This window comes from Mycobacterium sp. DL592 (assembly GCF_011694515.1).
GTDB lineage: Bacteria > Actinomycetota > Actinomycetes > Mycobacteriales > Mycobacteriaceae > Mycobacterium.
This window is the reverse complement of the sequence record NZ_CP050192.1, coordinates 4,941,717-5,057,059: the sequence shown is the minus strand read 5'-3', so window position 1 is coordinate 5,057,059 and position 115,343 is coordinate 4,941,717. Positions and strand designations below refer to the sequence as shown.

Sequence of the window (115,343 nt, the reverse complement as noted above, 5' to 3'; positions counted from 1 at the left end):
CACCCTGGTCGGCGCCCAGCCGCAGCTGGCGGCCGATCCCACCCAGATCGGCGCCGACCTGATCGCCGACGAACGCGCACTGCGCGACCCGTCGACCCCCGAGGACGCGCTGGCCGCCGCGGCGCACCGCGAGCAGGTGGCCTACCGCGCCATCGGGCGGCATCCGGAATGGGACGCGATCATCCGGCCGCAGGTTCCGCCGGAGCTGCTCGAGTTCTACGACCACAACATCGAGGCCCGCCGCCAGCTCGCGGCCATGGCCGAGCCCAAGCCGACCCTTCCGGCCTGGCGCATCCAGGCGCCGCCACCGCCGGAGGAACTCATGGGCTACTACCGGGACGCCGAGGCCGCAACCGGTGTCAGTTGGAATGTGCTGGCGGCCATCAACTTCGTCGAAACCCGATTCGGCAGCATCGACGGTGTCAGCACCGCAGGCGCGCAGGGCCCGATGCAGTTCCTGCCGTCGACGTTCGCCGGTTATGCCGAAGGCGGTGACATCCATTCACCCCGCGACAGCATCATGGCCGCCGGGCGCTATCTGGCCGCCAACGGCTTCGCCAGCGACCCGAACCACGCGATCTTCCGCTACAACCATGCTGACCAGTACGTGGCCGCGGTCAATCAGTACGCCGCGGCGATGGCCGCCGATCCGGCGGCACTCGGCATCTACCACCGCTGGAACGTCTACTACGTCTCCACAGCAGGAGATGTGTTGCTGCCCATCGGGTTTGACGAATCCGAACGGATTCCGGTCCAGGACTACCTGGCGAGTCACCCGCAGTAGCCGGTCAGCCCCGGCGGCCGCGGACGCGCCACACCACCCGGTAGGAGCCCGCCACCGGCACCCACCCGAATTGCCGCGAGTCGACGACGCCGGGCGCGTGCGGATTGTCCGAGCGCGCCTCGAATGTCGGCCCGCGCACGGCCCCGACACGTTTGACCAGCCAACGGGTCGGCTTGGTCGGGTCGGGGAACACCCGGACCTGGCCCACCCGCGGCCTGCCGCCGCGCAGCGCCAGCAGCCCATCACCGGGGTTGAGCGTCGGTCGCATCGAGTCCTCGACTACGACAAACCGGCGCATAAGCCAGCCTGGAAGTTCCAGCCCCGGCCCATGGTTGTCGCGCACCCTCAAAGGGTAAGTTAGGCACATGCTGCAACGACTTTTCGCCAACGCCACCGAAGCCCATGCCCACTGCGATCTGTACTGCGGCGTCTATGACCCCGCCCAGGCCAAGATCGAGGCGCTCTCCTGCCTGAAGACGCTCCAGAAGTACCACGACTCCGACGACGACCACTTCAAGACCCGCGCGATCATCATCAAGGAGCAGCGGGCCGAAGAGGTCAAGCATCACCTGACGGTGCTGTGGGCCGACTTCTTCACCAAGGAGCATTTCGAGCAGTTCCCCAACCTGCACCAGCTGTTCTGGGACGGCGTGCACGGTGCCGGTGACGTCAAGAAGTCGCTGGACGTCGCCGTGGCCGAGAAGCTGCTCGAGACGATCGACAAGATCTCCGACATCTTCTGGCAGACCGAGAAGGCCAAGGGCATGGGCGTCTACCCGCCCGCCAAGTAACGGCACCCTTTCGTCAACCGAGGCCAGGCCCCCAATCTTGTGGGGCCTGGCCTCAGTCATGTCACCCACTCCCACCCGTCCCCGGGCGTACAGTCCCGTCGGGGGTGCGGACGGGATGGGGACGACGTGACGTCTGACAGGTGCGCGGGGCGCCGGTATTGGGTGCAGGCCGGTGTGGTCGCGGCGGGACTCGGTGCGGCGATGCTCGGCGGGGCGGCGGTGGCGAGCGCGGCGCCCGGCGATGACGCCGGCAACGCCGCGTCGGTCAGCTCGGCCCACAGCGCGCGGACGGCCGCCAGGCCAAGCCATGCCGGGCCGACGCCCACCGCGTCGCGCCGCGCGGCTGCGGCTGCCGCGGTATCCGGCGCACCGGCCCAGAACGCGACGCGCACGCCACCCAGTACCGGTTCCTCGGCCAGGGTCACGCTGAGCATCCCGGATCAGGCGGCTCAGCAGCAGGCCTCGTCCACCGCCGGCTTCATCGGCCCGGTGCGCGCCGCAATCACCGCCGCGCAGGCCTACATCTACGGCTATCCCCTCATGGAGTACGAGCGGGTCCGCCAGACGGTGACCGCACTCAACACCATCTACTCGCTGACCAGTTTCGCCAACCCCGACGTCAACCCGATCTGGAAGGCGATCGGCGGCGGGAAGCGACCCAATACCGACACCTTCTATTCGCTGGCCGAGCTGGATCTGTCCGCCGGCCCGGTGGTGCTGTCGATTCCCGACATGGGCAACCGGTACTTCAGTTTTCAGCTGACCGACCCGTACACCAACGTTGTGAACTACATCGGTTCGCGGACCACCGGCGCCGGCCCGGGTACCTACGCCATCGTCTGGTCAGACGGCCCGCAGGGCACCATACCGGTGGGCGCGCAGGTCGTCGAGGTGCCCTACAGCAGCATCCTGATGCTCGGTCGCACGCTGGCCGGTGACGCCGCCGATCAGCAGAAGGCGATCGAGCTCATCGGGCAGTACTCGCTGACCCCGACCGGCGGCACCCCGCCGGCGGGCCCGCAGCCCAAACCCGGCTTGGACTATCTGGATGCCATCAGCGCCGCGATGGCGGCCAATCCGCCGCCGGCACGTGACGCCGGCGAGCTGGCCACCCTGGCGCGGATCGGGGTGGGTCCCGGCCTGACCGTGGCCGGCGCCGGGCTCGGACCGCTGGCTCGGCTGGCCGCCGACCTGGCGGTAAAGGCAACGGCGGCATTGCTTCCCGCGCTGGCCAACCTGACCCAGCTGGTGTCGGCCGTCCAGCACCACGGCTGGGCCATACCGGATTCCGCGATCGGCAACTTCGGCACCGACTATGTGCTGCGCGCCGGTGTCGCCCAGGTCGGGCTGATCGCCAACACCCCCGACGAAGCGATGTACTCCTCAGCCCTGCTGGACTCGAGGCTGCTGCCGCTCAACGGATGTAGCTCCTACACACTGCATTTCGCGCCCGGGCAGGCACCCCCGTCGGATGCGTTCTGGTCGGTGACGGTCTACGACGGCGACGGCAATCTGGTGCCGAACTCCGAGAACCGCTACAGCGTCAGCAGCAGCAGGCCCGACGAGCTCGTCACCCGTCCCGACGGCTCGATCGACATCATCTTCTCCAGGACCGATCCGGGTGACCCGACGGCCAATTGGCTGCCGATCCCGGCCGGGTCGTTCGGGGTGTATCTGCGCAACTATGTTCCGCAGCAGGCCGCCCTCGACGGAAGCTGGACGCCGCCGGGAATCCAACGGCGCTGAGCGGCAACTACTTCCAGGCGAACAGCGGTTGTTCGAGCTCGTCGACGGGGTCGTGGCGGCCTTCCAGGCACAGCCACCGAAGCTGTAGCAGCACTGCGCCGGTCGGGGCGTGAATGAGGTCGTTGCCCAACGGGATCTGCACCACCGGGCGGGGACTCTCCTCGATGCTGATGAACCGCGGTGAGTCCTCGCGCTGCAACTGGTGCAGGCCGACGCGGTAGACGGCGACGACCTCGTCGGGTGCCGGGCGCGGATCGAGCCGCCCGCCGCCCCAGATGACCACCGGCGTGATGACGTACCCCGACCGGGTCGGGTAGTCGTCGAGCAGACCCAGCACCGAGGACTCCGGTAGCTGCACACCGACTTCTTCGTCGAGTTCGCGCAGCGCGGCCTCGATGACGGTTTCACCGGCGTCAAGCCGCCCGCCGGGCAGTGCCCACTGTGCGGCGTGCGCGCGGAGCCGGGAAGCCCTGCGGCACAGGAAGAAGGCCGCACCACCGGAAACGTCGACCATCCGGCCGTCGAGCCCGGCTTCCATCGGCCGCCCGTCGATCCAGTCGTCGACGTCGGCCGGGTCCACCCGGTCCTCGCCGAATTCGGAATCCACCAGCACCACGGCGACCGCGGCGTTCCGCTTGGCCGGATCGGTCACGGTGCGCCGCCGATGGCCACTCAGATGACGCTGGATCTGCTCACGCAGCGTCTCGTCGTAAGTGATCGCCACGCTACGACGATAGGCGGGGCCGTCCCGAGGGGTCGACCCCGCCCATGCCGACTGCTGAATCAGAAGGTGGGAACGAACACTCCGTTGATCCACACACCCCAGTGGTTCCAGCCTGCGTCCCACACCTGCTTGTTGCCGGCCGCCCAGGCCGGCGGAACCGGCTGCGGGGGTGCCCAGGCCGGCGGGGTGCCGACGTCAGGACCTGCCGGCGGTGCGGGCGGAGGCGGCGCCATGTCGGCGTGTGCCGAGGCAAGACCGGCTCCCATAGCTGCTGCGGTGAGTGCGCCGGCGACTGCCGCACCGGCCAAGATTTCCTTCAACCTCATGGGTACGAAACTCCAATCTGGGTGTTCGGACGTGGGTCGGAACAAGTAATAACCAGATCTGCGATCGGTAAACCGCCGGTGGCGGCGGTAACGCTCTTGCCCCGGACGACGTGGTATCACTTTGATACCATCGGCGGTATGGCTATGACCTTGCGTTTGACCGACGAGCAGGACCGGGCTCTCACCCTGCTGGCAGAGGCGGACGGGGTCAGTAAACAGGAGGCCGCCTGCCGGGCGATCGTTGACGCTGCCGCCCGTCGCACTCACGATGCACAGGTGCGAGAGCTCTCGGCCCGGGGCCGCACACGGTACGCCGACCTGCTCGACCGTCTGTCGCGGTGAGCATTGTCTACCTGTCGCTGGAGGATCTGCTCGCCCTCGCCGAGGATCTCGGTTGTTTGAACGTCCGGGACATTGGGCTGCTCGATTCGGCTGCTCATCGACCTGCCTCGTCGGCATTCGGTACTGACGCATACGCAGGAGTTCACGAGAAGGCGGCCGTCCTGTTGGAGTCCATCGTCCGGAACCATCCGCTGGTCGACGGCAACAAGCGCCTCGGCTGGCTCGCGACCTACGTGTTCTATGGGATGAACGGATACGAGCTCGAGGCGCCCGATGACGACGCCTACGACTTGATCATCGAACTGGCTTCTGGCGCAGCCGACTATCACCGGGCCGCAGCGGTGTTGGAGCTCTGGAGCACCGCGAATTAGTCTGCGCCCATGGCGGATTCGATGGCTTGGGCCATCAGGCCGACCGCGTCGTTGCGGTCCATCGCCGCCAGCAACTGGCCGACGCCGCGCAACTGCTCACTGGCGAGCACCGTCGGCCCGTTGGTGAGGTTGTCGAACGCGGCCGCAATCACATCCTCGACCCGGTCGGTGTCCGGCGGCGGCTCATCCAGTGAGGCCAGCCTGCCGCGCTCGTGTTCGAGCTTGCGCAGCGCGGGGGTGTCGGTCTTGCCCAGGATCAGGCCGATCACGTCGACCCCCTTGGGGTGCAGCTCGCTCCACAGCGCTTCGGCGAACACCATGTCGAAGGCCTTCGTCGCGCCGTAGGCCACCATGTTGGGTCCGCCGAGGAACCCGGCCCCCGATCCCAGGATGACGATCCCGCCGCTGCCCCGCTCCACCATCGCCGGGGCGAAGTGGTGGCACAGCTGCATCGGCACCACGCAGTTGCGCTGAACCATGGCCTCGGCGGCGGCCAGCGAGTTCGACAGGAACGGACTGAAAGCCGGGTCGGCGCCCGCGCAGTACACCAGAAAGCCGACCGCCAGATACGTGGTGGCGGCTGCGACCGCGGCGGCGGCCCCCGGTTCGGCGAGATCAATTGCCAGCGTTCGTGTTTCGACGCCGTGCCTCTCCCGGATTCCGGCGGCGACGTCGTCTAGCACCGCCTGGCGCCGGGCCAGTAACACCACGTTGACACCTCGGGCTGCCAGCTCGTCGGCGAACGCGGCGCCCACCCCGTCGGAGGCGCCGGCCACCAGCGCCCACGGCCCGTACTGTTCAGCGAAGTCCATTGCTACCCCTTGTCCCGGAACGCGATACGCACCGAGGTGAAGACGCGCCGGGCGATGCGCCAGCCGTCGTCGGTGCGCACGATCTCGTCGTCGTAGAAGCCGGATGCGTTGACGCCGGATGCGTTGTCGGCGGCCATCACCCACACGTCGACGTAACAGCGTGCGGTGGCTCGGTCACCATCGATGTCGATGACCTGGTTGGTGATGCGGTGCAACAGGTGCCCGGCCCCGGCGTGCGCGACGTCCATGAACTCGGTGACGGCGTCGACGCCGTCCCAGACCCCGATCTCGCCGTAGTCGCAGTGGCAGTCCGGGGTGAACACCGTGCGGAACAGTGGCCAGTCCCGGCGGTCGATTCCGGTGGCGTAGCGGATCAGCAGGTCTGAAATATCCTGCCGGTCTTGCTGTTCGGTTGTCACGGGTCTCACCGTACTCGGCGCCGCCGCCGGCGGAGCCGGATCAGCCGGTAGTCAGCGCGACAGTCGAAGCCGACGGGGCGCCGGCATTCATCACGAGGCTGTACAGCGGCCCGCCCCAGGCGTGGGTGCCGGTCGCGGCGGGTGCATACGCGGTGTGGATCGCGATCGCGGTATCGGACACCGCGTTGGTGTCGGCGTCGTAGTCGCACACCGGGTCGCCGACGTCGCAGACGCTGACCGTGCGCGCGCCGATGGCCGGCGGCAGCGGCGCGGTGTTGGCCGAGGCGAGTAGCGAGTGCTCCTGGGCGACTCCCTTGCCGCGGCTCGGGGCCAGTGCCGTCGAACCAAGGTTGACGGTGGTGTCGACGGGCAGCCGGTCGCCGTCGGCGATCAGCAGGGCGGCGGCCACCCGCGGGTCGTCGGCGAGTTTGTAGAGGTTACGGTGTACGACCATCGCGCCTTGGGAGTACCCGGCCAGCACGACCTTGGTGTCGGGGCAGCGTTGCGTAAAGTCGGCGAACTGCTTGGCGACGGCGTCGGTTCCGTCACCCACGCTGCCCAGGAAGTCCAGCCAGCCGCCCAGGCCGCCCTTGAGCGGGACGGCTGCGGCGGGGTACTGCACGGCTTCGGCGTCGATGGTGCGCCCACTGGCGAGCAGTTCGCCGCGCAACTGCTGATAGGACTGGTAGACCACGTCGCCCATGCCGCCGTTGGCGGCGGCTGCGGCTCCGTCGCGCTGCCCCGATCCGGCGGCCCCGATCCAGTGATAGTCGGCGCACGACGACGCGGCGGTGGCGGTACCGGTGGTCAGCCCGGCCACCCCGATCGCGGCCACCAGCACTGCCTGGGCCAAACGGCTCAACACGACGAAATCCCTCCACTCCGGTCAGGAGGTTTTTCGCCCCGAAGGCGCCGGGCGTTACCTCCCGGTGCCGTGCACCTCGGTCAGCCGCATGTACCGGAACACGGCCTCGGCACGGTTCGAGGCCTTCAGCTTGCGCAAGATGTGCTTGACGTGACTCTTGACGGTGCCCTCGGCGATCACCAGGTGGGTGGCGATCGCACCGTTGCTCTTGCCTTCGGCCATCAGCGACACCACTTCGATCTCGCGGCGCGACAGCAGCGACTCGATGGGGGAATCCGCGGCCAGCGAGGCGGCCACCGACGGTGCAGTATTTCCCCCGCCCAACGGCGACAGTGACCGGCCTAGTGTCGTGCGGGCCGTACACAGGTCGTCGGCGGCGCTGGCCACATTGCGCGCCATGCGCTGAATCTCGTTGCGCGCGCGACGAAGTCGCTCGCTGAGCACAGTGCGCTGGTAGGCGTAGCCGAATCCCTCGGCGAACATCCACAGGATGGCCAGGTCGTCGTCGTCGACGTGGCGTCGGCTGCTGTAGCAGTCGGCGTGCAGCAACCCGATAACCCGGCCCTCCGGCATGATCGGTGCCGCCACGTAGGACCGTGACAGCGAGGCCGCACCGATGGCGGCGTTGATCCTGGGATCGTGCTCGGCATCGCGGACCAGCACCGGTGCGCGGCGGCGCATCACCTCGCTTTCGACGACCATGTGGTCGATGTAGAGCGGGTGGGCTTGGCCGACCCTGGCGATCTCGCTGGCCCATTCGGGGTCGGACTTGACGTGCACGCCTTCCACCCACCATGTCGAGTCCTCGACCCGGGAGATGATGGCGCGGTCGAACCCGCACCGGCACAGTTCCGCGAGCGCCCGCTCGAGCATCTGCGGGGTGGAATCGATGCCGTGCAGCCGCGACAGCGCGTTGCGCACCGCGGCGTAGCGTTCGTCCTTCTGCGCCGCCCGCGCCTCGGTCAGCTCGGTGCGCAGCCCGGTGACCTCGGCCAGCGTCGCGGCAAGTTTCGCGGTCGCGGTTCGCCTGACCAGATCACCTCCGCTCCAGAGGCACCGGGTGAGCTGCTCGCCGGCCGCGTCGAGGGCGGCTGCGAGGCTGGTGAAGTCGCGGTCGTCGACGACGGGAACGGCGCCGCACCCCGGCACCATGGAGACCGCCTCGAGCACCGCTACCACTCGTTCGCGCAGCGCGCGGTCCCGCACCGGCTCCCCGACCACGGACCATTCATCGCGGTCCCGAACCCGGATCGACCGGACCGGCGGGAGCTCGTGGACCTCTGGGGTTTCAAGAGTGGTGACAGTCACACTCAAGACGGTAGGGAGACTGTCGTCACTGCGACATGGAAGCGGCTTCCAAACTTGGCGGGCAACACTGGAACGTGCTCACATCCGCTACCTGACGGCAGGCGGGTCGGGCTGGCCCGCGCTGGCCAGTCCCCCCGGGCTGAGGTTCGCGCTGGCGTCGGCGAGGCGCAATGCCACTTCCAGTTCCAGCCGCCGCTCCGTCAGCGACCGTCCGAGCAGGTCTTTTGCCTGCTGGACGCGGTACATCACGGTGTTCTGGTGCACACCCAGCCGCTCTGCGGCCCGGCCCCAGCTCATGTTCTCCTCGAAGAACGTGATCAGGGTGGTGCGCAGCCGTCGGTTGCGTTCGGTGTCGGCGCTGAGCTCACCGAGCTCGTCTTTGACGAATCGGCCTGCGGCCGAGAGGTCTTGGGTCAGCAGGGCGTCCAGGGCCACATCGCGGTGGTAGATGACCGTGCCCGCAGGGTGGCCCAGGACGCCGCTCATCCGACGAGCGTCACGCGCCTGGTGGTGAGACGCGACGAAGCCGTCGAGGCCGCGGGCCAGGCCGCCGACCGACGCGAGCAGCGGCGCATCGACGCACACGGTCTCCTGGGGTTGGTCGGTCACGGCGGGTCCGCTGATCCAGGCCCAAACCATCCCGGCACCGGCGGGCACAACCAGTAACTCGATCCCCTTGAGCTGGTGTGCGATTGCCGCGGCGGCGCGCTTGAGCGCCTGCAGCGGCGGTCTGTCCTGGCTGCGCGGATCAATCCAGACCATCATCGCGACGTGCGACCGGTCGAGGTTGTAGCCCAGCGCCGCGCTCGTCGCCCGCAGATCCATCGGGCGACCCGAGACCAGACCGAGGACCAGTTCGGCCCGCACGGAGTCGGCGCCTCGCACCCACAGTTCACGCTCCCGTTGATAGTGGTCGACGAGATCTCCGGAGACCTTCTCGCAGTAGCCGAACAGGTATTGGGAGGCGGCCCCGGCCAGCTGCCATTTGACGTCGTCGGTTGTGTGGAGCTCACTGATCGCGGTCCGCAGCGCCGCGTCGCACAAGCCCAGCCCGATCACGTAGCAGCGTGGGATCACCGCAACTGTGATTCCGCGCTGGGCCAGCGTGGCCGCCCAGTTCAGGCTGACGTCGCTCGGCTGCGCCGCGGTGGGCGACTCCCCCGCGGTGAGCGCCCGTAAGACAGCGTGCACGTTGCTCAAGGCTGCTTCGACGGTCAGCTGCTCGACGTCTTTGTCCTTGGTGTCGTGTAGCTCGGCGATCACCTCCATGGCGCGCAATCCGACGCGCTCACCCAAACCGGTGGCGTCCATCGCGCCCGCGAGCGCCGCGAACTCCTGCGCCGCTGTCCGTGTGAGGTCTGCAGCCACCTACGCTCCCCAAATGCGCGCCCCGACGGGGCTGACGCTAGCACCCGCGGACCGCGGTCCTGGCGCGATCAGCCACGCCCTGATCAATCGAAGACGACGACCGGTTTGATCACGTCACCGCGGATCGACGCTTCGATGGCCTCGTTGATGGCGGTGAGCGGGAAGGTCTCGATGAGGCGGTCGAAGGGGAACTTGCCGTCCCGGTAGAGCCGGATCAGTGCGGGCACGAACGACTGCGGGTCGGCATCGCCCTCGATCACTCCGGACAGCCGCCGGCCGAGGAGCAGGTGGCCCTGGTCGATGGTGATGTCGTGCTGCAGACCCTGGAATCCGACCGTCACGCAATGCCCCGGCGAGCGGAGGATTTCCAGCGCCTGCCGGATCACCTGATTGGACCCGACCGCGTCGAGAGAATGGTCGACTCCGGTGGGCACCGTGCTCATCACGTCCCAGACGAGATCGCGGCTTGTCGACGGATTGAACGTGTGGGTGGCACCCAACTCGCGGGCGACCTCGAGGCGGGATTCGTTGAGGTCGACGGCGATCACCGGGTCGCAGCCCAGGGCTTTGGCCGCCATCACCGCGGCCAGGCCGACTGCGCCGAGGCCGAATACGGCCAGGCTCTCGCCTGGGGCGGGGCGCAGCACGTTCATCACCGCACCGGCGCCGGTCTGCAGTCCGCAGCCCAGCGGCCCCAACAGCTGCAGTGGCAGGTCCTCGGGAACCTTGACCGCGTTGTGGGCGCTGGCCACGGCCAGGCTGGCGAACGAGGACTGCCCGAACCAGTTGCCGTGGATGTCTTCGGCGCCGGCGTGCATCGTCACCGTGCCGTCGAGCCGCTCACCGAAGTAGTTCAGCGGAGCGAACAGATCGCAGTAGGCCGGGGTTTTCTTGCGGCAGGTGTCGCATTCGTCGCAGTAGGCGAAGCTCAGCACCACGTGGTCGCCGGGGACCAGCGTCCGCACCCCCGCGCCCACGGCCACCACGACACCCGCTCCTTCGTGACCGAGGACGGCGGGCAGCGGCAGGGGCACCAGGCCCTGGGCCGCGGAGATGTCGGTGTGGCAGACCCCGACGCCCGCGATGCGGACCAGGATCTCGCCGTCGCACAGGTCGGCGATCTCGACGTCCTCCAGCGACAGCGGCTGGCCCTCCTCGCGCAGGATCGCCGCGCGGGCGATAGCCGGCCGCGACGCGGTGTCGGTGTGGATGTGAGATGCGGTGTCAGTCAACGTTTTTCTCCGGGCCAGGCCGCCTTAGACGGCGGCGTCCTTCTCGGCGACGAGCTCCCGGTAGACCGGGAACAGCGGCTTGGTCAGCGGCACCAGCTTGAGGATTTTGTTCACCGGGCCCTTGGCCTTGACCTGACCCTTGGCCAGGCCGACCCCCAGGTTGTACTCGCCGCGCCAGAACTTGTCGCCGATATCGGCGGTCATGTAGAGCTTGACGTCGGCGTCGGCGTTGTCGCCGCCGTCGGCCACCTCGATGCTGGGCTCGCGCAACCGGACGGTCATGCAGGCGTCCGGATCGGAGTAGTAGACCTGCAGATCGAGGTCGGCCGCCATGAGCTTGGGCCCGACGTCGGTGCCGTTGGCGGCGCGGAAGACGCCCCCGAGGTACTTGTAGATCTCGTCTGCGTTGGCGTAGTACGGCATGTTCTCTCTCTCCTATAAAAGTGGCAGGTCAGTGTGTGGCGGGTCAGCGTGTGGTGGGTGGTGTCCAGCGCACCGGCAGCGAGTGCACGCCGTGGATGAAGTTGTTCACCTGGAAGTCGGGTTCACCGGTCAGGGTGATATCCGGTATGCGCGTGTAGATTTCGGTGATCGCCGATCGCAGCATCCGCCGGCCCAACGCGCTGCCGAGGCAGAAGTGTGGACCGCCTGCGCCGAAGCCGGCATGGTCGTTGGGGCTGCGAAGGATGTTGAACGTGCCCGGATCCTCGAACACGTCGGGATCGCGGTTGGCCGAGCAGTACCACATGACGACGTGCTCGCCTGCCTTGATCTCGGTGTCGCCGATGACCACGTCCTCGGTGGCGGTACGGCGGAAATGCATGACCGGGCTGGCGAATCGGATCACTTCCTCGGCCGCGGAGCCGACCCGGCCCTCGAGGTCCTCGAGGAGCAGGGCCTTCTGGTCAGGATTCTGGGACAGCAACCGGATGGCGTGGGCGATGGAATGCCGGGTGGTGTCGTTGGCGGCCGAACCCAAAAGTGAGAAGAACGAACCGATTTCCCACTCGTCGAGCTTCTGGCCTTCGAACTCGGCGTTGATCACCCAGGTGATCAGGTCGTCCTTCGGCTCCTTACGCCGGCGCTCGGCCATCATCAAGGCGATGTCCTGGATGCGCTCGGCCTCCTCGGCGTGAGTGGTGAGCGCGTCACGTCCCAACGCCATGCGCGGGTCGTCCCAGGCGAGCATCCGCTCGGCGGCTTCCATGACGATGTGCTGTTCTTCGCTGTCGCGTTCGAGACCGAAGAAGTGCGCGAAGATCCGGCCCGGCACGTATTTCGCGTAGTCCTCGGAGAAGTCGCCCTCACCGCGATCGATGATCTCGTCGAGGCGGTCACGGGCATGCTGGGCAACCCATTCGGAGATCTTGCGGACGTTGCGCGGCGAGAAGGCCTGCTCCATCACGCCGCGCATCTTGCGGTGCTGCTCGCCGTCCATCACCAGGAAGGAGGCGGTGGCGGTGATGACGACCTCGGGCATGTCCTCCATCAGGACGCCCTTGCCCGAGCAGAACAGCTTCGGGTTGCGGGAGACGAACCGGCAGTCCTGGTGCTTGGTCACCGACCAGAACCCGGGAGTGTCCTCCTCCGGCGGAAGCAACGTCGACTCGTAGGGCCGGTGATAGGAGACGCGGTGCTCGTCGCGGAGCCGGGCGAAGGCCTTCTCCCGCGTCTCGAAATCCTGAGCCCAGAATGATCTGGCCGACAGGTCCAGATCGGGATCGGTGATCATCGGTCGGTGATCGGCAATGCTGGTCATGACAACGAGGCTGCCATCGGGTCAGGCCGCTGACGATCCGGCACATGAGGCATGCTCATCTCTCGTTGGGGGTGGCGGGCCGGCGGCAGGGCAGCGGTGCGAGCGCTCATACGTCGAGGACCAGCCGCGCTGACAGCGACCGCGAAACGCACACCATCATGGCGTCGTTGGCGGCTTTCTCGTCGTCGGCGAGCACCGAGTCGCGGTGGTCGGGCCGACCCTCGAGTACCGGTGTCTCACACGTACCGCAGATGCCCTCCCCGCAGGACGACAGCATGTTGACCCCGTGGGCCCGCAGTGCGTCCAGAATCGATTCGCCCGGCCCGATGTCGATCGTCAGATTCGATCTCTGGCACACCACCTCGAAGCGCTCGAGGGCATCGGGTGAGGCCGCGGAATCCACGGCGCTCGGGGCGAATCGTTCCACCCGCAGCGCGCCGGCGGGCCAGGGCGCACACGCCTGTTCCACCGCGGTCAGCAGGCCCTCCGGCCCGCAGCAGTACACCAGGGTGTCCTCACGCACGGGCTGCAGTACAGCGTCCAGATCGAGCAGTCCGTCCTCATCCTGAGGGCAGATCGTCACGCGCTCAGCATATTTCGCAAGCTCTTCGGCGAACGCCATCGACGAGCGCCGCCGACCGCCGAAGAGCAGGTGCCAGTCTGCGCCACCGGCCTCGGCCGCTTCGATCATCGCGATGATCGGGGTGATGCCGATGCCGCCGGCGATGAACTGGTAGCGCTGCGCCGGCGCCAACGCGAAGTGATTACGCGGGCCGCGGGCCGTAACCCTGGTGCCCTCCCGCAGTTCCTCATGTACGTAGGCGGACCCGCCGCGGCCGGCGGGTTCTCGAAGCACGCCGATCAGCCACCGGTGCCGGTCGGCCGGGCTCGAACACAGCGAGTACTGCCGGACCAGCGACTCGGTCAGCACAAGGTCGATGTGGGCTCCGGGCGACCATTGCGGAAGTTCCTGTCCACCAGGATGTTCCAGGACGAGACCGACGACATCGTCGGCGATCTGTTCGCGCCGGGTGACGACCAGCTCGAGCTGTTCCTCAGCGTCCGGGCGCACTAACGCCTCGGCTCGGACAACAGGGCATCGAAGATGTGCCGGTCGACCTTCTGCGTCAGATCGATATGCACATGCTTGGTCTCGGTGTACTCGTCGAGGGCGTGCTCGCCGAGCTCGCGGCCCAGACCGCTTTGCTTGTAGCCGCCGAACGGCAGCGCGGGATCGATCTGATGCCAGTTGTTGATCCACACGGTGCCCGCCCGCAGCCGGGCAGCGACATCGGCGGCGCGTTCGTAGTCCATGCTCCACACCCCGGCGCTCAGCCCGTACTGGGAGTCGTTGGCCTGGCGTACGGCGTCGCACTCGTCGGTGTAGCGCAGGACGCACAGCACCGGTCCGAAGATCTCCTCGCGGGCGATCTCCATGTCATTGGTGACCTCGGTGACGATCGTCGGCTCGATCCAGTACCCCTTGGTGAAGCGATCCCCGGGCGGGACGCCACCACCGAGCACGATCTTGGCACCGTCTCGCCGGGCGCCCTCGAGGAAGCTCAGCACCCGGTCGCGTTGGCGGACCGAGATCACCGGGCCCACATCGGTGTCGAAGTCGTTGGTATCGCCCAGTTTCAGCGCGGATGCGCGGTCGACGAGTCGGTCGACAACCAGGTCGTACATCTCGGCGGGCACCAGCAGTCGCGTGCCGGACTCACAGATCTGCCCGGAGTACAGCATGCAGCCGAACAGCGCCCCGTCGATCGCCACGTCGAGGTCGGCGTCGTCGAGCAGGATCTGGGCGCCCTTGCCGCCGAGTTCCAGGGACACCTGCTTCACCGTTGTTGCCGCCAGCCGCATGATCTCGCGGCCGACCGCGGTGGAACCGGTGAAGGCCACCTTGTCGACGTCGGGGTGTTCGGCCAGCCGGGCGCCGACGGTGGGGCCGGGACCGGTGACGAGGTTGAGGACGCCATCCGGCACGCCGCATTCCTGGGCGATCTCGCAGAGCCGCAGCAGGGTCAGCGGTGTCTTCTCGTCGGGTTTGACGACCACCGAGTTGCCGGCCGCCAGGGCGGGGCCGATCTTCCAGATGCCCAGCAGCAGAGGGAAATTCCACGGCACGATCGCGGCGCACACCCCCAGCGGCTCGCGGTGTATCACGTTGGTCGACATCGTCGGGTACGCCTGGGTGGGCACCTGCCGTGTCCACTGGTAGGTGGCGGCCAGTTCGGCGAAGTGCAGGAAGTGCGCCGATGCGTAGCCGATGTGGAATCCGGTCGCCTGCCGCACGGTGGCACCGTTGGCCTGGATCTCGAGGTCGACGAGCTCGTCGAGTTCCTGCCCGAGCCGGTCGGCGATCCTGGTCATGACGGCCGAACGCTCGGCGGGTTCCATCCGCGACCAGACACCGGATTCGAAGGCGGTTTTGGCTGCTGCGACGGCCGCATCGGTGTGCTCGGCGCCGCCGCGCGCCACCGTGGCCACCACGTCCCCGGTCGCCGGATCGCAGATCTCGTCGACGTCGGCGGAATCGACGTGCGCTCCGTTGATGAACATCCGGTAATGGGTGATGTCTGCTGCCATCTCGACTCCTTCGGCCTTCGCCGAGAAGTCAACCGTGCCCGCTGCGCCCAGCACCATCACTCGATCGGAGGTTTCGCGTAGTCCTGTTGGGTCCCGCACCAGGTGGCAGGGCTTGTGTCACCTGCGCGGCGCGTGTGCCTCGTCGAGCAGCGTCCGCGCCACCCACTCGACGTGAGCCAGTGAGTCCTCCAACGTCAGCCGGCCGGCGAGCAACCCGCCCAGCGCACCGCTGAGCGCGGTGTTCAGCCCGAAGCTGACATTCGAAATCGCTTCCGGGGCAAGCCCTTCCAACAACCTGTTGAACAGTTCAACGTTGTTGCGTTCGATCTGGTCGATGATCGGCTTCACCTCCGGGTCGGTGGAGGTCACCATCTGCAGCATCAACGCCGTCATCTGCGGGCTGCGGGCGAACGCCCGCTGGGCGCGGCGCAGGTAGTCCAGCACCCCGGGCAGCGGGTCCTTGCCCGCCGATCCGCCGGAGAGGACGCGGCGGGTCAACCGCTTCTGCCAGTCCTCGAGCGCAGCGGCCAGCAGGTTCTCTTTGGAGCTGAAGTACCGGTAGACCGTCGCCAGTGCCACCCCGGAGCGCTGGGCGACGTCACGCATCTGAACCGCGTCCGCGCCGACCTCGCCGATGAGCCCGATCACCTCTTCGATGACCCTGGCCCGGCGCACCAACTGGTCGCTGGTCATGTCCGTCGGCGCGACGACGTCGGTGTGGGGCCGGCTCACGCGGGGGCGTCCGCGGGGTGCTTCCCCGGCGGGCGTGACAGCGGGCACGGGCGTGTTGACGGTGCCACCTCCTCAAGAACGACCTTCTTGCTGGTGCAGGCAAGCTTACGACAATCCGTCGCCGTGGCGGAGTTGTCCCAGCTGAGAGTCTTGCAATCCGGCGCCTGTGGTAGAACGATGTTTCAGTAGACCACCCCTGATCGGAGCGCGCATGGCCGGACCTGTCGGTCTCCCGGTAATCGACACGATGATCGGATTCCCCCACGAGGGCTTCGATCAGTACGACTTCATCCGCAAGCAGACCAAGGACCGCGAGTCCAAGGAGAACTTCGAGTTCCCGGTCGAGTACATGTTCAAAGACGTGCCCAAGGACCTGCCCACCGACGACCCGGTGTCGCTGTTGCTGCAGCAGATGGATCGCTTCGGTATCGAGAAGGCCGTCATCGGGGTGAGCGACGAATCCGCGGACAAGGCGCTCAAACTGTTTCCCGACCGGTTCGTGCCCTCCGGTGCGGTCTCGGATCCCAACGACGTGATGGGCTCGGTGGCCGCGATCAAGCGCGAGTACGAGCAGTACGGCATCCGGGCGACGTCGGTGTTCCCGTCCGGCACCTTCCCGCAGGTGCCCATTGACGACCCGAAGATGTACCCGATCTATGCCACCTGTGTGGAGCTCGGCATCCCGATCTTCGTGTGCGCCGGAGTGCCCGGCCCGCGGATCCCGTTCAAACCGCAGGAAGTCTCGCGCATCGACATCGTGATGTTCGACTTCCCCGATCTGGTGTTCGTGACCCGGCACGGCTGCGAGCCATGGGAGGACCTCGCGGTCAAGCTGATGCTGAAGTGGCCCAACCTGTACTACTCCACCTCCGCGTTCGCCCCGAAGTACTACCCGAAGGCGATCATCGACTACGCCAACTCCCGCGGTGCCGACAAAGTCCTCTACGCCGGGTACTTCCCCATGGGCCTGTCTCTGGAGCGGATTTTCCGGGACCTGCCAGGAGTCCCGTTCAAGGACGAGGTGTGGCCGAAGTTCCTCTACGGCAACGCAGCTCGCATCCTCGGTTTGGAGAGCTGACCCGAATGGCCCTGGCAATCACCACCGAACAGGAACAGCTGGCCGACGCAGTCACCCAGTTCGCCGCCCGGCACGCGCCCGTCGACAAGACCCGCGCGGCATTCGATTCCCTCGCGGCCGGCGAGCTGCCGCCGTGGTGGGAGGAGTTCACCGCCCACGGATTCCATGCCGTGCACCTGCCCGAGGACACCGGCGGCCAGGGCGGGACGCTGGCCGACATGGCGTGCGTCATCGAGGCTGCCGCGGCAGCCCTGCTGCCGGGACCGCTGCTGAGCACCGCCACCGCCAGTGCGGTCGCGACACTGGCCGGGCCCGCGGCCGCTCCCCTGCTGACCGAGCTAGCTGCCGGGGCGACCGCCACCGTCATCCTGCCCGAGCACTCGTCGGTGCACGCCGTGCGCGACGGCGACAGCTGGCGGCTCAACGGCTCCACCGGATCCACGCTGGGAATCTGTGCGGCACAACGAATTCTGGTCGCCGCGCACGCCGGCGAGGGCGCCGACCTGTGGTTCGTCCTGGACGCGGGCGCGCCCGGTATCGGGCTCAGCGTCGAACAGCAACACGGTACCGACATGACCACCGATGTCGGCGTACTGCATCTGGCCGACCATCGGGTCACCAATGCCGCGGTGCTGTCGCAGATTCCGACCGACCGGGCGCGTTGCGTCGTGGTGGCTCTGGCCGCCAGCGCGGCGGCCGGCACGGTACGCCGCAGCGTCGAGATGGCCGTCGACTTCATCCGCACCCGCGAACAGTTCGGCAAACCTGTGGGATCCTTCCAGGCGTTGCAGCACAAGGCCGCAGTTCTGCTGGTGAACTCCGAAATGGCCTCGGCCGCAGCCTGGGATGCCGTGCGCGCCGTCGACGAGTCCCTCGAGCAGCACCGGCTGGCCGCGGCGTCGGCCGCGGTCATGACGGTGGCCACCGGTCCCGATCTCACCCTGGACGCGCTGTTGATGTTCGGGGCGATCGGATACACCTGGGAACACGACGTTCACCTGTACTGGCGACGGGCCGTGACCCTGGCGGCCTCGCTGGGGCCCGCGACGCAGTGGGAACGTGACGCCGGCGAGCTCGCCCGAACGGTGAAGCGCTCCACCGCAATCCATCTCGGCGACGTGGAGTCGGACTTCAGGGCCCGTATCGCCGCGGTCATCGACCAGGCGGCCGCGCTGCACAACGAGACACCGACCGACGATCGCCGCGCGCCGGGGCTGGCCTTCGGCTCGCAGCGAGACATGCTGGCCCAAGCCGGCCTGGTGGCTCCGCACCTGCCCCCGCCGTGGGGCCTGGCGGCCTCTCCGGTGCAGCAGGTCATCATCACCGAAGAGTTCGACAAACGGCCTGAGGTGACCCGCCCGTCGCTGAACATCGCCGAGTGGATCCTGCCCACCATCCTCGACCGGGGCACCGAGGCACAGCGGGAGCGGTTCGCCTGGCCGATGCTGCGCGGCACGCAGCGCTGGTGCCAGCTGTTCAGCGAGCCGGGCGCCGGTTCCGACCTCGCCTCGCTGAGCACCCGCGCCCAGAAGGTCGACGGCGGCTGGGTGATCAACGGGCACAAGATCTGGACCTCGTCAGCGCACGTCGCCCAGTACGGCGCGATGCTGGCGCGCACCGACCCGGATGCCCCCAAGCACCAGGGCATCAGCTACTTCCTTATCGACATGTCCGCACCGGGACTGGTGATCTCGCCGATCAAGCAGTCCAGCGGGCACGCGGACTTCAACGAGTGCTTCTTCACCGATGTGTTCGTTCCCGACGACATGCTGGTCGGGGAACCGGGTGAGGGCTGGGATCTGGCGATGTCGACGGTGGCAGTCGAGCGCACGGCGATCGGCAACTACGTCAACATCGACCGCTCGGCAGCACTGCGGCACATGGCAGCCACCGCCGGAGCCGACCACGACGCCACGGTGCGGGCACTCGGCCAGATCGAGGCGCACACCACCGCGATCAAGGCGATGGTGCTGCGCGAGACGCTGCGCCTGGTCGAGGGCCAGAATGCCGGGCCGGCGTCGAGCATCGCGAAGTATGCGATGGTGCTGCTGCTGCGCCGGGCCGCCACGGCCACCCTCGGCCTGACCGGGCGGCTGGCGATGCTCGAGAAGTCCGATCCGCCGGTGGTGGAGCCGTACTTCGACATGCCCTCGGAGTTGATCGGCGGCGGCACCCCGGAGATCCAGCTGACGATCATCGCCTCGATGATTCTCGGGCTCCCCCGGAAATAGACCGTCAGAGAAAGGAATCCCAGCGATGACGACTCAGCTCGACTTCACCTTCTTCGACTGTGACAACCACTATTACGAGGCCGAGGACGCGTTCACCCGCTACATCGAGCCGAAGTTCGCCAAGCGGGCCATCCAGTGGGCGCAGCTGGACGGCAGGCAGCGGCTCCTGGTCGGGGGCCGGGTCAACCGGTTCATCCCGAACCCGACGTTCGACCCGGTCGGCAAACCCGGAGCGCTCGACGAATACTTCCGGGGCCGCAATCCGCATGGGTCAGACCTGAATTCGCTGTTCGGCGAGCTGGAGCCGATCCGGGCGGAGTACCGCGACCGGGATGCCCGCCTGGCGGCGATGGACGCCCAGGGTATGCAGGGCTGCATCATGCTGCCCACTCTCGGCGTCGGGATGGAACAGGCGCTGCTGCCGGACCTGGATGCCACGGTCGCCACCTTCAAGGCATTCAACCGCTGGCTCGACGACGACTGGGGATTCGCCTATCAGGAGCGCATCTTCACCGCCCCCTACATCACGATGTGCAGGCCCGACAACGCGGTTCGCGAGCTGGAATGGGCTTTGGAACGCGACGCCCGCTTCATCGTGATGATCCCCGGACCGATCACCACCGAGGTTGGGATGCGACCGCCCGGCGACCCGCTGTTCGACGAATTCTGGCAGCTGGCCAACGATTCGGGCATCACGGTGTGCTACCACTCCGGTGAGACCTACTACTCGAAGTTCATGCCGGCCTGGGGCGAGGCGGACTACATGATGTCGTTCCAGGCGCTGCTCGGCTTCCGCAGCCTGTTCTCCGGCGACGCGATACAGGACACCTTCGCCAACCACCTGCACAACGGTCTGTTCCTACGGTTCCCGAACCTTCGGATGGCCTGCATCGAGAGCGGTTCGACGTGGGTGTTCCACCTCTTCGAGAAGCTGACCAAGTCCTACGGCCAGATCCCGTTCATCTACAAGGAGGATCCACGTGAGACCTTCAAGCGCCACGTGTGGGTCTCGCCGTTCTACGAGGACGAGCTGGCCAGCCTGCTCAAGCTGGTCGGCGTAGAGCACATTCTCATGGGATCGGACTACCCTCACGTCGAAGGCCTGGCCGAGCCCGCGTCCTACATCAAGGATCTGCAGAACTTCGACTACACCCCGGAGGAATGCCGGAAGGTGATGCGCGACAACGGACTCGAGTTGTCCGTGCGCCGCCCGGTGTGAAGATCGCCAAGGCCGGCCTGGTCGCCATGCTGCTGGAGGCCGGCGAGGAGAACGCCGCGGTCCTGCTGGCCCGGTCGACGCTGCCCGACGAGCTCGACACCGCCGATGACCTCGACGCGCTGCTCACCTTCGGGCTGGAACGTGAGCAGCTCGAGGCGGTGGCGCAGTTGGCAATCGGTGCCATCGAGCCCCACGACGTCAACACCCGGGCGCGCCGCGACGAGTTGCACAAGACGATCTCGCGGCGGTGGGCCGAACTGGTCGAGCGCTGGCAGACCTAACGGCCTCACGCCTCGATCGCACCGGCATCGCGCCGCGGGACGATCTCGATACTGCCGGCAGTGAGCTGCTGGCTGCACTGGTCACACACCAGGATCGGCAGAAACGAGGCGCCGCAGGCGGTATGCACCTGCAGCAGCGCCGGCCCCTCCGGCGAGGAGTAGCTCGACTCGGCCCAGTCGATCGCGGTGGCGACCACCGGGTAGAACGCCAGACCCTTGGGGGTGAGGTGGTACTCGGACCAGTCCGACCGGTTCGGGTGCGCGGCGGCCTGCAGAACGCCGATGCCGCAGAAGACTTTGAGCCGGTCGGCGATCACCGCCGCGGGGGCGTCGAGGCGGGTCTGGAAGTCACCGAACCGGCGGGTGCCCAATAGTGCGGCCCCGATAATGGCTGCGGCGTAGCGGTTTCCGAAGATGGCCATGGTCTGCGGGAAGAAGCCCGCCTGGCCGGCGGCGCTCGAGCGAAGCCGCCTGCGGGTGGCCGCTCGCGGCACTGACCGCTGCCAGCCGCCGCTGGGACCCCAGGTGGCGGTGATGGAGCTGACGTCGGCGGGGGTGTCGCAGTCCGCGCAGTGCAGCACGGGGGCGAAGTCGTGGCCGCAGCGCCGGTGATGCATCGTGGGCAGGGTGTGAGTCTGATCGTCGACCCAGGTGCGTTCCCAGTGCCAGATCGACACCAGCACCGGCCACAGCCGCCGGCACGCAGGCGTGGCGACATAGCCGGCCCGCAGCGGCTGCTGCTGGTAGATCTGGCGCTCCAGCAGCCCGTCGGCGACCAGCGCCTGCAGGCGTGCGGTGAGCACCGCGCTGGAGATCGGCAGCCTGGCGAAGTCACTGAATCGCGTTGCCCCCAGCAGTGATTCGCGGACGATCAGCAGGGTCCACTCGTCGCCGAGCAGGGCCAGCATCCGTCCGATCGCGTTGGTGTCGTCGGGTTCGAGCTGGAAGGGCGAGCCGACACTCACCGGAGTTCGGAGCCGGGAACCCAGGTGGAGTGGGTGCCGCTGCAGATCCGTTCCGGCAGCCGCAGCTTGCAGACCGGCCCGTCGGTGATGCGTGCCGCGTCGAACACCAGGCAGTAGGAGGCGTCCTCGTTCATGTCGACGGTGAACGTCACCAGATATCCGTCGTCTTCAGCGGTCGATCCGATCCGTGGGGCCATGGGTGTCTCACTGCCGAAGACGCCGGGGCCGAACGTGATTCGTTCTTCCGAACCGGTCTTCAGGTCGTGTTTGACCAGGCCGTCGAACAGGAACCAGCCGGGCTCCCCGGTGGCGGCGTAGATGTAGCGGTAGTCGCGGGTCGCGACGTCGCCGTTGATCATGCCGAACTCGGTGAAGCGGTCGCTGAGCTGTTCCTCGGAGGCCTTGCCGGTGGTCAGGTTGAACCGCCACCGGTGCAGCCGCGACTCGAACCCGTCGAGGGAAAGGTATCGGAATGCCGCGTCCTCCAACGATTTCGCACCCTTGGTCGAGGGCGAGGGGTTGTGCTGGAAGAAGCCGTCGAGCACGATCTCGTCGCCGTCCTCGAAGGCGTTGGTGAAGTGCAGGACATACGTCGGATCGGTCTCGAACCACATGACTTTCGAGAGGTCTCCGCGGCGGGGAACCACCGCGAACCGGGACGGTATGTCGCGGTGGAAGCGCGGCAGATGCATGCCGTGCTTGAGCAGCTCCGGATCCCAGAACAACGGGAAGTCGTTGAGGATCACATAGTTCTCGGTGTACGCCATGTCATGCGGCATCCGCGGGCCGGGCAGTTCCACATCCGTGAGGTGCATGAGGTTGCCGTCTTTGTCCACCGCGCCATAACGCAGGTAGGGCTCCTCCTTGCTGTAGCTGAAGAACAGCAGCTCCCCGGTGACCGGGTCGGCCTTCGGGTGCGCGGAGACTCCCCAGTCCGGGATCTGCCCGTTCCAGGTCTCCTTGCCCAGCGTCTCGGCCGTGCGGGGATCCACCCGGTACAGGTCGCCGCACATGAAGAAGCTCGTCAGCGCCTCGCCGCGGTGGACCACGACGTCGGTGCTCGACGCGTCCTTCATCCGGGTGCGCGCTCCCCAGCCGGTGGTGGCCAGCGCGTCGGCCGGGGACTCGATGAAGCCCGCCCACAGCGACTTGCCTGCCTCGTTGTCGGCGAGGAAGCCGTCGGTTCGGACGAACCTGTTGTGGTAGCTGGCTTTTCCGTTGGAGAACTCGATGCTGTGGATCATGCCGTCACCGTCGAACGGGTGATAGTTGTTGATCGGCGGATGCAGCGGGTTCTCGGTGTTGCGCAGATAGACGCCGTCGAGGTCGTCGGGCACCGCGCCCTCCACCACCTCGACGTCGTCGACGCGCCACTCGTTGCGTTGTGGCCGCCACGGCCCTGTGCGGTACGGGTGGTCGTCGTCGGCCGGCAGGGTCGTGGGGAAGGTGGTGAGCAGCTCAGCACGCATACCGGCCACGCTACGTTTAGCAGAGTTACTCTGTCAATTGAATCTTACTTACCTTAGGCGCGGGAGGTGGCGCGCGCGTCAGGGTCAGGCCGCTTCACTCCAGCAATTGCGGCCCCTCACTCAGTGCGACTGCGCTCCTGCCAGGGGTGGACACCGAGCACAAAGAAGAAGCCCTCTGCAGCCGACGTCAGTGCACCGCGCGCCGAGACGCGCCAGTGACGACGCAATCGCTATCACTTACCGCATGAAAGCTGAATTCCGATGTGTTTAAGTGGGAGAGCGGCCATCCGACGTGCAACCGAAGCAGCGTCGAGCTGCCCGCCACGGACGGCCGCCACGCTGAAGTGGTTGGCACGTAAGGGGTTCTGACATGAGTTCCATGACGGCATTGCGCGCACACCACCGCGGCGGACCCGAAGTCCTGGTTGCTGAGCGGGCACCAATTCCGGAGGCCGGCTCCGGCGAAGTCCTGGTCGAAGTCCACGCCGCGGCGATCACCTTTGACGAACTGACATGGGAGGAAACCTGGCAGCATGCCGGGGTTGACCGTACGCCGACGATTCCCTCACACGAGGTATCCGGCGTGATCGCCCGGGTCGGACCAGACGTTGTCGACCTTGCTGTCGGTGATGAGGTCTACGGGTTGATTCCATTCGATCGCGACGGAGCCGCGGCTGAGTACGTCGCGGTTCCGGCCGGGTGCCTGGGATTGCGGCCGACGACGGTCGACCACATCATGTCAGCTGCACTTCCGCTGGCCGGTCTAACCGCGTGGCAAGCTCTGGTTGACCATGCCACAGTTCAACCCGGTGAGCGCGTGCTGGTCCACGGCGGCACGGGCGGGGTCGGGGCATTGACGATTCAGCTGGCCGCACTCCTTGGGGCCGATGTCACCACAACCGTGCGCAGCGACTGCCACGACCTCATGGGTGCGTTGGGCGCCAGTCGCGTGATCGACACCAGATCCGAACGCTTCGATGACCCCGATGTGCCTTACGACGTCGTGATTGACACTGTGGGCGGGGAGACGCTGGCCCGTTCCTTCGAAGTCTTGCGTCCCGGTGGGCGACTGGTCACCCTCTCAGCACCACCGCCGCCCGGGAGGGCCGAGGCCTTCGAGGTCACTGCCGTCTTCTTCGTCGTGGTTCCAAACCGCGCAGAGCTCGCCCACCTGGCGGAGTTGGTCGATACGTCGAAGCTTCACGTCGCCGTCGCCGCGACCTACCCGCTACGCGACGGGCGGGCCGCGTTCCTGAGCGGGCGCCAGCCGCACCGCCGCCCAGGCAAGACCGTCCTCGCTGTCCGGGACTGACGAAAGGCACCCACGATGCACGACCTGGAGAAAGCGATCCTCGACCGCCACTCCACCCGGCTGTTCCTGCGCGACAAGCCGGTGCCCCGGCAGTTGGTGATCGAATCGCTGGAACTGGCGATCCGGGCGCCCTCGAACTCCAACATCCAACCCTGGCACGTGGTGTTCGCCTCGGGGCCGCCCCGCGACCGGCTCGCCGAAGCGCTCCTCGAACAGGCCGACATCGCGGCGCCGAATGTTCCGGCACTTCCGGAATCATTCGCGCACCTGCGCAGCGAACTGGGCGCCCTCGTCTACGGCGCGATGGGCATCTCTCGTCACGACTCCGAGGCACGGCGTATCGCGGTTCTGCGTAACTGGGAGTTCTTCCGCGCGCCCCTGGCAGGTGTGGTGTGCATGCATTCCGAACTCGACTATGTCGACGCCCTCGGCGTCGGGATGTTCCTGCAGACGTTCCTGCTGGCGCTCACCGCGCGCGGACTGGGCAGCTGCGTGCAGGTGTCGGTGGCCGGCTACCCGGATATCCTGCGCGACAACCTCGGCATCGGAGACGACATGCGGATCCTCTGCGGAATCGCGATCGGCTATCCCGACCCGGATTTCGCCGCCAATTCCCTTGCCGTGCCGCGAAACCCCCTGAGTCGAAACTGTGTGTTCGTCGACAACTGACCGTCACTCACGCCGAAAGCCGTAACCCGGGCTCCCCGCCGCAATACGCTGCCGGGAGCGAAAGGGGTGTGCCATGGTACTCAAGGTCGAGGTGTCGCCGGACACGATGGGCGGCGACGTCGACGAGGGCTTCGGCAAGGTCGCCGACGCATTCCGCGCCAACCTCGCCTCCGGGCGGGAAGTCGGCGCGGCCGTCGCGGTATGTCACGGCGGCAAGAAGGTCGTCGACCTGTGGGGCGGTTACCGCAACGGGCTGACCAGGCAGCCGTGGCAGGCCGACACGATGGTCAACATGTTCTCCACGACGAAAGGCATTTCGGCGCTCACCATTGCCGTCGCGGCGTCGCGGGGTCTGCTGTCGTTCGACGCGAAGGTATCGGAGTACTGGCCGGAATTCGCTCAGGCCGGCAAGGGTACCGTGACCGTGCGCCAGCTGCTGGCCCACCAGGCCGGCCTGTGCGCCCTAGACCCCGCACCGACCCTGCGCGATGTGTCCGACCCGGCGCGGCTGTCGGCGATGCTGGCAGCGCAGCCACCGGCGTGGCCGCCGGGCACCCGCCACGGCTATCACGCCATCACCCTCGGCTGGTACCAATCCGAACTCATCCGCCGAACCGACCCCGCCGGGCGGACCCTGGGCCAGTTCCTGGCCCAGGAGATCGCCGAGCCGGGCGGCCTCGATCTGCACATCGGCGTTCCCGGCGACATCGACCGCGCCCGCATCGCGCACCTGCACAACTGGAAACGACCCGAAACGCTGCGCCACCTGCACGAGATGCCACCCGGGTTCGTCGCGGTGGCGCTCAACCCGTTCGGGCTGAGCGCGCGCGCCACCTCGCTGCCCAGTGACGTCAACCCGTGGAGCGGCGACTACAACCGTGACGAGGTGCGCGCCGTCGAGATGCCGTCGAGCAACGGACATGGCACCGCACGCGCGGTCGCCCAGCTCTACGGCGGGGCGGCCACCGGCGCCGAACAGCCCGGGCTGCGCTCCGACGTGCTCGATGCCCTCGCCGCGCCGCCTGTCATACCGACCCGCAGTTCCCGCGACAAGGTGCTCAACGTGCAGACCGCGTTCTCGCTGGGCTTCAGCAAGCCCAAGGCGCCGTTCGTATTCGGCTCGTCCGACAAGGCCTTCGGCACAGCGGGTTTCGGCGGTTCATTCGGATTCGCCGACCCGGACACGGGTACCGGGTTCGCCTACGTGATGAACCGCTTGGGTTTTCACCTCTTCAGCGACCCGCGGGAACTGGCTCTGCGCAGGGCAGTGTTCGAGGATGCGCTGGGGGCACGTCGGCAGACGTAGTTCCTAGCGGGCCAGGTCCCATTGGCCGAAGTCGGGTGCCAGCACCTCATCGACGTCGACGTGGACGCCGTCGATCACGGCGCCGGGATCCGACGCGGTGACGACTTCGGATTGGAACAGCACCGCCGCCGGTTCACGCTCGCCCGCCGACCAGGCCTTGGTCTGCCACGCCCAGCGATAGCCGGGGCTGCTCGACTGGCCCACCACGCCGTCGGCGATGGCCCAGCCGCACTGGCCGCGGCCACCGTAGATGCCGGTGCGCTGCACTCCGAGCACGGAGTTGATGCCCTGAAACCACTTGATGCCCAGACTTTTCCACGTCGCGGCATCGATGGGCTCGTCCACGCTGAAGAAGATCGGCGCCGTGTCCGGCCCGCCGGCCGCGCCGTGCAGTGTGAGTGCGGTCTGCGCGTCGGCCACACCACCGTCATAGCCACGGGTGAAGTCCGACGGCGAGTTCACCCAGCCAGGCTTGCCGTACTGGTAGCAGCTGACCACGTGCAGACCCTGTGCGCGCAGCCCGTCGGCATACTCGCGGGTGACAGGCTTGAAATCGAAGGTGGCGCCGGGCCGTAGCTGCGAGACGTACACCAGGGCACCGTCGAACCCGGCCGCCTTGATCTGCGCCGGGGACACCAGGACCTCGGCGAAGTCGATCAGGCGCAGACCCCCGGCGCGGGCCTGCGGCATCGCGAGGCCGGCGGCCAGGGTGCCGGCCCCGGCGAGGGCAAGTTTGAGGGCCGCACGCCGCGCGAGCGGGGGTACCACGGCTAGGAACCGGTGGAGATCAGCGATGGGTCCCCAACACCAATAGTGATGCGCGGGTCGGCGGCAGGGTCGAGCCAGGTCAGAATCGAGCGCATCTCCTCGCGTCCGATCGCGACACATCCCCAGGTGGGGTTGCCGTCGGTGACGTGCAGGAAGATCCCGGCCACTTTGCCCGGGATGCGTTGCGGATTGGATGTGATGTTGACGGCGTAGTCGTAGACCGGTCCGGAGTCGTAGAGGTTCTCAGCGATGCCCGACGGCTTGCCCGCACCACGCACATGGGTGTTGTAGGTCGGCGACTTGGCGTCCTCGTCCCACCAATCCTGGTCAGTGGCTTGGAAATACGGCATCTTGGTGCCGGGATCCGGTTGGCGCCCGAACGCCTGGTCGAAGCCGAACGTTCCCTCCGGCGTGCGATAAACGCCGTCGGCCGGTGCACCGACGCCGAGTTCGCCCACCTTGGCCGGAGTCGGCCCGAGCACCACTTTCCATTCCTGGCCCACCCGTTGGTAGGCGGTCAGGGTCCCGGTTGTGGCGCTGGCCTTCGGCACGCCGACCACGATCCACTGGCTCGGCTGGCCGGCCGCGGGCTCGGCTGCCGCGGGAGCGGCGATCGACAGGCACAGTGTCAACAGCCCGACGAGCGTCGCGAGTCTTCTGGACATTCTCACAGTGCGCTCATGGTAGCCCGGGGACACCGCGGTTCCCGGCGACCGACGGCCGTCGTTACCGGAGGTTTATTCGATCCGGACAGGGCCGACATCTTCACCGATCGTAGGCGTTCACCAGCGGTGCGTTGTAGTCTCTGCCTCTGCGGGGTCACGAGAGAGCGGGGGCGCAGTGGATCCACTCCTGTTTTCGGTCCTGATTTTCGTCGGCATTGCTCTCGCCGCTGCGTTGGGTTTTCGGCTGCACACTCTTGCGTTGTTCAAGACTCAGGACGACGAGACGCGGTCGTCGATGCGGGTGGCTCTCGGGCTCACATCGACATTGACCGCGGTGGTACTCGGCTTGGTCGCCGCGGCGGCGATGAACGACTACGAGCGCTCCAACGCGATGGTCGCCGGCCTGGCGATCGACTCCCTGACCCTGGACAACATCCTCGAAAGCTATGGTCCCCAAACTGACCCGATCAGGGAGCAGGTGAAAGCCGGACTGCAGCGCCGAATCGACACGATCGGCTCCCCTGACGAGTATGCGGCATGGGACGCTCAGTCGACCTCGGGTGCGAGCGCCGGGGGCGGGGCCGAGGCGCTCTACGCCGCCATCGCGGCCCTCAAACCCACCACCGAACTGCAGGAGCGCCTGCAGGTCCGTGCACTCGACATGCTTGGCGGCGACCTGTCCTTCGGTGACGGCAATATCGCTCAGAAGCGGTGGCTGTTTTCGGTGCACCCGGCGACACTACCGGCGATCTTCTACGTCGTCGTCATTCTCTGGATGCTACTGGAGTTCTTCACCTTTGGGTTGTTGTCGCCGCGGTCGCCAGCCGTCTACCTGTCGATTACGGCCGCCGCACTCGTCGTCACGAGCGCGATGTTTCTGATCATGGAACTCGACGACGCGCTCGGCGGACACGTCCGGGTTTCCGTCGAGCCGCTCAAACGGGCGATGGCGCTGATCGGCTGAACCGCAGCACTACCCGGCAGACGACGCGAACGCGCCGACCGGCGTGGTCAAAGGCAGCTCCAGCGACGACACCAGGCCCGACGGGGCGGCAACCACATACGGGACTGCATTCAGGCACCGCATCGCCGTGGCGACCATGCCTTCGTCACCGGCGGTGCCGGATTCACCGATTGTCAACTCGCACATCACATTCGGCGATCCCTCGATGGTGACGCGGTAGGTCCCGTCGCGCAGCGCAGTCGGCCAGTCGGGTGCCAGGTCGGGCGCCATCCGGTTGACGTGCTCGATGACGATAGCGTCGCGGCCATCGACCACGCCGATCGACTCCATGCGCACCGCGCCACAGGTTCCCGCTTCGATCACTCCGCACGCCACGGTGAGATCACGCGGGGTGGGCTGGCGTTCATAAGTTTCCCGGATCTCGTCGAGGGTGACGCCCAATGCCGCAGCGACGTAGTGCACCGGTGGTCCCCAGGCGTGCCGCTGCACCCCGGGAAACTGCATCATCGGCGAGAAGTCGAGTGGTTTACCGAAGCCGAAGACGTCGCGCATCATGAATTCGTCGGGATAGGTGTCGTAGCAGAAGATTTCCTGCGTGCGGACCGAGGTGATGGTTCTTGACATCGTGGTCAGCAGTGCGGCCAGCTGGTCGCCGGCGAACCCCGGTTCGACACCCGACGCGTACAGCGAGGCACCGCCTTCGGCGGCCGCGTCGTCGAGTTGGGCGGCCAGCCCCGGGTTGAACGAGCGCGGGTAGACCAGGCCGGGCGTACTGACGGTCACCACGTTGATCCCGGCGCGCAGCAGCCGGCAGTACATCGGGACGTTGACGGCATCGAGTTCGGGGCCCGACGCGGTATACACCGCGCAGTCGGGTTTCTGGGCGATCACGTCGTCGAGGTTGCGCGTCGTGCGCACTCCCGTCGGGGATCCAGCCAGCAACTCACCGACGTCGCGGTCGGCCTTGCTTTCGCTGTGCACCCAGACCGCAACCAGATCCAGCCCGTCGCGCTCGAGCACTGTCGCGGCGACGAGCGCGCCGACGGTACCGGTGGCGATGACGGCGATCCGCAGTGCTGGGCTCATGCGGGCCATGCTCGTCGGCGCGCGACCACGACAACAGCCCACTCCCGCTGAGCGAGAGCGTCACCCGTGGTCTGCCAGACTCGAGGGATGCAGCTGGTCGACATCGACGACATCCGTGCGGCCGCAGACCGAATCCGCGCGTCGGTGGTGCGCACCCCACTGGTTCCCGCACTGTGGGGCGATCCCGACCGGCCGTTGTGGATCAAACCCGAGAACCTGCAGGCGATCGGGGCGTTCAAGGTGCGCGGCGCGTTCAACGCGATCGGCCGTCTCGACGACGCGGCCAGGGCCCGCGGTGTGGTGACGTACTCCAGCGGCAACCATGCCCAGGCGGTGGCGTACGCGTCGGCGCTGTCGGGGATCACCGCGCACATCGTGATGCCCGAGGAGACACCCGCCATCAAGGTCGAGGCAACCCGCCGGCTGGGCGCCGAGATCGTATTGTGTGCCGCGGGCCGGCGCGAGGCGGTGGCCGAGGAACTCGTCGCGAGCACCGGCGGCGTCTTGATTCCGCCGTTCGACCATCCCGACGTGATCGCCGGCCAGGGTACCGCCGGACTCGAGATCATCGAGGACCTTCCCGACGTGGTCAACGTCCTGGTGCCGGTCAGCGGCGGCGGCCTGGCATCCGGTATCGGGACCGCGGTCAAGGCAATCTCCCCCGCTACCAACGTTTTCGGGGTCGAGCCTGAGCTGGCGGCCGACGCGGCTGAAGGCTTACGTCTGGGTCACCGGGTCGACTGGTCGATCGAGCAGCGCAACCGGACCGTCGCCGACGGACTGCGCTCGCAGCCCTCGGAGTTGACCTTCGCGCATCTGCAACGGGTCCTCGATGGGATGTTCACCGTGTCGGAGGACCAGATCCTCGACGCCGTGGTCGAACTCGCGCAGCGCGCGCATCTGGTGGCCGAGCCCAGCGGGGCGGTGACACTGGCCGCCTATCGGCACGCCGCGCTTCCGCCGGGGCGCACGGTCGTCGTGCTGTCCGGCGGCAACATCGCGCCGGAGCTGCTCGCGACCGTGCTGGGCCGGCGTCCCTAGACGCCTGCGTTGCGGGCGAGGCTGATGGCGTAGGAGTCGATGAAGCGCCCGGCGCCCGGCTCACCGCGGCCGCACGATCCATCGGACTCCCCGGGCCGCTTGACCCACAGGAATGCGTCGATGTGTCCGTTGCCGGTATCCGTCGTGGGCCGTACCCCCAACGCCCGGCCAGTCGGATTGCACCAGTACATCGGGTCGCCCTCCACCGGGCCCGCGCCATTGCGGGAGGTGTCGATGACGTAGTGGGCGCCGTTGGTCTGGCCCGAGATCGCCTCGCCGTAGCCGATCTCCTCACCGGTGGTGAAGAAGTTGGCAGTGTTGAGGCTGAAGCCGCGGGTCTTGCCCACCCCGACCTGGTTTAGCCGGGCGGCCATCTCATCGGCGCCGACCCAGCGCGAGTGCCCGGCGTCGACGTACACGGCGGTGGCGGGGTTGGCGGTCAGGGTGTCGACGGCGTAGCGGATCAGGTCGAAGCGTTCCTGGCGCGCGCTGCCGGAAAGGCAGTCAGCCATGGCCAGTGCGTCGGGTTCGAGGATGACCGCCGCCGGCCCCCCGCCGATGGCGGCGGCGACGCTGTTGATCCAGCCCCGGTAGGCGTCGCCCGAGCCGAACCCGCCGGCGGCGAAGTTGCCGCAGTCGCGGTGCGGGATGGCGTACAGCGCGAGCAGCGGAATCGTCCCGGCGGCCTGGGCAGCACTGATGTATTTGGCGTCGACGGACGGGGTGGACAGCTGGTCCATCCAGTACGCCTGCGGTGTGTTGGCGATGTAGGCCAGCTCCGGGTTCGACGGGTCAGCCTTGGCGGCCCGCATCGCGGCCGAATTGGGATTCACATAGAGCGGCAGCCCGGCCAGCGGGTTGCCCTCGTCGGCCAGCAGGACAAACCGGTTCTCGCCGGCCCGCGTCGGCCCGGCCACTGCGGCGGTGAGCACCACTGCCACGACCGTGAAGAAGGGGACGATCCATCGCGCGACTGCACCGGCAGCTGAGGACACCACGTCAAGGAAAGTAGTGCGGAGTGTCAATATGTGCCAATCCGCGTCCGCCGGACAGGGCTGCCGCTGAACAACATTGGACACAGTGGCCACATTGTTCACAGCGGCGCGGATGCCTACTGGTCGTCGCCGGCGGGTTCGTCCGGGGTGTGTTCGATCGCGGCGGCCAGAATCCCGGCGATCTCGGCCTCGACCGCGGCCTCGATGGAGAACGCCAACGAGGCGTTCACTGCCGCGACCGCCTGGGTGCGGAATCGCACCAGCATCGTGATCAACTCGGCCATCTCGGGGTCGGGCGGCAACGGGGCGCCGGGGGCCAACCGGTCGGCGAGATGGTCGACGCCCGCGCGGACCAGCTTCGCACTGATCTGGTCGATCAATGGATTGATCTGCTCGTGGAGGTCGATGAGCGTGTCCATGGCGACGCCGTACTGACGCATCTCGTTGAACGCCTCGATCAGCTTGGGCCGGACGACGGTCGCGTCGCCGGCATCGGCGTCGAGGCGGATCAGGCCATGGGCGACCATCCGCACGAAGCCGGCGTCGTCATCGACCAGGCGGCGCGCCTGCGCCACCGTCATCCGTTCGGGCTTCTCGGCCGCCCAACTTCCGGCGATCGCCGACTCCACCCCGAGCACGTCACCGAGATTCTTGCCCTCCTGCCAGGCCGAGAGCATCTCGTGGACATGCGCGATCGTGTACCCGCGGTTGAGCAGCGAGGTGATCAGACGCAGCCGGGTCAGGTGGGTGTCGTTGAACAGCGCGATGCGCCCGACCCGAAGCGGCGGGTGCAGCAGACCGCGGTCCCGGTACACCCTGATGTTGCGGGTCGTGGTTCCGGCCAGCCGCGCCAACTCGTCGATCCGGTACTTGCCGGATGCGACCTCGCCGTGTGGCTGCACCGCGGCGTCGAACAGCTGGGACACCGCGGTTTCGATGACCTCGCGGGAGCCCCGCCGGATCTGCCGCGGCGCGCGGCGCACCCCGGCCAGGATGGCCGAGATCGCACCCGCCTGGGGTCGGGGCTGCCTGGCCGTCATCTCAGGCCGAGGACGACACGGCTGCGGCGTGCGTCCGCGCCGGCGCGACGGCGAGGTAGTCGGACTGCTGGAAATCCCGCATCTGTCGAAGATACTGGGTGGCCGAGCCGGGATACATGGTGGCGTTGAATCCGTCGGGAGTCAGGTACCAGCTGGTGCAACCGCTCATCCAAGTGGTCTTGCGCAGCCGGCGCTGGAGCCGTTGGTTGTGGCGCCGCTGCGCGTCGGCGTGAACGTCGAGGTAGCGCAGATCCTCACGCAGGATGCGGTTCACCGCCTTGACCACGTAGTCCAGTTGGCCCTCCACGTAGACCAGCAACGAGTTGTGTCCCGGACCGGAATTGGGTCCGGTCATGAAGAACAGGTTCGGGTACCCGCTCGCCTGGATGCTCTTGTAGGCCTGCGCCCGGCCGCGCCACTCGTCGGCCAGCAGTCGGCCGCCGATGCCGGTCACCGGAAACGGTGGGCCGTTGAGATGCACGTCGTACCCGGTGGCGAAGACGATGGTGTCGAGATGGTGTTCGATGCCGTCGCAGGTTCGGATACCCACCGGGCTGATGGTCGCGATCGGCCAGTCGATCAGCTTGCAGTTGTCCTGCTGCAGGGCCGGGTAGTAGTCGCTGGAGACCAGCAGCCGCTTACAGCCGGGGGTGAAGTCGGGCGTGAGCTGGCGGCGTAGCCACGGATCCTTGACCTGCCTGCGCAGATGGGCCTTGCCCAGTCGGGCCACCAAACCGGTCAGAGGGGTGTCCCACACCATCGCGGTGGCGCTGGCCTCGTGCCCCCAGAACAGCACGTCGCGGGCAAGCTGTTGGCTGGCAGGCACTTTCGCGAACACCGCCTGCGCAGCAGTCGGGATGGGGACGTCCAGCCGCGGGATCACCCATCCCGGCGTGCGTTGGAACACCTTGACGAACCCGGCCTGCTTGACCAGCTCGGGCACGATCTGCACGGCACTGGCCCCTGTTCCGATGACGGCGACCCGCTTACCGGTGAAGTCGTAGTCGTGATCCCAGGCGGCGCTGTGGATCTTGTGGCCTTGATAGGTGTCCAGACCACGGATGTCAGGCCAGGTGTGATCAGACAACGGACCCGATGCCAGCACGACGGTGCGGGCTTCAAAGCTGTTGTCGCCATTCGTCTTCACCGTCCACGTGCCCGAATGCTCGTCGAACTCCAGTCCGCTGACCTCGACGCCGAACCGGATCTTGTCGCGCAGGCCGAAGGAGTCGACCATGTCCTCGATGTGGCGGCAGATCTCGTCGGCCGGTGAGTAGGCCCGTGACCAGTCCGGGTTCTTGACGAACGAGAACGAGTACAGCAGCGACGGGATGTCGCACGCCGCACCTGGATAGGTGTTGTCGCGCCAGGTGCCGCCGACTCGGTCTGCGCGCTCGAGAATGACGATGCCGTCGACACCGGCCCGGGTCAGCTTGATCGCAGCGCCGAGTCCGCTGAATCCGGCTCCGACGATGAGGGTGTCGTAGACCCTGTGGCCAGTCGTGGTGGGCGCCATGTCAGGCCGCCGGCTCGTAAGTGAGTTCCTTGAACCACGACGGGATCACCGGCAGCAAGGCCGAGGGAAGACGGTCGGAGGCCCACACCATCGGGTTGGCCACCCAGTGGTAGGGATTGTTGGGTTTGACGACCATCCGAGAGTGCAGTTTGAGGATCTGGTAGGTCGGTACCCGCCAGGTGTTCTCGCTCCGCTCGCCGAGCGTCTTGAAGCGTCTCATCGCGGTATACAACTTCTCGGGTTCCAGCCCCATGCCCACGATGTTGTTGCGAATCCGGTTGAGCAGGGGCACGTACATGATCGCGCCGATGATCAGACTCGGCGAGGCGACATTGCCGACGAACTCGATCGCCAGCTTGCGCGCCGGGGCGTGCCCGATCATGTCGAGCACCTCGAAATCGACGGCGATGTGCCGGGATTCGTCGTTGTTGATCTTCTCGAAGACCTGGTGGCACACCGGATCGTGGACTTCTTCGAGGAGGAACTTCAGCAGCGCCCCGTCGAGTGCCACCTCGAGCATCGGGATGACCGTTCCCAGGATCGACAGGGACATGTCATCGGCGTAGCGGTCGAGCCACTCGATCGACAGGCGGATGTTGACGTTGGGCTCTGGCATCTCGCCGTCATCGAGCATGCCCCACCGCTTCATCAGTGCCAGTTCGGCGTTGGCGTGCCGCTGTTCCTCGGCGTGGAAGTACCGGTAGATCTCGGCGATCGTCGGAGTCGGCGCCTTCTTGGCCAGCGCGGCGAACCCGCGCGCTCCGATGTTCTCGATCCAGCACAGATCGGCCATGAACGCCTTGAGCTTGGGGCGCTGTTCGTCGGTGATCCGGTCGGCTCCCGGTGCATCCCAGTCGATGTCGGCCAATGCCCACTGGCGGTCCTTGATCTTGTCCAGCATCGCGTCCATGTCGATGGCCATGTGATCCTCCTAGTTGGTGACACGACTGGTCAACCCGACGGCGCGGGTGTACGCCGTGGGTGTGAAGCGTTTGATGCCCCAGCCGATGCGGGCATCCGGTTGGGGCATGCAGTACAGGCCACCACGATCGTTGGTATCCAGGCACATTCGCGCCACCCGCTGCGGCGAGAACCCTGTCCATCGCATCAACCGTTCGGCCAGGTGCCCGGATTGTGCTGTGATACGGCCGGATTCGATGATGTTGGTCTTGACGAACGTCGGGCACAGAGCCGTCACGGCGATGGCCGTGCCGGACATTTCGGCGGCAAGCGTTTCCGACAGTGAGAGGACCCCGGCCTTGCTGACGTTGTAGGCGGCCATCCCGGGGGCGGCGCCGAAGGCTGCCGCCGACGCGACGTTGATGATCCCGCCGTACCCGGCTTCCCGCAGCACAGGCGTGAAGACATGGCACCCGTGGATCGGACCCCACAAGTTAACGTCGAGTACCCAGTGCCAATCCTCCAGTGGGACTTCGCCGATCGCCTGACCGCCAGCACCGACACCAGCGTTGTTGATGATCAGGCTGGGCGGGCCGCCGAACCAGGTCTGGGCCGTCTCGGCGAGCCGTTCCACCTCGCTGATGTCGGAGACGTCGCACCGCACGGCAGTGGCGCGCCCGCCCGCGGAGTTGATGGCTTCGGCAGTGGTGTGGGCGGCGCCCTCGTCGATGTCGCTGCAGAGGACGTGTCCGCCACGGCGGTGCAGTTCGGCGGCGAAAGCCGCGCCGATGCCGCTGCCCGCTCCCGTGACGACGGCGTTGGCGCCGCGGCTGCGCCGTGGCCCGAAGATTCCCATCACCGCGAGCACCTCCCAGGCCTGTCGTTGTCGCCCTGTCGACGCAACCACCAATGGTGACATTTGTCAATGTCCACATTGGCGATTGGTGATGATTAGAGCAGTCAGCGCTGACCGTGATCGGTAACCTGCGGGTATGACCGAACCCGCTGCTGAGCGTCGAACCCACGACAGCCGCCGCGCGGACAGCCGGGCGCTGATCCTGCAGGCCGCGGTCCAGACGCTGGTGGACCACGGCTACAGCGGCGCCACCACGGTGACGGTGCAAGAGCTCGCCGGCATATCCCGGGGACGGCTGTTGCACTACTTCCCGTCGCGCGACGCGCTGCTGGTGGCCGCGGCCCAGCATCTGGCCAGTGTGCGCATCGAAGAGATGGAGCGCTGCTTCGACACCGGGCCGGCCGGCGCCGCGAGCGGGACGCAGCGACTGGACTACGCAGTGGAATTGTTGTGGACCACGTTCCGCCAGCCGTACTTCTGGGCGGCGATGGAGCTGTGGGTGGCAGCCCGCACCAATGCCGAGCTACGAACCGAACTGGTCGACGGCGAACGCCGGCTGCGACGCGCCATCGAGCACGTCATCGCCACCATGTTCGGACCGGTCCACAGCAGTCACCCGGCGTTCGACGACGTTCGCGAGCTGCTGTTCACCAGCATGCGGGGTGTCGCGCTGACCTATGCGCTCGATAGCCGCGACCCCGAAGTGGATCCACACCTGGCGCTGTGGAAGCGGCTGGCCCGGGCGGCATTGATGCCCGAGAGCGCAGATTGACGGTCAGCACTGACTGTTATTGTGTGTACCCATGACGGCGACTTCCGCGGTGACGGTGCCGCGCACCCAGGACCACATGACCCACGACGTCTGGCTGCCCGACGAGATCGTCGCCCTGCGCGCCGAAGCCCGCGCTGCGGTGGAGAAGGTGGTCGTCCCGCATGCCCGTGAGATAGGCCGGCGCCCCGAGTCCGTCGACAGTTTCCCGTGGGCGGCGTTTCGCGGCTTGGCCGACGAGGGCATGTTCGGGGTGCCGTTCGGCCCGGACTACGGCCGGGGCCTCGAGCACCCCCTGCTCGGTACGTGCACGGTGGCCGAGGAGATCGCCTACCACTCCTCGTCGCTGGCCGGTGTCTACGACGGCCAGTGCCTGCTGGTCCCGCAGACCCTGCAGTTCGCCACCGACGAGCTGCGCGCACGGCTGATCCCGGAACTGGTCAGCGGACGGGTGGCCTTTTCGTTTGCGACCACCGAACCCGAGACCAGTTCGGATCTGACCGCCGATCGACTCCAGACGGTGGCCGAGGAGACCACCGACGGGTTCATCCTCAACGGACGCAAGCGGTGGATCACCAATAGCATTGTGGCCGGCTGGGTTTCGGTTCTGGTGCGGGCGGGGGCCGACGGCGACCGCGCGTCCATGCTGCTGGTCGACCTGTCGTCGCCCGGAGTGCGCATCGGCACCCCGGACCTCAAAATGGGCCACCGCGGCCAGATCACCGCCGACATCGTGTTCGCCGACGTCCACGTGCCGCGTGCCAACCTGCTGGGAACCGTCGGGGGCGGAATGGCGGTGGCCTTGTCAGCACTGGTGCGTGGCCGCATCGGCATCGGAGCCGCCGGTGTCGGGGTCGCCCAGGCGGCACTCGATCTGGCGGTCCACCGGCTGCGGACCCGGCAGGTGTTCGGCGCTCCGCTCGGGGCGATGCAGCACTGGCAGTTCGTGATGGCCCAGCGCGCCACCGAGATCGAGTGCGCGCGAACCCTGTACCAGAAGGCGGCGACCCTGATCGACCGTGGTGACCGCGGCGCCGAACCCGAGGCCGCGATGGCCAAGGCCTACAGCACCCGCTTGGCCAACGACCTTGTTCGCGAGGCCATCCAGATCCACGGCGCGCTCGGCTTCGCCGAGCAGGTCGGCGAGACAGGTGAGTCGGTACGACTCGAGGAGATGTACCGGGACGCGAAGATCCTGGAGATCTTCGAGGGTGCCAACGAAGTGCAGCAATGGATCATCGCGCGCCAGCTCATCGGTCGGGACGTGACGGGCTGATTCGCGTCCGGCGATCATCGCCCTTACTGTCGCTGCGGTCAGGTGGGTTTGGCCGTAAGGGGTAGGTGATGATCGTCGATCTGTCGCACACGATCCGTGCGGGGATGGTGACCTACCCGGGACTGCCGGCTCCGTCGATCACCCCGTATCTGACCCGGCACGACTCGCGCCAGGTCTACGCACCCGGTACGGAGTTCGCGATGGACGTCATCACGATGATCGGCAACACGGGAACGTATCTGGATTCGCCGCTTCACCGCTACAGCGACGGCGACGATCTGGCCACCCTCAACCTGGCGACCCTCGTCGATCTCCCGGCCGTCGTCGTCAGTCGGCGTGATATCACCACGCGCGCAGTGGATGTCGATGACCTGCCACGCGAGATCGAGCCCGGTTCGGCAGTGCTGATCAGCACCGGCTGGGACTGCCACTTCGGCACCGAGGCGTATGGCATCGACGCCCCATTCCTCACCGAGGCCGCAGCGAGGCGTCTCGTCGACGCCCGCGTGGCTCTGGTCGGAATCGACTCGGTGAACATCGACGACATCAGTCCGTCGGCGGCCGGCCGCCGGCCCGTACACACGGTTCTGCTGGCGCACGGTATCCACGTCGTCGAGCATCTGACCAACCTTGGGGCGCTTCCCACCCGTGGCGCCCGCTTCTCGGCCGCACCACCGCGGATCGAGGGCTTTGGGACCTTCCCCGTCCGCGCCTACGCGATCGTCCCCGAATGACGCTGACATCAGCGTTGGTTGCACTACCTGCATTTGTTGCCCTGTCCGGGCGTTAGGGTTCTCTGATCGGCTTCCGCGAACAGGCCGATGGAAGAGTTGAGACATCCATGACCGAAGCACCAGCAGCGTCGGCGCTCGAATCCCGGGTCGGCCATTACTACCAGATGGACGGCACCTATCTGGTCGGCCGCGAGAAGCTGCGCGAATACGCCCGCGCCGTGCAGGACTACAACCCCGCGCACTGGGATGTCGCGGCCGCCGCGCAACTGGGCTATTCCGACGTCATCGCACCGCTGACGTTCACCTCGGCACCGGGCATGCAATGCAATCGGCGCATGTTCGAAGAGATCGTCGTCGGCTACGACACCTACCTGCAGACCGAAGAGGTCTTCGAGCAGCACCGCCCGATCGTCGCTGGCGACGAGCTGCACATCGACGTCGAACTGACCGAGGTGCGCCGGACTGCGGGGCGGGATTTCATCACCGTCACCAACACCTTCACCGACGTCGCCGGCGAGCGGGTGCACACCCTGCACACCACCGTCGTCGGAGTCACCGGCGAGGACATTGACGCCGGCGTCAAGGCGGCCGTGCAGAAGGCCATGATGCACGACATGAACATCCTCGACATTCCGGGATCGGACGGCGCGTACGAGAAAGAGGTGCGGCCCGCAGGAGAGATCCGGATCTCTGACGGCGGCCTGACCCGCACACCCGGAACGCCGTCCTTCGATTCGCTGAAGGTAGGCGACGAGATTCCGGTGCACCACACTCGGCTGTCCCGTGGGGATCTGGTGAATTACGCCGGCGTCGCCGGTGACGCCAACCCGATCCACTGGGACGAGGACATCGCCAAGCTTGCCGGACTGCCCGACGTGATCGCCCACGGCATGCTCACCATGGGGCTGGGCGCCGGTTTCGCCTCCGCCTGGACCGGCGACCCCGGCGCGGTGACCCGCTACTCGGTGCGGCTGTCCCAACCCGCGATCGTCTCGGCCAAAGAGGGTGCCGACATCGAATTCAGCGGCAAGGTCAAGTCACTGGATCCAGAGACCCGCAGCGGCGTCATCCTTGTCGCGGCAAAGTCGGACGGCCGCAAGATCTTCGGCCTGGCGACACAGCACGTCCGCTTCAGCTGATCGGGTCCGCGCCGCGCGGACGCTAACTAATTGGTGACGGGCGCGTTAATTTCCCGCAGGTTCACATCCCGGTGCGGTCTACTTACTCCTATGCGCTTCGTGGGGGCCGACGAACTCCCCTCCGAAGCCGCGCTCGAAATTCCCGTCGAGCTGGTTCGCATCTTGCTCGGCCTCTTACGACGCCGGCTGGGCCTGGACACTGTCTGGCTGTCTTCCCTGCGTGACGAGAGGCTGGAGTTCGAACTGCTCGACGGTGACGCCAACGCGATCGGCCTTGCCTCCGGCGACCGATCCCGGCTGTCGGGTTCCCGCTATGAGCACGTCATCGACGGGACCCTGCCCACGTTCGTCCCGGACACGACAGCCAACCCAGAGGCCGCCCCTGCGCTGGCCCGCGAACTCGGTCTCGGCGCCTACGCCGTCGCGCCGGTGCTCAACCGCGACGGTGCGACAATCGCGATGGTCTGTGCGGCCAGCCGGGACGCCAAGCCGCATCGGGGCGATGTCGACCTGCGCATTCTCGGGCAGGTCGCCGGCCTGATAGGAACGCTGATCGAATTCCCCGAGAACACTGCGGATACCACCGCGACCCAACGGGCCGTGGTTCGAAATGTGGTGGCCCAGCGGGACTTCGAAGTCGTATTCCAGGCGATTCACGACGTGACGTCCGGCGCGGTGGTGGGCGTGGAGGCGCTCGCGCGTTTTCCGCACCCACCGTTTCGGCCGGACGCGTTCATTGCGCAGGCGGCGCAGGTGGGCTTGGGGGTCGAGTTGGAGACGGCGATCCTGGCGCGCGTCCTCGCCATGCTGCCGCAGCTGCCGGAAGACGTGTTCGTGGCGGTGAACATCTCGCCGGGAGCGGCGCTGGTTGCGCCGTGGACGGAGTTGCTCGCCGACGTGGACGCATCACGAATCGTGCTGGAACTGACCGAGCACGACGCCGTCCTGGACTACGGCGCTCTCGACGATGCCCTGGCGAAGTGCCGGGCGCGGGGCATCCGGCTAGCGGTCGACGATGTCGGGGCCGGTTTCTCCTCGTTCTCCCACGTACTCGAACTCAGCCCCGAATTCGTCAAGATCGACCAGTCGATCACCCGCCAGATCGATATCGACGATGCCCGGCGACGACTGGCGTATGCCATCGCTGAGCTCGCCGCGCAGATCGGCGCGACGGTGATCGCCGAAGGCGTCGAGAACCAGGGCGAACTCGATGGCGTCGGCACGGTGGGAATCGGCGCTGCCCAAGGCTATTTCCTCAGCCGCCCAAGGCCTTTGGCTCATGGCTTTCCGGCGGCTGATGTCACCGCAGCACCGACTGATCGCCTTCCCGCGACCGTCGACACGTTGCGAGACAGGCGTTTCGAGCTGGCCCTTGCGCATTCGCCGATCGGCATGGCAGTCGTCGGGTTGGACGGGACATTCCTGCGCACCAACCGGGCGTTGCGTTCGATGCTCGGATACAGCAAGCGTGAACTCGCCGAGCTGACCTTCCAGGAGATCACCCATCCCGACGACCTGGAAGCTGACGTGGCACTGCTCACCGATTGTCTGGAGGGACGGCGACGGTCCTACCGGATCGACAAGCGCTACATCGCCGCTGACGGACGCATCGTGTGGGGAGCGCTGACTGTCGTCAGTGTGACCGCACCGCGCGACGGCCCCCGCTATTTCGTCTCGCAGATCGTCGATGTAACCGCCGACCGCGTCCGTGAGGCCGATCTGGCCCGGCAGGCTGCCACCGACCCGCTCACCGCGATCGCCAACCGGTCTGCCGGCTGGAGTCGCCTGGAACAGCTCGAATCCAGTGGCGCCGGTTACGGTGTCCTGTTCTGTGACATCGAGCGGTTCAAAGCCGTCAATGATCAGCGCGGCCACCGCGCCGGCGATCAGCTGCTCGTCGAGGTCGCCAACCGTCTGGTCGCCGCCGCCGGAGACGAAGGCCTCATCGCCCGCTGGGGTGGCGACGAATTCCTCGTGATCACCGATGCGGTCGAGGACTCGGAGTTGGCGTGCCTGGCTGCTCGGATCACCGATCAGTTCGACGGCAAACCGGTCACCCTCGGTGACGGTGCGCAGGTCTCAGTCGGCCTGACGATCGGGTTCGCCGCCCACCGGTCGGGCGATGGACTTTCCATCGACACCGTGCTCGACCACGCCGACCAGGCCATGTACGGGCAGCGGCGCGGCCGATCCCGCTCCAGGAGCTGATCTCTCGAGGCCGGCCGCTGGTGAGGACGGCGTCAGCCGCGTGGCCATACGATCATCGGCACCGGCAGCGCGCGCATGATCTTGCTCGCCGAATGACCGAGGAAGAGACGCTTAGGCTGGGCCAACCGACTGGAGCCGATGAGGACGACCTCGCTGTCCTCGAAGTCCAGTCCCAGTACTGCGTCTTCAAGCGAATGTCCATGGCCGACAACGCTTGTCACCGACGTTCCGGCTGGAAGCGCGGCGATGGCCTTGTCCACTAAACCCGATGCGTGTTGCTCGGCGAGCTGGGTCCACTCCTGGCGGCGTTCCTCGCTGCCTCCCTCACCGACGGCCACCAGTGACATCAGCCGCAGCGGAACCTGCCATTCGGCGGCAAGCCGGACGGCACTGTCGAACAGATTCTCGTTGCCCGGCCGCATACCGATGGCACAGGTGATCCGCGTAATCCGATGCGGGGGATCATATTCCGCCGGAGCCAAGGCCACCGGCACCTCTGAGGCGTGCAGCAGGGCGTCGGCCAGGCTGCCGAGTCCGAAGCGCCCGCTACGCACCCGATGGTAGGTGCCGACGACGATCAATCCGGCCTGACCTTGATCCGGGTCGGTGGCCGCGTCGAGCAGGCCCTCGGTGATCGAGTCGGCTCGCCGTAGATGACCCTCGGCCTGCACATCGGCAGGCACGTGGGCCAGCCCGTCCTCGAGCCATTCCCGGCCCTGCTCTTCGACTTCGGCGTTGTACGCCTGATCGGGTGAGTACCGGTGGAAGGTCGGGGCATCACTGGGCAGCACCGAGACCAGATCCAGCGTCGCCCCTGAGGATCGCGCCAGGGTTGCCGCGAGATTGACCCCGTCAAGGCCGCGTTGGCGGGGGCCATAACCGACGACGTACCGCATGCTTCGTGACGCTAACACGCGTCATCGACCGTGGTGGGCGAGTATATAAACGTTCCTGCTCTGTGACGGCTGGCTGCCAAAGACCACCGGATGAGCGGCCGTTGTGATAGGCCACAAAGGACGGATTCCGACGAGACGATGGTGGGGCGAAGATGAGTCAGGTTGCCTCTAGCGCGAAGGGCACCACCCAGTTGGCCCGCACGCTCGGGCTGTGGGCGATCGTCGGACTCGGCCTGGGCTACATGACGCCGACGGTCGTATTCGACACCTTCGGCATCGTCTCGACCGAAACCGGCAACGTCGTGCCGACCGCCTACCTACTGGCGTTGGTGGTCATGATGTTCACCGCGATCAGCTACGGCCGGATGACCCAGATCTTTCCGTCGGCCGGGTCGGCCTACACCTACACCTCGGAAACCATCGGGCACAACGTCGGCTTCCTGATCGGTTGGGCTGCGCTGCTGGACTATCTGCTGCTGCCGTTGGTCAACGCGCTGATCATACGCAGCTACCTCTTCTCGTTCTTCCCGGGCGCGCCGGCCTGGATCTGGGTCGTCGTCTACGTCGCGGTCATCACCGGAATGTGCTTGTTCAGCATGACCAACACATCACGGGTGAACATGGTGCTGGTCGTCTTCGAAGTCGTCCTCATCGGAGTGTTCCTCGTGCTGGCCGCCAAGTCGCTGATCGACGGAATGGGCAACGGAACCGTGTTCTCGACTCAGCCACTGTGGCACGAGGGGGTCCACCTCAATTTGGTGATCACCGGCGCCACAATTGTCGCCTTCTCGTTCATCGGATTCGACGCGATCACGATGTACACCGAAGAGGCAAAAGACGCATCACTGGTGCCGAAGGCGATCCTGCTGGCATTGCTGATCGGAGGCGCCATCTTCTTCGTGTCGGCGTTCTTCACCCAATCACTTTTCCCCGATGTGTCCAATTTCAGCGAAGAATCGCTGCAGAACAGTGCACTGCCTGAGATTGCGTTCAATGTCGGTGGGCATCTGTTCAAGATCTTGCTCACATCGGCGGCGTTCGCAGCTACCGTCGCATCGAGCCTGGCTTCCCACGCGTCAGTCTCGCGACTGCTCTACGTCATGGGCCGCAACGGCCGCGGACCCGTCGGACGCTTCTTTGGCTACCTTCACCCGAGCTTCCAAACGCCCGCGTACGCAATCATCTTCGTGGGTCTGGTCTCGCTGCTGGCGATCTCGTTCAACCTCGACTTCGTCGCTTCGCTGATCAACTTCGGTGCGTTGATCGCCTTCACCTTCGTCAACCTGACGGTGATCGTCTACTTCGCCTACCGGCGTCGTGAAGTCCACGGCGGACGTGAAATCTTCAAGAACATCATCCTGCCGTCAATCGGCGTGCTGCTCACCATCGTTCTGTGGCTGTATCTTTCGGCCGAGTCCACCCGCTACGGGATCATCTGGTTCGGCATCGGGATCGTCGTACTGGTTTGGCTGACACGCTTTTTCCGCCGCCCGTTGAACGTCAATATGGGTGACCCGGAAGGCTGACCCTTAACGCTTCTTTGGCCAAACCTGGCCGAAACCATTGCGCCGAATCTTCCCGAGCGTTAATTTATCCGCGGTGTTCGGATTTTGCCTTCTGAATGCTCGAGCGTTTGGGGTGGCGACCGGTACACGGCGCCCTAACAATGGGGGGAATTGTCTTGGCTACCAGCACTTCACCGTCTCGTCACTCTGCACTGGGCCACAGTCGGCGTCGCACTCTGCCGGTAGTGCGTTGGCTTCAGGTCGGCACGGCGGCAGCCGGTATGGGGATCGCGTTGGCAGCTGCCCCCACCGCACTCGCGGACGACGGAGCGGGCTCATCGGCGTCGTCGGCCAGAGATGCGCACACCACGACGTCATCGCAGGCGGCGGCCCATCACCCCTCGGCCGCGGGCCGCACTGGTAGGTCGGACTCGACCGGCGTGGGAGTCTCTCCAGCTGCGGCGAGTACCAGCTCGCGTCTCGCAACACTGCTGGCAGACAGTGGAAGTGCAGCCACCACGCCGTCTGCGGTAACCACAGCCACCTCTCACGGGCGCACGGCCCGTGTCGACTCATCCGCGGCTGTCCAGGCGACCGGTACACCGGATTCTGCGGTGGCAACGGCCAGCGTCACCACCACCACAGCAGCCCTGCAGGCGAACCCGCTGGGACAGTTGTCGGCCTTCCTCGGTCTGCCAGGCGCGCCGGCCACCTCCGCGCCCAGCCTCGGAGCATTCCCGATCCTGCTCAACCTCACGTTGGAGGACCTGTTCAGCGGGACCGGACCTGCCGCGGTGACGAACCCGACCGCAGTGGTGACCGGACTGTTCAACCAGGTGCTGCGCACGAACCCGACCGCCACCGAGCTGCAGAACTACCTCGACGTGTTCAACCTGACCGGTGTCAACGGAGTGGTTGCCGGGCTGTACAGCTCCACCGCATTCCGCCAGACCGAGGTGAACAATTTCTACCTCGAACTGCTCGGGCGCCCCGCCACCCAGCAGGAACTCGCCTGGGACACAACGCGGTTGATGTGGGGGATGTCCGAGTCGGTGTTCGCTGCGACGATCGCCGGCAGCAAGGCGTTCTACGAGGCCAGCGCCAGCAACGGCGGACCGCTGGGACCCGTGCCGACGGCCACGAGCTACGTGAACCTGCTCTACCGCACGCTTCTCGGCCAAGCTGCCGACCCGACAGCGCTCTCGGCGTACGTGCAGGAGCTTCAGGCCGGATTGCCTACCGGCTTGGCCGCGCTGCAGTTCGTGACCTCCGACGCCTACCGCCAGGTCAAGGTCCAGGAGATCTACTCGGTCCTCGGGCAAACCGCCACCCAGCAGGAAATCACCAAGTACGTCCAAAACTGGTTCTGGAACGGCGGATTGGCGGGAATCGCGACCAGCCTGCTTGCGACGTCGGGCAACATCGGGAACATCGAGGGCGGCAAGGTGGTACTGCCGGACATGGCGGCCGCCGCACAGTTGCAGCAGCTTCTGCTGGCCGCCTACACCGAAACCCCCGGAGGCTTCGTCAAGCTCTACGGCACCCTGGTGGGCGACTGCAGCGACACCTCGAGCGCCAATTGCAAGAACCCGGCGCTCTACTCCCTGCTGACCACGGGCGGGGCCGATCGGGGCCTGCCCAACAGCAGCCTGAGCCTCAAGTCGATCACAGTGCAGGTCGCCGACTTGATCCCCACTCAGAACGAGATCGACCTGAAGAAGTCGCTGAAATTTCCGCTTCAGGACCCGGCTTCACTGACCACGTATTTCACCGGCGGTGTCATCCAGCCATTCGGCAATCCGATCGTGACCGCCGACAACGGCGCCTACATCATCGACGGGCATCACCGGTGGTCGGCCATCGTGCTGATCAATCCCTACACCCAGGTGACCGCACTCGATCTCGGCTACGTACCCACCCCGCAGGACGGCCTCAAGGAGGCGCAGATCGGCGTCGCGGCCACCAAGGGCTTCCTCGCCGTGTCCCCTGGCGGAGGTATCAACCTCTACACCACCGATGAGCAGACGTTCGACACTGCGGTCCGCGGCTACATCGAGACCGCGGCCGGCGCGCATCCGGACGACCCGAACCCCACGGTGCCTTGGACGGATCAGGTTCTCGACGTCTTCACCACATACTTGGGGCTTGACGGTCAGACCACCGACCAGAAGTACACCAGCATCCAAAACTACCTGTGGGGCAACGTTCTTCGGATGCGCAATCTCAACCCGTACATCCCTGGCGCGACCAGCCGCGAGGTCATGCCGCAGACCGATCCCCTGCCGGTGACGCAGGGATACCTGGCCAGCGGTGCCCTGAGCTACTCGTTCCCGACCATCTCCTACCTCGGCTGAGATTCGGATCAGGAAGCAAAGGGCCGCAAGGGTCTTCGCCGACGGCCCCTCAGCGAACCGTGACGTGAACGTGGTTGAAGTGGTTGGCCACTCGCCACATCGTGTAGGACACCCCGAAGCGTTCGGCCTGACTTTGCACGTCGGCGTTGATGGCATCGCCGAGTGCCATGTCCGAGCCAATCATGATGTCGATGGCGTGGCCGCTCGGGTGATCCGGCAGCGGATCCGCACGCACACCGCCGATGGACTGCACACCCGGGAACGTGGAGATGATGTACGCCGCCAGAGTGCGGGCGTTGGGAACCAGGCCGTTCATCCCGACGGTCGGAATCGCGCCGCCGGGACCCAGCAAGGCCTGCTGCGCCTCGGGCAGCGCGTAGTAGGTCGCCCGGACCAACCTCAACTGGGTGTCCAGCTCTGACTGCTTGTTCTCCAGCTCGGTCCGCAGGGCGGCGGCGGCAGCAGCAGCCGCCTTAGCCTGAGCCGCGGATTCAGCCGAAGCCGCGGTGATCGTCTCAGCCTGGCGGTTGGCCTCCCGGAAGCCGCGCAGCTGTCCGGACATCTCGTCGGTCATCGCCTTCTGGAAGGCGAGCTGGTCGATCAGTGTCTGGGGCGAGGCTGCGGCGAAGAAAGCGCTCACACTGTCGGTGCGCCCGCCCACGTAGATCGCGGCCGCGGCCTTGTCGACGTACCCCTGGTAGCTGGCGACCTGCGCTTTGGTGGCGTCGAGCGCAGCCAGATCCTCGGCGTGCCGCCTCTCGGCCTCGGTTTGCAGTTGCAGTTTGCGGTCCAGGTCCTGCTGGGCGGACTGGACGTTCTCGATCAGCTGCTGGGCCTGTTTGGTCAGCTCGTTGAGCTTGGCCAGTTCATCAGCCGCCGGTTCGGCGTACGCCGATCCTGCCGACACCACGCTGAGCGCCGCAAGAATCGCGATCGCGGCTGAACGCGGGTGAAACTCCACGACTGTGCATCCTCTGACTGCCGTCGACGTTGTCTACGTCGAACTGCCGGCTCATGTGGCTTAGGTCTCGGAAAGGTTACGAAACCCTATGGACGTTGTCCAACCGCGGGCGATCACCGGACCACGAGTACCGGGCACTCGGCGTGATGGATCAGGTTCTGGCTAACCGAGCCGAGGATCGAGTCAGCGAGCCGACCGCGGCCATGGCTGCCGACGACCACCAGCTGCGCCTCGCGCGAGAGATCGGTCAGGCCTTTCGCCGGACCGATATCCTGAAAAACCTTGGTGACGTGGGCATTCGGATACTTCCGCGCGAACGGTTCGACCAACTCGTCCATCCGCTGGCGCTGTTGCGTCTGCAACAGGTCGAGCAATTGCCAGTCCATGTTGCCCTGGCCGCCGAGGTCACCCATTCCGACTGCTGCGTCGATCTCCCACATGTGCACGACCGTCAGCTGAGCATGCAAGGCGCGTGCGACGTCGAAGGCTTCCGCGAGTGCGCGACTGGACGCCTCGGATTCGTCGACGCCGACGACGACGGGCAGCGGCTTGCCGGTCCGCTTGGCCACCGGCGCTCGCCACACCACGACGGGACACTGCGCCCGGTGGGTCACCCGGACCACATGCCCGCCCAGCACCCGATGCTCGGCAGCACCGGTGCCCACCACCAGCAGCCGCGCCGACGCCGACGCCTCCGCCAACGTCGTCGCCACCGCGCCCTTGACCTTCGCGGTGTGAATCGGCAGGTCCGGGTGCGTCGCGCGTACGGCACTCTGCGCCGCGGCCAGCACCCGGTCCGCGTACGCGCCGCCCGCATCGTCGGTAGACGCGTCCTGGGTTGCGAAGTGAAAGTCCAGCCGCGGAATCGCATGCAGCAGCGTCAAAGGGAGCGCATGGTCAGCGGCGTACTGCGCAACCCACCGGGCCGCGCCCAGGGCGCTGTCCGATCCGTCGATACCCACGACAACGGACTGAGTGCTGGCTGCGGCGGTCATCCATGGAGCCTATGGGGGTCCCCCACCGCCCTTACAGTGTGGCGGTGACTACTTCAGGTTTCGCGGTGCCCACCGACAGCGTGCTGATCGGCGACGGCGGCCTGGCGACCGAACTAGAAGCTCGCGGCAATGACCTGTCCGACGACCTGTGGTCGGCGCGTCTGCTCGCCGAAGCACCCGACGAGATCATCGCGGTTCACGAGGCGTTCTTCAGTGCCGGGGCGCAATTCGCGACCACCGCCAGCTACCAGGCTTCGTTCGAAGGCTTCGCCCGCCGGGGCATCGACCGGGCCGACGCCGAGCGGCTGATGCGCCGCAGTATCGAGCTGGCCCAGTCCGCCCGGGACTCGGCGGTCAAGCCCGCCTGGGTGGCGGCCTCCGTCGGGCCCTACGGGGCGATGCTCGCCAACGGCGAGGAGTACATCGGCCGCTACGGCCTCAGCGTTGCGGAGTTGGCGGCCTGGCACCTGCCGCGGCTGGAAGTGCTGGCCAGCGCCGATCCTGACGTCCTAGCGCTCGAGACGATCCCGGACAGCGACGAGGCCGAGGCCCTCGTCGGGCTGGTCGGTGAGTTCGGGATTCCGGCCTGGCTGAGTTACACCATCGCCGGCGACCGGACCCGGGCCGGGCAACCTCTGGAAGAGGCGTTCGCCGTCGCTGCCGACGCGCCGGAGATCGTCGCCGTCGGCGTCAACTGCTGCGCGCCCGGCGACGTTCTGGGCGCCGTCGCCACCGCACGCCGGGTCACCGGGAAGCCGGTGATCGTCTACCCCAACAGCGGGGAAGTGTGGGACGGCCCGAACCGCGTGTGGGTCGGAACCCCGGGGATGGACACCGACCTAGCTACCGATTGGGTCGACGCCGGAGCCCGGATCGTCGGCGGCTGCTGCCGGGTGCGGCCGGACGCCATCGCCGCGATGGCGGCGATTACCTGCTATGGGGCGTAGCAGGGCTCCGCGCCAGGGGTGTAATACGGCAGGCCAGTCGGCGAGATACAGGGCGCCTCACCGGGGAACGCCGGAACCAGCGAGTACGCGTAGGTCTCCGGGAAGCCGTAGCGGACCCAGTCGCCGGCGACTGCATCAGCCACTCCGACACCCACCGCCGCGTCGACGGCGTCACCGGCGATACCCGGGGTGCAACCACCCACGGCCACGTGCCGACCACTGACCCCGCCGCATACGTCGGCCTGGGCAATGGGGGCGATCGCTGCGGGGACTGCCGACAGGGCAGCCACGCTCAACAGGATCGCTGCTGTTTTCTTGGACATGCCACGATTATCGCTTGCTTATTGACGCGCGTTACAAACGATGGGTCGATGACTTCGCCGTGGGTATGAGGTCTATCTGTCAACACCGACCATCGACCAGCAGGAGGGCTGCCTGATGCGTCCGCTCCGATATTCCATCAACATCACCCTGGACGGGTGCTGTGACCATCGTGCGGGGATGCCGGACGAGGAGTTGCATCATCGCGCGATCGAGAACCTGCAGTGGGCCGACGCCCTGCTGTTCGGCCGGGTGACCTACGACATGATGGAGACCGCGTGGCGGCTACCGGCGTCTGCCCAGTCGATGCCCGCCTGGACGCAGCCGTTCGCCCGGACGATCCACGCGGCGAAGAAGTACGTCGTGTCGTCGACGCTCGATCGGGTGGATTGGAACGCCGAACTGGTGCGCGGCGACCTGGGTGAGGCCGTCCGGCGACTCAAGCAGGAGCCGGGTAACGGACTGCTGACCGGCGGCGTGCAGCTTCCGCAAGCACTGGTCGAGTTGGGGCTGATCGACCAATACGAGTTCGTAGTGCATCCGCGGCTGGCCGGTCACGGCCCGACGCTGTTCGCGGGTTTGTCGAAGTACGTCGACTTAGAGCTCGTCGACCGGCTGGAGTACGCGTCAGGCGCAGTGGCGCTGCGGTACGTGCCGCGGCGGTAGCTACCGTCGAATGATGGCGTCAGGCTCGCGGGTCGCTCGCCGCGTCGCGGTGGGACTGGTGGTGCTGGCCGTCGCCGCCATCCCGTCGTGTGGAGGACACTCGGCGCCCACCACGACTGCCACCGAGACGACGAGGTCCGCGCCGGCCACCACCCCCGCGCCGCCCTTGCCCGTCGTGCCCGCGGGTGATTTCACCGCCGTCGCCCGCCTGGTCACCGATGCGATTGCCGCGCCCCGCATGCCCGGCGCTGTCGTCCAGGTCGGGCACGGCGGCAATGTGGTGTTCCGCCAGGCGTTCGGCGTGCGCAAGCTGCCCGGCGAGCCGGGGCTGGACGGGACGCCGGCACCGGCTGAGCCGATGACCGAGGACACCGTCTTCGACCTCGCGTCCATAACGAAGAGCCTCGCCACCGCGACAGCGGTCCTTCAGCTCTACGAACGGGGCGCCGTTCGCATCGATGAAGCGGTGCAGACCTACCTACCCGAGTTCAACCCGGCCAATGACCCCCGCCGGGCTCGGGTGACGCTACGGATGTTGCTCACCCACACCTCCGGTCTGGCGGGCGATCTGAGCATGGGAGGTCCGTGGGGACTGGACCCCGCCGACAAGCAGGAAGGCATCCGCCGTGCGCTCGCCACGCCACTGGCCTTCCAGCCCGGCGCGCTGTTCCACTACTCCGACATCGGTTTCATCATCCTGGGCGCACTTGTCGAGAAGGTCACCGGCGAACCTGAAGACGTCTACGTCGCGCGCAATGTGTTCGAGCCGCTCGACATGCGCGACACCCGGTATCTTCCAGCGGACAAAGCTTGCGGTCAGCACCGGATCGTCGGTACGGCAATCGCTTTCGATCCGACCGCACCTCGTGTCGCGGACTGTCCTGAAGGTAGCTGGAACACAGATCTCCTGAGCCGCATCGCACCGACTGCCCACGACGAGGACACCCCGGGCATCAACCCCGACTTCGACCGGCTGCTCCGCGGCACCGTGCACGACCCGACCGCGCGCCGCATGGGTGGGGTGGCCGGTAGCGCCGGTGTGTTCTCGACGGTCCGGGATCTCGGCCTCTATGCCCAGGCCCTGCTCGATCGTCTCGCCGGCCGGCCGAGCAGGTTTCCGCTGACACAGCAGACTGCGGAGTTGATGACGACGCCGCAGCAGCCCGGCCACACCGACGGCCAGCTCGACGCGGCCAACGCAGCGGCCCGGCAGGACCTCGCGAACACCCGATCCAATCCCCTTCTCGCCGAACACTATCCGGCTATCGCAGGGCAGAACCTGCGCGGCCTCGGCTGGGATATCGACACCGCGCTGTCCAGGCCGCGCGGGATGATCTTTCCCATCGGCAGCTTCGGCCAGGGCGGGTTCACCGGAACCACACTGTGGATCGACCCGGGCTCGGATACCTACGTGATCGTCCTGGCGAACGTCATCCACCAGCGCGGCGGTCCACCGGTGGTGACGCTGAGCGGCGAGATCGCCACCGACACGGCTCGGGCGCTGGGCTTGTACGGCAGTTAGCCCGGGGTCGCGCACATTCGCCGGTGGGGGTGTGAACCTTTCGCTAGGCTCGCTCGTGGTGTATTCGACGGCCCTGTTCATTCGGGGGTCGTCACACCCGGGGTGTTCGAAGGAGCGGTCGATGGAAACACGGCAATGGGATAAGTCCGACGAGGCCAAGAGCGGCTACGTCAAGGATCTGTTCTCGGCTCTGGCGAAACGCTACGACCTGATGACCGACTTCTGGACGTTCGGGCTGCACCGACTGTGGAAGCGGCGGACCATGGACCTGTGCGCGCTGCGCCCGGGCGAACGGGTGCTCGACGTTGCAACCGGGACCGGTGACCTGGCGTTCCTGGAAGCGGCGGTGGTCGGGCCGACGGGTGAGGTCATCGGCGTCGACTCGTGCACTCCGATGTTGGACGTGGCCCGGAAGCGGACGCCCGCGGTCATCGACTTCCAAGAGGGCGACGCCATGGACCTGAAATTCCCGGATACGTCGTTCGACATCGTCACGATCGGGTTCGGGCTGCGCAACGTCGCCGACCGCGGCCAGGCGCTGCGCGAGTTCCACCGCGTCCTGCGGCCCGGTGGGCGGTTGGTGGTACTCGACTTCAGCACGCCGACCTCGAAGGTGCTCAAAAGCATCCACGACTTCTTCTACTTCACCCTGATGCCGCGGGTGGGCTGGGCCGTGGCGTGGCATCGCGACGCCCACCACTACACCGCCGACTCGATCCGCACCTGGCTCTCCCGTGACGGATTGCGCGACCTGATGCAGGAATCGGGCTTCGTCAATGCCCGGTATGTGTCGCTGAGCACCGGGTTCGCCACCGTGCATCTGGGCGTGCGGCCGGGCGAGTAGGGGCCTGCGCGAGGCTGGCGACGCTGTTGGGGTGCTGCACACGTCTAATCCCCATCGAGATCGAAGATTCGGGGCACTCGCGCTGAGACGAGAAACGAGACGGCCCTAGGGCACACGGCCTGGGGCGACGGCCCGCGAGTCGGGCGACGGGTTTTCGATTTCGGATGATTTGGCGTCAAGGACTTCCCGGAGGATGTTGCGGAGGGCTGCGGTCCCTGGGTCGTTGTCAACCCGCTCGTGCCAGAACAGTTGGACGTCGTAGGTCGGTAGCGCAAGTGGTAGCTCGAAGAGGGTGATTGCTGACATGCGTGCGTGGTATTGGGCTAGGCGGCGGGGGGCAATCGCGATGCAGTGACCGTTTTCGACGACGGGGAATAGCGAGCTGTAGTGCGACACGGTGAGATAGATGCGTCGCGTATAACCGAGACGAGCCAGAGCGTCGTCGACTTCGCGCCCTCGGCCCGGGCTGATCCGGACGTGGGCGTGGGGTAGCTCGACGAAGCGGTCGAGTGTCATGCCACTGTTGGCGTCGGGATGGTGGGCGGCGATGACACCGACAAGGTCGTCGGTGAAAACAGGTTCTGAGTGCCACGCTGACGGGACGGTTGTGGGTATCCCTAGATACAAATCAATCTCGCCGGTCGCTAGGGCATCGACAACGCTGATGCGATCCAACGCCGCAACGCGAATCCGGGACCGGGGTGCGTCCCGCTGCAGCCGGCGGTCAAGCCCAGGCAGGACGAGTGGCCCGTACAGATCGGCGAAGGCTACAACCCACTCTCGGGTTGTCGTCGCCATATCGAAGTCGTCAAGATCGCGCACTATGCCTTCGACGAGGCGCAGTGCGGCATCGAGTCGAGGTTGGATTGCCAGCGCGGCAGGAGTCGGACTAAGGCCTCGACCGCCGCGCACCACTAACGGATCACCCAACAGCACACGCAGACGCGCCAGCGCATTCGAGACCGCCGGCTGAGTCAGGTGCAACCGTGCTGCGGCCCTGGTGGCGCTGCGTTCCTCTAGAACCGCGTGGAGCACGACAAGGAGGTTGAGATCAACGCCCGAAAGATTCATATCGCGAATATTATCTATGGGTATTCATGATTGGTGCTTATACAGCATGTCTCTTAGGGTCGAGTCTGACCCTGAAGGAAAGGACATGACGAAATGCCGGTACTGATAACCGGGGCCGCCGGGGGCGTGGGATCCAGCATCATCAATCAGCTGCGCGACACCGGTGTTGAGGTCCGCGCGACATGTCGCCGACCCGATCCGCAACGGTGGCCATGGCTGCAAACGTTCTCAAGCGATCTCAGTCAGCCCCACACGATGCGGCGCGCCCTTGACGGTGTCGAAACCGTCTTCCTTTACAGCTTCGCGCAGCCAGACGCTTTGCCGGGACTGGCCGAAGAGTTCAAAGCCGCCGGCGTTAACAAGGTGGTCGTGCTGTCCACGATCGACACCACTCGCCACGAACCGTTCGTCGAATACAACAAGCAGCGTCACCTCGCCGTCGAAAACGCGTTCGCCGACGGCGGCTTCGCCACTGTATGCTTGCGGCCCGGCGCGTTCGCTCGCAACGCAATTCGCTTTTGGGCCAAACAAATTCGCGAACACCGCGATGTTGGCCTTCCCTTCCCGGAATCCCAGCAGGCCCCGATAGCCGATGAAGATATCGCCGCTGTAGCCGTACGTGCCATCACCACTGCACAACTCGACGGAGAGAAGATCGTCCTCAGCGGGCCGGACTCCTTGACCATGCGAGACCAAGTTGGCCTCATCAGCCAAGCCATCACTGATCCCATCGAAATCACCGTGCTCTCAGAGTCAGAAGCGCGCACACTCTACGGCCAGGTACTGCCACCCGAGTACCTCGACCTCCTCATGAGCCAATGGGCCTTCGAAACAACCGAGCAGGCCATCGTCACCCCGGCGGTTCACGAAATCACCAGCCGCGAGCCCACCAGCTACCTCGACTGGGCAATCAACCACCGCGACGCGTTCCTATAACCCGCCCATGATCATCATCGAAGACCTGACACCGCCAGGCTGGCACCAGCGAGACAGGAACCGAGCCGTCTCCATTCCCTAGACCTCCGATGTGATTAAGAGTCAAGTGTTTTCTGTGCGGTGGCAGCGTGAGCAGGTTCGCGTCTGACCGTGGCCTGGCAATGTCAGAGGGCTCCGGCGTAGACCTTCAAGGCGCGGGTATCAGCCACTCGCGTCCGGTCGTTACCCATCTCGGCGAGGACCCGGACGCGGGTCGAGTCGGCAAGACCTGGGAATCTGGTGATCACCGCACGGTCGGATATGTCTGAAACAGTTCGGCGGTCGTCTGGCTGAGCTGCTCGACATCGGAGCAGGCGATATCGAGAGCTGCGAGCAGCGCCAGCGCGTGTCTACCCATCGACGGTCCGACGCGAAGCGGTTGGTGCAGTGGCGGTTTGCGTGACCCGGCTTTCGGCGGCAGCCCGCTCGATTCCGCGGTTAGGGCGGGTCGCCAGGTAGATCGTCGCGGCCGACTGACCTCGGGTAATGGGGTTGTCGAACCAGACGGTCGCGGCCTCGACGTCGTCGAAGACGGCGGCCAGGTCTGCGCTGAACTCCTCGTCGGGGGGATCGTCGGACCACATCGCGAACACTCCACCGGGGGCGAGCTTGGTGGACACGGCCTCCAGACCGTCGCGGGTGTAGAAGTCGGCGTGCGGGTCGTGGAGCAGATGTCGCGGCGAGTGGTCGATGTCGAGCAGGATCGCGTCATAGGTGCGGCCGGGGGTGTGCGGGTCGAATCCGACCGCACCGGTGGCAGCCCCGAAGAAGTCCGCGCAGACGAGCGTGACCCGATCGTCGGCGGCCAGGCCGACGGTATCGGGGAGCAGATCGCGCTGGTGCCAGTCGATGACGGCATCGGAGTACTCGACGACGGTGACGGTTCGAATTCGATTGCAGTGCAATGCTTCCTGGGCGGTGTAGCCGAGGCCGAGGCCACCGACGACCACGTCGAGCGCGGTCCCCGGGGTTCGCGCCAGGCCGAGCCGTGCCAGCTCCTTTTCGGCGACGGTGAACAGGCTCGACATCAGATGCTCGTCGCCGAGTTTGACCTCGAACACGTCGGCGCGCACGGTGGGGTCGAATCGCCGGCGCAGGCTGATGACGCCCTTCGGGGTCTGCTGCCAGCCCAGCTCTTCAAAACGCGCGCTCACCGATTGACAGTAGACGGCGTTTCGATTGCGCGTCACCTCGATCGCGAACCGGACACGGCCGGCCTGTCGCTACCCGGATTGCAGCCGGCGCGTTGTTAGGGTCGCGCGGTGTCGGACTCGCCTCGAACCACCGATCTGCGGTCGTCACGCCCGATTTCGCGGCGTGACGCGCTGCGCTACGCCGCCGCGGGGTCGGCGTTGGCGGCCGGGCTGGGTGCCGCGGCCGGTGCCGGCACACCTGTGGCGTCGGCGGCCGCTCCCACGCTGATCGACTTCGCCATGCGTCAGATCCCGGCGCAGGACATCCGGGCGGCAGGCCACGCCGGGGTCATCAATTACGTCTCGACGTCGCGGCCCGGCTCGACCTTCGGCGCCAAGCCCATCACCCTGCCGTATGCGCAGTCGCTGACCGCCGCGGGACTGGTCATCGTCAGCAATTACCAGTACGGCAAGCCCGGCGGGACCGCACCGTCGGACTTCACCCGCGGATATGCCGGCGGCGTCGCCGACGCGCGTACCGCCTGGCAGCTACACACCGCCGCCGGCGGCGGTCAGGGCGCGCCGATCTTCTTCAGCGTCGACGACGACATCAACCGGGACACCTGGAACAACGTTGCGCTGCAATGGTTTCGCGGAATCAATTCGGTGATCGGCGTCCAGCGCACCGGCATCTACGGCGGTATCAACCCGTGCCAGTGGGCAGCCGCCGACGGGGTGATCGGCCGTTCCCAGTCGCCCGGTCACGTCTGGGCGTGGCAGACGCGGTCGTGGTCAGGCGGCCAGGTCTACCCCGCTGCCGTCCTGTATCAGCGCATCGTGAGCACCGCGTCGAATCCCGGTCCGGTCGTCGGCGGGCTCGAGGTCGACGTCAGCGACGTGCTGGCCTCAGATTGCGGACAGTGGAACCTGCATCCGTGACTACGTCTGTACCGGGACACCGGCCTGGTCGTTAGTGGGCAGCGGGCGCATGAGTGCCGGCAGGACGAGGTGGCGGCGCATGCGCCAGTCCGACTCGCGGAACAGTGATGCCATCGCCGCGATGGTGCCTGCCACGTCATCGCGGCCGGTCAGGTAGGCCCACCGGTGGGCCTCGGGCAACGCGAAGAACTGCTCGAAGAAGGCGGCCACCTCATCACCCGGCATCCGCAGCAGCGCTTCCAGGCCGATCTGGCGAACGCGGTGGATCACTTTCGCCGACGGTGACCAGACGGTGGCGTGGGCTGCGGCGAGCGCACCGTCGGGGTCGCCCGGCAGGTGCGCGGCGATCGCAGCCGCAACCCTGGGGGCGAGGTGTAGCGATGCGGCCACACTGAATCCGGTTGCCGGATGGATCAGCGGAGCGGCCGCACCGAAGCCGAGGACGGTGGATCCGGAGTGCCGCGGATGGTCGACGCGAAACGAAACCTTTTCCGAGCGTGCATCATTGGGTACCGCGATGCCGTGGTGTGCCAGCCGAGCGTGGAGCCGGCGACGCAGGGTCGACAACGGCAGCCCGGGCCGGCGCGCGAGTGAGGTCTCTTCCACGAGTATCTGGCCTTGGCCCAGGGGGACGACGTAGAGGAACGTCGGCCAACCGGGCTCACCGTGGTCAGCGCGCCAGTCCATGAACAGTGCCTCGTCGGCGGCGACGAGCGCGGTGACCGATTCCTCGGGCAGGATCAGCCCGTACGCCGTCTGTTCGGCGGGCACTCGGCGCGACGGGGTGGGATCCAGCGGGCGCCATCGTCCGGCGGCGTCCACGACGACCGCGGCCCGCAGCGTCGATCCGTCGGCCAGGGCGACCACGCCGCGCTCCGGTGATCCGACCGCACGCCCGGCGTGCACCGTCACCCCCATGAACTGGTCGGCCAGGTGCGCCCGAAGCGCGTCGATGTCGAGGACGGCGTACTCCCAGCCCAGCCGGTGTTCGGTGATGGCGATCGCCCGGCCGGCGGCCCGCGCTGCCACGACGGAAGCGGGCAGGTCAGCCGGGAGCTCCGGGACCCACATCCCGTAGGTGGCGACCCAGGGCCGGTCCGGATTCGGGTCGAGCAATCCGACATCCAGTCCGAGCTTTCCGCACGCTGCGGCCAACGCCATACCGGCGGGTCCGGCCCCGACCACTAAGACGTCCATGCGTTCCATCGTGCCCTGTGAAGGGGCGACAGCCGATGACTTATCTGGGACATGGGTGCGGCGCAACAGAGCAGCCCGCCATTGCGGGCATGCCGATCTGATTCGTGAACGTATCGACGCGGCGGCCGGCGTCTGAGCGGTAGCCGTCGGGTTCTGCCTCAGCGGTTCGCCGCGTGAAAGACCAAAGCCTGCAATCACAACCGCCACGCGTGACCTGCGGATACACAAGAAAGTCGGACCTGGCGTCTACCATTCCACCGGCGCCCCAACCGGTGGAGAGGACGAGTTGTGAGTTACACCGCTGCTGACATCACCGAGCTCGATGATGTCCAGCACACCCGCCTGCGGCCGGCGGTGAACCTGGGTCTGGACGTCCTGAATACCGCATTGCGCGAGTTGATCGACAACGCCGTGGAAGAGGTGGCCGACCCCAGTCACGGCGGCTCGTGCGTCACGATCACCCTGCACGGCGACGGCTCGGTCAGCGTCGCTGACGACGGGCGGGGTCTGCCGGTCGACACCGATCCGACGACCGGGAAGAACGGCATCGTCAAGACGCTGGGCACCGCCCGGGCCGGTGGGAAGTTCTCCGCACACGCCGACGCCACCAGCACCGGGGCAGGGCTGAACGGAATCGGCGCCGCGGCAGCGGTCTTCATCTCCGCCCGCACCGACGTCACGGTCCGCCGGGCCGGAAAGACCTACCTGCAGAGCTTCGGCCGCGGCTACCCCGGCGTGTTCGAGGGCTCCGGGGGCCGGGACTTCGATCCGGACGCGCCGTTCACCCGCGCCGACACCCAGAAGCTGCGCGGCATCAGCAACCGAAAGCCCGACGCGCAGGGCACCGAAGTGCGCATCCTGTTCGACACCGCGGTCGTACCGGACTCCAGCATCGACATCGCCGAAGTGCTGCTGCGCGCCCACGCCGCGGCGCGGATGTCTCCTGGCGTGCACCTGATCGTCGTCGACGAAGGCTGGCCGGGCGACGAGGTCCCGCCGGCCTTGCTCGAGGCGTTCAACGGCCCCTGGGGTACCGACACGCTGCTCGACCTCATGTGCACCGCGGCCGGCAACCCCGCACCGACGGTGCGGGCTGTCGTCGAGGGCCGTGGCGAGTACACCACCGGGCGCGGACCGACACCGTTTCGGTGGTCACTGACGGCAGGTCCCGCCGAGCCGGCGACGGTGGCCGCGTTCTGCAACACGGTGCGCACCCCCGGCGGCGGCTCGCACCTGACCGCGGCCATGAAAGGGCTATCCGAGGCCCTGTCCGACCGGGCATCGCGCATCCGCGACCTCGGCCTGGCCAAAGGCGAAGAAGGCCCGGAGCCACAGGATTTCGCGGCCGTGACCGCCCTGGCCGTCGACACCCGCGCACCCGACGTGTCGTGGGACTCCCAGGCCAAGACAGCGGTGTCGTCGCGGTCACTAAACCTGGCGATGGCACCGGATGTGGCGCGCAGCGTCACCGTGTGGGCCGCGAATCCGGCCAACGGTGAGGTCGTGTCGCTGTGGACGAAGCTGGCACTGGAGTTCGCGCGGGCGCGGCGCAGCGCTGAAGGCGCCAAGGCACGCTCCCGCGCGGCATCGAAAGCCAAAGGGCTCGGCACCAATCTGTCGCTGCCACCGAAGTTGTTGCCCAGCAGGGAAACCGGGCGCGGCTCAGGTGCCGAACTGTTCCTCTGCGAGGGCGACTCAGCGCTGGGCACCATCAAGGCCGCGCGCGACGCCACCTTTCAGGCGGCTTACCCACTGAAAGGCAAGCCGCCCAACGTCTACGGGTACGCCCTGAGCAAGGCACGGGCCAAAGACGAGTTCGATTCGATCGAACGCATCCTGGGCTGCGGCGTGCGCGACAACTGCGACCCCGAGCAGTGCCGCTATGACCGGATCCTGTTCGCCTCCGACGCCGATCCCGACGGCGGCAACATCAACTCGAGCCTGATCTCGATGTTTCTGGACTTCTACCGTCCGCTCGTGGCGGCCGGCATGGTCTACGTGACGCTGCCGCCGCTGTTCGTGGTGAAGAACGGTGACGAGCGGATCTACTGCCAGGACGAGTCCGAGCGTGACGCGGCGGTGGCCCAGCTGAAGGCGACCTCCAAGAAGCGGGTGGAAGTTCAGCGCAACAAGGGCCTCGGTGAGATGGACGCCGACGACTTCTGGAACACGGTGCTGGATCCCCAGCGGCGCACAGTGATTCGCGTCCACCTTGACCACAGCGAGATGAACCTGCACCACACGTTGTTCGGCGGGCCGCCCGAGGGCCGACGCACGTGGATGGCCGATATCGCCGCCCGTGTCGACACCTCCGCGCTGGACCTCGACTAGGAGTATCTCGTGACCGCTACCCTCGACATCCCCGAGCAGAACCCCGACCTGGTGCTCGACCAGAGCGCCGATGACTACTGGAACCACTATCAGCTGACCTTCGCGCTCTACAGCGTCAGCGACCGCGCCATCCCGTCGGCGTTCGACGGGCTCAAACCCGGCCAGCGGCGTCTGCTCTATCAGATGCACGAGTCGAAGTTGCTGCCCGGCAACAAGCCGCAGAAGTCGTCGAAGGTCTGCTCGGCGGTCACCGGCAACCTGCACCCCCACGGCGGCGCCTCGATGTACGGGGCGGCCGCGCTGATGGCCGCCGAGTTTCAGCGCGTGAAAGTCATTGACGGACAGGGCGCATTCCCGCGTATTCAAGGTGACATCCCCGCCGCCGATCGCTACACCGAGATGCGGCTGTCGCCACCCGGCGCGGCCCTGACCGCCGAACTCGACGACCATGCCGTACCGATGGTGCCGACGTTCGACGGCGAGTGGACCGAGCCGACGATGCTGCCGGCCCAGTGGCCGGTACTGCTGTGCAACGGCGCCGTCGGCATCGCCGAGGGATGGGCCACCAAGGTGCCCGCACACAACCCCCGCGAGATCATGGCCGCGTGCCGGGCCCTGCTGAAGACCCCGAACATGACCGACGACCGGCTGGTGAAACTCATCCCCGGGCCGGACTGGGGATGCGGGTCCACCGTCGTCGGCACGGCCGGACTGCGGGAGTACATCACCACCGGCCGCGGGGCGTTCACCGTCCGCGGCACGGTCTCGGTCGACGGCAAGAACTGCATCATCACCGAACTACCGCCCGGCGTGGCGAGTAACACTGTGCAGGAACGGATCCGGGCCCTGGTCGAGTCCGGTGAAATGTCCGGGGTGGCCGACATGTCGGACCTCACCGACCGACGCAACGGGCTGCGGATCGTGGTCACCGCCAAACGCGGCCACGATGCCGAGCAGATCCGCGAACAGCTACTGGCGCTGACCCCGCTGGAGTCGACGTTCGCCGCCAGCCTGGTCGCCCTCGACGAGAACCGGGTGCCACGCTGGTGGTCGGTGCGTGAGCTGATCGCGGCGTTCCTGTCGCTGCGCGATTCGGTGGTGCTGCACCGAAGCGAGTACCGGTTGGAGAAGGTCACCGCCCGCCGGCATCTGGTGACCGGCCTGATGACCATCCACCTCGACATCGACGCCGCAGTCGCCGTCATCCGCGGCTCCGACACCGTCGACGAGGCCCGTCAGGGGTTGCAGGAGCGGTTCAAGATCGACGCGGTGCAGGCCGATTACGTTCTGGCACTGCAGCTTCGCCGACTCACCAAACTCGATGTCATCGAACTGCGGGCCGAGGCAGACAAGCTGGATGCCGAGTTCGCCCAGTTGACCGAGCTGGTGTCCAACCCGGATGCCCGCCGGGCGGTGATCGACCAGGAGCTCGTCGAGACCGCAAAACTGTTCAAGGGCCCCGAGTTCGACCGTCGCACCGTGCTCGACGCCGAGGCCACCCCGGTGGCCTCCAGCACCGACGAGGACGGTGCCCGCGAACGCAAGGTCAACACCGCCTGGCGCCTGGACGATCGCGGCGTGTTCTCCGACAGCCACGGAGAGCTGCTGACGTCCGGTCTCGGCTGGGCGGTGTGGTCCGACGGGCGGGTGAAGTTCACGACCGGAAATGGTTTGCCGTACAAGATCCGGGACATCCCGGTGGCGCCCGACATCACCGGCCTGGTGCGCTCGGGGGTGTTACCCGTGGGTTACCACCTGGCGCTGGTGACGCGGCGGGGCAAGGTTCTGCGGATCGATCCGGCCGCGGTCAATCCGCAGGGCGCGGCGGGCAACGGTGTCGCCGGAGTGAAGCTGGCCGCCGAGGGCGACGAGGTGATTGCCGCGCTGCCGGTGTCGTGCGGCAACGGCGAGGCCATCCTGTCAGTGTCGGAAAAGAGTTGGAAGGTCACCGAAGTCGCAGACATTCCGGTGAAGGGACGCGGCGGCGCCGGCGTCGGCTTCCATCCGTTCGTCAAGGGCGAGGACGCGCTGCTCGCGGCGTCGATCTCGGCGACCGGTTACGTGCGCGGCACGAAAAGTGTGCGCGCCGAGCCTCGGGCCAAGGCGTCGATCAAGGGCTCGGGACTTGACGTGACACCCGCGGGCTAGTCGTCCGACCGCTCGCCGATGAACTGCACCCCGGCAGTGATAGCCGGGCGATGGCGCAGGACGCGGTAATGGGCCAACCGGCCGAGCCCCTGCGTGGTCAGCAGTCGCGCACCGTGCCATGACGCGGCGAGTCGCTCGGTCGCGGCGTACGGACTGTCCGGGTCGTCGGGGTCGTGGATGAGAAGCAGCGGAGGGTAGTTGGCCCGTCGACCAACTCGGGTCATATTGGTCTCATGCAGAGGCATGGCGATTCGTTTTTCCAGCCGACGGTGTAGTCCCGCCCGGATTCGGCGCCCGAAGCCGTGCCGTGCGGCGAACAGGTCGAGATAGAGCGGAAAATCTGCCATGGGCGCGAAGAAGACCAGGCGTCCCACCGGTGCGCCCTGCGCCGCCGCCAAAGCAGTCGCGTTCGCACCCAGTGAGTGAGCGACCACCCCGTGCGCTGGTCCATGGGCCTGAATCATGGCCGCGATCGCGTCAGCACACTCGGTGGCGGTGGTGCGACCGGGAGCGAGCGCACCGGGATCGGATTCGTTGTGGCTGGGCAGGTCGAAGGCAATGACCCGGTGCCCGGCTTCCACCAGCGGTTTGACGAACATCGCCAGGTGCGGGCGCTGCCCGCCCCACCCGTGCACCAGATATATCGGCGGGCCCTCACCCCATTCCTCACCAGCGACCCGGTGCCCATCCCAGAACGCTTCCACCGGCCTGCCGGGGGGCACACCCGGCGGCATCCGCAGAGCCGACTCGAGAACCGGTGGAGTGCACCACAACTCGACCGCCCACCGTGATCCCAGCCAGGGCGCGAACCGCTCGAGTAGGCCAAAACGTCGACGCACAGCGACCTCGACAGGGGGCAGAATCCCAGAGCCGACGACGTCGAGCGGGGGGATCTCGCCGACCTGCCCCTGCCCCGAAGCCGGTTGAGGTGCTTCGTCCGTCATAGAACTCGATGGTAGTACGGGGCGGTTCGGGTCGAATTCGGGCCAAGCAGAGGTCCGGCCGGCTAGCCGGTGAAGCCCTCCCCCGACGTCGAGCGGTCGTGGTGGGTGTAGGTCGTCGGGGTCTGGAGATCGCGCGCGATCTTGTCCAGCATGGCAATTCGCTCACGCGCGGCCGCCCCGCTCTTCTTCCTGGCCTCACGGATCGGGTTGGACCACGGCAGTCGGTCGGCCACCATGGCGATACCGACGTTGAGCTTGGTGATGTTCGCGAAGTATCGCGCCCGGCGCTCGAAGTTGTAGCCCAGCTGCTCGAAGAGCGTGCCGGCCACCATGGCCTCGATCTGCTGGTAGCCGAATACGACGCCGGCCGGCGCCAAGGCAATACTGGCCGTGATCTGGTTGGCGTACTGGGATACCAGGTTCCTGACCCAGCCGGGAAGCGCCTCGGTCAGGGTTGTCAGGTGTGCCGGGCCGGCGATGGCGTCGACCAGCTGGGCGCGCCACGGCGACGGGTTACCACCCCTGGCCAGAACGTAATTCAACGATTTGATCAGCTCGATGCCGTTCTCGGAGTGGAGCAGTTCCGGGGCTCCCCACAACCGGCCGGAAAACGACGAATACTCGGCGAGATCCTCGAGTTGCTGCGGCGTCAGCTTGCGCCCGAACGCGTGGTCGACGAGACGTCCGAGCAGCATGCCGCTGCCGAAACCCAGCAGCGACGTCACGGGGATGGGTTCACCGAACTTGAGGTAGACGTCGTCACCCCATTTGCGGCGGAGGCCGCGGCTGGCCAGTGCGTGCATCAACCGCACCCGCACCACGTCCTGGAAGGCCTGTGACTGCCGGTCGAAGATGTCTGGCAGCGTGAATGCTGCGAATACCCGCGCAGTTTCGATGAAGCGGCGTGGGCCGTCGTCGGCGAATCGGCCGGTGGCACCGGTGGCTGCGGAGATGTCACCCGTCATCGCGGTTTCGTAGAAGGCCCACGAGCGGATGATCGTGGTGGCGGCCCACGTGCTCGCCATCGCCAGCATCCGGCCCCGCTCGGCAGACTCGAGATCGAACTGCGCAGGCAGCCGATCCAGGTGCTCGAAGAGATCGACGAACTCTTGCGGCGGATCATCGAGGGTGTCGATGCCGCGGGTCAACGCCTGCTCGAACAGCGCGCGACCCTGCTCGGGACCGAGGCGCTCGAACGCGTCGACCGCGCCGATCATGTATTCGTCGCGCTGCCAGAAATAGTCGTCACGCAGCCGGGTGAGGTCGCTGGGCTGGACCTCTTTGTCGATGTCGATCCACTCCCCAAACAGGAATTCGCGCATCCGGCGCCACTGGTCGGCGAAGTGGTCACGACCGGGCGGGATGGGCCGCAATGGTCGGTCGGGATGGTCACGGCGATTGAAGTCGACGTCCTCGAGGAGGATCTTCGGACGCTCACCAGTCACCGTCATGAGGCGAATTTATCGCGGACACGAGCTTCTGGCAACGCCCGTTGTCAATTGGCGGGGATCGAAGCGAGCCTGTCGCGTCACTCATCCAAGTATCACGCCGGACCAGGTGCCGGTACATGGATCGCCGAGTTGCCGCCGCGGCGCTTGGCATCGAACATCGCTTGATCGGCGTGCCCGATGATGGTTTCCAACAATGTGGCTGGATCGCTCTCCAGCGCGGCGAATCTGGCCACCGCCACACTGGTTGCGCCCACGCTCGCAGTAATCGGAGGGTGATCGTCGGGGGCAGCGACCGCGGCGAGCACCCGCTCGGTGACGTGCTGTGGGTGTCCAGGTTCGGCGAGGTCGACGACGACGAATTCCTCACCGCCCACGCGGGCAACCAACGCACCGCCGCGAACCGCGGACTTGATCCGCCGGGCACTGCGGATCAGGACCTCGTCTCCGACCGTGTGGCCGAAGGTGTCGTTGACGGCTTTGAACCGGTCCAGATCGACGACCATCACCACGATGTGCGCGTCTCGGGAATTGCCGTCGCTGACGAGGTCGCCGACATGCAGATGCAGCCCGCGCCGGTTCAACAGTCCTGTCAACGGATCGATGACCGACTTCTCGGCGTCGTTACGCAACGCCCAGATCGCGGATTGCACACCCAACGGCGTCCCAAGAACCAGCGCCAGCGGGACGAGGGCCGTCGCGATGAACTCGACGACGTCGACCTGCGCTTCGATGCCGAGCCGTAGCACGAAGCCGGCCATCGTGATGAAGGCCCAGAGGATGTGGGCCGCCAGCACTTTCGGGCCGTCGAAGAACACCAGGTACACCGAGAGCATGGACATGAAGCTGAGCCCGAATGCGGCCAGTACCCAATTTGGTTCCAGCGAGACCATCGCGGTAATCGCGAAGTCTGCGGAGAAGACGAACATCAGCGACATCCGCCGCGAGGGCCACGACCGGAAACACCACACCCACGACCAGAAAGCCTGCAGCGCAACAAAGAACGCCACGGCCACCCGCGACGCGATGGTGCTCGCGGACGGCAACAGGATCGCGGCGGAGAGCACCGCGTCGAGTCCCGTTCCCAAACCGATCAGGACTTGCACTGCACCCGACATCGCCCGCCTGAAGTAATGCACCTGCGTGGCGTAGTCGACCGGCTCACGCCACCACTCGCCGATGAGCCGGTGGAACGCTCCGACGCTTCTCAAACTCGCTAGCAATTCCACCTCCCCGGGCTGTGCCGTGTGGCCGTCCGGCGATGACACTACCGAGATCGTCGTCATGGAGAGACTCCTGACCAATCCACGCTCGACTCGGACGCGCGCGATGTACAACGGCGACCCGCTGATTCAGGCAGCTGTATTCGGCCACTCCGCACGCTGCCCTGAGACGGGCTGGCGGTGACGCCCATGGCCCCAGCCTGCCGCCCACGGGAAGCGCCCGTTGTCGTCAGCCCATACCAATTGCAGCGCATGGACCTTCGGGCCGAAGGCAGCGCAGCAGGTTGCCTACTACGACAGCCGGCCGAAGCTAAGTCTGGTTCGGCGTTGGGTTTCCGTAGTCCCACGACCGCGTTCGCACCGGGGTCACGCGGATATAGGCGGCGCCCGGTCGGGGCGCGGTGGGCCACTCCGGCTCTGGCACGCCTCGCGCGCGGGCACCTTCCCTGGCAAGCTCAAGCGCCTCACCCGCTTCGCGAACCACGCGGGCGCGGCCCTGGATCATCACGCCACGGATGTCGGCCATCGTCGAGCCGTCTTCGAGCAAGACACTCACGTTCGGGTTGCTTTCGATGTTGGCCAGTTTGCGGGTGCCATCTCGCACACCCATGATGATGTCGCGGCCGAGGCGGAAGTATCCCAGCGGCACGGAGTGCGGGAATCCGTCCGTCTCGATGGTGGTCAGTATCGCCCAGCCCGGGCGGCTGTCGAGATAAGCCGCGACTTCTTCGTCAGTGAGTTTTCTTGGCACCACAAGAGTTTAGGCGCCCCGCGGAATCCTCATCGTGAAGTGTCGATAGCGCTGACGGCGAGTTGGAACGGGCCTTCCTGCTTATCGAGGATGTAGATCCCGACCCGGTTGATCGCCGACGGGTCCAGAGGCGGCGCCGGCACCGGATCGAGGAACCTGCCCACCGGCTCGAAGCCGCCGACGGGCAGATCGTAGGTTCGCCGGACGCCGGGGTCTGTCGAGAAACGCTGGATGTAGGACCAAGGCTGGCCCGTCTCCACCTTCAGCACGTAGGTCTTGCCGTCGCCCAATGCGCGGACGCTCAGCGACGGTGCACCTGCTGCCCGGGGCCCGATGTCGGGATCGATCGGACCGCGGGCCGAGGCGAACCCGCCGTTGTTGTCCAGCGAGATGTTGCCCGAGAACACGAGGCCACCGTCGCCGAAGGTGACCGTCGAGGTCGACCGGCCGCCCATGACGGGATCGTTGACCGTCGTCCAGGCGGCTACCGCGGCGGGATCACCGAGGTCGATGAGCACTGCTGGGGCCGACGGGGCAGGTGCGCCCGGCACGGGCGTCCGTTCGTCCGCCTGGGCCACCCCGATGCCGCCGCTCGACACGATCAGTGCCGCCAGGCACGTCATCGCCAGACCTGTCCGCGCCCGCCACCGCCGTTGGTTACTCCCCATCTCCCCAATGTAGGTGCGTGGGTCGCTGTGTCAACGAGAGGTGAGTCCCGCGATCGTCAGTCGGCGGGTGTCACGATGATGGCGAACACTTTGCGCACCGTCTCGTCGACGTTCCATTCGCCGCTCCACCCGTCCGGGAACCATCGCACGGCCCCAGGACGGATCTCCCATGACCCTTCACTGTCGGTGATCCAGCCGTGCCCGCTGACGAAGTGCATGAGTTCGCCGACGCCGTCCTTGCTGGATTTCCACGAACCCGGCGTGCACTCCCACACCCCAAGCTGGCTGACCGCGTCCTCGTGCAGCATCAGCCCTCGTTCGCGGGGGTTGCCCGTGATCGGGTCCGCTTTGGGGCCCCAATCTTCGAGTTCCGCGTCGACCGCCAACAGCGGGTCAATAGTCACCATGCTCATCGCTCCAATCCCATGCTCGGTCACAGCGCCTCCACGTCGACCTCGAAGAGCGACACGGGCCCGAGGATGACGCCGTTCTCCTCCACGTAGCGGTCCCACAGCTCGAGCAAGTCGGCCAGTTTGTCGGGTCGGGAGGCGGCCTGGTCGTGTATCTCGCCGGGATCGCGTGAAAGGTCATAGAGCTGCCAGGTACCCGTGCCGTGCGGCGCAGGCAGATGAAGCGCCTTCCAGTCGCCCTGCCGAATAGCGCGGCGGCCGAACAACTCCCAGCCGGTACCGGTGTCGGCATCGTGCACCACGTCCGTCTGCCCGGAAAGGTAAGGCACCATCGATCGGCCGCGCATCGGCTCCACCTCCCTACCCCGGTACTCGGTGCCGGGATGCGTGGCGCCGGCGAGCTCCAGCACGGTCGGGGCGATGTCCATGACGGTGCTGAACGCCGTGCCGATCTCTCCCTGCCGGGAAAAGCCGGGCCAGGTGACGAAGCCCACCACCCGGATACCGCCCTCGCTGGTGAAGGCCTTGTGCAACCGCGAGGGGGCGGTGGCGGCCTGTGCCCAGCGCGGGCCGTACCAGGCCCAGGAGGTGGGGGCACCGAGGTTGTCCACGCTGTTGTCACAGTGCTTGGCGACGAACGCTTCGATCTCGGGGCCGCGCAGCGGCATGGCCTCGACGATCGTCCCCTCAGCGCCGTTGTCCGACAGAAAGATCACGACCGTGTTGTCGAGTTCGCCGGTACCGTCGAGGTAATCAATCACGCGGCCGATGTTCCAGTCCATCCTGTCCACCATGGCGGCGTAGACCTCCATGTTGCGGGCGGACACGGCACGCTCCTCGTCGGTCATCTCCGCCCACTCGGGCGCGCCGTCGGCGACCACCGGGTGCGGCTCGACGTCGGGTGGGCACAGGCCCAGTCGGGTGAGCGCCGCCAGCCGCTCCTCGCGCAGTGCGTCCGGTCCGGCGTTGTAGCGACCGTGGTACGCGGCGATGGTCTCCCGCGGAGCGTGCAGCGGCCAGTGCGGCGCCTGGAAAGGCAGGTAGGCGAAGAAGGGCTGGTCCTCTTTGCCCTCGGGACGTTCGCGGAGATACTGCAGCAGCTTGTCGGTATAGGCATCCGACGAGTAGAAGTCCTCCCCCACCGTGATGAACTGATCGTCTTCGGTGAACATCGTCGGCGCGGCCGAGAACCCGCCGCCCCCGGCGGTGCCGTAATGGCTTGCTCCGGCCGGCAACAGGGCGAAGGAGCGGTCGAATCCCCGTGCCCACGGAGACCTGTCCATCGTGCTGCCCAGATGCCACTTGCCCGCCATGAGCGTCTGGTAGCCGGCGTCGCGCAGCAGTTCCGGCAGCGCCACGACCCGGTCGTTCAGATATCCCTCGTAGCCGGGGGCGCCGCGGAAATCCGGGGCGGCCATCTCGAGCATGGTGCCGATCCCGGCGACGTGGTGATCGGTTCCGGTCAGCAGCATCGCCCGCGTCGGCGAGCAGGCTGGGGCCGAATGGAAATCAGTCAGCCTGATCCCCGCGTGGGCCAGGCGATCCAGGTTGGGGGTGTTGATTTCACCGCCGAATGAGCCGATGTCGGAGAACCCGAGGTCGTCAGCCACGATGACCAGAAAATTGGGACGCGTCACGCTGAAGAATCCTGTCACGCGCGCCGCACAACCCACGGGTTGATCTCACTTTTCACCAGCCGGCAGCGAACCATCCGAAGCTCGCTGCGACTTCAGCACCACGTCGCCTGCCTAGCTGTCATGCGAACGGCGTCGCTTGGTTGGCGGCCTGGGGATTCGGCGAGGTCTAGCCTGAGCGGAATGAGTTTGTTCAGTCATGAAGAGTTCCGGGACCCGGCCGACGGCGTTGGTGACGGCGCTAGTCGTGGGTCTGTCGAGCGAGCTCGGGGCGCTGAGGTGAGCGAGTACGGGGTGGATGAACCGGTAGTCGTGGGTCCGGGGTTGCCGCCTGAGGACGGTTCGTGCGGTCAGTTCGCGGTGCAGTTTCATGTGCCTACGTCAGTGCTATTTGGGCTGAAACGTATTGCGGATTTACGTGGGGTGAGTGTGCCGGAGGTATGCCGGCAGGTGATCGGTGTGTTTGTTGCCCAGCAGGAGGGTGAGCTGGGTGCATTGCTTGCTGCCGAGGCCGAGGCGGCTGATTACCGGCCGAGTTTGGGTGAGGCGTAGCCGCCCGCGCCGCAGGGGCGCCGCGCCAAACGGATCAAAGGTGTTCAACAGCAACCGATCTGGCGCCCGAAGTCATGTTTAGGCGTCATATCCGCGCAGGCGCTCAGAGCTGTCCGTTGTGACAAGCTCGGTTTCCGCCGGCGCGCTTGGCCTGGTACATGGCATCGTCGGCGGCCCGGATCAGGTCGTCGATGAGCTGCGGGCTCGGGGCGGCCGCGTCACCGTCGAGCGGGGCGCTGGCAGTACCGACACTTGCGGTGACTCGTGCCGGCAAGTCGGCAATGGCCCGGCGCAGCTGCTCGGCGTGGATCTCCGGCATCGGCTGAGGGGCGACGTCGGCGATGAGGAACTCCTCTCCCCCGGCCCGGCCGATCACCGCGGAGCGACGGCAGGTCATCTCCAGTGCGGCGCTCACCTCGATCAGGGCGGCGTCGCCGGCGGCATGGCCCTGGGTGTCGTTCAGCAGCTTGAAGTTATCGAGGTCGATCATCGTGATCATCAGATGGGCACCGGTGCCGTGGTGGCGCATCATCAGTTCGTAAACCGAGTAGTGAAAAGACCGACGGTTGTGCAACCCGGTCAGCGAGTCACGACCTGAGCTGCGCAGGTCGACGCGCAAGGTGCTCACCAACGACTCGATGCCGAACGGCAGGCCGATGTTGAGCGCCACCACGATCGCCACGGCAGCGGCCGCCAAGTAGACATCACCCGTTGTGGCTACGACACGAGCGGCCAGCACCGTGGCACAGATCGCGGCCACACCACAGTTGAGAACCACCTCCTGCCGCGTTCGAAAATAGGCGACGAACCCGCCGATCACCGAGAACGTCACGCAGCCCATCAATCCCACGTAGGGGTTGGAGAACGACAGGCAGGCCGCGGCGATCGTCGCGGTCGAGGTCAGCGAGAACACCATCGACTGCCGCTGCGTCGGCCAATACAAAAGGAAGGGCAGCGCCGCGCCCGTCGCCAACGCGGCCGCCACGATGCAGATGCTGGTCGTCAGCCGGTTGGCCGGCCCCGCGGGGCTGAAGATCATCAACGTTGTCGAACCCGCCAGCAGCACGGTGGCGGTGAAGATCATCACCCGCCACAGCCGCTGCAGGCCGCGGTCATACAGGTAGGCGCTGATCCAGTCGTACTGGTCGACATGACGGCCCGGCACCCATCCCCACCGAACCATCGCCACCCCCAGAATCTCCCCCGGAACTGCCGCCAACAGTTGCGATGTCAATCTTGCCAGCGCACCCCGAAGCCTGCCGCAGGGGCCGGTTGCCACACGGAGTTACCCACCCCTTGTCTCACGAAACGCCTCGTTTCCTAGGCCGCGAATCGTTCGGTCGCCGTCGGGGCAAGTGGGTCAGCTGGGTTGAGTGCGTGCCCGCAGTAGGTCGGCGGCCTCGGTTTGATAGGCGTGCTCAGCCCATCCCAGTGGTGTTGTCCCGTACTGGGTGTCGGTGATGGTCGGGTCCGCACCGGAGTCGAGTAGCTGGACGATCAGGTGTAGGTCACCGTCCCACGCCGCACGATGCAGGGGCGTTGCGCCCTGCTCGTCACGAACATTCGGGTCATCCGGCAATGCCGGGACGACGAGTTCGACGCCGGCCGAATCGATACCGTGTTTGGCGAGTAGGTCAAGGCGAGACGCGAATCCATGTCCGGCTGCCCAGAGAATCTGTCGCTGCCACATCTGCTCGCGGGTTTCCATCGCATCGCCGAGTCGGCGTTCCCATGGACTGGGCTCGGTATCGGCGAGGCCATGGGCGAACAGCAATTCCAGGTGGGAATCGTCGGGACGGAACATCCGGTTGTAGAGCGTCTGCTGATCGACAGGATGTGCACCCCGGCGCAGCAGGACGGTGGCCAGAGCCGGGGCGAACGGGTGGCGGGGCTGGCGGCGTGGGCCTTGCTCGCCTTCGCCGAACACCCCGGTCAGTGCGGTGAATGGTGTCGACATGCCGCACCACAGGTACCCGGCGTTAGGGTCGGCACCGGAGTCGAGCAACAGCTTGGCCGCTGCGAGCACCTCATCCTCGCTGCGGTGCAAAGGGATTCGCGAATAGCACAGGTACAGCAACGGGACCCAGCCGAACGGCCCGCCTGCCGCCGTCGCCAGATCAGGTCGGGCGGAAAGGTGACGATGGAGTGCCTCAGGGTCAGCCGCTGATGCCGCCGCCCACACATGCCGGTCAACTAAATCCGGCTCAGCGGCGAGCAGGTCGGCGGCAGCCTGTCGCCGCGGTGGGGCATCAGTGTGGTCGTAGCGCAGCGACGCCAGAGAACAGAATCGATCAGCCAGGCCGAGCGCATCCTCATTGATCGCGCTCGGATCGATGGTCAGGTCCGCGGCGATCTCGAGGTAGTGCACGAGCGCAGGCCAACCGATGAATCCGTATCGGCGGGCCACGATCAGCTGCGCATCATGCAGTGCGAACCGATCCGGCGCGCTAGCCAAGGCGACATCTGGTCGCGGATGGTGCGCGCGAACCAACTCCACAGCCCCGCGCTCATTGGTGGTGATCCCGCGTTGCAGACGCCGTGCGTCCTCGCGGAGACGGTCAAGTGACGGGTTGCTGGGCAGGGTGCTGGCCATCACGGCCTCCTCTCACACGCCCGGCGTCCGCGAGGTCGGGCCGAGAAGAGGTCGGTCACGATTCGGTGATCATCGGCAGGGAGGCTAAGCCCCTTCGAGCGGACATCGGGCGGTCCTGCAGCGCCCGACCGACACGCTACCAGCGCGACAAAGTCCCGTACAGATGCTCCCGCACACCACAATTGAGTTGGAAGAGAAGCGCTCCAGAGCTACCGCGCCATGTTCGTGAACCGCGACAGATGCAGCTGATGTGCCACCGTCACGGTCCGCGTCGGCCCGGCGCGGTGCTTGGCGATGATCAGGTCGGCCTCGCCGCCTCGCGGGTCGTCGCTTTCGAAGGCGTCGGGCCGGTGCAGCAAGATCACCATGTCGGCGTCCTGCTCGATCGACCCCGATTCACGAAGGTCGGCCAGCATCGGCTTCTTGTCGGTGCGCTGCTCGGGACCGCGGTTCAGCTGACTCATGGCGACGACCGGAACTTCCAGCTCCTTCGCCAAAAGCTTGATCTGCCTTGAGAATTCGGACACTTCCTGCTGGCGGGACTCTACCTTCTTACCCGAGGTCATCAGCTGCAGGTAGTCCAGCACGATCAGCCGCAGGCCGGCCTTCTGGTGCAGGCGGCGCGCCTTGGCCCGGATCTCCATCATCGTCAGGTTCGGCGAATCGTCGATATACAAAGGCGCTTCGCTGATTTCGCTCATCCGCCGCGCCAGCCGGGTCCAGTCGTCATCAGTCATCCGTCCCGAGCGCATGTCGGCCAGCTTGATCTTGGCCTCAGCCGACAGCAGTCGCATGACGATCTCGGACTTGCTCATTTCCAGCGAGAACACGATGCTCGGCATCCGGTTCTTGATCGAGCACGACCGCAAAAAATCCAATCCCAGTGTCGATTTGCCCATACCGGGCCGCGCCGCAACCACGATCATCTGCCCGGGGTGCAGGCCGTTGGTCAGCTCGTCGAGTTCGGTGAATCCCGTCGGCACACCGCGAGAGATGCCGCCCTGGGACGCGATGGCGTCGATCTCGTCCATCGTCGGCTGCAACAGCTGCTCGAGCGGGATGAAGTCTTCTGAGGTACGCCGCTCGGTGACGTCGTAGATCTCGGCCTGCGCGCGGTCGACGATCTCGTCGACGTCGGCGCCCTCGGCCCCGGCATAGCCGTACTGCACCACCCGGGTGCCGGCTTCCACCAGCCGGCGCAGCAGCGCCTTCTCGGCGACGATGCTGGCGTAGTACCCGGCGTTGGCCGCCGTCGGCACCGTCGAAATCAGGGTGTGCAGATACGGCAGGCCGCCGATACGGCGCAACAGGCCCCGGCGGTCCAACTCGGCACCCACGGTGACCGCGTCGGCGGGCTCACCGCGGCCGTAGAGGTCCAGAATCGCGTCGTAGACGTTCTGATGGGCGGGCCGGTAGAAGTCGCCCGGACGGAGCTTCTCGAGCACATCGGCGATGGCGTCCTTGCTCAGCAGCATCCCGCCCAGCACCGACTGCTCGGCAGCGAGGTCTTGGGGCGGCTGCCTCCCGAAGTCCTCGCTGGGCGGAGGAGCGCCCATCCCGGTCTGACCGAGATCGTCAACTACCGCCATCGAGTAACCCCCACCTCCTCGCCTTGCTTGCCGAACGCACGTTCGATCTGCTGTCCAGATTTTTACCCCGGGGTACCGACAAGGCCGGTCGTCACGAGGATGGCTCTGCACCGCAGAGCCATCACGCTAGACGTTGCTGAAGGCATCGCAACCCCAGCCTGTTCATGAACCTGTTGATGGTTTGGGTATACCTGGGGACAACGGTGTTGAGGCGTTGGGGAGAACCTGTGGATCACTGTGTACTTATGCACCATCTGCCCAGTTGAGCGCACAGTAGCCCCACATATGTTCTGTGGATGGCAAGTTGTGCGGCGTGTCGGCCCAGGTTGCGATCCCGGGCGTGTTGTGTTGCCGCGACTTATGCGCAAGGTTAACGGACGGTTAGGTTAGCTGTCGCTCACTCATCGGCAAGAGTTCGCCAGAAGACAGCAATTCCCCGGGGGCAGCCGCTAGGGCCGCCACCCGGGGAAATTGACGCTGGTGGCTAATTCGCCGCGACGACGTCGACGGTCAGGTCGACGTTGACCTCGGGGTGCAGGTGCACGCCGACGGTGTGGCTGCCGGTCGCCTTGATGTGCGTCTTGGGCAGCTGGACGGTCCGCTTGTCCAGGCTCGGGCCGCCCGCCTTCTTGATGGCGCCGACGATGTCGTTGGCGGTCACCGAACCGAACAGCTTGCCGGAGTCGCCGGCGGCCTTCACCGGCAACGTGATGGCGCCCAGGGCGTCGATGGCGGTCTTGATCTCGACGGCGTGCTCGCGGTCACGGACCGTCTTCACTTCTTGGGCACGGCGGATCTCGTCAGCCTGCTTCTGCGCACCGCGCGAGGCAACGATGGCAAGGCCACGGGGCAGCAGGTAGTTGCGGCCGTACCCGTCCTTCACCTCGACGGTGTCACCGGCCACGCCGAGGTGATCGACCTCGGCAGTCAGGATCAGCTTCATTGTCGTTACTTCCTTGTCTATCGCGCCGACGAGGTGAACGGCAGCAGAGCAACCTCGCGCGCGTTCTTGACGGCGATCGCGATGTCACGCTGGTGCTGCACACAGTTGCCCGTCACCCGGCGGGCACGGATCTTGCCGCGCTCGCTGATGTAGGTGCGCAGGAGCGCGGTGTCCTTGTAATCGATGTTCTGGCCCTTCTTGGAGCAGAACACGCACTTGCGGGTCTTGACCGGCTTTTCCGGGGCAGGACGCCGCTTCGTGGAGGATTTGGCCATGAGTCAATCTCTTTCGTTCATTCATGAGCGCGCACCGGCGCGCTGAAGGTATCTCGGTTATGTCAGAAGGGTGGTTCGTCGTCTCCGCCGGCGAACGAACCCGACGCCGGAGCACTGCCCCACGGATCGTCGCTGGGTTCAGACGCCGCAGCCGCAGGCCGGGAGCCACCGCCACCGCCGCTGCCGAAGCCACCACCGCCGCCGCCACCGCGCGAGGCCTTGTTGACCTTGGCAGTGGCGTACCGCAGTGACGGGCCGATCTCGTCGACCTCGACCTCAAACACCGTGCGCTTCTCACCCTCACGGGTCTCGAAGGACCGCTGCTTGAGCCGACCGGTCACGATGACCCGAGAGCCCCGGGTGAGGCTCTCGGCGACATTCTCGGCCGCCTCACGCCAGATGTTGCAGCGCAAGAACAGCGCTTCGCCGTCCTTCCACTCCGAGCTCTGGCGGTCGAAGATCCGCGGTGTGGACGCCACCGTGAAGTTGGCGACGGCAGCACCGGACGGGGTGAACCGAAGTTCGGGGTCGGCCGTCAGATTTCCGACGACGGTGATGGTCGTGTCACCGGCCACTAGGTCCTCCTGGCATAGGCGGGTGGATTTACCGCGAAGCCTACGTAACGGGTACGACGCTGCGCGCAGTTCTCCACTTAGTGCTTGTCGGTCCGCATCACCTTGGTCCGCAGCACCGACTCGTTCAGGTTGAGCTGACGGTCGAGCTCGGACACGGTGGCCGGTTCGGCCTTCACGTCGACGATGGCGTAGATGCCTTCGGCGTGCTTGGCGATTTCGTAGGCCAGCCGACGACGACCCCAGATGTCGACCTTGTCGACACTGCCGCCGTCTTTCCGGATGACGTTCAAGAACGTCTCCAGGGACGGGGCAACGGTGCGCTCGTCAAGAGTGGGGTCAAGGATGACCATGATTTCGTATGGACGCATGGGAACCTCATCACCTCCTATGGTCGTAGCGGCCACGGTAGTTCCGTGGCAGGAGAGTCGCCTGCGTCGGCAACCTGGCTAGGCTACCGGAACGCGGCTGATCAGCGAAATCAGCTCCGCGATTGGTAGTACTCGCCGGCCCGGTCCCGGGTGGCCTGGGATGCCTTGGCCAGCCCACCCGAATCGAATGGGGGCTGCGGGTCGTACTCGATCATCAACTGCGCAGCTTGGGCCGCCTCCCGGTCCACCAGCAGCTCGACGAGTCGCAGCGCCATGTCGATACCGCTGGACACCCCGGCGGCGGTGATGATGCGCTGCGGAAGATGTTCGACCACCCGCTGCGGGGTATAAATCGCGCCGAGCGATTCCAGCAGTTCGACGGCCCGCCAGTGGGTGGCGGCCGTCAGCCCGGTGAGCAACCCGGCCGCGGCGAGCACCAGACTGCCCGTGCACACCGAGGTGGTGAACGTCGTCTGCTGATGCACCCGGCGCACCCAGTCGAGCACCTGCTCGTCGTGGATCAGGGCGCGGGTACCGATCCCGCCGGGGAACACCACCACATCGGGTTCGGTCACCTCCTCGAAGGTGGCGTCACAGGTCATGCCGAGCATCCCGTTGTCGCTGCGCACCTCACCGCGCTGATGACCCACCCAGACGACGTCGATCGACGGGATCCGCTGCAGCACCTCGTAGGGCCCGACGGCATCCAGTGCGGTGTTACGCGGGAACAGCGCTATCGCGACTTGCATCCGGGGTTCCTTCGGTCTCGGGCTCAGGGGTGGTCGCCTTCGGGCGCAACCGCTGCGGCAACCATGTCGGGTAAGCGTCCGGCGCCCGGTCGAACACCCCGCCGGCCGGGTCGTCGATCCGCCCGCCCCAGCGCACCAGGTCAGACTGCGGCCGGTAGATCTGGCGGATGACGAGCACCATCAGCGCGATCACCGCGAGGTCGCGCACCAACACGGTGGCAGTGAACCACTGCTCGGGCAGACCCTTGTTCGCCTCCCCGTAGAGGTAGAACATCCGCGGCACCCACACCAGCATGTCGATCGTCATCCACGCCAACAGAATTCGCCGATGCGGCAGCGCCAGCACCGCCAGCGGCACCAGCCACAGCGAGAACTGCGGGCTCCACACCTTGTTCACCAACAGGAACACGGCCACCGTCAGGAATGCCAGCTGCGCCACCCGCGGCCGTTGCGGGGCCGTCAGCGCGATGTAAGCGATTGCTGCACAACACAACAGGAACAACACGGCGACGACGGTGTTGAGCACCACCGGCGGCTCCCAGAAACCGAGGCCGCCGTCGAAACCCTCCCACCCGGTGAAGGACTTGACCACGTTGTATAGCGAGTCCATGTCGTCGCCGCGGCGCGAGTTCAGCCGGAAGAACTCCGACCAGCCGCGCGGGAACAACAGCATCACGGGAAGGTTCACCACGAACCACGCGGCCACCGCAGCGACGACCGTGCGCGCAGCGTCGGCGACCCGATCGGTGCGGATGGCCAGCACCACGAGCGGCAGGAGTAACAGCACCGGGTACAGCTTGGCCGATACCCCCAACCCGATCAGAATGCCCGCCAGGAAAGGTCTTCGGCGCGCCCACGCCAGCAGCCCGCCCATCGCCAAAGCCGTTGCCAGAGCATCGAAATTGGTGAAAATCTGGAACACGAGCACGGGGGAGGCCGCCACCAGTGCGGCGTCCCAGACCCGCCGGCCAGCCAACCACGACGTCGCCCACACCGTCGCCAGCCAGGCCAGTGCCAACCCGACGGCGGCGAAGTTGAAGAACATCACGACTTCGGCGATCACCGGAAGCGAGGCCATCTTCGCCACCGCGGTATACGTCTTGGCCAGTGCCATCGACACGTACTGGTAGACCCCGGTCAGCACCGGATACTCCATGTACCGAATCGCGGGCTTACCGTCATAGCGGATCTGCGGCCGACCGCTGGAGTCGGTCTCGATCCAACTCGACTTGTACGGAAACTTGCCCTGGCTCAACAACTCCGCGCCGTAGAGCGGCACGGTATCGGAGTAGCACAGCTCGTAGTACGCGCGCTGGTTCTGCCAGTTGGCGACTCGCTTGTCGGGCGGGCCGGTGCCGACGGTCTGCAGGCACGGCGCCTTCGTCGACCAGCCCAGCGCCAGCACCACCAGAGCCATCAGGAACATGACACGCACCGGGGTGAAGACCCGGGTGCGCCCGACCATCGCATGCTTGCCGACCGGGCCGCCGACGACCTCGGACAGCGCCGATCCCAGCTTGTCAGTGCGACTGGGAAAGTCGCGGTCGTCAGCGCTGCGCAAGTCTTCGGCGAGCGGCAGCGGCGACACCGTCGAGCGCTGGTGGCCGTCCCCGTCGATCACGGCGGCGGAGGTGGTGGCGGAACAGTCGCGTTGGGATCCCCCGGTGGCAGCGGCGCTTCCGGCGCAGGCGGTCCCGGCGGCGGGTTCGTGATCGTCGTGGGCGGCCCGATCGGGATCGTGATGCCAGGCGCCACTTCGATACTGGGCTGAATCACCGTCTCACTCGGCGGCGGGGGAACTGTGGTCGTGGGCGGCGGCGGCGGGGCGGCCGGCACCCCGGCATACCCACCCACGGTCGCGGGTTTGGGGAAGGACTCGATGTCGGTGCCCTTGAGGGCGCCGTCCATAGTGGCCTTCCAGATGTCCGAGGGAATCCCCGAGCCGTACACCGGCCCGCCCCACTTGTTCACCAAAGGCTGTGCGCCGTCAGTGGTTCCGACCCATACCGCGGTCGACAGCGACGGGGTGTAGCCCACCATCCAGGCGTCGCGGTTGGCGCCGGTGTCGCCGAGCTGGTTAGTGCCGGTCTTGGCGGCCGACGGCCGGCCGTTGGCCAGGTTGTGCCCATTGGACCAGCCGGCGATGGGCTGCATCGCCGAGGTCACGTTGTCGGCGACTGCCTTCTCGATCCGGCGCTCACCGCTGTTGTCCTGCTGGGACGCGTCGAAGAGGACCTCGCCACGCGAGTTGACGACCTTCTGGACGAAGTGCGGCTTGTGATAAATGCCGGAGTCCGCCAGCGTCGCGTACGCCGATGCCATGTCGATCACGCGGGTCTGGTACTGCCCGAGGACGATGCCGTTGTACGGCGGGCCGCCCTTGCCGTCCTCGGACAGGGTGTGGTCCACACCGGGGAAGCTTTCGGCGATACCGGCCCGGTGCGCGGCGTCGGCGACGTCGGCCGGGCCGTTCTTCAGCTTCAGCATCAGCCGGTAATAGCTGGTGTTGAGCGACCGCTTCAGCGCCTCGGCGATGTTGCAGACGCCGCAGCCCTCACCCTCGACGTTGGTGATGGTGACCCCGTTGAGATTCACCGGCGAACTGTCGACCTGGTAACCCAGGCCCATGCCCTGCTCGAGCGCGGCCACCAACGCGAACACCTTGAACGACGAGCCCGTCGGCAGTCCGGCCTGGGCGAAGTCGAAGCCCTGGGCGTCCGAGCCGCCGTAGTAGGCCTTCACACCGCCGGTGCGGGGATCGATCGAGACCACCGCGGCCCGCATGTCCGGCATCTGGCCGTCCAGATACTTCGACACCGCGTCCACGGCGGATTGCTGCGCCTGCGGATCGATGGTGGTGGTGATCTGTAGGCCCTGGGTGTTCAGCGTCTGCTCGTCGATGTTGAACAGGTCGAGCAGTTCCTTGGTGACCTGGCGTTCGATCAGCCCGTTAGGACCGGTGGTGATGTTCTCCGAGCGGGCCTGGTCCGGTGGGACAGTTGCCGGGAAGACCTGTTGGGCGCGTTCCTCTTTCGAGAGCGCACCCATCGACACCATGCCGTCGAGCACCCAGTTCCACCGCGCGGCCGCACCGTCTGGGTCGACTGCGGGGTCCAGCGTCGAAGGCCGTTGGATCAACGCGGCCAGCAGGCCCCCCTCGGCGACGGTCAGCTGCTCGACCGGCTTGTTGAAGTAGGCCTTGGAAGCCGCCGAGATGCCGTAGGCACCGCGGCCGAAATAGATGATGTTCAGATACGCCTGCAGCACTTCGTCTTTGGACCACTCGCGCGACATCTTCGTCGAGATCACGAGTTCCTTGGCCTTTCGCACCAGGCCGCCGATACCGGACCGTGCATCACCGACCAGGGCGTTCTTCACGTACTGCTGGGTGATCGTCGAGCCGCCTTGCAGGTCACCGCCGAACAGGTTGTTCTTGATCGCGCGGGCGAAACCGGTCAGGGAGAACCCCGGATTGCTGTAGAAGTCTCGGTCCTCGGCGGCCATCACCGCGTCGCGCACATGCACCGGAACCTGGTCGATGTTGACATCGACCCGGTTGCCTTCGGGCGGAACGATTTTGGCCAGCTCCGAACCGTCACTGGCCAGGATCGTCGACACCTGGTTGGTGCGGAGGTCACCGGGCTGCGGCACGTCGACGATCAGGTAGGCCATGCCGAAGGTGAGGATCGGCAACACGATCAGGACGACGGCGGCTAGCAACGCCGAGCGGCGCACCCACTTCCACGAGATCTGCCGAGAGGGCCGCGGCGGCTGTCCGCCGCCGGAGCCGCCACCGGGCGGGGGTGGTGGATGCGGCGGGGGCTTCGGCGGCGCTGTGCCGTCCAGCGCCGCCTTGACCACGTCGATCGGGTCGCGCAGCAGCGGTTCGGTGTCGTCGCGCACCGGCTCGATGAGAGTGGTCAGCCGATCGTCGGGCGGAACCTGACGGCGCGGCGCACTGCGGGTCGGAGCCGGGTCGGCGCCCGGTGCGGTGTTCTCACCCGTCGGAATCTTGGTCGTCGGCGTCTCGCTGCCGTGCCGCGGCGCGCTGGGCACACCATCGCCCCCTGAACCCGAACGGATTTCAGTGGCTGGCCGGTCGTGACGCCCTTCGCTATTCACTGGCCGTGCGCGCGCCGGAGCGCGCCGTCTGGGTGCCGCGGCGACCACGTCCGTTGGTGGGACGTGGCGCTCCGAGCACATATGACTTGACCAAGTGATTCCATTCGCAGGTTCGGCATACCTCCACCACATGCACCGAGAACTCGTCGAACTTGGTCGCCAGCAGCACCAGTTCCTCTGCGGACCGGGCCGAACCCGACACCGCGCCCAGGTGATCGCCGAACACCCACGACACCAGGGTCAGCGGTTCCTTGCGGCAGATCGGGCACATGACCGAACTGGTCTTGCCGTGGAATTTGGCGGCGCGAAGCAGGTAGGGGTTGGCGTCGCAGACCTCGGTGACACCCGTGCGGCCGGAATACACCTCGGCCAGCAGGGAGCGTCGCCGAAGGGCGTAATCCACCACCTGTCGCTGCAGTCGCACGGGGACCAGAGTACGTGGGGTCTCTGAGCACCGGCGGGTAACCGGCCCCCGGGTCTACCGGATTACCCATCTGTTCTGCGGTGTTGGGTGGCGAACTCCTACGATCATCGACGTGGCGACCTCCCAGACAGCAAGCACCCGCGCCAAGGACAGCGACCGCAACGACATCTGCCAGATTCTCGACACCGCGCTGTCTGAGGGCCAACTGTCGATGGCCGAGCACGGCGAGCGCGTCAAGGCCGCCACCACCGCGATGACCCTGGGAGACCTGCGCGCGCTGGTGTCGGACCTGCAGACCGGAAATGCGCCGGTTCAGTTGCCGACCCTGAAGAAGGCGCGCCTGGCCGTGCCGTCGGCGGGCGGCGGCTGGGGAATCCGGGCCGCGGTGGCCGGTGTGCTGGTGGTGTTGGGCATCGGGATCGGCTGGGGTCTGTACGGCAACACTCCGTCGCCGCTGAACTTCACTTCCGATCCGGGCGCCAAGGCCGACGGGGTGGGACCGGTAGTGCTGACCCCGCCGCGCCAATTGCTGTCCCTGGGCGGCCTCAACGGGTTGCTCGAGCAGATGAAGAAACGGTTCGGCGACACCACCGGCTACCGGATGGTGATCTACCCCGACTACGCCTCGCTGGATCGCCCCGACCCGAACGACGACCGTCGCACGCTGAGCTACACCTATCGCGGCGGCTGGGATGACCCCAGCACCACCTCCAAATCCAGCGACGCTACCGTCGTCGACCTGGGCAAGTTCGACGCCAAGGCCGTCGTCGGTGTGCTGCGCGGTGCGCCCGAGACGCTGAACATCAAGCCCGCCGACGTCAAGAGCACCTATCTGGTCATCGACCCGAGCCGCGATCCCACCGCCCCGGGAACCCTGACGATTTCGATCTATGTATCCAGCGATTTCGGCAGCGGGTACATCGAGCTGGCGCCCGACGGCACGGTCAAGCAGATCAACTACCCCTGACCTTGGGCTATTCACCGCCGAGTAGCCGCACGGTGCGGCACCGGCTGCTTTGAGGCACCCTTGTGTTCATCTTCAAGTGGCGTCGAATATATCGGTCCGATACAGTTTGTGGAGGTGTTGAAGCACCGTAACGGTTGAGCAAAGGAGGTGACCCGATGTTGGAGCTGGCCATCCTGGGTCTTCTCCTGGAGTCCCCCATGCACGGCTACGAGCTGCGCAAGAGACTGACCGGCCTGTTGGGGGCTTTCCGCGCTTTTTCCTACGGCTCGCTGTACCCGGCGTTGCGCCGGATGCAGGCCGACGGGTTGATCGTCGAGGACGCCTTGCCCGCCGGAACCGCGGTGTTGCGCCGCGCCCGACGGGTGTATCAGCTCACCGACGCGGGTCGGCAGCGGTTCACCGAACTAGTGGCCGACACCGGACCGCAGAACTACACCGACGACGGCTTCGGCGTGCACCTCGCGTTTTTCAACCGCACACCGGCCGAAGCGCGGATGCGCATCCTCGAGGGGCGTCGTCGCCAGGTGGAGGAACGGCGGGAAGGCCTTCGTGAAGCAGTCGCGCGGGCCAGCAATTCGTTCGACCGCTACACCCGACAACTGCATCAGCTGGGTTTGGAGTCCAGCGAGCGGGAAGTCAAGTGGCTCAACGAACTGATCGCCGCGGAGCGGGTCGCACAGACGCACCCGGACCAGGCCTGAGTCCACGCAATACCTGAACAACAGCCAGAAGTACAAGAAGGAGAACGTCCATGACTGAGCACCAGGCGCCAGGAACGTCGACAGATGTGCGGGTCGCCATTGTCGGCGTCGGAAACTGCGCATCCTCGCTCGTCCAGGGCGTCCAGTACTACCAGGATGCCGACCCGAACTCGACCGTCCCCGGCCTGATGCACGTCAAGCTCGGCCAGTACCACGTGCGCGACGTGAAGTTCGTCGCCGCGTTCGACGTCGACGCCAAGAAGGTCGGCTTCGACCTCTCCGAGGCCATCTTCGCCTCCGAGAACAACACCATCAAGATCGCCGACGTGCCGCCGACCGACGTCGTAGTACAGCGCGGCCCGACCCTCGACGGCATCGGCAAGTACTACGCCGAGACCATCGAGATCTCCGACGAGCAGCCGGTCGACGTGGTGAAGATCCTCAAGGACGCTCGAGTCGACGTCCTGGTCTCCTATCTGCCGGTGGGTTCGGAAGAGGCTGACAAGTTCTACGCCCAGTGCGCCATCGACGCCGGCGTGGCGTTCGTCAACGCGCTTCCGGTGTTCATCGCCTCGGACCCGGTGTGGGCCAAGAAGTTCGAGGATGCCGGGGTGCCGATCGTTGGCGACGACATCAAGAGCCAGGTCGGCGCGACCATCACCCACCGCGTGATGGCCAAGCTGTTCGAAGACCGCGGCGTCACTCTCGACCGCACGTATCAGCTCAACGTCGGCGGCAACATGGACTTCAAGAACATGCTCGAGCGCACGCGGCTGGAGTCGAAGAAGGTGTCCAAGACCCAGGCCGTCACCTCCAATCTGTCCGGCTCGCTCGCCGGCAAGATCGAGGACAAGAACGTCCACATCGGCCCGTCCGACCACGTCGCGTGGCTCGACGACCGCAAGTGGGCCTACGTCCGCCTGGAAGGCCGTGCCTTCGGCGACGTGCCGCTGAACCTGGAGTACAAGCTCGAGGTGTGGGACTCCCCCAACTCCGCCGGCGTGATCATCGACGCGGTGCGCGCGGCGAAGATCGCCAAGGACCGCGGTATCGGCGGCCCGATCATCCCGGCCTCGGCCTACCTGATGAAGAGCCCGCCCGTGCAGCTGGCCGACGATGTCGCCCGCGAGCAGCTCGAAGGGTTCATCAAGGGATAGTTCTTGCATCGAGTCTGCGGTGAGATCGCGGAAATCCCGCCGGGATGCGATCTCACCGCAGACTCGTCGTATAAAGAGCTAGTGATCACAGACGACGAACTGCTCAGGCTCGACGAGTTCGCCCTGCTGCCGGAGAACGCCGAGCAGGCCGGCGTCACGGGGCCGCTGCCCACGGTGGCCCGCATCGAGCGCGGCGCCATCAGCGCGATCCGCTGGGGCTCGGCCGATTCACCGCACAGCGGTGGCGACCCGGTGCGGGTGGTGTTCCTGCACGGCGGCGGGCAGAACGCCCACACCTGGGACACCGTGATCCTCGGGCTCGGGGTGCCCGCGCTGGCAATCGACCTGCCCGGGCATGGTCGCTCCGGCTGGCGGGAGGACGGCGACTACGGTCCCCGGCTCAACGCCGTCGCCGTCGAGCCGGTGATCCGCGAACTGGCGCCGGACGCCGAACTCGTCGTCGGGATGTCACTGGGCGGTCTGACCGCGATGCGCCTGGCAGTCACCAACCCGGAGCTGGTGCGCGAGCTCGTCATGGTGGACGTCACGCCGTCGGCACCGGAACGGCACGAGCAGATGACCAAGGCCCAGATGGGCACCGTCGCACTCGTGCAGGGCGATCGCACCTTCCCCGACTTCCAGTCCATGCTCGAGGTGACGGTGGCCGCTGCCCCGCACCGCGACCGCAACTCATTGCGGCGCGGAGTGTTCCACAACTCCAAGCAGAACGAAGACGGCACCTGGACGTGGCGCTACGACTCGATCCGCAAGGGCGAGGGCTTCGAGGGTCTGTGGGACGACGTCCCCCGGCTCACCACTCCCACCACCTTGATCCGCGGGGCGAACTCGTTCTTCGTCAACGACGCCGACGCTGCCGAATTCGCCCGCACCGCACCGGGATTCCAATCGGTGCACGTGGTGGCTGACTCCGGACACTCGGTGCAGGGCGACCAGCCACGCGCGCTGGTGGCACTGCTGCGCGACGTTCTGGGCGGCTGACGTCCTCTACCGGGACCGCGGCAACAGCGGCGTCTGAGACGACGTACCGTTTCAGGTGTGACCTTTCCCATTCGCATCGGTGTGCAGCTTCAGCCCCAACATTCCGACGACTACGCCCAGATCCGCGACGCGGTGCTCCGCTGTGAGGACATCGGCGTCGACGTGGTCTTCAACTGGGACCACTTCTATCCGCTCTACGGCGATCCCGACGGCGCTCACTACGAGTGCTGGACCATGCTCGGCGCCTGGGCCGAGCAGACCTCCCGCGTCGAGATCGGCGCGCTGGTCACCTGTAACTCGTATCGCAATCCCGAACTGCTGGCGGACATGGCTCGCACTGTCGACCACATCTCGGGCGGTCGACTGATCCTGGGCATCGGATCAGGCTGGAAACAAAAGGACTACGACGAGTACGGCTACGAGTTCGGCACCGTCGGCAGCAGGCTCGACGATCTGGCCCAGGCACTGCCGCGGATCAAGTCCCGGCTGGCCAAGCTCAACCCGGCACCGACCCGGCACATCCCGATCCTCATCGGCGGTCAAGGTGAGCGCAAGACGCTGCGCTTGGTCGCCGAGCACGCCGACCAGTGGCACAGCTTCACCAACGCCGAGACCTACCCCGGCAAGGCCGAGGCGCTGGCGCGGCACTGTGCGGACCTCGGACGCGACCCCGCCACCGTCGAGCGCTCCTCAGGTGTGGAAGGGCGCGACGCCGACACCCTGGCGGCCAACGCCGAGGCACTGGCCGGTCTGGGCGTGACGCTGATGACGGTCGGGTGCGACGGACCCGACTACGACCTGACCGCCGCGCAGGCGCTGATCCGCTGGCGCGACAGCCGCTGACTCAGCAGGGCTCGAACTCCAGCGGTAGCGACTCAAGTCCGAGAGTGCCTGCCGGCCACAGGGTCTTGGCCTCGCCGGCCAGCCGGTACTCGGGGATTCGGGCGTGGAACTCCTCGATGGTGAGCCGTAGTTCACGGCGCGCCAGATGAGAACCGAGGCAACGGTGGATACCGCCGCCGAAGCCCAGGTGGGTGGGTTTGCCCGTCAGATCCATCTCGTTCGGGTGGTCGGCCGCTGAGGGGACTTCGCGGTTGGCCGTGCCGAGCAGCAGCATCACCGGCGAATTGGCGGGGATGGTCACGCCGTCGATCTCGACGTCCCTGGTGGTGAGGCGTGGCACGCCGGGCACCGGGCCGTCGAGCCGCAGTATCTCCTCGATGAACGGCGCGATCAGCGACTGGTCGGCGATAAGTCGTTGGCGCAGTTCGGGATTGGTCGCCAAGTTCAGTAAGGAGTAGCCGATGGCACCGGTGACGGTGTCCAGGCCGGCCAGCACAATCAGGAAGCACAGGCCAAGGATCTCGGCATCAGTCCAGGCGTCGTCGCCGTTGAGGGCCAGTATGGCGCTGAGCATGTCCTCGCCCGGATGGCTCTTCTTGATTTCGAGCTGTTCGGCCAGAAAGCCGAACAGCGCCATGCTGCACTCGATCACGCGCTGCGGCGGTTCCTGACCCAGCGAGGTGACATTGGCCTCCTTGATGATGCCGGTGACCCACTCGAGAAACTTCGGCAAGTGCTCAAGGGGTAATCCGAACAGGGTCAGGATCGCCTGAGTCGGGAACTTGTAGGACAGATCCGCGACCACGTCACAGCGCCCCAGCGGGGCGAAAGCGTGGATGTGTCCGCGCAGCTGCGCCCGCAGATCGGCGTCCATGGCATCCATGCGTTTGGGGCCGAACATCGGATCAAGCACGCGCCGATAGTCCGCGTGCTTGGGCGGATCGATCGCCAGTGGGATCATCTGGATGGCGTTGGCCACCATGTCGAAGGCCTTGGCCGAGGAGAACAGGTCGGGGTTCTTCTGCGCGAACCGCACCCCATCGTAGCTGGTGATGAGCCAGGTCCCGCCGACTCGGTACACCGATCCGGGCTGCCGGAGATACTGCATCGCTGCGGTGCGCCCGCTCGCCATCGGGGCGCCCGCGTAGAAGTCGTCGGGCAATTCCGTCGTCGTCATGCCGGCAGCGTAACGAGACTGACAGTCTCGTTAGTGCCGAATGGCGGAATAGCCTGGCGGCGCGACGGCCTACCCGGGCAGGATGACCGGAGCGCGCCACCCCTCCCGACGGTGCGCATCCGAGGGAACCGTGCCCAAACGCTATGGCGTCAAGGAGAAAGACCAGGTCGTCGCCCACATTCTCGACCTGCTCATGGCGGGCAGACTTCGCTCCGGCGACCGCGTCGACCGCAACGAAGTAGCCGCGGCCCTGGGGCTGAGCCGCGTTCCGGTCCAGGAAGCACTGCTTCAACTGGAGCACGACGGCATCCTGATCACCCGCTACCACCGCGGCGCATTCGTCCAGAAGTTCGACGAGGCCACGCTGCGCGAGCACCACGAGGTACACGGTCTGCTCACCGGGGCGGTGTCGGCCCGCGCCGCCGCCGACCCGCGACCTGACGTGCTCGCCGAACTCGACGCCGCCATGACGGACGTGCGCGTCGCGACCGACTCGCAGACCTACGTCGTCGGCGCCGAGCGGTTCCGCGACATCGTCATCGCCGAATACGCCGGCCCCCGCCTGGCGGCGACCATCCGCTCCTCGCGCAGCTTCATGCCGCGGAAGTTCTGGAGCCAATACGACGCCACGCGCGCCCACCTTTTGCCTCTCATCGAGGCCGAGTATGCCGCGATCGGGCAGAGTCATCCGGCCGCGGCCCGGCGCGCGTGCATCGACAGGGCCGACCTGATGGCAGACCTGCTGATTGCCGATCTCGACCGGCGCGGGGTCTTCGCGGGCTTGGATTCCACCTGATCCGAAGCGCGTGCCTCACAACGGTTGGCAACTACTTTCTAATGATGACCATGTACTGGCGCAGGCTGCCGGCCGTGCTGATCGCGCTGCTGCTGACGTTCAGCCTCGCTCCGATGGCACCCGCGAATGCCGACCAGTGCGCCCCGCCCGGCGAGAAGGCGGCCAGCGCACTGCCCACCAACCTTGCCGCCGCCGCCAGCGGACCCGGCGAGGACAAGTACACGACCGCCACCACCGAGCCGCTGAGCGCAGTGAAACTCGACGCGTTGCGGCTGATCACGCCGGGCACCCTAACCGTCGGCACCCTGTCGGACGCACCGCCGAGCATCTGCATCAACGCCCAGGGCCAATTCACCGGCTTCGACAACGAGCTGTTGCGGGCGATCGCCGAGAAGATCGGTCTGAAGATCAACTTCGTCGGCACCGAGTTCTCCGGCCTGCTCGCCCAGGTCGCCGCGCGCCGCTTCGACGTCGGCTCGTCGTCAATCACGACCACTGACGCCCGCCGCCGCACGGTCGGCTTCACCAACGGCTACGACTTCGGCTATTTCTCCCTCGTCGTACCGTCGGGGTCGCCGATCACCGGCTTCGACAAGCTCGGTCCCGGCCAGCGCATCGGCGTCGTCCAGGGCACCGTGCAGGAGTCCTACGTGATCGACACCCTCGGACTACAGCCGGTCAAGTTCCCCGACTACAACACCGTCTACGCCAGCCTCAAGACCCGCCAGATCGACGCCTGGGTGGCGCCCTCTCAGCAGGCACAAGGCACTGTGCGACCGGGCGATCCCGCGGTGATCGTCGAAAACACCTTCAGCTTGGACAATTTCGTCGCCTACGCCGTCGCCAAAGAGAACCAGCCGCTGATCGACGCGCTCAACGCGGGCCTGGATGCCGTGATCGCCGACGGCACCTGGGCGCGGCTCTACACCGACTGGGTGCCCCGCGCACTGCCCCCCGGCTGGAAACCCGGGTCGAAGGCCGCCCCGCTGCCGCAACTGCCCGACTTCAACGCGATCGCCGCCAGCCAGAAACCCACCGAGGCCGCACCGGTGGCCACCAAGTCGGTACTGACGCAATTACGCGAATCCTTCTTGGATATCGAGCTTTACAAGAAGGCCATCCCCGACCTGGTACGGACCGGGCTGCCCAACACCCTGCTGCTGACCATCAGCGCCAGCATCATCGGCCTGCTGCTGGGGATGACGCTCGCGGTCGCCGGGATCTCCCGGTCGCGGTGGCTGCGACTGCCGGCCCGCATTTACACCGACATCTTCCGCGGACTGCCGGAAGTCGTGATCATCCTGCTGATCGGCTTGGGCATCGGCCCCGTGGTCGGCGGGCTGACCGGAAACAACCCGTACCCCTTGGGTATCGCCGCGCTGGGCCTGATGGCCGCGGCCTACATCGGCGAGATCTTCCGCTCCGGTATCCAAAGCGTGGAGCCCGGCCAGCTGGAAGCCTCACGCGCACTTGGCTTCAGCTACTCCTCCTCGATGCGGTTGGTGGTGATACCGCAGGGCATTCGCCGGGTGCTGCCGGCTCTGGTCAACCAGTTCATCTCGCTGCTGAAAGCCTCGTCGCTGGTGTACTTCCTCGGGTTGGTGGCCAGCCAGCGTGAGCTGTTCCAGGTGGGCCGCGACCTCAACGCGCAGACCGGCAACCTCTCGCCGTTGGTGGCGGCCGGCCTGTTCTATCTGCTGCTGACGATTCCGCTGACCCACCTGGTGAACTACATCGACAACCGGCTTCGCCGCGGCCGCCCGCCGGCAGACGAGGACCCGTTGGAACCCAACGTCACGAGTCAGGAGATGGTGTGATGGCGAAGGAAAGCCGTCCGGAGCCGGTCTCGTTGGCCGCCAACGATATCCACCTCGCCTTCGGCAACAACGCGGTACTGCGCGGCGTCGACATCGAGGTCCCGGCAGGGACGACGGCAGCGGTCATCGGTCCGTCCGGGTCGGGCAAGTCCACCCTGCTGCGAACCTTGAACCGGCTTTACGAACCCGACCGCGGCGACATCCTGCTCGACGGCCGGTCGGTGTTACGCGACGACCCCGACAAGCTACGGCAGCGGATCGGCATGGTGTTCCAGCATTTCAACCTCTTTCCGCACCGTACGGTTCTCGACAATGTGGCGCTGGGCCCGCGCAAGCTCAAAAACCTCTCGGCCGACCAAGCGCGCGAGCTTGCGCTCGCTCAACTCGACCGGGTGGGCCTCAAGCACAAGGCCGACGTGCGGCCGGCGACCCTGTCCGGCGGCCAGCAGCAGCGGGTGGCGATCGCCCGAGCACTGGCGATGACACCGCAGGTGATGTTCTTCGACGAAGCGACATCGGCCTTGGATCCCGAGCTGGTGAAGGGCATCCTGGCCTTGATCGCCGAACTCGGCGCCGACGGCATGACGATGGTCGTCGTGACACACGAGATGGGGTTCGCCCGCTCGACCGCGGACACGGTGGTGTTCATGGATCACGGCAAGGTCGTCGAGTCCGGGCCGCCGGACCAGATCTTCACCGCCGCCACGACTGACCGGCTACAACGGTTCCTGTCGCAGGTTCTATAAGTCCCGCTTGCCGAAAACGCGATTGCAGCACGGTTGACAGCCGACAGGTTAGACTAGCGAACTATGATTGAGGCCGAACCGCAGGTCACTGACCTGTCTGGGGACTTGCAGAGGGTCCTCTCCAAGCTGTTCTCGGTCTTGCGCCGGGGAGACCCACGGACCCCCAACAGCGGCGACCTCACCCTGGCCCAATTGTCTATCCTGTTGACCCTGCTCGAAACCGGCCCGATCCGGATGACCGAACTCGCCGCCCGCGAGCGAGTGCGCACCCCCACGACCACGGTTGCCATTCGTCGGCTGGAGAAACTCGGTGTGGTCAAGCGGTCCCGTGACCCCTCGGACCTTCGGGCGGTGTTGGTGGAAGTGACCCCGGAGGGTTTGGTGCAGCACCGCGAAGCACTGGCTCACCGCCGTGCTCACCTGGCCTCGCTGCTGGCCCGGCTCTCCGACGAGGAGCGCGAGACGTTGGCCAAGGCCCTTGCGCCCCTGGAACGGATCGCCGACCAGTCCGAGACGTGAGTGGGTGGGTCAGCCCAGCCAGTCCAGTACGGCCGCGGCCGTCCACGACTGCTGCATGCTGCCCAGCGGTTCACCCGTGAACGGCTCGTAGTACTCGGCGAACGTGCCGTCGCTGGCCTGGCGTAGACCTTCCCGGCGCAGGATCAGTGAGCGCTCCGACCACCCCCGCCGGGCGAACGCCCACGAGAACAACCATGTCAGCACCGGCCACACCGGGCCCCGCCAGTACTCGCGCGGCCGAAAGTCCTTGGAAACCGGCGATGTTGACGGGACCACGGCGTACTTGAGGTCCGGGTGGCCGCAGAACCGTGGACCCTCCAGGATGCGCAGCAATGCGCGCTCCTGGTCATGCGGCAGGCCGCCGCACAACAGCGGAGCGAACTGGGCCGCCGTCTCGGTCGCGATCCACTTGTCCGCGCGGACGTCGAAATCCTTTGCCGCGCCGGTTCGTTCGTCAGTCGTGGCGACGACGCCCCCGCGGAAACGATCCGCCCACGAATACAGGTCCCGCACATCGGAGTGGGGCCGCTTGTATTCCTCGCCGATGTTGGCCAGCACGTCGCAGGCCAACGAGAAGATCGCCGACACGAACACATCCTCGACGGCGAAGCTCATGACTTTCGGCAGGAGGTCGTCGTCGTAGCGCACCGACTTCATCTCCTCGAGCAGCCACAGATACCGGTCGTACTCGATATCCGAAGGCCGCTGGGTCGGATCGGTGACGACGTGATTGTCTTCGCGCTGGTACTCCGGCACGCTGCCCGGAATCACGTTGGCGTAGGCCGAATCCCACCGTGGGGAGTTGTCCATGCCGGACTCCCAGCCGTGGTAGAGGGTGACACGGCCGCGCTCGTTCTGGTCGCGGGCTTCGGCCAGCCAGCGGTGCCATCGCACCAGATCCGACCAGCGCCGGTCCAGGAACGCCTCCGCCACTGCCCGCGTCGAGCGGCCCCGCATGCGTGCGCGGTCAAGGATCCGCTGCACGGCGATCGCATGCACCGGGGGCTGCGTGATGCCCGAGGTGTGCCGGCTGCGTGGGGCGTTGGCGGCCAACGCCGAACAGGCCCACCGGGCCGGTCCGGGAAAGTATCCGTCGACGCCCTGGGCGAACACGATGTGCGGGATCATCCCGTTGGTCCACTGCGCCGACAACAGTGTGTCGAGCTCGACGACGGCCCGTTCGACGCTGAGCGAAGCCAGACCGACGGACACGAAGGCGGCGTCCCAGCTCCACATGTGCGGGTAGAGCTGCGGGGCGGCCGAGGTCATCACACCCAAGTCGTTGCCGCGCAGGAGGTAGGCCGCTCGGGCGGCTAACTGCGTTGGACCGAAGCTCGGGTCGAATGCCACGCGTACATTCTGCGTCCCGTCGCTGTGAATCGCAGGTCGGTAGGGTCGGGAGCATGCCGAGCGAAGAGGATCCGGGGAATAGGACCGGCGGGCAGGAGCGCAGCGACCCGGGGAACTACACCGGCGGGCAGGAGCGCAGCGACCCGGGGAGTGGGACAGCTTTGATCACCGGGGCGGGCGGTGGGATCGGGTCGGCGATCGCCGAGGCTTTGGCACCAACCCACACGCTGCTGCTGGCAGGCCGGCCGTCGGCGCGGTTGGACGCACTCGCCACACGGCTGGGCGCCACCACCTGGCCGCTCGATCTGGCCGATCCCGAGTCCATCGAGGCGGCGGCCGAACCGCTGGCCGAGCTGGATGTGCTGGTACACAACGCGGGAGTGGCGTACCCGGGGCGGTTCGACGAGTCGATCCCCGAGCAGTGGCGGGCCAGCTTCGAGATCAATGTGACCGGTCCCGTCGCGCTCACCCTGGCGCTGCTGCCGGCCCTGCGCGCAGCCCGCGGCCAGGTGGTGTTCATCAACTCCGGCGCCGGCCTCAACGTCTCACCCGGCCTGGCGGCGTACTCGGCGAGCAAGTTCGCCCAGCGCGCGTTCGCCGATTCGCTGCGCGCCGACGAGCCGAGCCTGCGCGTCACCAGCGTGCACCCGGGCCGAGTCGACACCGAGATGCAGCAGGACCTGGTTGCCTACGAGGGCGGCGAGTACGACCCGTCGCGCTTCCTGTCGCCGAAGACCGTGGCGCGCATCGTCGCCGAGGTGATCGCCACCCCGCCCGACGCCCACACCCATCAGGTCGTCGTCCGCCCCCGGTGATGTCGGCGCACTAGAGCACGAGGTTGACCAGGCGCCCCGGCACGACGATGACCTTCTTCGGTGTGGCACCGGCCAGGAACGCCTGCACCTTCTCGTCGGCCAGTGCCGCAGCCTCCAGGCTGGCCTTGTTGGCGTCCGCGGCGACCGTGATGCGTCCGCGCACCTTCCCGTTGACCTGCACCGGGTACTCGACGGTGTCGGTCACCAGGTAGGCCTCGTCGGCCAGCGGGAACGGGCCGTGCGCCAGCGACGTGTCGTGGCCCAGCCGCCGCCACAGCTCCTCGGCCAGATGCGGGGCGAGCGGCGCCACCATGAGCACCAGCGGCTCCAGCGCCGCGCGCGCGGTGATGCCTTCCTTGGTGAGGTGGTTGGTGTACTCGATGAGCTTGGCCGCCGCGGTGTTGTTGCGCAGTCCCGCATAGTCGTCGCGGACACCGGCAATGGTGCGGTGCAGCAGGCGCAGTGTCTGCTCGTCGAGCGCCTCGTGCTCGGAAACCCTTTCGGCCCCGGTGCTTTCGTCGACGACCAGGCGCCACACCCGCTGCAGGAAGCGGTGCGCGCCGACGACGTCCTTGGTAGCCCACGGCCGCGACGCCTCCAGCGGGCCCATCGACATCTCGTAGACGCGCAACGTGTCCGCTCCGTAGTTGTCGCAGATCTCGTCGGGCGAGATCGAGTTCTTCAAGCTCTTGCCGATCTTGCCGAACTCCTGGAACACCTCGATCTCACCGTCGGGCCCGGGCAGGAAGAACTTGCCGCCCCGCTCGACGACATCAGCGGCCGGCACGTAGGCGCCGCGGGAATCGGTGTAAGCGAACGCCTGGATGTAACCCTGGTTCACCAAGCGGCGGTAAGGCTCCCGCGATGTGACGTGGCCGAGGTCGTACAAAACCTTGTGCCAGAACCGCGAGTACAGCAGATGCAGCACCGCGTGTTCGACGCCGCCGACGTAGAGATCCACCCCGCCGGGGTCGGCCGGCCCGTGCTCAGCCGGGCGCGGACCCATCCAGTAGGCCTCGTTCTCCTTGGCGCAGAACTCTTCTGAGTTGTGCGGGTCGGCGTAGCGCAGCTCGTACCACGAGCTGCCCGCCCACTGCGGCATGACGTTGGTGTCGCGGGTGTAGGGCTTGAGTCCGTCGCCGAGATCGAGGTCGACGTGCACCCACTCGGTCGCCTTGTTCAGCGGCGGCGACGGTTCGCTGTCGGCACTGTCGGGATCGAACAGCACCGGTGAGTAGTCGGCGATGTCGGGCAGCTCCACCGGCAACGCCGAGTCCGGCAGCGGATATGCGCGGCCGTCGGCGTCGTACACGATCGGGAACGGCTCACCCCAATACCGCTGACGCGCGAAAAGCCAATCCCGGAGCTTGTATTCGACCCGCGCACGGCCGCGGCCGTCGGCTTCGAGCCGCTCGGTGATCGCCTTCTTGGCGTCCTCGACGCCCAGCCCGTCCAGGTGCTGCGAGTTGACCAGCGCACCGTCGCCCGTGTGGGCGGCCTCGGTGACGTCACCGCCGGAAATCACCTCCCGGATCGGCAGGCCGAACTCGGTGGCGAACTCCCAGTCGCGCTGATCGTGGCCGGGCACGGCCATGATCGCGCCGGTGCCGTAGCCGGCTAGGACGTAGTCGGCGATGAAGATCGGAACCTGTTGTCCGTCAGCCGGATTGGTGGCATATGTGCCGAGGAAGACACCGGTCTTGGTCTTGTTCTCCTGGCGTTCCAGGTCCGACTTCGCCGCGATCGCACGCCGGTAGGCCGCCACCGCTTCGGCGGGGGTGGCCGCGCCACCGGTCCACCGAGCGTCGGCCCCGTCAGGCCACTGCGCGGCCAACAGTCCGTCGACGAGATCGTGCTCGGGTGCCAGCACCAGATACGTTGCGCCGAACAGAGTGTCGGGGCGGGTGGTGAACACCTCGATGTCGGAACCGGCCGCGCCGAACAGCACCGAGGCGCCTGTCGAGCGCCCGATCCAGTTGCGCTGCATGGTCTTGACCTTCTCGGGCCAGTCCAGCACATCGAGATCCTCGAGCAGCCGGTCGGAGTAGGCGGTGATCCGCATCATCCACTGCCGCAGCCGCTTCCGGAACACCGGGAAGTTGCCGCGCTCGCTGCGGCCGTCGGAGGTGACCTCCTCGTTGGCCAGCACTGTGCCCAGCCCGGGGCACCAGTTCACCAGCGAGTCGGCGCGGTACACCAGCCGGTAGCCGTCCACCACGTCGGCGCGTTCGCCGGCCGACAGCTGTGACCACACCCTGCCGTCATCGAGAGTTCTTGCACCGCTGTCGAATTCACTGACCAGCTCGTGGATCGGACGGGCCTTGTTCGCGGCGGTGTCGAACCAGGCGTTGTAGATCTGCAGGAAGATCCACTGGGTCCACTTGTAGAAGTCGACGTCGGTGGTGGAGAAGCTGCGCCGCTGGTCGTGGCCCAGCCCCAATCGACCGAGCTGGCGGCGGAAGTTGACGATGTTGGCCTCGGTGCGCTCCCGCGGATGGGTGCCGGTCTGCACCGCGTACTGCTCGGCGGGCAGCCCGAAGGCATCGAAGCCCAGCGCGTGCAGCACGTTGCGACCCGTCATCCGGAAGTAGCGCGCGTAGACGTCGGTGGCGATGTAGCCCAGCGGGTGGCCGACGTGCAATCCCTCCCCGGACGGGTAGGGGAACATGTCCTGGACGAACATCTTGTCGGCGGGCACAGCCGAACCGTCCGACGGCGCCAGCGAGCCCACCGGGTTGGGCACGTTGAACGTCCCCCAGCTCTGCCAGTTGTCCTGCCACGTCTGCTCGATCCGCCCCGCCACGTCGGCGGTATAGCGGTGCCGCGGCACGTCGGTGTCGGCGTCGGCGGTCCCCGCGGTCGGCGATTCGGTCACGCAGACAGGGTATAAGCACGCTGATCGGCTCCGCCGACCCGGCAAGGGGCTGTGACGTGGCCGACCCGAGCCCCTCGGTGTGACGGTTGCCCCCGGCCCCGCAACGGCTTGGTATCGGTTGCGTTGCAGAGCGGTCAGGGGTTGGTTCCAGCTGTGTTCCGGCCCTACCCTCCGAGTTTCGCCGGCCGATACAGTCGGCCCCTGACAAGGGGTTTCACCTGACCCAACAATGTCGAAAAGGACATCTGCGATGATCACGAACGCCCGTAACTGGCGGGTACTTGTAGGTGGTGTGGCAGCCGGGTCGGCAGCCGTGCTCGGGTTTGCCGGCGCCAGCGCGTCGGCCGAACCGGTCCTCCCCGTCCCGCCGGCACCTGCCATCACCCAATCCGCCACCGTTACCCCGCAGGCCGCATCCGTGGTCGCCACTCCCGCCACCTCGGCACCGCTGGAGGTTCCCACCACCGTCACCGCGCCCACCGCCGCGGCTGCCCCAGAGACCCTCGTACCCGCGACGTCGGGCACCCTGGCCGAGTACTTCAAGGCCAAGGGCGTGGTGCTGGAGCCGCAGAAGGCCAGCGGCTTCACCGCACTCAACATCGTGCTGCCGATGCCGCGCGGATGGAGCGTGGTACCCGACCCCAACGTTCCCGACGCCTTCACCGTCCTGGCCGACAGAGTCGGGGGCGACGGCCTCTACACTTCCAACGCCCAGCTGAAGGTGTACAAGCTGGTCGGCGAGTTCGACCCCAAGGAAGCGATCACCCACGGTTACGTCGACAGCCAGCAGCTGTTCGCCTGGCAGTCCACCAGCGCGTCGATGGGCGACTTCGGGGGCTTCCCGTCCTCGATCATCGAGGGCACCTACCGCGAGAACGACCTGACGTTGAACACCTCGCGGCGCAATGTCATCGCACAGTCCGGCGCCGACCGCTATCTGGTGTCGCTGTACGTGACGACCTCGGCCAGCCAGGTCGTCGCCACCGCCGACGCCACCGATGCCATCGTCAACGGGTTCCGGGTGACCTCGCCGACCGCGACACCGGCAGCACCCGCCGCCGCACCGGCAGCACCCGCGACCGCGCCCGCGCCCGATGCATCGGCCGTCGCCGCTCCGAGCAGTGCACCGGCGGCCGCCCCGCTGACCAACACCGCCGCCACCGCGACCGTCACGGTCACCGTTCCCGCGGATCCGGCGCAGCACCGCTGACCCGCGACTCGTATTGTGGGGCCCATGCTGATTGCGGGTGTGGTGTGCCTGGCCCTGGCCGTTTTGGTCGGTGGGTCGGGCCTGTGGACGCTGCGCCATCCCGCCACCGACCTCACCTCCGAGGTGATGCGCACCGTGGCACCCACCCAGCTGGCAGCCGCGGTGATGCTCGCCGTCGGCGGGGCCGCGGCGCTGGCCGCGCCGTCGCCCCTGGGGCTGCTGGCAGTCGTCGTCTGCGGGCTCGGTGCGCTCGGCACGATCGGCGCCGGATCCTGGCAGGGCGCCCGCTACGCCTCCCGCCGCGAAGCGACGGCGAGCGGGTGCGCGGGCAGCTGCACCAGCTGCGTGCGGTCCTGCCAGTAGGCCGGTGAGCAGGGGCTCACTGTCGCGGCTACCCGTCGACACCTTCCTGCTGCTGCTCGTCGCCGTCGTGGCGATCGCGACGGTGCTGCCCGCCCGAGTTGCGCCCGCGGCCATGTGTCGGCGGCGATCGTCAGTGCGTCGCTGTCCAACATCCTCGGAGTCGTGCTCACACCGTTGCTCGTCGTCGCGTTGATGCCGCTGGGCGGGGCGCCGCACGTCGACGGCTCGGCGATCGTCGACATCGTGCTGCAGCTGCTACTGCCGTTCGCCGTCGGCCAGCTGCTGCGGCCCTGGCTGGCCCCGTGGATCACTCGGCACACCGCACTGACGAGCGTCGTCGACCGCGGCTCGATCCTGCTGATCGTCTACGCCGCGTTCTCGGTGCGGATGACCGAGCACATCTGGAACAGCGTGCAGCCGTGGCGCGTGGTCGCCGTCGCCGTCGTCAGCGCCGCGCTGCTGGCGGTGGTGCTGGGCATCACCGTGCTGACCGGCCGGCTGGCCGGACTGGACCGCGGGGACTCCATCGTGCTGATGTTCTGCGGCTCGAAGAAAAGCCTGGCCTCCGGGCTGCCGATGGCCCTGGTGTTGTTCCCGGCTCCCAGCGTGGGCCTGATCATGTTGCCCCTCATGCTGTTTCACCAGATTCAGCTGTTCGTCTGCGCGGTGATCGCCAGCCGGCTGGCGCGCAGCGCAGCGGACTAGTTGCGGCTGACGTCGATGGGGTGGGTCGCCAGCAGCGACAGCGGCAGCGGCTGACGGCGCAGCACCCGCCCCCACAAGTCCACCTTCGGTTCGACCAGCACGTCAGAAGGCAAGGCCGACAACACAATCCAGTCGTCGCGTTCGATCTCGCCCTCCAGCTGGCCGATTGTCCAGCCGGAATAGCCGGCGAAGATACGCACCCCTTCTATGGCAGGTTCGATCAGGTCGGGGTCGGCGTCGAGATCGACCATCACCATCCGGCCCGCGATGTGGCGCAGGCCGGGCATGCCCTGCGGATCGGTCCCCACCCGCAGCGTGCCCAGGCACAGGGCGGCATCGCGTTTCACCGGCCCGCCTACGAACATGGTCTTCGGCTTGGTGGCCAGCTTCGCCCACTGCGGCAACACGTTGTAGACGGCGGTTTCACTCGGCCGATTGAGGACCACACCCAGGGTGCCGCCGTCGTTGTGTTCGACGACGTAGATGACGCTGCGCCGGAAGGTCGGCTCCATCAGATCGGTGTTGGCAAGCAGCAGTGTTCCGGCCCGCACTCGGTTGGCTGCGGGCGCGACGAAGTCCTCAGGATCCTCCGGCTGTGCCACTGCACCATCATCGCATCACCGCGGTGTCGTGGTGGCGAACAGGCAGCCGCCCGGCAGAGATTTGTAGTGTTGGAGGGATGGTCGACGCCAGCGCACCCGGTTCGCTGTGGCGTGCGGTGCGTGGCATGCCCGAGTTCTGGCGGCTGCTGGAGCTGCGCACCGCAAGCCAGTTCGGCGACGGCCTGTTCCAGGCAGCGCTGGCCGGCGGCTTGTTGTTCAACCCGGAGCGCGCCGCGGACCCGTGGGCGGTGGCCGGCGCGTTCGCGGTGTTGTTCCTTCCCTATTCGATCGTCGGCCCGTTCGCCGGGGCGCTGCTGGACCGCTGGGATCGCCGCACGGTACTCGTCGGCGCCAACGCCGGTCGCCTGGTCCTGGTGATCGCCGCCGGTGTGCTGTTGGCCGCCGGCGCCAGCGACCTGGTGGTGTTGTGCAGCGCGTTGATCGTCAACGGGTTCAGCCGATTCGTCACCTCGGGCCTGTCGGCGGCACTGCCGCACGTGGTGCCCCGCGACCAGGTGGTGACCATGAACTCGGTGGCCACCGCGACCGGGGCCACGGCCACCTTCCTCGGCGCCAACTTCATGCTGTTGCCCCGGTGGATCTTCGGCGCCGGCGACACCGGGGCGGCGACCATCATCTTCATCGTCGCGATTCCCGTCGCGCTGGCACTGTGGCTGTCGCTGCGGTTCCCGAGCCACGAACTGGGGCCCGACGAAACCGAACGGGCCGTGCACGGCTCCGCGTTCTATGCGGTCGCCACCGGATGGCTGTATGGCGCGCGGACTGTCGTGACCACGCCGACCGTCGCGGCCACCCTGTCCGGGCTGGCCGCCCACCGGATGGTGTTCGGCATCAACTCACTGCTGGTGCTGGTGATCGTGCGGCACAGCGACACCCCGGAGGTCGCCGGCCTGGGGCTGGGCACCGCAGTCATCTTCGTCGCCGCCACCGGAAGCGGTTCGTTCCTGGCCAATGTGTTCACCCCGGTGGCGGTTCGACGGTGGGGCCGCTACGCGACGGCGAACGCGGCACTCATGTGCGCGGCCGTCATCCAGGTTGCCGGGGCCACTCTGCAGCTGGTGGTCATGGTGTTGTGCGGCTTCTTCCTCGGCATGGCCGGCCAGGTGGTCAAGCTGTGTGCCGACACCGCAATGCAGATCGACGTCGACGACGCGCTGCGCGGCCACGTGTTCGCGGTGCAGGACTCGCTGTTCTGGGTGTCCTTCATCCTCGCCACGACGGTGTCGGCGGCGGTGATCCCGCGCGACGGACATGCCCCGCTGCTGGCGTTGTCGGGCTCGCTGATCTACCTCGTGGGGCTGGCCGTGCACGCGGCCGTCGGTAACCGGGGCAGCACCGCGCTCTAGGCTGGCGGCCATGGCCGATGCGGGTCCGATCATCGACGATCTGCGTGACGAGAGCGACGCCCTCGACGCGTTGGTCGCCCCACTGACCGACGACGGGTGGAGCACGCCGACGCCGGCAGCGGGCTGGACCATCGCCCACCAGATCGCCCACTTGTGGTGGACCGACCAGGCGGCGCTGACGTCGATCACCGACGAGGCCGGCTTCACCGCGATGCTGGCAGCTGCCAATGCCGACCCGCTGGGATTCGTCGACAAGGCCGCCGCGGACATCGCCGCCGGCACCGCGCCTGAGCAGCTGCTGGCCCAGTGGCGCGCTACCCGCGCCCGTCTGCACCAGGAGCTGCGCGGGGTCGCCGACGGCCGCAAGCTGCTGTGGTTCGGACCGCCGATGAGCGCACCGTCGATGGCCACGGCGAGGCTGATGGAAACCTGGGCGCACGGCCTGGACGTCGCCGACGCGCTCGGCGTCGAGGTGCAGCCGACCGAGCGGTTGAAGTCGATCGCGCACCTGGGTGTGCGCACCCGCGACTTCGCGTTCAGCGTGCACGGGCTGCCCGCGCCCGCCGAGCCGTTCCGGGTCGAACTGAGCACGCCGGGCGGTGACCGCTGGGTGTGGGGCCCGCCGGAGGCCGCGCAACGGGTCAGCGGGTCGGCCCTGGACTTCTGCTTCCTGGTGACCCAACGACGCCCGCGAGCAGCCCTGGACATCATGGCGGTCGGTCCCGATGCCGAGCGCTGGCTGACGATCGCGCAGGCCTTCGCGGGGCCGCCGGGCAGCGGCCGGTGATCTAGAGCGCGGTCGCGTCGTCGGCGGTGCCGTCACCGTCGGCGTCGCTGAGCTTGACGTCCCAGTGCCCGTCGCCGTCGGTATCGACCCACCCGCTGTCGAAGCCGCCGCCCTGGCCGGCCGTGCAGCGCACGATCGGCCAGACCGTCGCGGTCGACGTCGAGCAGCCGGTCCTCGCGGCCGTCACCGTCGATATCGGCCGGGCCGTCGACGTGTTCGACACCGTCGAGCCCGAACCACCGCAGCGGCCCCGCCGGACCGGCGGCGGTCAACGTCCACGTGCCCGACCCGTCGTCGCTGTAGCGGCTCTCGGCGGTGCCGTCATCGTCGAGATCGAGCGCAGCCTGATCGGCCAGGCCGTCTGAGTCGGCGTCGGTCATGGCGTCGTCGAACAGTCCGTCACCGTCAAAATCCATTCGCAGGCTGTCGAATTCGCCGTCACCGTCGATATCCAGATCGGGCTTACCGCTGAACATCTCCGCGGTACCGTCGCCGGGTCCAAGGCAGTAGTCCACGACAGATCAGACGGTGGGCGTGCCCTTTGCGTTCCACCACGCCAGCAATTCGGCGACGGCCTCGTCGCGGTCGAGTGGGCCGCGGTCCAGGCGCAGCTCCCTGAGGAAGTTCCACGCCTCGCCGACCTGCGGGCCCGCCGGGATGCCGAGCAGCTGCATGATCTCGTTGCCGTCGAGATCCGGACGGACCCTGGCGAGATCCTCTTTGGCGGCCAGTTCGGCGATCCGCGTCTCGAGGTCGTCGTAGTTGGCCTGCAAACGCGCCGCACGCCGCTTGTTGCGGGTGGTGCAGTCGGCGCGGACCAACTTGTGCAGCCTGGGCAGCAGCAGGCCGGCGTCGGCGACATAGCGGCGAACCGCCGAATCCGTCCACTTGCCGTCGCCGTATCCGTGGAAGCGCAGGTGCAGGTACACCAGCTGGGAGACGTCGTCGACCATCTGCTTGGAGTACTTCAGCGCCCGCATCCGCTTACGGACCATCTTGGCGCCGACCACCTCATGGTGGTGAAAGCTCACCCCGCCGTCGGATTCGTGCTTGCGGGTGGCGGGCTTGCCGATGTCGTGCAGCAGCGCCGCCCAGCGCAGCACCAGGTCCGGGCCGTCGGGTTCTTCCAGCGCCATCGCCTGCCTCAGCACCGTCAAAGAATGCTGGTAGACGTCCTTGTGCTGGTGGTGTTCGTCGATGGCCATCTGCATGCCGCCGATCTCGGGCAGCACCACATCACCCAGACCGGTGTGCACCATCAGGTCGATCCCGGCCACCGGGTCGGCGCCGAGCAGCATCTTGTCCAGTTCCACGGCCACCCGTTCGACCGTGACGCGGGCCAGTTGCGGAGCCATCTCCTCGATGGCACTGCGCACCCGGTCGGCGACACCGAACTGCAGCTGCGAGACGAACCGCGCGGCGCGCAGCATCCGCAGCGGGTCATCGCCGAAGGACACCTCGGGGGCGGCCGGGGTGTCCAGGATCCGTTGCTCCAGCGCCGCCAGCCCGCCGAGCGGATCGATGAACTCCCCGGGACCGTCCGCGGTGATCCGCACGGCCATCGCATTGACGGTGAAGTCGCGGCGCACCAGGTCGTCTTCGAGGCGCTCCCCGTACTGCACCTGCGGATTGCGCGACACCTGGTCGTAGCTGTCGGCGCGGAAGGTGGTGATCTCCAGCCGCTGGCCGTACTTGCCCACCCCGACGGTGCCGAAGTCGATGCCGGTGTCCCACAGTGCGTCAGCCCACGACCGGACGATGCGCTGAACCACGTCGGGCCGGGCGTCGGTGGTGAAATCCAGATCCGTGGTCAGCCGACCCAGGAACGCGTCGCGCACGCTGCCGCCGACCAGGTAGAGCTCATACCCGGCAGCGTCGAACAGCACGCCCAGCTCGCTGAGCAGCTCACCTTGCCGGTTGAGCTCGACAAGGGCGCGGGCGAGGAGCTCGACGTCCTGAGAGGGGTGGGACACGTCGGGTCAGCCTAGTAGTCCCGCGGTCCCGGCTGCATCCGGCGAGTGCGGCCGGGACGGCCAGCACGTGCCAGCTACTATCGCTTGGGTGTCGGACGGCGAACAGGCCAAACCACGACGGCGCCGGGGTCGGCGTCGTGGTCGTCGCGCTGCCGGTCCGCCGCAGCACGTCGCAGCCGACAATCGCACACCGGAAGCCGCCCCCCCGCCCAACCCCGCCGCCCCTGCTGACGGCGCGAAACCCCGCACCGGCAAATCCAACCGGCCACGGCCTGAGCGCCGCGCCAACGCACGCCTGCGCACCGTGCACGAGACGTCGGCGGGCGGCCTGGTCATCGACGGGATCGACGGGCCGCGCGAAACGCAGGTGGCCGCCCTGATCGGCCGGATGGACCGCCGCGGCCGGATGTTGTGGTCGCTGCCGAAGGGCCACATCGAACAAGGTGAGACCGCCGAGCAGACAGCCATCCGCGAAGTGGCGGAGGAGACCGGGATACAGGGTCACGTGCTTGCCGCGCTTGGCAGCATCGACTACTGGTTCGTCACCGAGGGCATGCGCGTCCACAAGACGGTCCACCACTATCTGATGCGCTTCTCCGGCGGGGAACTGTGCGACGAGGACGTCGAGGTCACCGAGGTGGCCTGGGTGCCGCTGGACGAACTGCCACGCAAGCTGGCCTACGCCGACGAGCGGCGGCTGGCCGAAGTCGCCGGTGAACTCATCGAGCTGCTGCAGTCCGACGGGCCGGCGGCATTGCCCCCGCTGCCCCGCAGCGCACCCCGGCGGCGCCCGCAGACGCATTCGCACACCCGTAACCGTCGCTCCGACGAGGCCGGGCCGCGCCAGTCCGGCCCCCGGACGAACGGCTGCGGTCCAGGGACGTGAAGATGCCTGCCCAGGTAGCCGGCATACTGCGCTTGCTGGCGGCGCTGGCAGTGCTCGCCCTGCTGGTGCTGCCGACCACCATCGCTCCGGCAGCCGCCGGTGAACCCGGCACCACGCCCTTCCTGCAGGTGCGCATCGACACCGTCAGCCCCGACGTGGTGACCACCACCAGCGAGACGAGCTTCACCGTCACCGGAACGGTCACCAACGTCGGTGACCGTCCGGTCCACGACGTCGTCGCCCGCCTCGAGCACGCCGCCGCGGTCAACTCGTCGTCCGGGCTGCGGACCGCACTCGACGGCCCCACCGACCAGTTCCAGCCCGTCGGCGAATTCATCAACCTGGCCGCCGAAATCCCCCGCGGCCAGGCCGTCGGGTTCACGTTCACCTACCCGATCCGCGCCGGGGGCGTGCCGTCGCTGGGCATCGACCAGCCCGGGGTGTACCCACTTCTGGTGAACGTCAACGGCACCCCCGACTTCGGTGAGGCCGCCCGCCTCGACGACGCTCGCTTTCTGCTCCCGGTGCTCGGTGTGCCGCCGGACCCGGCCAACGCCGGCGGCGACTCGCTGGCCAACGTCGTCCCGCCCGATACCACCAAACCCGTTGCAGTGACCATGCTTTGGCCGCTCGCCGACAAGCCGCGGCTGGCGCCGGGGGTGCCGGGCGGCACCAGCCCGGTGCGGTTGATGAACGACGACCTTGCGGTGTCCCTGGCGGCGGGCGGCCGGCTCGACACCTTGCTGTCAGCCGCCGAGTTCGCCACCAGCCCGGCCGTCGATCCCGACGGCCAGACCGGCCGCGCCCTGTGTCTGGCGATCGACCCCGACCTTCTGGTCACCGTCAACGCGATGACCGCCGGCTACGTAGTCGCCGACGCGGCCAACGGGCTGGGCACCGCTGCACACCCCGGCACCGGGCAGGCCGCCGCCGTGGCGTGGCTGGACAAATTGCGCGGCCTGGCCAAGCGAACGTGCGTGACGGCCACCCCGTACGCCCAGGCCGACCTGGGCGCACTGCAGCGCGTCGGCGACACGGGCCTCAAGGTCGCCGCCACCGGTAACACCGGCGACATCGTCGACCAGATCCTCGGGGTGACGTCCATCAGGGGCGCGACGCTGCTCGGCGACGGCCCGCTGACCACGCCGGCGGTCGACCTGCTCGACGGGCAGGGCCCCACCGTCGCGATCGCGGCGGCCAGCATCACCGCCCAGGACTCCTCGACCGGCGAACCGATGGTCGCCGATGTGGGCGCGCACCGGTTGTCACCGAAGGTGGTGGTGGCGCCGTTCGATCCTGCGGTCGGCGCCGCGCTGGCGGGCGTGGGCACCGACCCCGAGCTACCGACCTACGTCGACTCCTCACTGCACGTCCCGCTCAACCACGACTCGACGGTGGCGCGCCGTCAGGATGCGATCGCCTCGATGCTGTGGCGGTCCCTGGCACCGGCGGCCGAGCCGCGCACCCAGATCCTGCTGCCACCGTTGAGGTGGAGCCCGCAGGCCGATGACGCCCAGGCGCTGCTGACCGCGCTGGCCACCACGATCCGCTCCGGGCTGGCGGTGCCTCGGCCGCTGCCGGCGGTCGTCAGCGAGTCGGCCGCGCTGCCGCCGGACGCCAGCCCCGGCCAAGCGTGGTCGGACGATGTCCGTGGACGGTTCGACGACGACGTGGTGGCCACGATTGCCAGCCAGGTCGGCAGGTTGTGGGGCCTGACCGCGGCGCTGACCACCGATCCGCGCACCGGCTTGACCGGTCAGCAGTACACCGCGCCGCTGCGTGAGGACATGCTGCGGGCGCTCAGCCAGACCGAACCCCCCGAGACGCGTAACGACCTGGCCCGCCAGCGGCTGGCAGTGGTGGGCAGGACCATCGACGACTTCTTCCGCGCCGTCACCATCGTGAACCCCGGCGGCTCCTACACGCTGGCCACCGAACACAGCCCGCTGCCGCTGGCCGTGCGTAACGACCTGGCCGTGCCGATCCGGGTCCGGCTCCAGGTCGACGCACCGCCGGGGATGAGCGTGACCGACGTCGGCGAGCAGGAGGTGCCCCCGGGCTACCTGCCGCTGCGCGTTCCCATCGAAGTGCACTTCACCCAACGAGTCGCCGTCGACGTCACCCTGCGCACACCCGACGGGCTGCAGCTCGGCGAGCCGGTGCGGCTGTCGGTGCATTCCAATGCCTACGGCAAGGTGCTGTTCGCGATCACGCTCGCCGGCGGCGCCGTGCTGGCATTGCTGGTCGGCCGGCGGCTGTACCACCGGTTCCGCGGCCAGCCCGACCCCGCCGACCTCGACCGGCCCCGGCGGTACAGCGACCACGGCGAGGACGCGTGACGCCGCCGCTGCGCCGGCCGGACCCCGGCACCCGCACCGAGCTGTCCGACTCCGCGGTGGTCTCCAGGTCCTGGGGCATGGCGTTGGCGACCCTGGTCAGCCGGATTACCGGGTTCACCCGGATCGTTTTATTGGCCGCCATCCTCGGTGCGGCGCTCTCGAGTGCGTTCACCGTCGCCAACCAGCTGCCGAACCTGATCGCCGCACTGGTGCTCGAAGCTACGTTCACGGCGATCTTCGTGCCCGTGCTCGCCCGCGCCGAGCGTGACGACCCCGACGGCGGCGAGGCGTTCGTCCGGCGGCTGGTCACCCTGGCCACCACCTTGCTGTTGGTCGCGACCGTCATCTCGGTGGCCGCCGCTCCCCTGCTGGTGCGGCTGATGCTGGGACGCGACCCGCAGGTCAACCAGCCGCTGACAACGGCCTTCGCCTATCTGCTTCTGCCGCAGGTAATCTTCTACGGCCTGTCGTCGGTGTTCATGGCAATCCTCAACAACCGCAACGTGTTCGGCCCGCCGGCGTGGGCTCCGGTGGTGAACAACATCGTCGCGATCGCGACTCTCGGGCTGTATCTACTTGTCCCCGGGCCACTTTCGGTAGACCCGGTGCAGATGGGCAACGCCAAGCTGCTGGTGCTCGGGATCGGGACGACCCTGGGTGTGCTCGCCCAGACGGCGGTGCTGTTGATCGCGATCCGGGCCGAGCGGATCAGCCTGCGTCCGCTGTGGGGCATCGACGATCGCCTCAAGAGGTTCGGCACGATGGCGGCCGCGATGGTGCTCTACGTCCTGATCAGCCAGATCGGATTGGTGGTCGGCAACCAGATCGCCAGCACCGCAGCGGCATCGGGTCCAGCGATCTACAACTACACCTGGCTGGTGTTGATGTTGCCGTTCGGCATCATCGGCGTGACCGTGCTGACGGTCGTGATGCCGCGGCTGAGCCGCAACGCCGCCGCCGACAACATCCCGGCCGTGCTGGCCGACCTGGCGCTGGCCACCCGGCTGACGATGGGGACGTTGATCCCGATCGTGGCGTTCATGACGGTCGGCGGCCCGGCGATGGGCAGCGCACTGTTCGCCTACGGCAAGTTCGGGGAGGTCGACGCCAACTACCTCGGTATGGCGATCGCCCTGTCCGCATTCACCCTGATCCCCTACGCCCTCGTGCTGCTGCAACTACGGGTGTTCTACGCCCGCGAACAGCCGTGGACGCCGATCCTGATCATCGTCGCGATCACCGCCGTGAAGATCGTCGGCTCACTGCTCGCGCCACACCTGACCGACGATCCCGAACTCGTCGCCGGATACCTCGGCGCCGCAAACGGAATCGGCTTCCTGGCCGGCGCCGCACTGGGTTACGTACTGCTGCGCCGGGCGCTGAACCCACCGCGGGGACGGCTGCTCGAAGTCGACGTGATTCGCACAATCCTGGTCACGACCGCCGCCTCACTGCTGGCCGGGTTGATCGGTTACCTCGCGGACCGGCTGCTGGGGCTGCAGGCGTTGACGGTGCACGGCGGCGGCGCCGGGTCGTTGCTGCGGCTGGCGGTGCTCGGCGTGATCATGCTGCCAATCGTGCTGGCCGTGCTGGTCGGCGCCCGGGTTCCCGATGCCGTCGCCGGGTGGCAGGCGGTCAAACGCCGGATCAGCCGCACCCCACCGGTTGCGGTGGCTTCGACGGCAACCGTGGACCGGCCGCGCGCGAACACCCACGTCACGTACCCTGAGCGCAGCAATTCGTCTGGAGCCGGGGCCCGCCCGCTCCGGTACGACCTTTCGGCGACGGTAGCCGGGGGGACGGGGAAAGGACCGGCGGTGAACGACCAACCCTCGGGCATGCCCCCGTCCGGTGACGCGACGACGAAGATCCCGCGGCCGCTCGCCGACGATTTCCAGCCGGACGTCACGACGAATATCCAGGTCGACGGGGCGCTCGAAGCACCGGCCAGCGGCGACGACATCGCCCTGATCCCCGGTGCGAGTGTGGCCAACGGCCGCTACCGCCTGCTGGTCTCGCATGGCGGCCCACCTGGCCTGCAGTTCTGGCAGGCGCTCGACACCGCACTGGATCGCCAGGTGGCGCTGACGTTCGTCGACCCCGACCGGACGCTGCCCCCTGAGCAGGTACAGGAGATCCTGGCCCGCACGCTCAAGCTCAGCCGCATCGAACGCCCCGGCGTGGCCCGGGTGCTCGACGTCACCAACACCGGCTCCGGTGGGTTGGTGGTGTCGGAATGGATCCGCGGCGGCTCGCTCAAGGAGGTCGCCGACACCTCCCCGTCGCCGATCGGCGGGGCCCGCGCCGTGCAGTCGCTGGCCGCAGCCGCCGGCGCGGCACACGAAGCCGGTGTCGCGTTGTCGATCGACCACCCCAACCGGGTGCGGGTGAGCATCGAAGGTGATGTCGCGCTGGCGTTCCCGGCGACGATGCCCGGCGCCACGCCTGAAGACGACATCCGCGGCATCGGTGCCGCCCTGTACGCGCTGCTCGTCGACCGCTGGCCGCTGCCGGAAGCCGGCACTCCCAGCGGTTTGGCGCCTGCCGAGACGGACCCGGCCGGCGAGGCCCTCGAACCTCGGGCGATCAACCGCGAGATCCCGTTCCAGATCTCCGCTGCCGCCGCTCGCTCGGTGCAGGTTGGTGGCGGAATTCGCAGTGCCCCAACGCTTTTGAACCTTCTGCAGCAGGCGACCGCGGTGGCTGACCGCACCGAGCTGATCGAGCCGGTCGCCGGCTCCGCGCCCGCCGCCCTCGGGACCGAAGACGAGCTCGAGGCCCAGGCCAGGCGCAAGCGCAATCTGCTCATCGGCATCGGGATCGGTGCCGGTGTGCTGGTGATCGCCCTGATCGTGCTGGCATCGATCCTCAGCAGCATCTTCGGTGACGTCGGTGGCGGCCTCAAGGGCGACCAACTAGGCCTCAACCCGTCGACCTCCCAGAGCCCATCCGCCGCCGCCGGCGACACTGTGAAATCCATTAAGGCAACTGTGTTTTCGCCAGCCGGTGGACCTGACAACCCGGACAAAGCCGGGCTGGCGCTGACCGGCTCCGGCTGGCCCACCGACACCTACACCGACCCGGTGCCGTTCCCGAACTTCAAGAACGGTGTCGGGCTGATGTTGCAGCTGCCCGAACCGACGAAGGTCGGGAACGTCTCGCTGACCGTGCCGAGCACCGGCACCCAGGTGCAGATCCGCTCCGCGTCGACCGCCAATCCGGCCAGCCTCGACGACACCACCGTGCTCACGCCGGCCACGACACTGAAGTCCGGCGCCAACACCATCGAGGTCAAGTCGTCGGCGCCGACGTCCTACTTGCTGGTGTGGATCTCCACGATGGGCACCACCAACGGTGAGAACCGCACCACGATCTCCGGACTGAGCGTCAAAGCCGCTTCCTAACAGGGGTGAAGTGCGGGGCTGGGCGCCCGCCCATAGCGTCCGGCCGTGACCAGCTTTCCCCGCAGTGACGCCGACCTGTTGGCTGCCCACGTCGCCGGCGACCGCTATGCGTTCGCCGAACTGTTCGGGCGCCACCAGCGCCGCCTCTACCGCCTGGCGCGGGCGACCACCCGCACCGCCGAGGACGCCGACGATGCGCTGCAGGACGCCATGCTGGCCGCCCACCGCGGGGCGGCCTCGTTCCGGCACGACGCCGCCGTCGGGAGCTGGTTGCATCGCATCGTCGTCAACGCCTGCCTGGACGGTCTGCGGCGGCGGCGACTGCCCACTGCGAGCGTCCCGGACGCCGATTTCGGGTCGGTCGGCGACCGCACCCCGCAGGTGGACACCGCGGTGACGGTGCGCCGGGCCCTGATGCGTCTTCCTGTCGGGCAGCGTGCGGCGATCTTGGCCGTCGACATGCACGGCTACTCGGTGGCTGACGCGGCCGCGCTGCTCGGCGTCGCCGAGGGCACGATCAAGAGCCGCTGCGCACGGGCCCGCGCCCGGCTGGCCGCTCTGCTCGACAACTGAGACGGCACACTGGTCGCGTGGAGCCCGACGACCGCCCCGACGCCACGCACACCGTGGCACCCCGGGCCGGTGCGCCCCACGCTGCGCACGCCGCGCGGCCCCCGGCACACACCCGCCGACTGGTGGCGGCCGTCATCGGTGCGGCCGCCGTATTGGCCGCCGTCGGCGTGGGGACAACCGCATTGCTGCGCTCCAATGACTCCACCCACAGTGCGCGCACGAGCGCGGAGACCATCACCGTCACCCCGACCGTTCCGCTGACGTCACGCGACCTGGTCGCACTCGTCGGCCGCAGCCCGGACTTCGGCCCGCTCACCGACCCCACGAAGCGGTCGTCCTGCCTGACCGGCCTCGGCTACCCGGGATCACAGCAGGTCCTGGGAGCCGAGCAGCTTCAGATCGACGGCCAGCCGACCGTTCTTCTGGTGCTGGCCGGTGAGAACCCCGACGAACTCGTCGCACTGGCCGTGGCCCCGACGTGCAGCTCGGTCACCACCGGGCTGGTCGCCGACACCACCGTGCGCCGCCCATAGTTCACGGCGGGGAACACCCGGGCCTACCCTGTTGTTTGACCAGGTGCCCTGGAGGCATCCGACGCGCAGGCATCGTCGCCCGCGACGAACGCGACCAGAGCAGAAAGGCTGGAATGAACGCCACCCCTACCGTGCATGACGTCATCGTCATCGGATCGGGCCCCGCTGGCTACACCGCCGCCATCTACACCGCGCGCGCCCAGCTCGAGCCCCTGGTCTTCGAAGGAACCTCCTTCGGCGGCGCATTGATGACCACCACCGAGGTGGAGAACTTTCCCGGCTTCCGCGCAGGGATCACCGGCCCGGAGCTGATGGACGAGATGCGGGAACAAGCGCTGCGATTCGGCGCCGACCTGCGCATGGAGGACGTCGAGGCGGTCTCCCTGGACGGCCCGGTCAAAGAGGTCGTGACCTCCGACGGCGAGAAGCACCTCGCCCGCGCGGTCATCCTGGCGATGGGTGCCGCCGCCCGCTATCTGGGCGTTCCCGGCGAGCAGGAGCTGCTCGGCCGCGGCGTGAGCGCCTGCGCCACCTGCGACGGCTTCTTCTTCAAGGACCAGGACATCGCCGTCATCGGCGGCGGTGACTCGGCGATGGAGGAGGCCACCTTCCTGACCCGTTTCGCGCGCAGCGTCACCCTGGTGCATCGCCGCGAGGAGTTCCGAGCCTCCAAGATCATGCTGGAACGCGCGCGCGAGAACGACAAGATCACCTTCCTGACCAACACCGCGGTGCTCGCCGTCGAAGGTGACACCACGGTCAAGGGACTGCGGGTGCGCGACGTCATCAGCGGCGAGGAGTCCACCCTGCCCGTCACCGGTGTGTTCGTCGCCATCGGCCACGATCCGCGTTCGGAACTGGTGCGCGGCGCCGTCGACCTCGACCCCGACGGATACGTCCTGGTGCAGGGCCGCACCACCTCGACCTCACTGGACGGCGTCTTTGCCGCCGGTGACCTCGTGGACCGCACCTACCGCCAGGCGATCACCGCCGCGGGCAGCGGCTGTTCGGCGGCCATCGACGCCGAGCGCTGGCTGGCCGAGGCACACGAATCAGGCAGCACCGATACCTCCGAGATGATTGGGGCACAACGATGAGCGAAGACAGCAGCACCGTAACCGTTTCCGACGACTCCTTCGCCGATGACGTCCTGGGCAGCAATACCCCTGTGCTGGTTGACTTTTGGGCCACCTGGTGCGGACCGTGCCGCATGGTGGCACCGGTGCTCGAGGAGATCGCGACCGAGAAGGCCGGCTCCCTGACCGTGGCCAAGCTCGACGTCGACGCCAACCCGGCGACGGCACGCGACTTTCAGGTGGTGTCCATTCCGACACTGATCCTGTTCAAGAACGGCGAGCCGGTGAAGCGGATCGTCGGCGCCAAAGGCAAGGCTGCCCTGCTGCGGGAGATCGCCGACCACGTCTAGGTCGAGACGAATCCGTTACGGGCGGCTTCGCCTGCCGTTTTCCGATATGGGCCCGGCTTCTGCGAGAATGCTGCCTAGCCTGTCTGCAAGCGTCAGCGCTGATAATCGCTGACCAGGTGACCGAAGGGCCGCGGGTATGTCGAGTCTGGACCACGGCGCCGGGGACGATGCCTCCTGGCACCGCGCCGGCCCTGGCGACCTGTTGCGCCGCGGTGACCGCGCCGGAGCTGTCGTCGAGATCAGGGCCGCGCTGGCGGCACTTGGTCTGTTGGAGAACCCGGACGAGGACCTCACCACCGGGCGGCACGTGGCCGCCGATGTGTTCGACGCCGACCTCGACGACGCGGTGCGTGCCTTTCAGCAGCGCCGCGGTCTGATCGTCGACGGAATCGTCGGCGAGGCCACCTACCGCGCCCTCAAGGAAGCGTCCTATCGGCTCGGCGCCCGCACACTGCTGCACCAGTTCGGTGCGCCGATGTACGGCGACGACGTGGCGACGCTGCAGGCCCGGTTACAGGACCTCGGCTTCTACACCGCCCTGGTCGACGGCTACTTCGGTCTTCAGACCCACAATGCGCTGATGTCGTATCAGCGCGAGTACGGTCTGTCCGCCGACGGTATCTGCGGCCCGGAAACGTTGCGCTCCTTGTACTTTCTGGGTTCGCGCGTCACCGGAGGCTCCCTGCACGCCATCCGCGAGGAGGAACTGGTCCGCCGTTCCGGCCCGCGACTCTCGGGTAAGCGCATCATTATCGATCCGGGTCGCGGCGGCAGCGATCACGGCCTGATCACCAACGGACCCGACGGTCCGATCAGTGAAGCAGATATCTTGTGGGACTTGGCAAGTCGGCTCGAAGGCAGGATGACCGCCATCGGCATGGAGACGTTCCTGTCACGGCCGTCCAACCGCAGCCCGTCCGATGGTGAGCGGGCCACCACCGCCAACTCCGTCGGCGCCGATCTGATGATCAGCCTGCGCTGCGAGACCCAGCCCAGCCCGTCGCCGCACGGCGTCGCCTCGTTCTACTTCGGCAGCTCGCACGGCTCGGTGTCGACTATCGGCCGCAACCTCGCCGACTTTGTTCAGCGAGAAGTCGTGGCGCGCACCGGTTTACGCGACTGCCGCACCCACGGACGCACCTGGGATCTGCTGCGGCTGACCCGGATGCCCACCGTGCAGGTCGACGTCGGCTACATCTCCAACCCGCGTGACCGCGCCATGCTGGTCACCCCGCAGACGCGGGACTCCATCGCCGAGGGCATCCTCGCCGCGGTCAAGCGGTTGTACCTGCTCGGCAAGAACGACCGGCCGACCGGAACCTTCACGTTCGCCGAACTGCTCGCACACGAACGTGCTGTGGAGCAGGCCCGCCCCGCCCTGTAGCGCGCGGCTATCCCCGAACTTCCGCGCCGGCACCGACCGGCTGCTGAAGTTGCGCGCTTTCGAGCAGTTGCTTGAGCGCGGCCTCCACCTCGGCTTTCCAGCCCAGGCCCTTGTCGAGTTCCAAGCGCAGCCGGGGGAAGTACCGGTGCGGCGCGACCACGGTGAAACCGGCGTCGATCAGAAAATCGGCCGACATCATGCACTGGTCGAACGAACAGTCCCCCAGTGCCTCGACGGCCGGCCGCAGCGCGGGGTCGACATCCTCGGGGTCGAGCTCGAGGAGCTCCGCGGACTCTTCCGT

109 protein-coding genes and 1 pseudogene (2 of these 110 cut by a window edge) are annotated in these 115,343 nt (G+C 67.1%); 53 read left to right on the top strand and 57 right to left on the bottom strand.

The features are described from left to right. Nucleotides 1–784, top strand: partial view of a transglycosylase SLT domain-containing protein gene (locus tag HBE64_RS24195; RefSeq protein WP_167108282.1) — the 3' portion only. Its footprint begins 143 nt before the window's first position; 784 of the gene's 927 nt are visible here — the last part of the coding sequence; its start codon lies off the left edge, out of view; its stop codon occupies nt 782–784. Nucleotides 785–788: 4 nt separating this feature from the next. Here HBE64_RS24195 and HBE64_RS24190 read toward each other — a convergent pair whose 3' ends face one another. Continuing rightward, nucleotides 789–1,082, bottom strand: a complete 294-nt coding sequence (locus HBE64_RS24190) for a S26 family signal peptidase (protein ID WP_167109592.1) — start codon at nt 1,080–1,082, stop codon at nt 789–791. Between the two features lie 67 nt (nt 1,083–1,149). Here HBE64_RS24190 and sodN point away from each other — a divergent pair, with 67 nt between their 5' ends. Both sodN and HBE64_RS24180 read left to right on the top strand, forming a co-directional pair. After that, nucleotides 1,150–1,575: a superoxide dismutase, Ni gene (gene sodN / locus HBE64_RS24185; protein WP_163805836.1), complete on the top strand. Its 426-nt coding sequence runs from the start codon at nt 1,150–1,152 to the stop codon at nt 1,573–1,575. Nucleotides 1,576–1,701: 126 nt separating this feature from the next. Then, nucleotides 1,702–3,321, top strand: coding sequence for a DUF1254 domain-containing protein (locus HBE64_RS24180; RefSeq protein ID WP_167108279.1), 1,620 nt, complete (start codon nt 1,702–1,704; stop codon nt 3,319–3,321). 7 nt (nt 3,322–3,328) lie between these two features. On the opposite strand, the gene HBE64_RS24175 is transcribed toward HBE64_RS24180, so the two are convergent. Both HBE64_RS24175 and HBE64_RS24170 read right to left on the bottom strand, forming a co-directional pair. Beyond that, on the bottom strand, nt 3,329–4,045 hold the full coding sequence (locus HBE64_RS24175; protein WP_167108276.1) for a CoA pyrophosphatase: 717 nt from the start codon (nt 4,043–4,045) through the stop codon (nt 3,329–3,331). A gap of 59 nt (nt 4,046–4,104) precedes the next feature. Beyond that, nucleotides 4,105–4,371: a hypothetical protein gene (locus HBE64_RS24170; RefSeq protein WP_208300538.1), complete on the bottom strand. Its 267-nt coding sequence runs from the start codon at nt 4,369–4,371 to the stop codon at nt 4,105–4,107. Nucleotides 4,372–4,509: 138 nt separating this feature from the next. On the opposite strand from HBE64_RS24170, the gene HBE64_RS24165 reads away from it, so the two are divergent. Both HBE64_RS24165 and HBE64_RS24160 read left to right on the top strand, forming a co-directional pair. Next, on the top strand, nt 4,510–4,713 hold the full coding sequence (locus HBE64_RS24165) for a CopG family transcriptional regulator (RefSeq protein ID WP_167108273.1): 204 nt from the start codon (nt 4,510–4,512) through the stop codon (nt 4,711–4,713). Further along, complete coding sequence (locus HBE64_RS24160; RefSeq protein WP_167108270.1) at nt 4,710–5,084, top strand: type II toxin-antitoxin system death-on-curing family toxin; 375 nt, start codon at nt 4,710–4,712, stop codon at nt 5,082–5,084. The genes HBE64_RS24165 and HBE64_RS24160 overlap by 4 nt, the downstream gene beginning before the upstream one ends. Here the strand turns inward: HBE64_RS24160 and HBE64_RS24155 are convergent. The 11 genes from HBE64_RS24155 to HBE64_RS24105 form a co-directional block, all read right to left on the bottom strand. Next, a complete protein-coding gene (locus HBE64_RS24155; protein WP_167108267.1) occupies nt 5,081–5,896 on the bottom strand; it encodes an SDR family NAD(P)-dependent oxidoreductase in 816 nt (271 codons plus the stop codon). The genes HBE64_RS24160 and HBE64_RS24155 overlap by 4 nt on opposite strands. Before the next feature lie 2 nt (nt 5,897–5,898). After that, entirely contained in the window at nt 5,899–6,315 is a 417-nt protein-coding gene (locus HBE64_RS24150; RefSeq protein WP_167108263.1) for a nuclear transport factor 2 family protein, read from the bottom strand. A gap of 40 nt (nt 6,316–6,355) precedes the next feature. Beyond that, entirely contained in the window at nt 6,356–7,180 is an 825-nt protein-coding gene (locus tag HBE64_RS24145; RefSeq protein ID WP_167108260.1) for a cutinase family protein, read from the bottom strand. Nucleotides 7,181–7,234: 54 nt separating this feature from the next. After that, nucleotides 7,235–8,488, bottom strand: coding sequence for a LuxR C-terminal-related transcriptional regulator (locus HBE64_RS24140; RefSeq protein ID WP_167108257.1), 1,254 nt, complete (start codon nt 8,486–8,488; stop codon nt 7,235–7,237). Between the two features lie 87 nt (nt 8,489–8,575). Continuing rightward, the gene (locus tag HBE64_RS24135) at nt 8,576–9,856 is read right to left on the bottom strand and encodes a CdaR family transcriptional regulator (protein ID WP_167108254.1); all 1,281 of its coding nucleotides are present in this window, start codon (nt 9,854–9,856) and stop codon (nt 8,576–8,578) included. 83 nt (nt 9,857–9,939) lie between these two features. Then, nucleotides 9,940–11,088 carry an NAD(P)-dependent alcohol dehydrogenase gene (locus tag HBE64_RS24130; RefSeq protein WP_371744040.1) on the bottom strand — a complete coding sequence of 383 codons (1,149 nt, stop codon included), beginning with the start codon at nt 11,086–11,088 and terminating at the stop codon, nt 9,940–9,942. 24 nt (nt 11,089–11,112) lie between these two features. Then, a complete protein-coding gene (locus HBE64_RS24125; RefSeq protein WP_167108251.1) occupies nt 11,113–11,511 on the bottom strand; it encodes an SCP2 sterol-binding domain-containing protein in 399 nt (132 codons plus the stop codon). Nucleotides 11,512–11,554: 43 nt separating this feature from the next. Next, a complete protein-coding gene (locus tag HBE64_RS24120; protein WP_167108248.1) occupies nt 11,555–12,847 on the bottom strand; it encodes a cytochrome P450 in 1,293 nt (430 codons plus the stop codon). Between the two features lie 106 nt (nt 12,848–12,953). Then, nucleotides 12,954–13,919 (bottom strand): PDR/VanB family oxidoreductase, encoded by a 966-nt coding sequence (locus HBE64_RS24115; protein WP_167108245.1) that lies wholly within the window; start codon nt 13,917–13,919, stop codon nt 12,954–12,956. Continuing rightward, a complete protein-coding gene (locus HBE64_RS24110) occupies nt 13,919–15,436 on the bottom strand; it encodes an aldehyde dehydrogenase (RefSeq protein WP_167108242.1) in 1,518 nt (505 codons plus the stop codon). The genes HBE64_RS24115 and HBE64_RS24110 overlap by 1 nt, the downstream gene beginning before the upstream one ends. Before the next feature lie 117 nt (nt 15,437–15,553). Then, nucleotides 15,554–16,168 carry a TetR family transcriptional regulator gene (locus HBE64_RS24105; RefSeq protein ID WP_243841442.1) on the bottom strand — a complete coding sequence of 205 codons (615 nt, stop codon included), beginning with the start codon at nt 16,166–16,168 and terminating at the stop codon, nt 15,554–15,556. 211 nt (nt 16,169–16,379) lie between these two features. Here HBE64_RS24105 and HBE64_RS24100 point away from each other — a divergent pair, with 211 nt between their 5' ends. From HBE64_RS24100 to HBE64_RS24085, 4 genes are read left to right on the top strand one after another with little or no spacing between them, the layout of a single operon-like run. Then, nucleotides 16,380–17,246 (top strand): amidohydrolase family protein, encoded by an 867-nt coding sequence (locus tag HBE64_RS24100; protein ID WP_167108239.1) that lies wholly within the window; start codon nt 16,380–16,382, stop codon nt 17,244–17,246. A 5-nt stretch (nt 17,247–17,251) separates the two neighbouring features. After that, nucleotides 17,252–19,477, top strand: coding sequence for an acyl-CoA dehydrogenase (locus HBE64_RS24095; protein WP_167108236.1), 2,226 nt, complete (start codon nt 17,252–17,254; stop codon nt 19,475–19,477). A 25-nt stretch (nt 19,478–19,502) separates the two neighbouring features. Beyond that, nucleotides 19,503–20,696: an amidohydrolase family protein gene (locus HBE64_RS24090; protein WP_167108233.1), complete on the top strand. Its 1,194-nt coding sequence runs from the start codon at nt 19,503–19,505 to the stop codon at nt 20,694–20,696. Further along, nucleotides 20,693–20,977 (top strand): hypothetical protein, encoded by a 285-nt coding sequence (locus HBE64_RS24085; RefSeq protein WP_167108230.1) that lies wholly within the window; start codon nt 20,693–20,695, stop codon nt 20,975–20,977. Before HBE64_RS24090 ends, HBE64_RS24085 begins: the two co-directional genes overlap by 4 nt. A gap of 5 nt (nt 20,978–20,982) precedes the next feature. Here HBE64_RS24085 and HBE64_RS24080 read toward each other — a convergent pair whose 3' ends face one another. Both HBE64_RS24080 and HBE64_RS24075 read right to left on the bottom strand, forming a co-directional pair. Then, on the bottom strand, nt 20,983–21,885 hold the full coding sequence (locus HBE64_RS24080) for a helix-turn-helix domain-containing protein (RefSeq protein WP_167109588.1): 903 nt from the start codon (nt 21,883–21,885) through the stop codon (nt 20,983–20,985). Between the two features lie 53 nt (nt 21,886–21,938). After that, nucleotides 21,939–23,411: a carotenoid oxygenase family protein gene (locus tag HBE64_RS24075; protein ID WP_167108227.1), complete on the bottom strand. Its 1,473-nt coding sequence runs from the start codon at nt 23,409–23,411 to the stop codon at nt 21,939–21,941. A 379-nt stretch (nt 23,412–23,790) separates the two neighbouring features. Here HBE64_RS24075 and HBE64_RS24070 point away from each other — a divergent pair, with 379 nt between their 5' ends. The 3 genes from HBE64_RS24070 (at nt 23,791) to HBE64_RS24060 (ending at nt 26,698) form a co-directional block, all read left to right on the top strand. Continuing rightward, a complete protein-coding gene (locus tag HBE64_RS24070) occupies nt 23,791–24,723 on the top strand; it encodes an NADP-dependent oxidoreductase (RefSeq protein WP_167109587.1) in 933 nt (310 codons plus the stop codon). Between the two features lie 15 nt (nt 24,724–24,738). After that, the gene (locus HBE64_RS24065) at nt 24,739–25,392 is read left to right on the top strand and encodes a nitroreductase (RefSeq protein WP_167108224.1); all 654 of its coding nucleotides are present in this window, start codon (nt 24,739–24,741) and stop codon (nt 25,390–25,392) included. Between the two features lie 73 nt (nt 25,393–25,465). Continuing rightward, entirely contained in the window at nt 25,466–26,698 is a 1,233-nt protein-coding gene (locus HBE64_RS24060; RefSeq protein WP_167108221.1) for a serine hydrolase domain-containing protein, read from the top strand. Nucleotides 26,699–26,701: 3 nt separating this feature from the next. On the opposite strand, the gene HBE64_RS24055 is transcribed toward HBE64_RS24060, so the two are convergent. Together HBE64_RS24055 and HBE64_RS24050 are read right to left on the bottom strand one after the other, a co-directional pair. Beyond that, nucleotides 26,702–27,388 (bottom strand): DUF1906 domain-containing protein, encoded by a 687-nt coding sequence (locus HBE64_RS24055; protein WP_243841720.1) that lies wholly within the window; start codon nt 27,386–27,388, stop codon nt 26,702–26,704. 80 nt (nt 27,389–27,468) lie between these two features. Beyond that, on the bottom strand, nt 27,469–28,131 hold the full coding sequence (locus HBE64_RS24050) for a L,D-transpeptidase (protein ID WP_167108214.1): 663 nt from the start codon (nt 28,129–28,131) through the stop codon (nt 27,469–27,471). Nucleotides 28,132–28,390: 259 nt separating this feature from the next. On the opposite strand from HBE64_RS24050, the gene HBE64_RS24045 reads away from it, so the two are divergent. Beyond that, nucleotides 28,391–29,095, top strand: coding sequence for a hypothetical protein (locus HBE64_RS24045; RefSeq protein WP_167108211.1), 705 nt, complete (start codon nt 28,391–28,393; stop codon nt 29,093–29,095). Nucleotides 29,096–29,104: 9 nt separating this feature from the next. Here the strand turns inward: HBE64_RS24045 and HBE64_RS24040 are convergent, their stop codons facing one another. Next, entirely contained in the window at nt 29,105–30,181 is a 1,077-nt protein-coding gene (locus HBE64_RS24040; protein ID WP_371744038.1) for a dihydrodipicolinate reductase, read from the bottom strand. Between the two features lie 87 nt (nt 30,182–30,268). On the opposite strand from HBE64_RS24040, the gene HBE64_RS24035 reads away from it, so the two are divergent. Continuing rightward, complete coding sequence (locus HBE64_RS24035) at nt 30,269–31,222, top strand: threonine/serine dehydratase (protein WP_167108205.1); 954 nt, start codon at nt 30,269–30,271, stop codon at nt 31,220–31,222. On the opposite strand, the gene HBE64_RS24030 is transcribed toward HBE64_RS24035, so the two are convergent. The 5 genes from HBE64_RS24030 to HBE64_RS24010 all read right to left on the bottom strand — a co-directional run bounded on the left by HBE64_RS24030 (nt 31,219) and on the right by HBE64_RS24010 (nt 36,529). Beyond that, nucleotides 31,219–32,220, bottom strand: coding sequence for a glycoside hydrolase family 6 protein (locus HBE64_RS24030; protein ID WP_371744037.1), 1,002 nt, complete (start codon nt 32,218–32,220; stop codon nt 31,219–31,221). The genes HBE64_RS24035 and HBE64_RS24030 overlap by 4 nt on opposite strands. Nucleotides 32,221–32,333: 113 nt before the next feature. Continuing rightward, nucleotides 32,334–33,257, bottom strand: a complete 924-nt coding sequence (locus tag HBE64_RS24025) for a MerR family transcriptional regulator (protein WP_167108202.1) — start codon at nt 33,255–33,257, stop codon at nt 32,334–32,336. A gap of 1 nt (nt 33,258) precedes the next feature. After that, nucleotides 33,259–34,773: an NAD(P)/FAD-dependent oxidoreductase gene (locus tag HBE64_RS24020; RefSeq protein ID WP_167108199.1), complete on the bottom strand. Its 1,515-nt coding sequence runs from the start codon at nt 34,771–34,773 to the stop codon at nt 33,259–33,261. Nucleotide 34,774: 1 nt separating this feature from the next. After that, on the bottom strand, nt 34,775–35,695 hold the full coding sequence (locus HBE64_RS24015) for a ferritin-like domain-containing protein (protein WP_167108196.1): 921 nt from the start codon (nt 35,693–35,695) through the stop codon (nt 34,775–34,777). 9 nt (nt 35,696–35,704) lie between these two features. Next, nucleotides 35,705–36,529, bottom strand: coding sequence for an SDR family oxidoreductase (locus HBE64_RS24010; RefSeq protein WP_208300723.1), 825 nt, complete (start codon nt 36,527–36,529; stop codon nt 35,705–35,707). A gap of 136 nt (nt 36,530–36,665) precedes the next feature. On the opposite strand from HBE64_RS24010, the gene HBE64_RS24005 reads away from it, so the two are divergent. The 5 genes from HBE64_RS24005 to HBE64_RS23985 all read left to right on the top strand — a co-directional run bounded on the left by HBE64_RS24005 (nt 36,666) and on the right by HBE64_RS23985 (nt 42,655). Further along, nucleotides 36,666–37,301 (top strand): TetR/AcrR family transcriptional regulator, encoded by a 636-nt coding sequence (locus tag HBE64_RS24005; RefSeq protein ID WP_167108190.1) that lies wholly within the window; start codon nt 36,666–36,668, stop codon nt 37,299–37,301. 31 nt (nt 37,302–37,332) lie between these two features. Continuing rightward, a complete protein-coding gene (locus HBE64_RS24000; protein ID WP_167108187.1) occupies nt 37,333–38,574 on the top strand; it encodes an acyl-CoA dehydrogenase family protein in 1,242 nt (413 codons plus the stop codon). 68 nt (nt 38,575–38,642) lie between these two features. Further along, nucleotides 38,643–39,308 carry a cyclase family protein gene (locus HBE64_RS23995; protein ID WP_167108184.1) on the top strand — a complete coding sequence of 222 codons (666 nt, stop codon included), beginning with the start codon at nt 38,643–38,645 and terminating at the stop codon, nt 39,306–39,308. 107 nt (nt 39,309–39,415) lie between these two features. Beyond that, nucleotides 39,416–40,447 carry a fused (3R)-hydroxyacyl-ACP dehydratase subunits HadA/HadB gene (locus HBE64_RS23990; protein ID WP_167108181.1) on the top strand — a complete coding sequence of 344 codons (1,032 nt, stop codon included), beginning with the start codon at nt 39,416–39,418 and terminating at the stop codon, nt 40,445–40,447. 90 nt (nt 40,448–40,537) lie between these two features. Next, nucleotides 40,538–42,655 (top strand): GGDEF domain-containing protein, encoded by a 2,118-nt coding sequence (locus tag HBE64_RS23985; protein WP_167108178.1) that lies wholly within the window; start codon nt 40,538–40,540, stop codon nt 42,653–42,655. A 32-nt stretch (nt 42,656–42,687) separates the two neighbouring features. On the opposite strand, the gene HBE64_RS23980 is transcribed toward HBE64_RS23985, so the two are convergent. Continuing rightward, on the bottom strand, nt 42,688–43,551 hold the full coding sequence (locus tag HBE64_RS23980; protein ID WP_167108175.1) for a universal stress protein: 864 nt from the start codon (nt 43,549–43,551) through the stop codon (nt 42,688–42,690). A gap of 152 nt (nt 43,552–43,703) precedes the next feature. Between HBE64_RS23980 and HBE64_RS23975 the strand changes: the two genes are divergently transcribed. Beyond that, nucleotides 43,704–45,077 (top strand): APC family permease, encoded by a 1,374-nt coding sequence (locus HBE64_RS23975; RefSeq protein ID WP_167108172.1) that lies wholly within the window; start codon nt 43,704–43,706, stop codon nt 45,075–45,077. A gap of 593 nt (nt 45,078–45,670) precedes the next feature. After that, a complete protein-coding gene (locus HBE64_RS23970; protein ID WP_167108169.1) occupies nt 45,671–47,410 on the top strand; it encodes a hypothetical protein in 1,740 nt (579 codons plus the stop codon). 49 nt (nt 47,411–47,459) lie between these two features. On the opposite strand, the gene HBE64_RS23965 is transcribed toward HBE64_RS23970, so the two are convergent. Both HBE64_RS23965 and HBE64_RS23960 read right to left on the bottom strand, forming a co-directional pair. After that, the gene (locus HBE64_RS23965; protein ID WP_167108166.1) at nt 47,460–48,371 is read right to left on the bottom strand and encodes a hypothetical protein; all 912 of its coding nucleotides are present in this window, start codon (nt 48,369–48,371) and stop codon (nt 47,460–47,462) included. A gap of 113 nt (nt 48,372–48,484) precedes the next feature. Beyond that, complete coding sequence (locus tag HBE64_RS23960) at nt 48,485–49,366, bottom strand: universal stress protein (RefSeq protein ID WP_167108163.1); 882 nt, start codon at nt 49,364–49,366, stop codon at nt 48,485–48,487. A 44-nt stretch (nt 49,367–49,410) separates the two neighbouring features. Here HBE64_RS23960 and mmuM point away from each other — a divergent pair, with 44 nt between their 5' ends. Beyond that, entirely contained in the window at nt 49,411–50,313 is a 903-nt protein-coding gene (gene mmuM, locus HBE64_RS23955) for a homocysteine S-methyltransferase (protein WP_243841441.1), read from the top strand. Here the strand turns inward: mmuM and HBE64_RS23950 are convergent. Continuing rightward, nucleotides 50,301–50,636, bottom strand: coding sequence for a hypothetical protein (locus tag HBE64_RS23950; protein WP_167108157.1), 336 nt, complete (start codon nt 50,634–50,636; stop codon nt 50,301–50,303). The two genes, mmuM and HBE64_RS23950, sit on opposite strands and share 13 nt — an antisense overlap. Nucleotides 50,637–50,751: 115 nt before the next feature. On the opposite strand from HBE64_RS23950, the gene HBE64_RS23945 reads away from it, so the two are divergent. The 3 genes from HBE64_RS23945 (at nt 50,752) to ubiE (ending at nt 53,666) form a co-directional block, all read left to right on the top strand. Further along, complete coding sequence (locus HBE64_RS23945) at nt 50,752–51,300, top strand: dihydrofolate reductase family protein (protein WP_167108154.1); 549 nt, start codon at nt 50,752–50,754, stop codon at nt 51,298–51,300. Between the two features lie 10 nt (nt 51,301–51,310). Next, on the top strand, nt 51,311–52,822 hold the full coding sequence (locus HBE64_RS23940) for a serine hydrolase (protein ID WP_167108151.1): 1,512 nt from the start codon (nt 51,311–51,313) through the stop codon (nt 52,820–52,822). 121 nt (nt 52,823–52,943) lie between these two features. After that, a complete protein-coding gene (ubiE, locus tag HBE64_RS23935; protein ID WP_167108148.1) occupies nt 52,944–53,666 on the top strand; it encodes a bifunctional demethylmenaquinone methyltransferase/2-methoxy-6-polyprenyl-1,4-benzoquinol methylase UbiE in 723 nt (240 codons plus the stop codon). Nucleotides 53,667–53,771: 105 nt separating this feature from the next. Here ubiE and HBE64_RS23930 read toward each other — a convergent pair whose 3' ends face one another. Then, a complete protein-coding gene (locus HBE64_RS23930; protein ID WP_167108145.1) occupies nt 53,772–54,737 on the bottom strand; it encodes a LysR family transcriptional regulator in 966 nt (321 codons plus the stop codon). 93 nt (nt 54,738–54,830) lie between these two features. Between HBE64_RS23930 and HBE64_RS23925 the strand changes: the two genes are divergently transcribed. Next, on the top strand, nt 54,831–55,673 hold the full coding sequence (locus HBE64_RS23925; RefSeq protein WP_167108142.1) for an SDR family oxidoreductase: 843 nt from the start codon (nt 54,831–54,833) through the stop codon (nt 55,671–55,673). Between the two features lie 389 nt (nt 55,674–56,062). Here HBE64_RS23925 and HBE64_RS23920 read toward each other — a convergent pair whose 3' ends face one another. Beyond that, on the bottom strand, nt 56,063–56,866 hold the full coding sequence (locus tag HBE64_RS23920) for a spermidine synthase (protein WP_243841440.1): 804 nt from the start codon (nt 56,864–56,866) through the stop codon (nt 56,063–56,065). Between the two features lie 153 nt (nt 56,867–57,019). Between HBE64_RS23920 and HBE64_RS23915 the strand changes: the two genes are divergently transcribed. Continuing rightward, entirely contained in the window at nt 57,020–57,784 is a 765-nt protein-coding gene (locus tag HBE64_RS23915) for a DUF1906 domain-containing protein (RefSeq protein ID WP_167109585.1), read from the top strand. On the opposite strand, the gene HBE64_RS23910 is transcribed toward HBE64_RS23915, so the two are convergent. Beyond that, nucleotides 57,785–58,981: a lycopene cyclase family protein gene (locus tag HBE64_RS23910; RefSeq protein ID WP_243841439.1), complete on the bottom strand. Its 1,197-nt coding sequence runs from the start codon at nt 58,979–58,981 to the stop codon at nt 57,785–57,787. Nucleotides 58,982–59,269: 288 nt separating this feature from the next. Between HBE64_RS23910 and HBE64_RS23905 the strand changes: the two genes are divergently transcribed. Next, nucleotides 59,270–61,312, top strand: a complete 2,043-nt coding sequence (locus HBE64_RS23905) for a toprim domain-containing protein (RefSeq protein ID WP_167108136.1) — start codon at nt 59,270–59,272, stop codon at nt 61,310–61,312. A gap of 9 nt (nt 61,313–61,321) precedes the next feature. Beyond that, nucleotides 61,322–63,460, top strand: coding sequence for a DNA gyrase subunit A (locus HBE64_RS23900; protein WP_167108133.1), 2,139 nt, complete (start codon nt 61,322–61,324; stop codon nt 63,458–63,460). Here HBE64_RS23900 and HBE64_RS23895 read toward each other — a convergent pair. From HBE64_RS23895 to HBE64_RS23860, 8 genes are all read right to left on the bottom strand, one after another. Further along, nucleotides 63,457–64,404, bottom strand: coding sequence for an alpha/beta fold hydrolase (locus HBE64_RS23895; RefSeq protein ID WP_167108130.1), 948 nt, complete (start codon nt 64,402–64,404; stop codon nt 63,457–63,459). The two genes, HBE64_RS23900 and HBE64_RS23895, sit on opposite strands and share 4 nt — an antisense overlap. 62 nt (nt 64,405–64,466) lie before the next feature. Further along, nucleotides 64,467–65,855, bottom strand: a complete 1,389-nt coding sequence (locus HBE64_RS23890; protein ID WP_167108127.1) for an oxygenase MpaB family protein — start codon at nt 65,853–65,855, stop codon at nt 64,467–64,469. A gap of 92 nt (nt 65,856–65,947) precedes the next feature. Then, entirely contained in the window at nt 65,948–67,138 is a 1,191-nt protein-coding gene (locus tag HBE64_RS23885; protein WP_167108124.1) for a diguanylate cyclase, read from the bottom strand. A gap of 66 nt (nt 67,139–67,204) precedes the next feature. Further along, entirely contained in the window at nt 67,205–67,318 is a 114-nt protein-coding gene (locus HBE64_RS23880; RefSeq protein ID WP_243841438.1) for a hypothetical protein, read from the bottom strand. 67 nt (nt 67,319–67,385) lie between these two features. Next, nucleotides 67,386–67,826, bottom strand: coding sequence for a pyridoxamine 5'-phosphate oxidase family protein (locus HBE64_RS23875; protein ID WP_167108121.1), 441 nt, complete (start codon nt 67,824–67,826; stop codon nt 67,386–67,388). 29 nt (nt 67,827–67,855) lie between these two features. Continuing rightward, nucleotides 67,856–68,494 (bottom strand): CIA30 family protein, encoded by a 639-nt coding sequence (locus tag HBE64_RS23870; protein WP_243841437.1) that lies wholly within the window; start codon nt 68,492–68,494, stop codon nt 67,856–67,858. A gap of 56 nt (nt 68,495–68,550) precedes the next feature. Then, nucleotides 68,551–68,907 carry a cupin domain-containing protein gene (locus HBE64_RS23865; protein ID WP_167108118.1) on the bottom strand — a complete coding sequence of 119 codons (357 nt, stop codon included), beginning with the start codon at nt 68,905–68,907 and terminating at the stop codon, nt 68,551–68,553. A 20-nt stretch (nt 68,908–68,927) separates the two neighbouring features. Beyond that, nucleotides 68,928–70,541 carry an arylsulfatase gene (locus tag HBE64_RS23860; protein WP_167108115.1) on the bottom strand — a complete coding sequence of 538 codons (1,614 nt, stop codon included), beginning with the start codon at nt 70,539–70,541 and terminating at the stop codon, nt 68,928–68,930. 180 nt (nt 70,542–70,721) lie between these two features. Here HBE64_RS23860 and HBE64_RS23855 point away from each other — a divergent pair, with 180 nt between their 5' ends. Then, a complete protein-coding gene (locus HBE64_RS23855; protein WP_243841436.1) occupies nt 70,722–71,090 on the top strand; it encodes a hypothetical protein in 369 nt (122 codons plus the stop codon). Between the two features lie 103 nt (nt 71,091–71,193). On the opposite strand, the gene HBE64_RS23850 is transcribed toward HBE64_RS23855, so the two are convergent. From HBE64_RS23850 to HBE64_RS23800, 11 genes are all read right to left on the bottom strand, one after another. After that, the gene (locus HBE64_RS23850) at nt 71,194–72,324 is read right to left on the bottom strand and encodes a GGDEF domain-containing protein (RefSeq protein WP_243841435.1); all 1,131 of its coding nucleotides are present in this window, start codon (nt 72,322–72,324) and stop codon (nt 71,194–71,196) included. 126 nt (nt 72,325–72,450) lie between these two features. Beyond that, nucleotides 72,451–73,683: an ankyrin repeat domain-containing protein gene (locus HBE64_RS23845; RefSeq protein ID WP_167108112.1), complete on the bottom strand. Its 1,233-nt coding sequence runs from the start codon at nt 73,681–73,683 to the stop codon at nt 72,451–72,453. A gap of 209 nt (nt 73,684–73,892) precedes the next feature. After that, nucleotides 73,893–75,272, bottom strand: a complete 1,380-nt coding sequence (gene dnaB, locus HBE64_RS23840; RefSeq protein ID WP_167108109.1) for a replicative DNA helicase — start codon at nt 75,270–75,272, stop codon at nt 73,893–73,895. Nucleotides 75,273–75,756: 484 nt separating this feature from the next. Further along, nucleotides 75,757–76,215: a 50S ribosomal protein L9 gene (rplI, locus tag HBE64_RS23835; RefSeq protein WP_167108106.1), complete on the bottom strand. Its 459-nt coding sequence runs from the start codon at nt 76,213–76,215 to the stop codon at nt 75,757–75,759. A gap of 17 nt (nt 76,216–76,232) precedes the next feature. Next, nucleotides 76,233–76,490, bottom strand: coding sequence for a 30S ribosomal protein S18 (gene rpsR / locus HBE64_RS23830; RefSeq protein WP_167108103.1), 258 nt, complete (start codon nt 76,488–76,490; stop codon nt 76,233–76,235). Between the two features lie 62 nt (nt 76,491–76,552). Then, a complete protein-coding gene (locus HBE64_RS23825) occupies nt 76,553–77,065 on the bottom strand; it encodes a single-stranded DNA-binding protein (protein ID WP_167108100.1) in 513 nt (170 codons plus the stop codon). 77 nt (nt 77,066–77,142) lie between these two features. Further along, nucleotides 77,143–77,433, bottom strand: coding sequence for a 30S ribosomal protein S6 (gene rpsF, locus HBE64_RS23820; RefSeq protein WP_003931678.1), 291 nt, complete (start codon nt 77,431–77,433; stop codon nt 77,143–77,145). A 110-nt stretch (nt 77,434–77,543) separates the two neighbouring features. Further along, the gene (locus tag HBE64_RS23815) at nt 77,544–78,182 is read right to left on the bottom strand and encodes a DJ-1/PfpI family protein (RefSeq protein ID WP_167108097.1); all 639 of its coding nucleotides are present in this window, start codon (nt 78,180–78,182) and stop codon (nt 77,544–77,546) included. Next, nucleotides 78,151–79,800: a glycosyltransferase family 87 protein gene (locus HBE64_RS23810; RefSeq protein WP_208300722.1), complete on the bottom strand. Its 1,650-nt coding sequence runs from the start codon at nt 79,798–79,800 to the stop codon at nt 78,151–78,153. Before HBE64_RS23810 ends, HBE64_RS23815 begins: the two co-directional genes overlap by 32 nt. Continuing rightward, nucleotides 79,800–82,106: a transglycosylase domain-containing protein gene (locus HBE64_RS23805; protein WP_305792217.1), complete on the bottom strand. Its 2,307-nt coding sequence runs from the start codon at nt 82,104–82,106 to the stop codon at nt 79,800–79,802. The genes HBE64_RS23810 and HBE64_RS23805 overlap by 1 nt, the downstream gene beginning before the upstream one ends. 190 nt (nt 82,107–82,296) lie before the next feature. Next, entirely contained in the window at nt 82,297–82,728 is a 432-nt protein-coding gene (locus HBE64_RS23800) for a DUF5318 family protein (protein WP_167108093.1), read from the bottom strand. A gap of 112 nt (nt 82,729–82,840) precedes the next feature. Here HBE64_RS23800 and HBE64_RS23795 point away from each other — a divergent pair, with 112 nt between their 5' ends. The 5 genes from HBE64_RS23795 to HBE64_RS23775 all read left to right on the top strand — a co-directional run bounded on the left by HBE64_RS23795 (nt 82,841) and on the right by HBE64_RS23775 (nt 87,395). Then, complete coding sequence (locus HBE64_RS23795; protein WP_167108090.1) at nt 82,841–83,695, top strand: DUF1707 domain-containing protein; 855 nt, start codon at nt 82,841–82,843, stop codon at nt 83,693–83,695. A 155-nt stretch (nt 83,696–83,850) separates the two neighbouring features. Continuing rightward, nucleotides 83,851–84,396, top strand: coding sequence for a PadR family transcriptional regulator (locus HBE64_RS23790; RefSeq protein ID WP_167108087.1), 546 nt, complete (start codon nt 83,851–83,853; stop codon nt 84,394–84,396). A 50-nt stretch (nt 84,397–84,446) separates the two neighbouring features. Then, nucleotides 84,447–85,553 carry an inositol-3-phosphate synthase gene (locus HBE64_RS23785; RefSeq protein WP_167108084.1) on the top strand — a complete coding sequence of 369 codons (1,107 nt, stop codon included), beginning with the start codon at nt 84,447–84,449 and terminating at the stop codon, nt 85,551–85,553. Nucleotides 85,554–85,634: 81 nt separating this feature from the next. Beyond that, nucleotides 85,635–86,552, top strand: a complete 918-nt coding sequence (locus HBE64_RS23780) for an alpha/beta fold hydrolase (protein ID WP_167108081.1) — start codon at nt 85,635–85,637, stop codon at nt 86,550–86,552. Between the two features lie 57 nt (nt 86,553–86,609). Then, entirely contained in the window at nt 86,610–87,395 is a 786-nt protein-coding gene (locus tag HBE64_RS23775) for an LLM class F420-dependent oxidoreductase (RefSeq protein WP_167108078.1), read from the top strand. Nucleotide 87,396: 1 nt separating this feature from the next. Here HBE64_RS23775 and HBE64_RS23770 read toward each other — a convergent pair whose 3' ends face one another. After that, nucleotides 87,397–88,572: a cytochrome P450 gene (locus HBE64_RS23770; protein WP_167108075.1), complete on the bottom strand. Its 1,176-nt coding sequence runs from the start codon at nt 88,570–88,572 to the stop codon at nt 87,397–87,399. Nucleotides 88,573–88,702: 130 nt separating this feature from the next. Here HBE64_RS23770 and HBE64_RS23765 point away from each other — a divergent pair, with 130 nt between their 5' ends. The 4 genes from HBE64_RS23765 (at nt 88,703) to HBE64_RS23750 (ending at nt 92,450) form a co-directional block, all read left to right on the top strand. Next, nucleotides 88,703–89,368 (top strand): GntR family transcriptional regulator, encoded by a 666-nt coding sequence (locus HBE64_RS23765; protein WP_167108071.1) that lies wholly within the window; start codon nt 88,703–88,705, stop codon nt 89,366–89,368. 50 nt (nt 89,369–89,418) lie between these two features. Then, complete coding sequence (locus HBE64_RS23760) at nt 89,419–91,185, top strand: ABC transporter substrate-binding protein/permease (protein ID WP_167109578.1); 1,767 nt, start codon at nt 89,419–89,421, stop codon at nt 91,183–91,185. Next, entirely contained in the window at nt 91,185–91,931 is a 747-nt protein-coding gene (locus HBE64_RS23755) for an amino acid ABC transporter ATP-binding protein (protein ID WP_167108068.1), read from the top strand. The genes HBE64_RS23760 and HBE64_RS23755 overlap by 1 nt, the downstream gene beginning before the upstream one ends. A gap of 63 nt (nt 91,932–91,994) precedes the next feature. Beyond that, nucleotides 91,995–92,450 carry a MarR family winged helix-turn-helix transcriptional regulator gene (locus tag HBE64_RS23750; RefSeq protein WP_167108065.1) on the top strand — a complete coding sequence of 152 codons (456 nt, stop codon included), beginning with the start codon at nt 91,995–91,997 and terminating at the stop codon, nt 92,448–92,450. A 9-nt stretch (nt 92,451–92,459) separates the two neighbouring features. Here the strand turns inward: HBE64_RS23750 and HBE64_RS23745 are convergent, their stop codons facing one another. Further along, nucleotides 92,460–93,800: an amylo-alpha-1,6-glucosidase gene (locus tag HBE64_RS23745; RefSeq protein WP_167108062.1), complete on the bottom strand. Its 1,341-nt coding sequence runs from the start codon at nt 93,798–93,800 to the stop codon at nt 92,460–92,462. 53 nt (nt 93,801–93,853) lie between these two features. On the opposite strand from HBE64_RS23745, the gene HBE64_RS23740 reads away from it, so the two are divergent. Further along, on the top strand, nt 93,854–94,615 hold the full coding sequence (locus HBE64_RS23740; protein ID WP_167108059.1) for an SDR family oxidoreductase: 762 nt from the start codon (nt 93,854–93,856) through the stop codon (nt 94,613–94,615). 10 nt (nt 94,616–94,625) lie between these two features. On the opposite strand, the gene leuS is transcribed toward HBE64_RS23740, so the two are convergent. Further along, nucleotides 94,626–97,490, bottom strand: coding sequence for a leucine--tRNA ligase (gene leuS / locus HBE64_RS23735; RefSeq protein WP_167108056.1), 2,865 nt, complete (start codon nt 97,488–97,490; stop codon nt 94,626–94,628). A gap of 250 nt (nt 97,491–97,740) precedes the next feature. Between leuS and HBE64_RS23730 the strand changes: the two genes are divergently transcribed. The 3 genes from HBE64_RS23730 to HBE64_RS23720 all read left to right on the top strand — a co-directional run bounded on the left by HBE64_RS23730 (nt 97,741) and on the right by HBE64_RS23720 (nt 99,768). Further along, nucleotides 97,741–98,700, top strand: coding sequence for an LpqN/LpqT family lipoprotein (locus HBE64_RS23730; RefSeq protein ID WP_167108053.1), 960 nt, complete (start codon nt 97,741–97,743; stop codon nt 98,698–98,700). 24 nt (nt 98,701–98,724) lie between these two features. Then, complete coding sequence (locus tag HBE64_RS23725) at nt 98,725–99,063, top strand: hypothetical protein (RefSeq protein ID WP_167108050.1); 339 nt, start codon at nt 98,725–98,727, stop codon at nt 99,061–99,063. A gap of 114 nt (nt 99,064–99,177) precedes the next feature. After that, complete coding sequence (locus HBE64_RS23720) at nt 99,178–99,768, top strand: bile acid:sodium symporter (RefSeq protein ID WP_167108047.1); 591 nt, start codon at nt 99,178–99,180, stop codon at nt 99,766–99,768. Here HBE64_RS23720 and HBE64_RS23715 read toward each other — a convergent pair. Beyond that, the gene (locus HBE64_RS23715; protein WP_167108044.1) at nt 99,765–100,370 is read right to left on the bottom strand and encodes a YqgE/AlgH family protein; all 606 of its coding nucleotides are present in this window, start codon (nt 100,368–100,370) and stop codon (nt 99,765–99,767) included. The two genes, HBE64_RS23720 and HBE64_RS23715, sit on opposite strands and share 4 nt — an antisense overlap. 77 nt (nt 100,371–100,447) lie before the next feature. Here HBE64_RS23715 and HBE64_RS23710 point away from each other — a divergent pair, with 77 nt between their 5' ends. Continuing rightward, nucleotides 100,448–101,737, top strand: coding sequence for an MFS transporter (locus HBE64_RS23710; protein ID WP_167108041.1), 1,290 nt, complete (start codon nt 100,448–100,450; stop codon nt 101,735–101,737). 10 nt (nt 101,738–101,747) lie between these two features. Further along, entirely contained in the window at nt 101,748–102,524 is a 777-nt protein-coding gene (locus tag HBE64_RS23705) for a TIGR03084 family metal-binding protein (protein WP_167108038.1), read from the top strand. Between the two features lies 1 nt (nt 102,525). Here the strand turns inward: HBE64_RS23705 and HBE64_RS23700 are convergent. Both HBE64_RS23700 and HBE64_RS23695 read right to left on the bottom strand, forming a co-directional pair. After that, nucleotides 102,526–103,039: pseudogene (locus HBE64_RS23700) on the bottom strand (pullulanase). A gap of 6 nt (nt 103,040–103,045) precedes the next feature. Next, nucleotides 103,046–104,497 (bottom strand): CCA tRNA nucleotidyltransferase, encoded by a 1,452-nt coding sequence (locus tag HBE64_RS23695; protein WP_167108035.1) that lies wholly within the window; start codon nt 104,495–104,497, stop codon nt 103,046–103,048. Between the two features lie 88 nt (nt 104,498–104,585). Between HBE64_RS23695 and HBE64_RS23690 the strand changes: the two genes are divergently transcribed. From HBE64_RS23690 to HBE64_RS23655, 8 genes are all read left to right on the top strand, one after another. Further along, nucleotides 104,586–105,383: an NUDIX hydrolase gene (locus HBE64_RS23690; RefSeq protein ID WP_167108032.1), complete on the top strand. Its 798-nt coding sequence runs from the start codon at nt 104,586–104,588 to the stop codon at nt 105,381–105,383. A gap of 2 nt (nt 105,384–105,385) precedes the next feature. Next, complete coding sequence (locus HBE64_RS23685; protein WP_243841434.1) at nt 105,386–107,722, top strand: DUF6049 family protein; 2,337 nt, start codon at nt 105,386–105,388, stop codon at nt 107,720–107,722. Continuing rightward, complete coding sequence (murJ, locus tag HBE64_RS23680; protein WP_371744212.1) at nt 107,620–111,126, top strand: murein biosynthesis integral membrane protein MurJ; 3,507 nt, start codon at nt 107,620–107,622, stop codon at nt 111,124–111,126. Before HBE64_RS23685 ends, murJ begins: the two co-directional genes overlap by 103 nt. Before the next feature lie 45 nt (nt 111,127–111,171). Continuing rightward, entirely contained in the window at nt 111,172–111,699 is a 528-nt protein-coding gene (gene sigM / locus HBE64_RS23675) for an RNA polymerase sigma factor SigM (RefSeq protein WP_167108026.1), read from the top strand. 17 nt (nt 111,700–111,716) lie between these two features. Next, nucleotides 111,717–112,232: a hypothetical protein gene (locus HBE64_RS23670; protein WP_243841432.1), complete on the top strand. Its 516-nt coding sequence runs from the start codon at nt 111,717–111,719 to the stop codon at nt 112,230–112,232. Between the two features lie 113 nt (nt 112,233–112,345). After that, the gene (gene trxB / locus HBE64_RS23665; protein WP_167108023.1) at nt 112,346–113,329 is read left to right on the top strand and encodes a thioredoxin-disulfide reductase; all 984 of its coding nucleotides are present in this window, start codon (nt 112,346–112,348) and stop codon (nt 113,327–113,329) included. After that, nucleotides 113,326–113,658, top strand: a complete 333-nt coding sequence (gene trxA, locus HBE64_RS23660; RefSeq protein WP_167108020.1) for a thioredoxin — start codon at nt 113,326–113,328, stop codon at nt 113,656–113,658. Before trxB ends, trxA begins: the two co-directional genes overlap by 4 nt. A 136-nt stretch (nt 113,659–113,794) precedes the next feature. Then, nucleotides 113,795–115,042 (top strand): N-acetylmuramoyl-L-alanine amidase, encoded by a 1,248-nt coding sequence (locus HBE64_RS23655; protein ID WP_167108018.1) that lies wholly within the window; start codon nt 113,795–113,797, stop codon nt 115,040–115,042. 7 nt (nt 115,043–115,049) lie between these two features. Here HBE64_RS23655 and HBE64_RS23650 read toward each other — a convergent pair whose 3' ends face one another. After that, nucleotides 115,050–115,343: the end of an acetyltransferase gene (locus HBE64_RS23650; RefSeq protein WP_167108015.1), read on the bottom strand. 444 nt of this gene lie beyond the right edge of the window; 294 of the gene's 738 nt are visible here — the last part of the coding sequence; the start codon falls outside the window, past its right edge; the stop codon is at nt 115,050–115,052.

Coding starts and splice junctions, on each gene's coding strand:
- HBE64_RS23760 (WP_167109578.1), top strand. CDS start 89,419: ATGTACTGGCGCAGGCTGCCGGCCGTGCTGATCGCGCTGCTGCTGACG.
- HBE64_RS24165 (WP_167108273.1), top strand. CDS start 4,510: ATGGCTATGACCTTGCGTTTGACCGACGAGCAGGACCGGGCTCTCACC.
- HBE64_RS23730 (WP_167108053.1), top strand. CDS start 97,741: ATGATCACGAACGCCCGTAACTGGCGGGTACTTGTAGGTGGTGTGGCA.
- HBE64_RS24095 (WP_167108236.1), top strand. CDS start 17,252: ATGGCCCTGGCAATCACCACCGAACAGGAACAGCTGGCCGACGCAGTC.
- HBE64_RS23815 (WP_167108097.1), bottom strand. CDS start 78,182: ATGCAAGTCGCGATAGCGCTGTTCCCGCGTAACACCGCACTGGATGCC.
- trxB (WP_167108023.1), top strand. CDS start 112,346: ATGAACGCCACCCCTACCGTGCATGACGTCATCGTCATCGGATCGGGC.
- HBE64_RS24155 (WP_167108267.1), bottom strand. CDS start 5,896: ATGGACTTCGCTGAACAGTACGGGCCGTGGGCGCTGGTGGCCGGCGCC.
- HBE64_RS23960 (WP_167108163.1), bottom strand. CDS start 49,366: ATGACCGCCGCAGCCAGCACTCAGTCCGTTGTCGTGGGTATCGACGGA.
- HBE64_RS23865 (WP_167108118.1), bottom strand. CDS start 68,907: ATGAGCATGGTGACTATTGACCCGCTGTTGGCGGTCGACGCGGAACTC.
- HBE64_RS24170 (WP_208300538.1), bottom strand. CDS start 4,371: ATGAGGTTGAAGGAAATCTTGGCCGGTGCGGCAGTCGCCGGCGCACTC.
- HBE64_RS23855 (WP_243841436.1), top strand. CDS start 70,722: ATGAGTTTGTTCAGTCATGAAGAGTTCCGGGACCCGGCCGACGGCGTT.
- rpsF (WP_003931678.1), bottom strand. CDS start 77,433: ATGCGTCCATACGAAATCATGGTCATCCTTGACCCCACTCTTGACGAG.
- HBE64_RS23950 (WP_167108157.1), bottom strand. CDS start 50,636: ATGTCCAAGAAAACAGCAGCGATCCTGTTGAGCGTGGCTGCCCTGTCG.
- HBE64_RS23845 (WP_167108112.1), bottom strand. CDS start 73,683: ATGGCCAGCACCCTGCCCAGCAACCCGTCACTTGACCGTCTCCGCGAG.
- HBE64_RS24020 (WP_167108199.1), bottom strand. CDS start 34,773: ATGGCGCCCACCACGACTGGCCACAGGGTCTACGACACCCTCATCGTC.
- HBE64_RS24075 (WP_167108227.1), bottom strand. CDS start 23,411: ATGCGTGCTGAGCTGCTCACCACCTTCCCCACGACCCTGCCGGCCGAC.
- HBE64_RS23740 (WP_167108059.1), top strand. CDS start 93,854: ATGCCGAGCGAAGAGGATCCGGGGAATAGGACCGGCGGGCAGGAGCGC.
- HBE64_RS24100 (WP_167108239.1), top strand. CDS start 16,380: ATGGCCGGACCTGTCGGTCTCCCGGTAATCGACACGATGATCGGATTC.
- HBE64_RS24070 (WP_167109587.1), top strand. CDS start 23,791: ATGACGGCATTGCGCGCACACCACCGCGGCGGACCCGAAGTCCTGGTT.
- trxA (WP_167108020.1), top strand. CDS start 113,326: ATGAGCGAAGACAGCAGCACCGTAACCGTTTCCGACGACTCCTTCGCC.
- HBE64_RS23925 (WP_167108142.1), top strand. CDS start 54,831: ATGCCGGTACTGATAACCGGGGCCGCCGGGGGCGTGGGATCCAGCATC.
- HBE64_RS24080 (WP_167109588.1), bottom strand. CDS start 21,885: ATGCTGGCCCTGCTCGGCGACGAGTGGACCCTGCTGATCGTCCGCGAA.
- HBE64_RS23770 (WP_167108075.1), bottom strand. CDS start 88,572: ATGACGACGACGGAATTGCCCGACGACTTCTACGCGGGCGCCCCGATG.
- HBE64_RS23870 (WP_243841437.1), bottom strand. CDS start 68,494: ATGGGGAGTAACCAACGGCGGTGGCGGGCGCGGACAGGTCTGGCGATG.
- HBE64_RS23885 (WP_167108124.1), bottom strand. CDS start 67,138: ATGACGACGATCTCGGTAGTGTCATCGCCGGACGGCCACACGGCACAG.
- HBE64_RS23945 (WP_167108154.1), top strand. CDS start 50,752: ATGCGTCCGCTCCGATATTCCATCAACATCACCCTGGACGGGTGCTGT.
- dnaB (WP_167108109.1), bottom strand. CDS start 75,272: ATGGCGGTAGTTGACGATCTCGGTCAGACCGGGATGGGCGCTCCTCCG.
- HBE64_RS24125 (WP_167108251.1), bottom strand. CDS start 11,511: ATGCCGTACTACGCCAACGCAGACGAGATCTACAAGTACCTCGGGGGC.
- HBE64_RS24190 (WP_167109592.1), bottom strand. CDS start 1,082: ATGCGCCGGTTTGTCGTAGTCGAGGACTCGATGCGACCGACGCTCAAC.
- HBE64_RS23930 (WP_167108145.1), bottom strand. CDS start 54,737: ATGAATCTTTCGGGCGTTGATCTCAACCTCCTTGTCGTGCTCCACGCG.
- HBE64_RS23755 (WP_167108068.1), top strand. CDS start 91,185: ATGGCGAAGGAAAGCCGTCCGGAGCCGGTCTCGTTGGCCGCCAACGAT.
- HBE64_RS23890 (WP_167108127.1), bottom strand. CDS start 65,855: ATGACGGTGACTGGTGAGCGTCCGAAGATCCTCCTCGAGGACGTCGAC.
- HBE64_RS23785 (WP_167108084.1), top strand. CDS start 84,447: ATGACTGAGCACCAGGCGCCAGGAACGTCGACAGATGTGCGGGTCGCC.
- HBE64_RS23790 (WP_167108087.1), top strand. CDS start 83,851: ATGTTGGAGCTGGCCATCCTGGGTCTTCTCCTGGAGTCCCCCATGCAC.
- HBE64_RS23705 (WP_167108038.1), top strand. CDS start 101,748: ATGGCCGATGCGGGTCCGATCATCGACGATCTGCGTGACGAGAGCGAC.
- HBE64_RS23750 (WP_167108065.1), top strand. CDS start 91,995: ATGATTGAGGCCGAACCGCAGGTCACTGACCTGTCTGGGGACTTGCAG.
- HBE64_RS24035 (WP_167108205.1), top strand. CDS start 30,269: ATGCAGCTGGTCGACATCGACGACATCCGTGCGGCCGCAGACCGAATC.
- HBE64_RS23725 (WP_167108050.1), top strand. CDS start 98,725: ATGCTGATTGCGGGTGTGGTGTGCCTGGCCCTGGCCGTTTTGGTCGGT.
- HBE64_RS23940 (WP_167108151.1), top strand. CDS start 51,311: ATGATGGCGTCAGGCTCGCGGGTCGCTCGCCGCGTCGCGGTGGGACTG.
- HBE64_RS24055 (WP_243841720.1), bottom strand. CDS start 27,388: ATGCCGCAGGCCCGCGCCGGGGGTCTGCGCCTGATCGACTTCGCCGAG.
- HBE64_RS23685 (WP_243841434.1), top strand. CDS start 105,386: ATGCCTGCCCAGGTAGCCGGCATACTGCGCTTGCTGGCGGCGCTGGCA.
- HBE64_RS24065 (WP_167108224.1), top strand. CDS start 24,739: ATGCACGACCTGGAGAAAGCGATCCTCGACCGCCACTCCACCCGGCTG.
- HBE64_RS24120 (WP_167108248.1), bottom strand. CDS start 12,847: ATGACCAGCATTGCCGATCACCGACCGATGATCACCGATCCCGATCTG.
- rplI (WP_167108106.1), bottom strand. CDS start 76,215: ATGAAGCTGATCCTGACTGCCGAGGTCGATCACCTCGGCGTGGCCGGT.
- HBE64_RS23990 (WP_167108181.1), top strand. CDS start 39,416: ATGACCGAAGCACCAGCAGCGTCGGCGCTCGAATCCCGGGTCGGCCAT.
- HBE64_RS23655 (WP_167108018.1), top strand. CDS start 113,795: ATGTCGAGTCTGGACCACGGCGCCGGGGACGATGCCTCCTGGCACCGC.
- HBE64_RS23710 (WP_167108041.1), top strand. CDS start 100,448: ATGGTCGACGCCAGCGCACCCGGTTCGCTGTGGCGTGCGGTGCGTGGC.
- HBE64_RS24015 (WP_167108196.1), bottom strand. CDS start 35,695: ATGGCCATCGACATGGACGCGATGCTGGACAAGATCAAGGACCGCCAG.
- HBE64_RS24005 (WP_167108190.1), top strand. CDS start 36,666: ATGACCGAACCCGCTGCTGAGCGTCGAACCCACGACAGCCGCCGCGCG.
- HBE64_RS23975 (WP_167108172.1), top strand. CDS start 43,704: ATGAGTCAGGTTGCCTCTAGCGCGAAGGGCACCACCCAGTTGGCCCGC.
- HBE64_RS23985 (WP_167108178.1), top strand. CDS start 40,538: ATGCGCTTCGTGGGGGCCGACGAACTCCCCTCCGAAGCCGCGCTCGAA.
- HBE64_RS24060 (WP_167108221.1), top strand. CDS start 25,466: ATGGTACTCAAGGTCGAGGTGTCGCCGGACACGATGGGCGGCGACGTC.
- HBE64_RS24040 (WP_371744038.1), bottom strand. CDS start 30,181: ATGAGCCCAGCACTGCGGATCGCCGTCATCGCCACCGGTACCGTCGGC.
- HBE64_RS23895 (WP_167108130.1), bottom strand. CDS start 64,404: ATGACGGACGAAGCACCTCAACCGGCTTCGGGGCAGGGGCAGGTCGGC.
- HBE64_RS24025 (WP_167108202.1), bottom strand. CDS start 33,257: ATGACGGCCAGGCAGCCCCGACCCCAGGCGGGTGCGATCTCGGCCATC.
- HBE64_RS24090 (WP_167108233.1), top strand. CDS start 19,503: ATGACGACTCAGCTCGACTTCACCTTCTTCGACTGTGACAACCACTAT.
- sodN (WP_163805836.1), top strand. CDS start 1,150: ATGCTGCAACGACTTTTCGCCAACGCCACCGAAGCCCATGCCCACTGC.
- HBE64_RS23910 (WP_243841439.1), bottom strand. CDS start 58,981: ATGGACGTCTTAGTGGTCGGGGCCGGACCCGCCGGTATGGCGTTGGCC.
- HBE64_RS24010 (WP_208300723.1), bottom strand. CDS start 36,529: ATGGGAATCTTCGGGCCACGGCGCAGCCGCGGCGCCAACGCCGTCGTC.
- ubiE (WP_167108148.1), top strand. CDS start 52,944: ATGGAAACACGGCAATGGGATAAGTCCGACGAGGCCAAGAGCGGCTAC.
- HBE64_RS24000 (WP_167108187.1), top strand. CDS start 37,333: ATGACGGCGACTTCCGCGGTGACGGTGCCGCGCACCCAGGACCACATG.
- HBE64_RS23995 (WP_167108184.1), top strand. CDS start 38,643: ATGATCGTCGATCTGTCGCACACGATCCGTGCGGGGATGGTGACCTAC.
- rpsR (WP_167108103.1), bottom strand. CDS start 76,490: ATGGCCAAATCCTCCACGAAGCGGCGTCCTGCCCCGGAAAAGCCGGTC.
- HBE64_RS23980 (WP_167108175.1), bottom strand. CDS start 43,551: ATGCGGTACGTCGTCGGTTATGGCCCCCGCCAACGCGGCCTTGACGGG.
- HBE64_RS24050 (WP_167108214.1), bottom strand. CDS start 28,131: ATGTCCAGAAGACTCGCGACGCTCGTCGGGCTGTTGACACTGTGCCTG.
- HBE64_RS24110 (WP_167108242.1), bottom strand. CDS start 15,436: ATGGCAGCAGACATCACCCATTACCGGATGTTCATCAACGGAGCGCAC.